The following is a 113,960-nucleotide window of genomic DNA, read 5'->3' as shown; positions in this document are numbered from 1 at the left end:
TGTCCGCGCCGACGACCGGCGACAACGTCGACGAACAGGGCAAGACGTTCCGCGAGGTGCTGTCGCTGATCATCGCGCAGCGCGCGCCGTCGTACTTCCTGAATCGCGGCTATCCGGCGCTGCAGAAGCTGACCGACAGCTACCTGCGGCTCCTGTCGAACGGCGGCGTGATCTCGCCCGCGCTGCGCGATGCGGCGCTCGCCGCGCAGATCGAGCGCAGCGCGCCGCCGGCCGCCGCGCACGTGCAGTCGTTCGTGTCGCGCAAGGCCGTGTCGTCCGCGCGCGCGTCGCTGCTGTCGGCACTCGGGATCAGCGACCTGTACCAGCTCGACCAGCTCGACCTCGAAGCCACCAGCACGCTCGACAACGGCGTGCAGCAGGCGGTCGCCGAACGGCTCGCGCGGGCGTCGACCCGCGACGGCGCGCAGGCCGCCGGCCTGTACGGCTTCGAGATGCTCGCGCCAAAGGACGACCCGTCGCACCTCACGTACAGCTTCACGCTGTACGAGCACCGCAACGGCGCGAACATGCTGCGCGTGCAGACCGACAGCGTGAACCAGCCGTTCGACGTGAACCGCGGCGGCCGCATCAACCTCGGCTCGACCGCGAAGCTGCGCACGCTGATCACCTACCTGCAGATCGTCTCCGACCTGCACGCGCGCTACGGCAGCCTGTCGAACGCGCAACTCGCGAAGGTGAAGCCCGACCCGATCGACGGACTGTCGCGCTGGGCGCTCGATTACCTGTCGCATACGCGCGATCGCTCGCTGCAGGCGATGCTCGACGCGGCGGTCGAACGCAAGTATTCGGCGAGCCCCGACGTGTTCTACACGGGCGGCGGCGCGCAGGTATTCTCGAACTTCGAGAAATCCGACAACGGCCGCATCCTGACGCTGCATGCGGCGTTCGAGCACTCGGTCAACCTCGTGTTCGTGCGGCTGATGCGCGACATCGTCCATTACGAGATGCTGCAGGCGGCCGGCCCGTCGTCGTCGTGGCTCGGCGATCCGGAGCAGCGCAAGCATTACCTCGAGCAGTTCGTCGACGGCGAAAGCAAGGTCTACGTGAAGCGCTACTACACGCGCTATGCGGGCAAGGCGCCCGACGACGCGCTCGCGCTGATGCTGCAGGACGTGCGCAAGTCGCCGCCGAAGATCGCGACGGTGCTGCGCAGCGTCGCGCCGAACGAATCGCTCGCGTGGTTCAGCGCGCGGATGCGCGCGCAGCTGAAGGGCACGCCGGCCGCGACGCTGTCGGACGACGATCTCGCCGCGCTCTACGCGAAGTACGCGATCGACCGGTTCAACCTCAACGATCGCGGCTATATCGCGAGCGTCCACCCGCTCGCGCTGTGGACGCTCAACTATCTGCGCGCCCACCCGAACGCGCCGCTCGGCGACGTTCAGCGCGACAGCCGCGATGCGCGCTTCTACACGTACTCGTGGCTGTACAAGACGCGCTACCACGCGACCCAGGACCGGCGCATTCGCCACATGGTCGAGTTGCGCGCGTACGGGGAGATCACGAAAGCGTGGCGTGCGCTCGGCTACCCGTTCGCGGAAGTCACGCCGTCATACGCGGCCGCGATCGGCGCATCGGGCGACCAGCCCGACGCGCTCGCGAAACTGATCGGCCTGATCGCGAACGGCGGCCAGAAGGCGCCGACCGAGACGATCACGCGCCTCGACTTCGCGAAGGGCACGCCATACGAAACGCGCTTCGTGCGCGCGGCCGCGCAGCCGCAGCCAATGCTGTCGCCGGAGATCGTCGACGTGGCGCGCACGCTGCTGCGCGACGTCGTGCTCAACGGCACCGCGCGGCGTCTCGCGGGCGGCTTCACGCTGCCGGACGGCAAGACGCTCCAGGTGTACGGCAAGACCGGGACGGGCGACCAGCGCTTCAACGTCTACGCGCGCGGCGCGCGGCTGATCGAGTCGCGCAAGGTCAATCGCAGCGGCACGTTCGTGTTCGTGCTCGGCGACCGCTTCTTCGGCGTGCTGACGGCGACCGCGCACGAGCCGTACGCGGCACGCTACGACTTCACGAGCGCGATGGCCGTCCAGCTGCTGAAGTCGATGGCGCCGGCGCTCGCGCCGCTGATCGAGCGTCCCGTCACGGCCGGCACGCGCACGGCGGGCCCGGCGCCGCAGGCGGAAACGCCGGCGCCGCAGGCCGCGCCGGTCGAGCCGTCCTGACGGCGGCGCGCGCGCTCGCGCGAGACGCGCCGCTCAGTGCGAGCGGCCGTCGTAGTGCGTGACCGGCAGCGCGTCGATATCGACATCCTCGAGGCATCGCACGTTGATCGCGGCCATCGCGGTGCCGTCCGGATGGGTACCCTCGCCGAACGCATGAATCCCGCAGCGCTTGCAGAAGCGATGGCGGATCACGTGCTTGTTGAACGTATAGGTCGCGAGATGTTCGTCGGGCGTGAGGAGCTTCATGTGATCGCGCGGCACGAACCACATCAGCGCGCCCTTGCGCCGGCAGATCGAGCAGTTGCAGGCCAGCACGCCCTGCAGGTCGCCTTCCGCCTCGAACTTCACGTCGCCGCAGTGACAGCTTCCACGATAAAGCATGGGCGTCTCCCGGGGCGGCCCGTGCGCGACGACGGCATCCCGGCGGGACACCGTTGGCCGGGCCGGTTCATGCGAGTACAGTAGCGCGCACCCGCGTCGCGCGCAATGTGCGGCGACGCTCGTCCCGACCCACTCCGACCACGAGGAAAACCGCCATGCTCGAACTGCGCCCCGGCTGCGAATGCTGCGACAAGGACCTGCCGCCCGATTCGCCGGACGCACGCATCTGCACCTTCGAATGCACGTTCTGCGCGACCTGCGCGGACGACGTGCTGAAGGGCCGCTGCCCGAACTGCGGCGGCGACCTGGTGGTGCGGCCGCGCCGTCCGGCGAGCCTGCTCGCGAAATATCCGGCGTCGACGCAACGCGTGCTGAAGCCGGGCGGCTGCGCGAACCACTGACGGCCCGCACCGCCCTTCCCGTCAGGACAACTCGATCCGCGCGCGCGTCACCGCGAGCAGCGACGCCATCGCGCGGCGCGCGCCGTCCTCGTCGCGCACGCGAATCGCGTCGCTGACGGCCGCGTGCTCGGCGAGCGACGCATTGAACACGTGCGCCCGGCGCGCGTTCAGATGCAGCTGCGCCTCGAGCGTGCGATCGATCAGCGCGCCGAGCGGCACCAGCAGCTCGTTGCCGCCGGCTTCCAGCACGCTCAGGTGAAAGCGCAGGTCCGCGCGCACCCATTCGTCCACGTTGCGCGCGGCGGCCATCGCGCGCACCGCGTCCTCGATCGCGTCGAAGGCGCCCGGCCCGTGCGCGCGCGCGGCCAGCGCGGCCGCATGCGGCTCGATCATCTCGCGCATCTCCTGCAGCTTCAGCGCGAACCCGAGCGGCGGCGCGACACGCGCGTACCAGTCGAGCAGGTCGGCGTCGAGCAGATTCCATGCGCGGCGCGGCCGCACGCGCGTGCCGACCTTCGGTCGCGATTCGACCAGCCCCTTCGACGTCAGCGTGCGCAGTGCCTCGCGCAGCACCGTGCGGCTCACGCCGAACATCTCCATCAGGTCCGGCTCCCGCGGCAGCAGCGATTCGGGCGGATAGTCGCCGCGCAGGATCGCCGTCGCCAGCCGGAAGGCCGTCTGTCCATGCAGGTCGCGTTGAATGATCGTTCTCCGGTGACGGGCAACGCCGCGGCTGCCCACTATCTGCACAATAGTGCTATTAATACTATTTTTTATCGGGCTACGCTAGGATAACCGTCACGCATTCGACCGGCGCCGTATCGGCATGTCCGCGCCGGCCACCCCTGGAGACTCGCGACATGAAAATCACCCGCCTCGAAACCTTCGTCGTCCCGCCGCGCTGGCTGTTCCTCAAGATCGAAACCGACGAAGGGATCGTCGGCTGGGGCGAACCGGTCGTCGAGGGCCGCGCGCACACGGTCGAGGCCGCCGTGCACGAACTCGCCGATTATCTGGTCGGCAAGGATCCGCTGCTGATCGAGGATCACTGGCAGGTGATGTATCGCGCCGGCTTCTACCGCGGCGGCCCGATCACGATGAGCGCGATCGCGGGTGTCGACCAGGCGTTGTGGGACATCAAGGGCAAGCATCACGGCGTGCCCGTGCACGCGCTGCTCGGCGGCCAGGTGCGCGACCGCATCAAGGTGTATTCGTGGATCGGCGGCGACCGGCCGAGCGACGTCGCGAACAACGCGCGCGCGGTGGTCGAGCGCGGCTTCAAGGCCGTGAAGATGAACGGCTCCGAAGAGCTGCAGATCGTCGACACCTACGACAAGGTCGAGCAGGTGATCGCGAACGTCGCGGCGGTGCGCGACGCGGTCGGCCCGCACGTCGGGATCGGCGTCGACTTCCACGGCCGCGTGCACAAGCCGATGGCGAAAGTGCTCGCGAAGGAGCTCGATCCGTACAAGCTGATGTTCATCGAGGAGCCGGTGCTGTCGGAGAACGCCGAGGCGCTGCGCGACATCGTCAACCAGACCAACACGCCGATCGCGCTCGGCGAGCGGCTCTACTCGCGCTGGGACTTCAAGCACATCCTCGCGGGCGGTTACGTCGACATCATCCAGCCCGATGCGTCGCACGCGGGCGGCATCACCGAGTGCCGCAAGATCGCGACGCTCGCGGAAAGCTACGACGTCGCGCTCGCGCTGCACTGCCCGCTCGGCCCGATCGCGCTGGCCGCGTGCCTGCAGCTCGATGCGGTGAGCTACAACGCGTTCATCCAGGAACAGAGCCTCGGCATTCACTACAACCAGGGCAACGACCTGCTCGACTACCTGCGCAATCCCGAGGTATTCCGCTACGAAGACGGTTTCGTCGCGATCCCGCAGGGCCCGGGGCTCGGCATCGACGTCAACGAGGAGAAAGTGCGCGAGATGGCGAAGACGGGGCATCGCTGGCGCAACCCGGTGTGGCGTCACGCGGACGGCAGCGTCGCCGAGTGGTGATGCGGAAGTGAGATGAGGTGCGTTGCACGGCGTGCATGCCGCGCAACGGCTTCGAGACGGCCGCCCGACAGGCGGCCGTTTTTGCATCTGCAGCACGCGACGCGCGGGCACCCGGCCCGGCACCGCGCCGCCCCGGCCGTCAGCCGAGCGCCGCGAACCCCGGCACGCTGAACGACAGCACGGCGGCCGCGACGAACACGCCGATCATCGTCAGCGCCTCGAGATGCAGGATGTTGCGGAACGTGTGCGCGTCTTCGGTCGACGCGGTCCGGCGCAGGCGCGGCAGCGCCGAGAAGCGGTTCAACCCGCCGAGCACGAGCGCGAGCGCGACGAGCAGCAGCTTGAGCAGCAGCACGCGCCCCCACGTGGTGCCGTCGAGCGGCGCGAGCGAGCCGCCGAGCCCGCGCAGCGCATTGAGCACGCCCGTGCCGAGCACGAACACGACCGCGATCGTCGAGGTACGCGACAGCTGCTGGCCGATCCGGATCAGCGCGCCGCGCGCGACCGACGAGCCGAGCACCGGCAGCACCGCGAGCCCGCCCGCGAGCACGAGGCCGCCCCACACCGCGGTGGCGAGCAGGTGCAGCGTCTGCACGCCGACCGCTGCGGACAGCGGGCCGGTGTCGGCCGCATGGCCGAGCGACGCCTTGCCGGCCGCGACCACGATCACCGCGAGCCACAGCACCGCATGCGCGACCGGGCCCTCCGGCTTTGCCAGCGCGACGATCGCGAGCACGACGGCGCCGGCGAACGCGACGCTCCATGCGAAGCCCGTGTGCGTCTGCGCGAGCATGACGGGAATCGCGGCGAATGCGCCGCCGAGCCCCGCGCCGCTCATCGACGCCGCTTCATACACCAGCCAGCCGAGATCGGCGAGCACGAGCGCCAGCGCCGCCGCGACCAGCGAATGTTGCGCGCGCAGCCATGCGGGATGCGACGGCGCGACGACCGGTCGCGCGCCGTCCTTGCCGAGCCACGCCTTGAGCAGCGCCGAGCCGACGGCCATCGCGAACGTCGCGTCCATCAATGCCGCCAGCGCGACCTGTCCGATCCACAAGCTGTCGATCCTCATCGCGCGCGCCCTCCCGGGAACGGCCGGCCCGCAACGCGGCGGCAAGTGGAACGACAGCGGGAAGACGGCAACGGCACGGTAGGGAACGTCATCGATGAATCCGGAAACGGGAGAAATGACTGGGTCTGCGGCGGAGGCGGCGCCGCGCGACCCGCGAGTGTACGGTCTTCGATGGTCAAAGCGCACGCCGGTTCACACAACCCGTGTACGAAGCGCGTCAAATTGTCGCAAGTCGCAAACAGGCAGGAACCGATGTCCTTTTGCCAAATAGCCGTCATTACCCATCGATGATAGAATGCCGCGTCGCAGCAGCCCGGCTGTCCTGCCGTCCATGCGCCGAGCCGATCGTAGCCCGGACAGGTCCCCGACGAATAAACATGGAGTCTCGTGTGTCTTCAAGACGCCTCTTCCGTCCGTTGCTTGCCGTTCTCCTGATCGGTGGCGCGGGCCTTACGAGCGCTGCTCAAGCGCAGACCAAGCCCACGGAGCAAGCGCACGCCCAGCAGGCGCCGCTCAAGGCACCCGATACGATGGCCGAGCGTGTGCGCGGCTGTACCGCATGCCATGGCGTTCACGGCCAGGGTACGGACAACGACTATTTCCCGCGACTTGCCGGCAAGCCGGCGGAGTACCTGTACAACCAGCTCGTCAACTTCCGTGATGGCCGGCGCAAGTACCCGCCGATGAACTATCTGCTGACGTACCTGAACGACGATTACCTGAAAGAGATCGCCGAGCACTTCTCGGCCGAGCGTCCGCCGTACCCGACGCCGGCCAAGCCGACGCTGCCGGCCGCCACGCTCGCGCGCGGCAAGCAGCTCGTCACGCAAGGCGATCCGTCGCGCAAGCTGCCGGCCTGCGTGGCCTGCCACGGCGCGGGGCTGACCGGCATGCAGCCGGCGATCCCGGGCCTCGTCGGCCTGCACGCCGATTACCTGAGCGCACAGCTCGGCGCATGGCGCTCGGGCAACCGCCACGCGAAGGCACCGGATTGCATGCACGAGATCGCGTCGAAGCTGTCGGACGAAGACGTGACGGCCGTGACCGCATGGCTCGCCGCGCAACCGGCGCCCGCCAACCCCGTGCCGGCCCCGGCGCGTTCGATGAAGACTCCGCTCGCCTGCGGCAGCGAACCGCAATAAGGCAAGGGAGACAGACACAATGAAACGCAAGTCCCTGTTTGCACTCTCGGCCGTCGCGATCGTCGCGGCTGCCGCCCTCGTGCCGGTCCTCTGGCCGGGCAACGACACGCTGCACGGCAACGCTGCCGTCGCGGCCACGCCGGCCGACCAGGCCGCGCTGATCAAGAAGGGCGAATACCTCGCGCGCGTCGGCGACTGTATCGCGTGCCACACCGTGCGCGGCGGCAAGTCGTTCGCGGGCGGCCTGCCGATGGCGACGCCGTTCGGCACGATGTACACGCCGAACATCACGCCGGACGACAAGGACGGTATCGGCAAGTGGACGTCGGACGACTTCTACCGCGCGATGCACACCGGCCGTTCGAAGGACGGCAGCCTGCTCTACCCGGGCTTCCCGTTCGCGAGCTACACGAAGGTCACGCGCGCCGACTCGGACGCGATCTACGCGTACCTGCGTTCGGTCCCGCCGGTCTCGGTGCCGAGCCGTCCGCATGAACTGAAGTTCCCGTTCAACAACCGCAACCTGCTGATCGGCTGGCGCACGCTGTTCTTCAAGGAAGGCGAATACAAGCCGGATCCGACCAAGTCGGTCGAGTGGAACCGCGGCGCGTACCTCGTCGAAGGCCTCGGCCACTGCTCGATGTGCCACACGTCGATCAACATGATGGGCGGCCCGGTGAGCTCGGCGGCCTTCGCGGGCGGCCTGATTCCGCTGCAGAACTGGTATGCGCCGTCGCTGACGAACGACAAGGAACTCGGCCTCGGCGACTGGCACGTGCAGGAGCTGTCGGACCTGCTGCAGGCCGGCGTGTCGAACAAGGGTGCGGTGTTCGGCCCGATGGCCGACGTCGTGCACAACAGCCTGCAGTACATGAGCGACGAAGATACGCGCGCGATGTCGACGTACCTGAAGTCGATCCCGCAGAAGGCTGAAGCGCCGAAGAACATGCAGTACGAGCCGTCGAAGCAATTCGGCAACGCGCTGTTCGACCAGGGCAAGAAGATTTACGCGGACAACTGCGCGACCTGCCACGCCGAAACCGGCGCGGGCAAGCCGCCGGCGTATCCGCCGCTCGCGGGCAACCATTCGATCGTGATGGAATCGGCGGTCAACCCGATCCGCATGGTGCTGAATGGCGGCTATCCGCCGAGCACGTTCAAGAATCCGCGTCCGTACGGGATGCCGCCGTTCGCGCAGTCGCTGTCGAACCAGGAAGTCGCGGCAGTCGTCACGTATATCCGGATGTCGTGGGGCAACAACGGTACGCCGATCTCGCCGCAACAGGTGAGCGACCTGCGTTCCGCGCCGCTTGACTAAATAACGCGCGACACACACGGGGGCGCGGCTGCGGGAAACCGCAGCCGCGCCCCTTTGCTTTTTGCGACGCCGTTCCCCGCGCGGGCCGCGCGAGGCGTCGCCGATCATAAAACTCAAGAGTGGTATCTATGTCTTTCGAATCTCTCGGCTTGGCCGAACCGCTCGTCAAGGCGGTCAACGAGCTCGGCTACACGTCGCCGACTCCCATCCAGCAACAGGCGATCCCCGCCGTCCTCGGCGGCGGCGACCTGCTCGCCGGCGCACAGACCGGCACCGGCAAGACCGCCGGCTTCACGCTGCCGATCCTGCAGCGCCTGCACACGTTCTATGCCGAGCATCGCGGCGCGAAGCGCGCGGTGCGCGCGCTGATCCTCACGCCGACGCGCGAACTCGCCGCCCAGGTCGAGGAAAGCGTGCGCGCATACAGCAAATACCTGAAGCTGCGCTCGACCGTGATGTTCGGCGGCGTCAGCATCAATCCGCAGATCGATGCGCTCAAGCGCGGCGTCGACATCGTCGTCGCGACGCCGGGGCGTCTGCTCGACCACATGCAGCAGAAGACGATCGATCTGTCGGATCTCGACATCCTCGTGCTCGACGAAGCCGACCGGATGCTCGACATGGGCTTCATCCACGACATCAAGCGCGTGCTCGCGAAGCTGCCGCCGCAGCGCCAGAACCTGCTGTTCTCGGCGACCTTCTCGGATGAGATCAAGTCGCTCGCCGACAGCCTGCTCGATTCGCCCGCACTGATCGAGGTCGCACGCCGCAACACCACCGCAGAAAGCGTCGCGCAGAAGATCCACCCGGTCGACCGCGATCGCAAGCGCGAGCTGCTCACGCATCTGATCCGCGAACACAACTGGTTCCAGGTGCTCGTGTTCACGCGCACCAAGCACGGCGCGAACCGGCTCGCGGAACAGCTGACGAAGGACGGCATCAGCGCGATGGCGATCCACGGCAACAAGAGCCAGTCGGCTCGCACGCGCGCGCTCGCGGAATTCAAGAACAGCACGCTGCAGGTGCTGGTCGCGACCGACATCGCCGCACGCGGGATCGACATCGACCAGCTGCCGCACGTCGTCAACTTCGACCTGCCGAACGTGCCGGAGGATTACGTGCACCGGATCGGCCGCACGGGCCGCGCGGGCGCGACGGGCGAAGCCGTGTCGCTCGTGTGCGTCGACGAGAAGCAGCTGCTGCGCGACATCGAGCGGCTGATCAAGCGCGAGATTCCGCAGGAAGTGATCGCGGGCTTCGAACCCGATCCGAACGCGAAGCCGGAGCCGATCCAGCAACGCCGCGGGCAGCAGCCGCGCGGCGGCAACGGCGGCGGCGGCAATCGCCAGCCGCGTGCAGGCGGCGCCGGCCAGCCGGCCGCGAAGCGCGACGGCAATGCGCAACCGAAGGCCGCGAAGGCGGCCAAGCCGCGCACGGCCGGCGGCGCGAGCGGCAATGCCGGTGGCGGCGGCGGTCGCCCGTCAGGCGGCAACGGTGCGCGTCCGGCGAACGGCAACGCCGCGCACGCCAACCGCAACCGCTCGTCGCGCAGCGGCCAGCGCGGTCACTGAAGCCGCGCGGCCGCGCGCCGCAGGTGCTCGACCTGGCGCTGCCAGCGCGCGAGCACCTCGGCGCGCGCCTGCCCTTCCAGCGCGAACGTGACGCCCGTCGCGAGACGCGCATAGCCGACCCGCTGCGCATCGCCATGCGCGATCGTCGCGGCGAACCCGGCCAGTCCGCCGAAGTCCCCTTCGAGCGGCTCGATCCTCAGTTGTGCCTGAAAGAATGCGCCGTCCGCGACGAGCGTCAACGCGGCGGCGCGCCGTTGCGCCAGCGCGCGCGCCGCGCGCGATTGCGGCCATAGCGCAAGCAGCAGCGTGTGCGCGTCGCGCGCATGAATCTCGCCGACGCTGAGCAGCGTCGTGCGCAACTGGCCATCGTCGGTCGCGACGATCAGCGATGCGGCGAAGTCGGCATGGCGTTCGAGCGCGGTGCCGTCGAACAGCGAAACGACGGCCGGCGGCCACGCGTCGAACGTCCATTGTTCGAGCGCGTGGCGATGGGTATCGGTCATGATGGCGGGCCCGGTGAAAAGCAGACGATGATGCCGAAGCATACGCGCGCCGCCGGACCGCGCGGTGACGATCAGCGCATGAACACGTGCCGCGTGATCTTCGTCAGCGGATAGTGGACGCTCGGCTGGATCTTCGCGGGCAGGTCGAGCGGCTTGAGCAGCATCTTCACGCACATGTCGGCCGACAGGTTGCGCCGCACGAGCGAGCTGATGCGCGCGACGCGCTCGCGGTTGTACTGGCTGTCGCCGACGCGATCCGGGTAGCGGATCGCGAACACGTGGCGCAGCGCGATCTCCGAATCCTCGTTCTTGATTTCCAGCACGCGGCGCGTCAGCGCGCCGAGCACCGCGAGCCGGCCGTTGCCTTCGAGCTTGTTGTACTTCTTGAAGAACTTGAAGAAGTGCTTGTAGTGGCGCACCTCGTCCGATCGGATGTTGTCGGTGATTTCCTTCAGCACCGGCTCGTCCGAGCATTCGTTGATCGCGCGATAGAGCGTGGCCGTGCCCGTCTCGACGACGCAGCGCGCGACCATCTCGAGCGCGCGGGTCTTCTCGAATGCGTCGACCGAGCAGGTCTTCGAGTACTCGGCGAAGAAATTCGCGAACGCGGTATCCCAGTCGAACTCGGGCCACACGTGCGCGATGTACGCCTTCAGCGCGCGCCCGTGCTGCAGTTCCTCGTGCTCCCACGCCGTGTTGAGCCACGCGGACACTTCCGGATCGTCGTTGAAGAACTCGCTCAGGTTGCTCGTGTAGAGATCCGAGCCGCTTTCGATGAACGACGACGCGCACAGCAACAGCAGCAGATCCTCGTTCGCGGCGGCGCGCTGACGATCGATCCGGTTGAGGTCGATGTCCTCGATACGCCACGGCATGACATGCGTCGTTTCAGTAGGCATGGTGGTGCGCTCCCAGTCGTCGCGCGGCCGGCGGCCGGCCCCGATCTTCGGCACGGGCCCGGCGCGCCCGCAGGCGACGTTTTGCTTGCATTTTTAGTGAGTTGGTCCGGCCGAACCATCCTGGCATCTTAGCCGGACTTTTATGTTCGTGCTTCAAAGCACTGACCATACCCGACGGGCGCAGTTCCGCCGCGCATGTTGCGGTTCGTTAGACGAGTTGTTCGAACCGGTTCGCGCACGTTCGACGAGATGCGCCGCGTCAAGCGAAACGGGCGGCCATCCGGCCGCCCGTCGAGCGCAAGACTGGACTGGAAGCGTTCCGTCAGAAACCGGCCGCGAGACCGTCGCGACGGCTGTCGCTCGCGGCCACGTAGCCGCGCTCGGGATCGTCGCGATCGAGCCGCCACACGAACTGCCCCGAGCCGAAATCCATGTAAGGATCGTCGATCGACTTGATCGTATGGCCGCGCGCGGCGAGCGCATCGACCGTGTCGCGATTCATCGTCGACTCGACGTCGAGCGTGAAGTCGCGATTGACCTTCCAGCGCGGCGCGTCGCAGGCGGCCTGCGGCTGCTGCCCGTAACCGAGCATGCGCACGACGGTCTGCAGATGGCCCTGCGGCTGCATGTCGCCGCCCATCACGCCGAAGCTCATCACGGCCTCGGTGCGGCCGTCGACGTCCTCGGTGACGAACGCCGGGATGATCGTATGAAACGGCCGCTTGCCGCCCGCGACGACGTTCGGCGACGCCGGGTCCATCGAGAAGCCGTGCCCGCGGTTCTGCAACGCAATGCCCGTACCCGGCACGACGAGCCCCGAACCGAAACCCATGTAGTTCGACTGAATGAAGCTCACCATCATCCCGCGCTCGTCCGCCGCCGACAGATAGATCGTACCGCCCGAATGCGGCCGGCCGGCAGCGAAGTGCGTCGCGCGTGCGCGATCGATCAGCTTCGCGCGTTCCGCGAGATACGCGTCGTCGAGCATCTGCGCGGGCGTCACGTCCATCGCGCGCGGATCGGCGACGTAGCGATAGACGTCCGCGAACGCGAGCTTCATCGCCTCGATCTGCAGGTGCTGCGAGTCGGCCGAATCGACCGGACATTCGGCCACGCCCGCCTGCTCCGCGATCCCGAGCGCGATCAGCGCGGCGATGCCCTGCCCGTTCGGCGGAATCTCGTGAATCGTGTGCCGGCCGAAGCGCTTGCCGATCGGCTCGACCCATTCCGGCCGGTACGCGCGCAGGTCGGCTTCGGTCAGCGCGCCACCGCCTTCGCGCGCGAATGCCGCGATCTGCCCGGCGAGCGCGCCCTCGTAGAATGCGCGCGGACCGTCCTTCGCGAGGGTGCGCAGCGTCCGCGCGTGGCCCGGCAGGCACATGCGCTCGCCGACGAGCGGCGCGCGCCCGCGCGGCATGAAGGTATCGGCGAAGCCCGGCAGCCCCTGCAGCTCGGGCACCGCGGCGGCCCACTTGTGCGCGACGATCGGCGACACCGAATAGCCGCGCTCGGCGATCTCGATCGCCGGCTCGAGCAGGTCCGCGAACGGCAGCGAACCGAACTTCGCGTGCAGCGCTTCCCAGCCCGCGATCACGCCTGGCACCGTGACGGTGTCCCAGCCGCGCGTCGGCTTGTTCGCGATGCCGCGTGCATCCTCGCCGTGGCGCTGGCGGAAGTAGCCGGGGTTCCACGCGGCCGGCGCGACACCCGACGCATTCAGCCCGGACAGCCGCTCGCCGTCCCACACGAGCGCGAACGCATCGCCGCCGAGCCCGCACGACACGGGCTCGACCACCGTGATCGCGGCTGCCGCGGCCAGCGCCGCATCCACGGCATTGCCGCCCTTCCACAGCATCCGCAGCCCGGCCTGCGCCGCGAGCGGGTGCGACGTCGACACGACGTTGCGCGCGAACACCGGAATGCGGGTCGTCGGATACGGGTTGTGCCAGTTGAAGCCAGTCATCGGTTCCACCTCGTCGAAAGCTGAATGAACGCGCCGGACGCATGACCGGCGCGCGCGGACAGTCCGCCATTGCAGCGCGATCCGCGTGATCGCACAAATTCATTTGTCACATGAATCCATACACTTTCCGCATGAATTCCGCGCAGCGATACGCCGCAGGCCGGTCGAACGCCCTTCCCGCCCTTACAATACCCCCTCCGCCTCACGACCTGACCGCCGAGCCATGACCCGAGATCCCCGCCTCACCCTCAACGCGCGCCAGCAGGAACTGCTCGAATGGGTGCAGCGCGACGGCTTCGTGACCGTCGACGATCTCGCCGCGCACTTCGCGGTCACGCCGCAGACGATCCGCCGCGACGTGAACTGGCTCGCGGACCTGAACCTGCTGCGCCGCTATCACGGCGGCGCGAGCCTGCCGACCAGCTCGGAAAACGTGTCGTACACCGCGCGCCAGCGGATGTTCCACGACGAGAAGCGACGCATCGCGGCGCTCGCCGCGTCGCACATCCCCGACCAGGCATCGCTGTTCATCAACCTCGGCACCACGACCGAGGAGGTTGCGCGCGCACTGAACCGCCATCACGGGCTCCACGTGATCACGAACAACCTGAACGTCGCGTCGATGATGAGCGGCTACCCGGACTGCGAGGTGCTGATCACGGGCGGCATCGTGCGGCCGTGGGACAAGGGCATCGTCGGCGAACTCGCGATCGACTTCATCCGCCAGTTCAAGGTCGACTACGCGATCATCGGCACGTCGGCGATCGAGGCCGACGGCACGCTGCGCGACTTCGACACGCGCGAGGTGCGCGTGGCCGAGGCGATCATGCAGCACGCGCGCACGGTCTACCTCGTCGCCGACCACTCGAAGGTCGGCCGCCCGGCGCTGGTGCGCCAGGGACACCTGAGCCAGGTGCATGCGCTTTTCACCGACAAGCCGCTGCCGCCGGAGATGGCCGATGCGGTGGCGAACGCGGGCACCCAGGTGTACGTCGCGGAATGACGCTTGCGATGCTGCACCGCACCTGAAACTTCAAGTGAAATCAAGAAGTTGGCGCGCCGGCTGAACCGCTTGCGGCATACGTCCCTGTCAAACTGAAAATTAACGGGGCACGATTTGTCGTTGCCCGCGCGCTCGACTAGACTCCAGTTCCCCGGCCCGTTCGCCCGATACGCCCGTGCCAAGGCGTGTGCGAATCCCAAGGCCGGCGAATACAGCTTTCCCCCCAAGCCATACCCCGTGGGGTATCGCGCACCGGCGTTCGCGCCGGCCGCGCGGGCAGACCGATTGCCATGGAGAGAACGATGCTGAGTCCGCATGAATTCGCCACGCTACTGCTTGTGAAGGACGCCCCTGACCAGGGCGACATGGATCGGGATGAACTCGACGCGCTGCTCGAACAGCAGCTCGTCCGGCTGGAAGGGCTGGGATCGGGACGCAAATACTGCGTGACCGAGACCGGCGACGCCGCGCTGCGATCCATCAAATACCGTTATTCCTGAAGCGCCGCTGTTCCTGACCTGAGCGCGCCGGCCGGATCTCCGGCCGCGCCGCTTTTCCGGTTTTCCCGCCTTCCGCAGCTTTGCCGCGTCAGCCGCCGCGCAGCGTCGGATCGACCGCGGCCCGCCAGCTGACGGCCTGCGCGCGTGCGCCGTTGAAATAGGCGACCCAACCGGCGCGCCCCGCCGCGTCGGGTGCCGCGTAGTGCGTCGAAAGTTCGTTTACGAACGCGCAATAGTTCGCCTGCGTCAGCCCGCGATACCGTTTCGCCACATACGCGTCGTACAGCGTCGCGTAGACCGGCTGCGCGTCCGCGCCCCAGTCGCGCGCGGTGCCGCCGCACGACGTCTGCAGGTCGACGAACGACGGCGCACGCCAATTGCCGGCCAGCGGCGGCATACCGGCGCCGCACCCTGCCAGAACGACGGCGCACGCACCGGCCCACATCCCAATACGCATGATTCACCTCGCGAAACGGTCGATTCCGCCAGTATCGTCCGGGATCGCGCCGCGCGCTACTGGCCCCGCTTTTTCGAACTTTACTTTTTCGATTTCGTTCGTTAAATTTCGAATTCGAACATTTCATGTTCGCCCATTTCCATCAGACGATAAGGACAGCAGGTGACCCAACCGAATCGCTACGATCTGCTCGTCGTCGGCGGCGGCATCAACGGCGCGGGCATCGCGCGCGATGCGGCCGGCCGCGGCCTGTCGGTGCTGCTCTGCGAGCAGGACGACCTCGCGTCGCACACGTCGTCGTCCAGCACGAAGCTGATTCACGGCGGCCTGCGCTACCTCGAATACAACGAATTCGGCCTCGTCCGCAAAGCGCTGCAGGAGCGTGAAACGCTGCTGCGCGCGGCGCCGCACATCATGTGGCCGCTGCGCTTCGTGATGCCGCACATGCCGAACCTGCGGCCGGCCTGGCTGATCCGCATCGGCCTGTTCCTCTACGATCACCTCGCGAAACGCGAACTGCTGCCCGGCTCGCGCGGCATCGACATGCGCCGCCATGCGGCCGGCGCACCGCTGATCGACTCGATCAAGCGCGGCTTCGTCTATTCGGACGGCTGGGTCGACGACGCGCGCCTCGTCGTGCTGAACGCGCTCGATGCGAAGGAGCGCGGCGCCGAGATCCTCACGCGCACGAAACTCGTGTCGGCGGAACGCCGCGGCGACGAATGGGAAGCTCGGCTGCGGCACGCGGACGGCTCGATCCGCGTCGTGCACGCGCGCGCGGTCGCGAACGCGGCCGGCCCGTGGGTCGGGGAAGTGCTGCACGGCGCGCTCGGCCGCGGCGCGCAACACAGCGTGCGGCTGGTGAAAGGCAGCCACATCATCACGCGCCGGCTGTTCGATCACGATCACGCGTACATCTTCCAGAACCCGGACAAGCGGATCATCTTCGCGATTCCGTACGAGCACGACTTCACGCTGATCGGCACGACCGACGTCGAATACACGAACGATCCCGCGAAGGTCGCGATCGATCGCGACGAGACGCAGTATCTGTGCGATTCGATCAACCGCTACTTCAAGCGCAAGATCTCGCCCGCCGACGTGCACTGGACCTATTCGGGCGTGCGCCCGCTGCTCGAGGACGAAAACGCGGCGAACGCGTCGGCCGTCACGCGCGACTACCGCCTCGAGATGGACGACGGCGCCGGCGCGCCGCTGCTGTCGGTGTTCGGCGGCAAGATCACGACCTTCCGCAAGCTCGCGGAAGAAGCCGGCGACCTGCTGTGCAGCGCGCTCGGCCGCGAGGCGAAAACCTGGACGGCCGGCGCGCCGCTGCCCGGCGGCGACATCGCGAACGCGAAGTTCGACGTGTTCGCCGACGCGTTCGCGAAGCGCCATCCGTGGCTGCCCGCCGCGCTCGCGCGCCGCTACGCGCGCGCGTACGGCACGCGCGCGGAACGCGTGGTCGACGGCGCGACGTCGCTCGCCGACCTCGGCGCCGAAATCGCGCCGGGCCTCCACGACGCCGAACTGCGCTACCTGCGCGACGTCGAATGGGCGACCTGCGCGCAGGACGTGCTGTGGCGCCGCTCGAAGCTCGGCCTGCACGTCACGCCAGGCACGCTCGACGCGGTGACGGCCGCGGTCGACGCGTGGTTCGCCGCCGTGCACGCGCCGCACGCGTGATGCGTTTGCAGTTGCAATTGTCTGACCGACGTTGATTCACCGACGCGCCGCGTAACATGCGGCGCGCATCACAACTACGCCAATCCACGGATGGAGATGAGAGACATGCAGGATCAGTACATCCTCGCGCTTGACCAGGGCACGACGAGCTCCCGCGCGATGCTGTTCGATCGCCAGGGCAACATCGTATCGATCGCCCAGAAGGAATTCGAACAGATCTACCCGCAACCCGGCTGGGTCGAGCACGACCCGCAGGAAATCTGGTCGACGCAAGCCGGCGTCGCCGCCGAAGCGGTCACGCGCACGGGCCTGAACGGCACGTCGATCGCCGCGATCGGCATCACCAACCAGCGCGAGACGACGATCGTCTGGGATCGCGAGACGGGCCAGCCCGTCTACAACGCGATCGTGTGGCAGGACCGCCGCACCGCCGACTTCTGCGATTCGCTGAAGAAGCAGGGCCTCGAAGCGAAGGTGCGCGCGAAGACCGGCCTGCCGATCGACTCGTACTTCTCCGCGACCAAGATCCGCTGGATCCTCGACAACGTGCCGGGCGCGCGCGACAAGGCGCGCCAGGGCAAGCTCGCCTTCGGCACCGTCGACAGCTGGCTCGTGTGGAACTTCACGAAGCACGAACTGCACGTGACCGACGTGACCAACGCGTCGCGCACGATGCTGTTCAACATCCACACGCGCGAGTGGGACAGCGAGCTGCTCGAGCTGCTCGACATCCCGCGCAGCATGCTGCCGGAAGTGAAGGCGTCGTCGGAAATCTACGGCCATACGAAGACCACGGTGTTCGCGTCGAAGATCCCGCTCGCGGGCATCGCCGGCGACCAGCACGCCGCGCTGTTCGGCCAGATGTGCACGACGTCGGGCATGGTGAAGAACACCTACGGCACCGGCTGCTTCCTGATGATGAACACCGGCGACAAGCCGATCGAGTCGAAGAACAACCTCGTCACGACGATCGCCTGGCAGATCGGCGACGACGTGCAGTACGCGCTCGAAGGCAGCATCTTCATCGCGGGCGCGGTCGTGCAGTGGCTGCGCGACGGCGTCGGCATCATCAAGACGGCCGCCGAGATCGAAGCGCTCGCCGCGAGCGTGCCGCATACCGACGGCGTCTATCTCGTGCCGGCGTTCGCGGGCCTCGGCGCGCCGCACTGGAATGCGCGGGCGCGCGGTTCGGTGTTCGGCGTCACGCGCGGCACGACGTCCGCGCACCTCGCGCGCGCGGCGCTCGACGCGATCGCTTACCAGTCGCTCGACGTGCTGGCCGCGATGGAAGCCGACTCCGGCATCAGCATCGGCGAGCTGCGCGTCGACGGTGGCGCGAGCGCGAACAATCTGCTGATGCAGTTCCAGGCCGACCTGCTCGGCGTCGACGCGGTGCGTCCGCAGATCACCGAGACGACCGCGCTCGGCGCGGCCTACCTCGCGGGCCTCGCGATCGGCTACTGGAAGAACCTCGACGAAGTGCGCAGCCAGTGGCAGCTCGATCGCCGCTTCTCGCCGTCGATGCCGAAGGAGCAGGTCGAGCGCTGCATGGCCGGCTGGCAACGCGCGGTGCGCGCCGCCAAGGCGTGGGCCGACGACACGCAGTAACCCGCAGCAGCCGGAACCGGAAGCAATCCGAACGAAATAAAACAACACCGGCGGACCGCGCGGCGCGCGAGTCCGCCGTCATCTACGAGAGACAACATGTCACCTTACATTGCGGAATTCATCGGCACGGCGATCCTCGTGCTGCTCGGCAACGGCGCGGTCGCCAACGTGCTGCTTGCGAAGACCAAGGGCAAAGGCGCGGACCTCATCGTGATCGTCATGGGCTGGGCGATGGCGGTGTTCGTCGCCGTCTACGTGACCGCGTCGTTCAGCGGCGCGCACCTGAACCCGATCGTCACGATCAGCCTCGCGCTCGCGGGCAAGTTCGCGTGGTCGAAGGTCGGCGGCTACATCCTCGCGCAGATGCTCGGCGGGATGGCCGGCGCGCTGCTCGTGTGGCTCGCGTATCGCCAGCACTTCGCGAAGGAAGCCGATGCGGACCTGAAGCTCGCGGTGTTCTGCACGGCGCCCGCCATCCGCAGCACCACGCACAACGTGCTGACCGAAGCGATCTGCACGTTCGTGCTGATCCTCGGCGTGCTGTACCTCGCGTCGCCGCAGGTCGGCCTCGGCGCGCTCGACGCGCTGCCCGTCGGCCTGCTCGTGCTCGGCATCGGCATCTCGCTCGGCGGCCCGACCGGCTATGCGATGAGCCCGGCGCGCGACCTGTCGCCGCGCATCATGCACGCGCTGCTGCCGATTCCCGGCAAGCGCGACAGCGACTGGCGCTATGCGTGGGTGCCGGTGATCGGCCCGCTGCTCGGCGGCGCCGCGGCGGCCGGCCTGTATCTGCGTCTGCACGCGATGGCCTGATCGCGGTTTCGATCGAGCTCGAGCCTGGGCGCGCGGCAGCGGTTGCCGCGCGCTTCCGCCCTCCCCTTTCGTCACACGAGCGACGACGCGCCGGCCTCGCTCACGCCGACCGAGGCCGCGACGGCGCGTCGGCGCGCCGGCCAACGGAGGGCGTAGCCGGGACCGGACGCAGGCGCCAAGCGGTTCGCGGCGGACCTTCGAAAGCACGTATCATGGCGGGATGCTCGGCGTCGCCGACACCCCGCTTCTTCACCACCATGCTCGATCACCTTATCTGCGACTGCGACGGCGTCCTCGTCGACAGCGAAGTCATTGCCGACCGCGTGCTGTTCGACACGCTGTCCGCCACCTTCCCTCACCTCGATTTCGAAGAGGCCGCGAAGTCCGCCTTCGGCCAGCAGACGTCGCGCTTTCTCGCCGGGCTCGAAGCGCATTTCGGCATCCGGATGCCCGACAACTTCATCGAGACCGTCGAGCGCAACATCGAGACCGGTCTCGCACAATCGCTCGCGCCGATCACCGGCGTGCGCGACGCGCTGCTGAAGGTCGGCCTGCCGGCCGCGGTGGTATCGAACAGCCGGCTCGTGCGCGTGCGCAGCTCTCTGAAGCGCGCCTCGCTCACCGAAATCTTCGGCGATCGCGTGTTCAGCTCCGAGCAGGTCGCACGGCCGAAGCCCTACCCCGACGTGTACCTGCACGCCGCGCGGACGCTCGGCGTCGCGCCGGCGCGCTGCGTCGTCGTCGAGGACAGCGTGTCGGGCCTGAACGCCGCGCGCGCGGCGGGCATGAAGACGATCGCGTTCGTCGGCGCGAGCCACATCCCCGACAACTACGCGGACGCGCTGCGCGCGATGGGCATCACGCGGATCATGCGCAGGATGGATGAACTGCCGGCGCTCGTCGCGGCCGGCCTGCGCGGCGAATTCGGCGACGTGCAGTCCTGACGGACGGCCGCGCCGGATCGCCATGACCGGCGTGCGGCTCGATGCGCACGCCGTCCCGCGGGCGCATCGGCGCGCCCGCCACACCTGCCGTCAGGCCGGCTCGCAGCAGCGCTCGCGCACGGCCGCCAGCGCCTCGCGGAATTCGACGAGCTCCGCGATCGTCAGCATCGGCAACCCGTGCTGCCGCGCGAAACGCTCGACGTCGTCGCCGCGCGTCATCGTGCCGTCCGGATTCATCAGCTCGCACAGCACGCCCGCCGGCTTCAGGCCGGCGAGGATCGACAGATCGACCGTCCCTTCGGTGTGACCGCGGCGCGCCAGCACGCCGCCGGGTTGCGCACGCAACGGAAACACGTGGCCGGGGCGCACGATGTCGTACGGCTTCGCATCGTCGGCGATCGCCGCGCGGATCGTCGTCACGCGGTCGGCCGCGGACACGCCGGTGTGCACGCCTTCGCGCGCCTCGATCGACACGGTGAACGCGGTGCCGTTGCGGCTCTCGTTGGTCTGCACCATCGGCGGCAGCTCGAGCGCGCGGACCTTGTCGTCGGTCAGGCACAGGCACACGATGCCGCTGCACTCGCGGATCAGGAGCGCCATCGTCTCGGGCGTGATGCGCTCGGCGGCGACGATCAGGTCGGCCTCGTTTTCACGGTCGTGATCGTCCTGCAACACGACCGCGCGGCCCGCGCGCAACGCGTCGAGCGCGGCGGCGATGCGCGGCGGCACCGGTTCGGAATCGAGCAACGGGAGATCGGCAAAGGCGTCGGCGGGTGCCGACGAAACGGACATGAAGGACATGTGAAACGCTCCTCGCAATTACGATTTGGGCGAAAAACGTTTCAGGGCATTGCAAACAGACAGAACGACAACCCGCTTCGCACGCATGGCAAAGCGGCCCTGACGGACATGACTATCTGCACATCTTCTCTCATCCGGACTATGACCGTCGGCTCTGGCATTCGACCAGATCTGCTGACCCCGCGCGGATGCGCGGGCGCTCGCGGGCTCGCCGGCTTTCGCCAGCCTACCGCCGGTGGGGAATTTCGCCCCGCCCTGAAGACGCACTGATTACCGGCCGGGGTCTACCCCGGAACCGGCGGGCCAAGCATACATCAGCCGCGCGCACCGCGCAGCGAACCACACCTGAAACCTTACCGACGACTCCGTCTAACGGCATCGTCCGAACGGCCGGCACCCGGCCTGCGCGCCGTCCCGAACGGAACCGGCGCCGGCCCGGCGACCCGCGCTCAGCCGGCCGCGTGCGCGGCGTCGGGCACGAGCCAGCGCGGCGGCACCTCCGGGCTCACCGTCACGCGGAACGCGCGCGCCTCGCTGTCGCCGGGATTGCGCAGGCTGTACGGCTGGTCGGCGTCGAACACGATTGCATCGCCGGTCGCGAGCAGCTGGCGCCGATCGTGCACGCTGACTTCGAGCGTGCCTTCGCTGACGACCAGGTTGACCGTCGTGCCGGGCGCGCGGCGCGTGCCGGGTTCCGTGTGCAGCGGCGCGATCCGCAACTCGTGGAATTCGGCCGCGGCCGGCTCGCCTTCCGGATACAGCGCGCGCGCCGAGAAGCGGCCGTTCGAACTGACGACGCGCGCCGCGCGCTCGGCCGCCAGGTGCTCGAAGCCGTTCACCGCGTGGCGACGCAGGAATGCGGCCACCGATACCTTCAGCGCCGCGGCGATCTTGCAGAGCACCTTGATCGACGGCACGCTGCGCGCGGATTCGATCTGCGCGAGCATCGCGCGCGACACGCCGGACAGCCGCGCGAGCGCATCGAGCGACAACTGCCGCTCGGCGCGCAAGCGCGCGAGATTCACGCCGACGACCTGCTCGAGGACGTCGAGCGACGCGGACGTCCGCGCGTCGGCGGCATTGCCGGACTCGAAGGAAGACACGTCGCGCACCAGCGCCAGGGGTGAAGACATAGCATGGCCTCCGGGCCGCCGCGCGGCCCTGCGAATGGGGTAAGCCGGAATCGGGTTGCGCCACGAACGGCGCGTATCGAGACGCTATCACCCGGCCCCGCCCCGGCAAACGAAGTTATCTTCACACCGTTATCAGCATCGCGGAGGAATGCGTTTCTCGCGAACCTTTTCCTGTCGCCATAGCGCCGGCACACCACCGCCCGGTGCACCGCTCAATGCGCGGCCGGTGCCGCGCCGCGCGCCGGGGCACGCGCATCGAGCCGCATCGCGAACCACGTGACGACGAGCGCCGCGAACGTCACCGCGACGGCGACCCACGGCAACGCATCGAGCGCGAAGCCGTGCCCCAGCGCGAGGCCGCCGAGCCACGCGCCGCCCGCGTTGCCGACGTTGAACGCGCCGATGTTCAGCGTCGACGCGAGATGCGGCGCGCTCGCGGCCTTTTCGACCACGCGCGCCTGCAGCGGCGGCACCGTCGCGAACGCGGCGATCCCCCAGACGAATACGGTCACCGCGGCCGCGACCGGCAGATGGCTCGTCTTCGCGAACACGGCCATCACGGCCATCAGCGCGACCAGAATCGCGATCAGCGACGGCATCAGCGCGCGGTCGGCGAGCCTGCCGCCGAGCGTGTTGCCGACCGTCAGCCCCGCGCCGAACAGCACGAGGATCAGCGCGACCGCACGCGGCGAAAAACCGGTGACGGTTTCGAGGATCGGCGCGATGTACGTGAACACGACGAACACGCCGCCGAAACCGAGCACGGTCATCAGGAGCGCGAGCCAGACCTGCGGTTCCTTGAGCACCCGCACTTCGCGGCCGAGGCCGACGGGCCCGCTGTCGTGGCGGTTCGGCACCAGCAGCGCGACGCCGCCGAGCGACAGCACGCCGAGCGCGGCGACGATCCAGAACGACGCGCGCCAGCCGAGCAGCTGGCCGACGAACGTGCCGAACGGCACGCCGAGCACGTTCGACAGCGTGAGGCCCGTGAACATCAGCGCGATCGCGCTCGCGCGCTTGTCGGCCGGCACGAGCGACGCGGCCACCACCGCGCCGATCCCGAAGAACGAGCCGTGCGCGAACGACGTGACGACACGTGCGACCATCAGCATCGCGTAGCCGGACGCGGTCGCGCACAGCACGTTGCCGACGATGAAGATCGCCATCAGCAGCTGCAGCGCGGCCTTGCGCGGCATGCGGCTCGTCAGCACCGCGAGCAGCGGCGCGCCGACCGCGACGCCGAGCGCGTAGCCCGTGACCAGCAGGCCGGCCGACGGCAGCGACACGGCGAGGTCGTGCGCGACTTCGGGCAGGAGTCCCATGATGATGAATTCGGTGGTGCCGATGGCGAAGGCGCTGATCGCGAGCGCCAGTAATGGAATGGGCATGACGTTCTCCGAAAAAGCGGCGGACGCGGCATCCGGTCCGTACCGCACCGCACAAGAAGCGGGATGTGCGCGCATTGTCCCGAATACGCCCATCTTTGATAATTGGCGCGGCATTTGAACCATTTTCAAAAAATTCTGGAAAATCCGATGGATCGACTGGGCGACATCCGGCTGTTCGTCGAGGCGGCGGAACTGGGCAGCCTGTCCGCGGCCGGGCGCAAGCTGAACCTCACGCCGGCCGCCGCGAGCGCGCGCCTCGCGAAGCTCGAGGCGAAGGTCGCGACGCGGCTGTTCGAGCGCTCGACGCGGCAGCTGCGCCTCACCGACGAAGGCCGGCTCTACCTGAACTGCTGCCGGCAGGCGCTGCAGGCGCTCGACGACGCGCACGCGCTGCTGCAGGAGGGCCGCAACGTGGTGGCCGGCAAGGTGCGGCTGTCGTCGACGTCCGATTTCGGCCGCAACCAGCTGCTCGACTGGCTCGACGAATTCACCACGCTGCATCCGGGCGTCACCTTCTCGCTGACGGCGTCCGATTCGTCGTCGAACCTGTGGCAGGACGAGATCGACCTCGCGATCCGCTTCGCCGCCCCGCCCGACGGCGCGCTGATCGCACGCCGGCTCGCCGCGAACCGGCGCGTGCTGTGCGCGGCGCCGTCGTTCGTCGAGCGCCACGGCGTGCCGGCCGATCCGCACGATCTGGCTCGTTTTCCCTGCAACGTGATCACGATCGCGTCGGGCCCGATGAACACGTGGCGCTTCACGCGCGGCGACGAGGTGCAGACCCATACGGTGCAGGTCTCGACCGCGTTCGAGACCAACGACGGCGGCCTCACCCGCGAATGGACGCTGCGCGGCCACGGCATCGCGCTGAAGTCGCTGTGGGACATCGCCGACGACGTGCGCGCCGGCCGGCTGCGCGTGCTGCTGCCCGACTGGCGGCACCAGGACGCGCCGCTGCACGCGCTCTATCACGGCAAGCGCTACATGGCGCCGCGCGTGCGCGTGCTGCTCGACTTCCTCGCCGAGCGCTTCGCGCGTGAGGAAGCGGCGCTCGACGACCTGCTGAACGCGTGCCGCTGACGCTTGCCGCGCCGCCATATCGGGGTCGGAGCGCCCCGGCGGCGTCGCGCGGCCGCAACCCGCCGCCCGCCCGCGACGGCGCGTAAAGCTATAATGGAAAGCTTTCCCGACGGCTTTTCACGCATTCGCGAGGTTTCGCGACATGCTCGCTCGACGCGCGCCGCGCGCCCCGGTCCGCCACGCGGCACCGGCAGCAGCCGTCCCGATTCACCCTTGACGACGCCCCCAGGTCAACCACTGCGAACGGCGAATCCCCATGACCAAGAAAGTTTACGTAAAGACCTTCGGCTGCCAGATGAACGAGTACGACTCGGACAAGATGGTGGACGTGCTCAATGCGGCCGAAGGCCTCGAAAAGACCGATACCCCGGAAGACGCGGACATCATCCTGTTCAACACGTGCTCGGTGCGTGAGAAGGCGCAGGAAAAGGTGTTCTCCGACCTCGGCCGCGTGCGCGAGCTGAAGGAAGCGAAGCCGGGCCTGCTGATCGGCGTCGGCGGCTGCGTCGCCAGCCAGGAAGGCGCGTCGATCGTGTCGCGCGCGCCGTACGTCGACCTCGTGTTCGGCCCGCAGACCTTGCACCGCCTGCCGCAGATGATCGACGCGCGCCGTGAAAGCGGCCGCGCGCAGGTCGACATCACGTTCCCCGAGATCGAGAAGTTCGACCACCTGCCGCCCGCGCGCGTCGAGGGGCCGAGCGCGTTCGTGTCGATCATGGAAGGCTGCTCGAAGTACTGCAGCTACTGCGTCGTGCCGTACACGCGCGGCGACGAAGTGTCGCGTCCGCTCGACGACGTGCTGACCGAAGTGGCCGGCCTCGCCGACCAGGGCGTGCGCGAAGTCACGCTGCTCGGCCAGAACGTGAACGCGTATCGCGGCGCGCTGACGGCCGGTTCGACCGAAATCGCCGATTTCGCGACGCTGATCGAATACGTCGCCGACATCCCCGGCATCGAGCGGATCCGCTACACGACGTCGCATCCGAAGGAATTCACGCAGCGCCTGATCGACACCTACGCCAAGGTGCCGAAGCTCGTGAGCCACCTGCACCTGCCCGTCCAGCACGGCTCCGACCGCATCCTGATGGCGATGAAGCGCGGCTACACCGTGCTCGAATACAAGTCGGTGATCCGCAAGCTGCGCGCGATCCGCCCGGACCTGTCGCTGTCGACCGACATGATCGTCGGCTTCCCCGGCGAGACCGAGGAGGATTTCGACAAGATGATGGCGCTCGTGCACGAGATGAGCTACGACACCAGCTTCTCGTTCATCTACAGCCCGCGCCCCGGCACGCCGGCCGCGAACCTGCACGACGACACGCCGCGCGAGGTCAAGCTCAAACGCCTGCAACATCTGCAGGCGACCATCGAGGAAAACGTCGCGCGCATCAGCCAGTCGATGGTCGGGAAGGTCGAGCGGATCCTCGTCGAGGGTCCGTCGCGCAAGGACCCGAACGAACTGTCGGGCCGCACCGAGAACAACCGGGTCGTGAATTTCCCGGCGCCGCTCGCATCGCACCCGCGCCTGATCGGCCAGATGATCGACGTGAAGATCAACCATGCGTACCCGCACTCGCTGCGCGGCGAGCTGCTGCTCGTGAGCGACGACGCGAGCGCGGCCACCCACTGACCGACTGACGTTCAACAGGAGCCCGACGCTACTTTGAAGACCGTCCAAGCACTGGAATTCACCGCGCCGCGCGACGACAACGCGCGCCTCGCCAACCTCTGCGGCCCGCTCGACGAGAACCTGCGGCAGATCGAACAGGCGCTCGACGTCACGCTCGCGCGGCGCGGCCACCGGATCACGATCCGCGGGCGCGGCGCGAAGCTCGCGCTCGCGGCGCTCGAGAACTTCTACAACCGCGCGCGCGATCCGCTGTCGGTCGACGATATCCAGCTCGCGCTGGTCGAAGTGCGCCACACGTCCGGCAACGGCCGTCAGGACACGATCGACGTGCGCTTTCGCGGCGACCCCGACCATCCGTTCGACGAGCCCGTCGTGCAGCTCGACGCGGACCTGCCGGACGAAGAACCCGCGCCGAAGCTCTATACGCGGCGCGCCGACCTGCGCGGCCGCACGCCCGCGCAGCGCGAATACCTGAAGCAGATCCTGTCGCACGACGTGACGTTCGGCATCGGGCCGGCCGGCACCGGCAAGACCTACCTCGCGGTCGCGTGCGCGGTCGACGCGCTGGAGCGCGACCAGGTCAAGCGGATCGTGCTGACGCGCCCGGCCGTCGAGGCCGGCGAGCGGCTCGGCTTCCTGCCGGGCGATCTCGCGCAGAAGGTCGACCCGTACCTGCGGCCGCTGTACGACGCGCTGTACGACCTGCTCGGCTTCGACAAGACCGCGAAGATGTTCGAGCGCCAGATGATCGAGATCGCGCCGCTCGCATATATGCGCGGCCGCACGCTGAACCACGCGTTCATCATCCTCGACGAGGCGCAGAACACGACGCCCGAGCAGATGAAGATGTTCCTCACGCGGATCGGCTTCGGCTCGAAGGCCGTCGTCACCGGCGACACGAGCCAGGTCGACCTGCCGCGCGGGCACAAGAGCGGCCTCGTCGAGGCGCAGCAGGTGCTCGGCGGCGTGCGCGGCATCGCGCTCACGCGCTTCACGAGCGCGGACGTCGTGCGGCATCCGCTCGTCGCCCGCATCGTCGAGGCGTACGACGACTTCCACGCGCAGCACCGCGACGCGTAACGAACCGGCGGCGCCCGCGCGCCGCACCGGCCGACGGCCCGGCCCGCCCGACGGCGCGCCGGGCCTTTTTTCGCTTGCGCGCGGCCGGTTCGAATTCGGGAGCGATCGGCCGTTTGGTGTATCCTCAACGCGTTCCAATCGCCGCACCCGTCATGAAATCTTCCCGTTCTCGCAAGTCCGGGCGCGACCAGTCCGCCGCGCCCGATTTCCCCCGTCTCTCGCTGTTCGATGCGAAGGGCAAGGCCCGGACCGTCAGCGCGCAAGGGCTTCGAATCGACTTCCCCGACGGCCGCAGCCTGATGTTCGACCTGTCCGGCAGTTCGGGCGAGGCCGCCGTCGCGATCGTCGCGCAGCACAACGATCCGGCGATGCGCGCGAAGCTCGCGCTGCAGCCCGAGCACTACGACAGCGTGACGCTGCACGTGGGTGCCGAACCCGCGCCGCTCGACGAGGAACTCGCGGAAATGGCGAACGAGGTGCGCGAGCTGGAGCTCGACCTGTCCGTGCAGTACGGTGACGAAATCACCGGCGACATCCGCAAGACGCTTCCCAAGCGCAAGCTGATCGCCGAATGGATCGAACCGGCGCTGTTCGCGAGCGCGCAGCTCACCGTGCGCTTCGTCGGCGAGGAAGAAGGCCGCACGCTGAACGCCGGCTACCGCCACAAGGACTACCCGACCAACGTGCTGACCTTCGCGTACGACCCGGCGCCCGACGGCACCGTGATCGGCGACCTCGTGCTGTGCTGCCCGGTCGTCGAGAAGGAAGCGCACGACCAGGGCAAGCCGCTCGCGGCCCACTACGCGCACCTGCTGGTGCACGGCGCGCTGCACGCGCAGGGCTACGATCACGAGACGAGCGACGAGGACGCCGCCGAAATGGAAGCGCTCGAGGTCGACATCCTCGCGAAACTGGGCTTTCCGAACCCGTACCAGTAAAGTCGTCCGCACCATGCACCACGCCGCGATGCTGCCGCCCGCCTACCCGCCGTCGATCGGCGAGGGACGGCTGCTGACGGAAGACGAGCTCGCCGCGTCGCTCGCGCACACGATGCGCGACTGGGACGGCCGGCAGGATCTCTGGCTGTTCGGCTATGGCTCGCTGATCTGGAACCCCGGGCTGCCGACCGTCGCCGCCGTGCGCGGCAAGGTGCACGGCTATCATCGCGGGCTCTACCTGTGGTCGCGCGTGAACCGCGGCACGCCCGAACGGCCGGGCCTCGTGCTCGCGCTCGACCGCGGCGGCTCGTGCTCGGGCATCGCATTCCGGCTCGCGGGCCCGACCGCGCAGCCGCATCTCGAGACGTTGTGGAAACGCGAAATGCCGATGGGGTCGTACCGGCCCGCGTGGCTGCCGTGCTCGCTCGAGACCGGCGAACGCGTGAACGCACTCGCGTTCGTGATGCGCCGCGACGTACCCACTTACACCGGCAAGCTGAGCGACCCCGTCGTCAAGGAAGTATTCAGCTGCGCGGCCGGCCGCTACGGCACGACGCTCGACTACGTGAGCCGCACGGTGGACGCGCTGCGCGCGAGCGGCATCCCCGATCGCGCGCTGGAAGGACTGCTCGCGCGATGCCGGTAAGGCTCGACCAGCCGGCCCGCACCGCTCGTGCACGCGAAGGAGGCCCCGCGCCCATGAAACCGTCACGCAAATCGCGCATCACGCTGGCCGCGCTGCTCGTCGCCGCGAGCGTCGCGCTCTCCGGCTGCGGCATCCTCGGCTGCGGCGGCGCCGCGACCAACGGCGCGGCTGCCGGTGGCTGCTCTGCCGGCATGCGCTTCTGAGGGTCCGAACGTCGGCCCGGCGTGTCCCGCACGCGGCGAAATGCCGCTGACGCCGGCAACCCGGCCGGTCGCCCCCGCTTTTTTGCCGCCGCTGCCCCGCCGCGCCTTTCTGAGATAGGATGGAGACGAAGGACGGCGCCGCGCCCGGCGCGGCCGTTCCCGAGCGGGGCTCGCGCGCACCGCATGCCCTGGCCGGACGGCCGGTGTGACACGGCCGCGCCATGCCCTTGGTGTATCCTTGCCTACTCCGTGACCGCGCGCCCCGGCATGACCCGGGCGCACCACCATGAACGATTCGTATCCCAGTCGTAAGCTCACCGACAAACCGCAAGAAAAGCGCTCGCTGCTCGAGCGCCTGACCGACTTCATCTCGCCCGAGCCGGAATCCCGGACCGAGCTGCTGGAAATCCTCCAGGACGCCCACGAACGCAACCTGATCGACGCCGATTCGCTGTCGATGATCGAAGGCGTGTTCCAGGTGTCCGACCTGTGCGCCCGCGACATCATGGTGCCGCGCGCGCAGATGGACGCGATCAACATCGCCGACAAGCCCGAAGACTTCATCCCGTTCGTCCTCGAGAAGGCGCACTCGCGCTACCCCGTGTACGAGGAGAACCGCGACAACGTCATCGGCGTGCTGCTCGCGAAGGACCTGCTGCGCTTCTATGCCGAAGAGGAATTCGACGTGCGCGGGATGCTGCGTCCCGCCGTGTTCATTCCCGAATCGAAGCGCCTGAACGTGCTGCTGCACGACTTCCGCGTGAACCGCAACCACCTCGCGATCGTCGTCGACGAATACGGCGGCGTCGCGGGCCTGATCACGATCGAGGACGTGCTCGAACAGATCGTCGGCGACATCGAGGACGAATACGACTTCGACGAGGAAGCCGGCAACATCATCTCGGGGCCGGACGGCCGCTACCGCGTGCGCGCCCTCACCGAGATCGAACAGTTCAACGAAACGTTCGGCACCGACTTCCCCGACGACGAGGTCGACACGATCGGCGGGCTGATCACCCATCACTTCGGCCGCGTGCCGCACCGCGGCGAGAAGCTGCAGCTCGGCAACCTCGTGTTCGAGATCCAGCGCGGCGATGCGCGCCAGGTCCACGTGCTGCTGGTGCGCCGCAACCCGCTCGCGAGCCGCCGCGCCGAAACCTCGCACGAGGACTGACCGTCTCGCGCCGGCCGCGTCTCCTTCAACCGCTCGCCCTTTTTCGCTTCACATGGACGATCCGATCCCGTCCCGCCCGGCTGGCGGCCTTTTTGCGCCGGCCCCCGGCCGCACGCTGCCGCGCTGGCACTATCCGGCCGCACTGCTCGCCGGCGCGGCCAATACGCTCAGCTTCGCACCGACCCCGCACGGCGGCTGGCTGCAGCTCGCCGTATTCGTCTGGTTTTTCGCGCAGCTGACGCGCACGTCGAGCTGGCGCGGCGCCGCGCTCACCGGCGGCGCGTTCGGCTTCGGCAACTTCATCAGCGGCATCTGGTGGCTGTACATCAGCATGCACGTGTACGGCGAAATGGCCGCGCCGCTCGCGGGCGGCGCGCTGGTGCTGTTCTCGCTCTACCTGTCGCTGTACCCGGCGTTCTCGGCGGGGCTCTGGTCGTTCTGCGCGGGCCATGCGTGGCATCGCCGCGAACCCGATCCGCGGCCGTTCTCGCCGACCTGGCACGGCGCGTTCGCCTTCGCGAGCGCATGGGCGCTCGGCGAATGGCTGCGCGGCACCGTGTTTACCGGCTTTCCGTGGCTCGCGAGCGGCTATCCGCAGGTCGACGGCCCGTTCGCGGGCTTCGCACCGGTCGTCGGCGTGTACGGGATCGCGTGGGTGCTCGCGCTGTTCGCCGCGCTGGTCGTGCAGGCGCTCGTCGCCGCGCGCCGGTCGCCCGCATCCGAATCCGGCGGCGCCGGCAATGCGCGCGTGCGCGTCGTCGCGCCGGCCGGCATCGCCGTCGCGCTCGTCGCGGCCGGCATCGGGCTGTCGCAGGCCACGTGGACCGTGCCCGCGAACGCGCCGCTCACGGTGCGGCTGCTGCAGGGCAACGTGAAGCAGGACATCAAGTTCGAGCAGGAAGGCATCGACGCGGCGATCAAGATGTACACGCAGATGATCGTCGAGAAGCCGGCCGACCTGATCGTCACGCCGGAGACCGCGATCGCGGTGATGATCCAGGAGCTGCCCGAGCCGTTCGCCGTCGCGATCCGCAAGTTCAGCGACACGACGGGCTCGGCCGTGCTGTTCGGCGCGGTCGGCGCGTCGGTGACGCCGGACGGTCATTACGTCGACTACACGAACAGCCTGTACGGCGTGACGCCGCATTCGCGCGACATCTATCACTACGACAAGCACCATCTCGTGCCCTTCGGCGAATTCATTCCGTGGGGCTTCCGTTGGTTCGTCGACCTGATGAAGATGCCGCTCGGCGACTTCGCGCGCGGCGCGCCGGTGCAGAAGCCGTTCCTCGTGCACAACCAGCCGGTGATGGCCGACATCTGCTACGAGGACTTGTTCGGCGAGGAAATCGCCGCGACGATCCGCGACAACCCGCAACCGCCCGGCGTGCTCGTCAACGTGACGAACCTCGCGTGGTTCGGCGACACGATCGCGCTCGACCAGCATCTGCAGATCGCGCGGATGCGCGCGCTCGAAACGGGGCGGCCGATGCTGCGCTCCACCAACACGGGGATGACGGCCGCGATCGACGCGCGCGGCCGCGTGCTCGGCCAGTTGAAGCCGTTCACGATCGGCTCGCTCGACGTGCGCATCGAAGGCACGAGCGGCTTCACGCCTTACGTGACGAGCGGCAACAACATCGTGCTCGCGGTGTCGCTGGTGCTGCTCGCGTTCGGCTTCACGTTCGGGCCGGGCCTGCGCCGCCGCAACGGCGCGAAGGCCGGCGACGACCGCAACGCCTGACGCATCGGGCGGCCGTCGCACGCGGGGCGGCGGCCGCTCAGCCGCTCCGCTTCGCGTCCGCGGCCAGGCCGCGCAGATCCCGCCCGAGCGTTTCCATCACCGGCGCCCATGCGCCGAACGTCGGCTGGCGGTATAGCGTCGCGGTCGGATACCACGGGCTGTCGGTGCGCTCGAGCAGCCACGGCCAGTGCGGATTCACGTCGAGCAGCACCCAGGTGCGCGCGCCGAGCGCACCCGACAAGTGCGCGACCGACGTGCACACCGTGATCACCAGATCCAGCGCGCCGATGAACGCGGCCGTATCGTCGAAACTCTTCAGTTCGGCGGTGAAGTCCTCGATCGCGAAACCGGCCGCGCGCGCCGCGGCGACATCCGCGTCCGCTCCCGGCTGCAGCGAATGGAACGCGACGCCGTCGATACCGCGAAACGCATCGGCATAGCGTTCGAGCCCGACGCGCCGGAACGGATTGCGCTGGTGCCCCGCGCTACCCGTCCACACGAGCCCGACCTTCAGCCGGCCGTCGCCCGCGAGCCGCGCCCGCCATGCGTCGCGCGCGTGCGGATCGGCATGCAGGTACGGCACCGACGCGCCGAGCGTCGACGTCTCCATCCCGAGCATCAGCGGCAGGCCGATGAGCGGCACTTCGTAGTCGAAGGCAGGCAGCTCGTCGACGCCGCCGCCCGCGCTGAATGCGTCCGCATGCGAGCCGAGGCTGCGCCGCATCAACGTGCCCACTTGCGGAAACGTGTTCCACGCGAGCCGGCCGCCCTCGCGGTGCACGCGCTCCGCGAGCGGCGCGACGAAGCGCGCGAACTGCAGCACGTCGCCGAGCCCCTGCTCGCCCCAGACGAGCAGCGTCTTGCCCGCGAGCGGCTCGCCCTGCCAGCGCGGGCCGGGCAGCGCCGGCCGGCGGCCGCGCAGCTCGCCGGCGCCGTCCCAGCGTGCCTCGTGGCCGCGCCAGCCGGCCGCGTAGTTGCTGCGCACGAGCTGGATGATCGCGAAGTTGAAACGGAACGACGCGTCGTCGGGCGCCAGCTCGCACGCGCGCGCCGCGTAGCGCTCGGCGTCGTCCCAGCGCTGCGCCTCCTTCATCGCCATCGCGATGTTGTTCAGCGCGAGCGCATTGTCGGGCGCGATCTCCGCAAGCCGCGCCGCACCGGCGAGCGCGCCGTCGAGGTCGAGCGTCGCGAGCCGCGCGACGATCAGGTTGATCCACGCCTGCACGTCGTGCGGGTCGGCTTCCACGGCTGCGTCGAGCAGCGCGATTTCCTCGCGGCGGTCGCCGCCCGACAGCCGCAGCGCGATCGCCAGGTTGTTGCGCAGCGACGGCCAGCGCGGATCGAGCGCATAGGCGGCGCGGTACGGCGCGACGGCCTCCGCGTGACGGCCGAGCATCTGCAGTGCGTAGCCGTGATTGAAACGGGCACCGGCGTCCGGATGAATGCGCACCGCGCACTCGGCCAGCGCGAGCGCGTCGGCCGTGCGCTGCCGTGCGACGAGCGTCACGGTGAGCTGCGAGAGCGCAGCCGTGTCGACAGCATGCAAATGGCCGGCGGCGGCGAGCCAGAGTGCGTGCGCGCCGTGCTCGCCGCGCGCTTGCGCGTCGGCGGCCTGCCCGAGCAGCGCGAGCAGCGGCGGCATCAGCGGAATGAGGAGGTCGTTCGAATCGTCCATGCGGTCCGGAGTGGAAAATCGGTCGCGCGGCAGGCGTCGCGCGCACTTCGATACGCGCATCTTAACGCCCGCGCAAGGCGGCGCGGCAGGCGGTGCCACAAGCGCATCGAGACGCCGCTGCCACGAGCGCACCGCGCATACCGGCAACCCGCGCACAGGCTGCGCACGGCTCGCCGAAACACCGCCGGCAGCCCCTTCGTCCGCGTTCCGGCCGCATCCGCCCGCCGATCCGGTAAAATTGCACGTTTCAGCACACTAACAAGCCGCGCCGCCGCGCGAGCCGACCCTCCGGGCCCCGCCCGGAGCGCCGCCCGCAACGGAGCGCCAGCGCCACGAAGGCTCTTCATGCTTACGTTTCAGCAAATCATCCTGACGCTGCAGTCCTACTGGGACAAGCAGGGTTGCGCCCTGCTCCAGCCCATCGACATGGAAGTCGGCGCGGGCACGTCGCACGTTCACACGTTCCTGCGCGCGGTCGGCCCCGAGCCGTGGCGCGCCGCCTACGTGCAGCCATCGCGCCGCCCGAAGGACGGCCGCTACGGCGAGAACCCGAACCGCCTGCAGCATTACTACCAGTACCAGGTCGTGCTCAAGCCGGCGCCGGAAAACATCCTCGACCTGTACCTCGGCTCGCTGGAAGCGCTCGGCTTCGACCTGAAGCAGAACGACGTGCGCTTCGTCGAGGACGACTGGGAGAACCCGACGCTCGGCGCGTGGGGCCTCGGCTGGGAAGTGTGGCTGAACGGGATGGAAGTCACGCAGTTCACGTATTTCCAGCAGGTCGGCGGCCTCGACTGCAAGCCGGTGCTCGGCGAGATCACCTACGGCCTCGAGCGCCTCGCGATGTACCTGCAGAAGGTCGAGAACGTGTACGACCTCGTGTGGACCGAGTGGGAAGAGCAGGGCCCGAACGGCCCCGAGCTGCGCCGCCTGTCGTACGGCGACGTCTACCACCAGAACGAGGTCGAGCAGTCGACCTACAACTTCGAGCACGCGAACGTTGACCTGCTGTTCACGTTCTTCAACAGCTACGAAGCGGAAGCGAAGAAGATGATCGACGCGCAGCTCGCGCTGCCCGCGTACGAACTCGTGCTGAAGGCCGGCCACACGTTCAACCTGCTCGACGCGCGCGGCGCGATCTCGGTGACGGAACGTGCGGCGTACATCGGCCGCATCCGCGCGCTGTCGCGTCTCGTCGCGCAGGCTTACTACGACTCGCGCGAGAAGCTCGGCTTCCCGATGCTCGGCAACCCGCCGGGCGTGCCGGGCCTCACCACCGACGCCCAGGACGCCGCCCAGCCGGCATGGGCGCCGCCGCTCAAGGTCGAACGCAAGATCGATCAGGACTGACGAGACGAGATTTATTCCAGACATGACGCACAATCATCCCGCCCCCCTGCTCGTCGAACTGCTGACCGAAGAGCTGCCGCCGAAGGCCCTCGCGCGCCTCGGCGACGCATTCGCCGAAGGTCTCGCGCAACGCCTCGCGGCGCGCGACCTCGTCGAAGGCGACCTCGTATTCGAACGCTACGCCACGCCGCGCCGCCTCGCGGTCGTCGTGCAGAACGTGCGCGCCGTCGCGCCTGAAAAGCAGGTCCGCGAAAAGGTCCTGCCCGTGTCGGTCGCGCTCGACGCCGAAGGCAAGCCGACCGCCCCGCTCGCGAAGAAGCTCGCGGCGCTCGGCCATCCGAACCTGTCGATCGCCGATCTCGAGCGCGCGCAGGACGGCAAGGCCGAAGCGTTCTTCGTCAACTACTCGGCCGCCGGCGTGACGCTCGCCGACGGGTTGCAGGCCGCGCTCGACGAAACGCTCGAGAAGCTGCCGATCCCGAAGGTCATGACCTACCAGCGCCCGGACGGCTCCGACGTGAAGTTCGTGCGCCCGGTGCACCGCCTGACCGTGCTGCACGACGATCGGATCGTGCCCGTCACGGCGTTCGGCGTCGATGCCGGCGACACCACGCTCGGCCACCGCTTCCTGTCCGACGGCCTCGTCGCGATCCAGCACGCACGCGCGTATGCCGACACGCTGCGCGACAAGGGCCGCGTGATCGCGCACTTCGCCGATCGCCGCGAAACGATCCGCACGCAGCTGAACGAGCACGCGAACGGCGACACCGTCGTGATGCCCGAATCGCTGCTCGACGAAGTGACGTCGCTGGTCGAATGGCCGGTCGTCTATCCGTGCCGCTTCGAGGACGAATTCCTGCAGGTTCCGCAGGAATGCCTGATCCTCACGATGCAGACCAACCAGAAGTATTTCGCGCTGACCGACATCGCCGGCAAGCTGCGCTCGCGCTTCCTGATCGTGTCGAACATCGAGACGAAGACGCCGGGCGAGATCGTCGAGGGCAACGAGCGCGTCGTGCGCCCGCGCCTCGCCGACGCGAAGTTCTTCTTCGAGCAGGACAAGAAGAAGCCGCTCGCCGACCGCGTGCCGCTGCTCGCGAACGTCGTCTATCACAACAAGCTCGGTTCGGCGCTCGCGCGCGTCGAGCGCCTCGAAGCGCTGGCCGGCGAGATCGCGCCCGCGATCGGCGCCGACGCCGCGCACGCGAAGCGCGCCGCGCGCCTCGCGAAGGCCGACCTGCTGACCGACATGGTCGGCGAGTTCCCGGAACTGCAGGGCACGATGGGCACGTACTACGCGCGCCACGACGGTGAACCCGACGACGTCGCGCTCGCCTGCGCCGAGCACTACCAGCCGCGCTTCTCCGGCGACGCGCTGCCGACCACGCCGGTGTCCACCGCCGTCGCGCTGGCCGACAAGCTCGAGACGATCGTCGGCATCTGGGGCATCGGCCTCGCGCCGACCGGCGAGAAGGATCCGTTCGCGCTGCGCCGCCACGCGCTCGGCGTGCTGCGCCTGCTGGTCGAGAAGCAGTTGCCGCTCGATCTCGTGTCGCTGCTGCGCACGGCCCACGCACGCTTCGAAGGCGTGCCGGGCGTCGCGGAATCGACCGACGCGATCTTCGCGTTCTTCATGGACCGCCTGCGCGGCCTGCTGCGCGAGCGCGGCTACACGGCCGGCGAAGTCGACGCGGTGCTGAGCCTGAACCCGACGCGCGTCGACGATCTCGTCGCGCGCCTCGACGCGGTGCGCGAATTCACGCGCCTCGCGGAAGCCGAAGCGCTCGCGGCCGCGAACAAGCGGATCTCGAACATCCTGAAGAAGTCGGAAGGCGGCGCGAACGGTGCGGTGCAGCCGACGCTGCTCGTCGAGGCCGCCGAAAAGGCGCTGCACGAACAGCTCGCGGCCGTGACGCCGCACGTGCAGTCGCAGCTCGAGGCGCGCGCGTACACGGGCGCGCTGTCGGCGCTCGCCGCGCTGCGCGCGCCGGTCGACACGTTCTTCAACGACGTGATGGTCAACGCCGAGGACCCCGCGCTGCGCGCGAACCGTCTCGCGCTGCTGTCCGCGCTGCATCAGCAGATGAATTGCGTCGCCGACATCTCGAAGCTCGCCGCATAAGGGCCGAACGATGCCGACCAGCCCCAACCGCAAGCTCGTCGTCCTCGACCGGGACGGCGTGATCAACGTCGATTCGGACGCGTTCATCAAGACGCCCGACGAGTGGATCGCGCTGCCCGGCAGCCTCGAGGCGATCGCACGACTCAACCACGCGGGCTATCGCGTGGTCGTCGCGACCAACCAGTCCGGCATCGGCCGCGGGCTGTTCGACATGGCCGCGCTCAACGCGATGCACCTGAAGATGCATCGCGCGGCGGCCGCCGTCGGCGCGCGCATCGACGCGGTGTTCTTCTGCCCGCACGTGTCGGAAGACCACTGCGACTGCCGCAAGCCGAAGCCCGGCATGATGCAGATGATCGCGGAGCGCTTCGAGGTCGACCCCGGTCATACGCCGGCCGTCGGCGATTCGCTGCGCGACCTGCAGGCCGGCGTCGCGGTCGGCTTCAAGCCGCACCTCGTGCTGACCGGCAAGGGCAAGAAGACGCTCGCCGCGGGCAATCTGCCGGACGGCACGAAGGTCCACGACGATCTGCGCGCATTCGCGCTCGACTTCCTTTCACACGAACACGAGTGATGCGGCCGCCGCGCGCATCCTCCCAACTGTCAGACCCACGCCGATGCGCTTCGTCCGCTCCCTGCTGCTGCTGATCTACTTCATCATGTACACGGTGCCTTACGCCACCGCGTGCTTCATCGCGTTCCCGTTCATGCGTCCCGACGCGCGCTACTGGATGGCGGCCGGCTGGTGCAAGTCGACGCTGTGGGTCGTGCGCTGGCTGAACGGCATCCGCTACCGGATCGAAGGGATGGAAAACCTGCCCGACGGCCCGGCCGTGCTGCTGTCGAAGCACCAGTCCGCGTGGGAGACGCTCGCGTTTCCGGCGCTGATGCCGAAGCCGCTCTGCTACGTGTTCAAGCGCGAACTGCTGTACGTGCCGTTCTTCGGCTGGGCGCTCGGGCTGCTGCACATGGTCAACATCAACCGCAAGGAAGGCAAGAACGCGTTCGCGTCGGTGATCCGTCAGGGCAAGAAGCGCCTGTCGGAAGGCGCCTGGATGATCATGTTCCCGGAAGGCACGCGCACGCCGGTCGGCAAGCAGGGCAAGTACAAGACGGGCGGCGCGCGCTTCGCGATCGAAACCGGCACGCCGGTCGTGCCGATCGCGCACAATGCAGGTCGCGTGTGGCCACGCAATTCGTTCACGAAATTCCCGGGCGTCGTCACCGTGTCGATCGGCAAGCCGATTCCCGTCGACGGCAAGACGCCCGACGTATTGAACTCGCAGGTCGAAGCATGGATCGAAGCGGAAATGCGCCGCATCGATCCCGATGCCTATCGCCAGCCGGGCAATGCCGGCGCGCGCGATGCCGCGCGCGTCTGAATCACCCGGATTGCAGCCGTTGCGAACGACGAAACGAAGCGAACTGATGAAAAAGCGTCCGCGGCCACGGCCTGCCGTCGTGGCCCTCGATCATCGCCAGATGGATCTGCCGCTCTTCGACGGGCCGACGGCATCGCCGGCACCCGCCGCACCGCCCTCGCCGCCTGAAGCGGCCACGGCCCCCGCGGTGCCCACGGCACCGCTCCATCCGGGCCCCGCGCCCGATCGCTCCCGCGTCCGCACGTTCGCACTCGACAGCCGTGTGCTCGAATATCGGCTGAAGCGCTCCGCGCGCCGCACGATCGGCTTCACGATCGACGGCAGCGGGCTGTCGATCACCGCGCCGCGCTGGGTCACGCTCGCCGACATCGAAGCGGCCATCGCCGAGAAACAGCGCTGGATCTTCGCGAAGCTCGCGGAGTGGAAAACCCGCACCGAGCAGCGCGCGCTACCGCAGATCGACTGGCGCGACGGCGCGCAACTCCCGTATCTCGGCAAGACGATCACGATCGCGCTCGGCGCCGGTGCGCTCGCCTTCGACACCGATGCGCAGCGGCTGTCGCTGCCGCTGCCCGCGCAAGCCGACATGCAGCAGATCAAGGATCGCGTGCAGGGCTGGCTGCAGGGCGAAGCGAAGCGGATTTTCGGCGAACGCCTCGTCGTCTATGCGGAAATGCTCGGCGTCACGTATTCGATGTACGCGCTGTCGTCGGCCGCGACGCGCTGGGGCAGCTGCTCGAGCGACGGCAAGATCCGGCTGAACTGGCGGCTGATCCACTTCCCGATGTCGATCATCGACTACGTCGTCGCGCACGAGCTGTCGCACCTGCGCGAAATGAACCACAGCCCGGCCTTCTGGCAGACCGTCGAATCGATCTTCCCGGAATTCCGCGAAGCGCGGCACACGCTCAAGCATCACCCGCCCGAGTTGCTGCCGTCGCTGTAACGCGATCCGTCGCACCGAAAATGCAAACGGGCGATGCGGATTCCTCCGCATCGCCCGTTTTCCTTGCCCGCCACGCCCATCGGGCGTCGCGCGCCGCTCATCCCGCGCTCAGTGCGCCTTCTTCTGGATGAACTCGATCTTGTAGCCGTCCGGATCCTCGACGAAAGCGATCACGGTCGTGCCGTGCTTCATCGGACCCGCTTCGCGGGTCACCTTGCCACCCTGCGCCTTGATCTTGTCGCAGGCCGCGTACGCGTCGTCGACTTCCACCGCGAGATGGCCGAAGCCGTTGCCGAGATCATAGGACGGCGTATCCCAGTTATGGGTCAGCTCGATCACGGTGCCCGTGCTTTCCGCTTCATAGCCGACGAACGCGAGCGTGAACTTGCCTTCCGGATAATCCTCGCGACGCAGCAGCTTCATGCCGAGCAATTCGGTGTAGAACTTGATCGAGCGGTCGAGATCGCCGACTCGCAGCATCGTATGCAGCAAACGCATGTGTTGTACTCCTGTGGGGACTTTCCAGAAGCGGGAATTCTACCGGAGTCGGGTGAATCCCGCCGTCGGCGCCCCGTCCGCCGGCGGCCGATACCGGCTTCCGGACGGCGAGCCCGATGCCCGTGCGGCGGCAGTCATCACCGCACCCGACGGCACCCTGCAAGTCCACCGATCGGGTAACATCCTCCCACCTCGCACCAAAAGCGGGCATGCCGTCCGCCGCTTGAACGCGACCACCACCTCAATCAGCCACACAGCCTGCCGTGCGAAACCGCCGAATCGAGCGCGCCGGACACGACCTCCGTCCGCCGCTGCCCTTGTCCGTGCCCCCTTCCCGCCGCATCGGTGAGGTCCGCCGATGACCGCGCTCGCCGGCACGCCCGCGCGCCGCGCGCTCGACACGCGCGCCATCGGTGTGATGCTGCTGCTGTGCGCGATCTGGGGCTTCCAGCAGGTCGCGATCAAGAGCACGAACGCGGCGATCCCGCCGATGTTCCAGGCCGGGCTGCGCTCGGTGATCGCCGCGCTCCTGCTGTGGGGCTGGGCCCGCTCGCGCGGCACGCCGCTGTTCCGCGCGGACGGCACACTCGGCGCGGGCATCGCGGCGGGTGCGCTGTTCGCCGGCGAGTTCGTCTGCGTGTTCTTCGGGCTGACGCTGACGAGCGCGTCGCACATGGCGATCTTCCTGTACACGGCCCCGTGCTTCACGGCGCTCGGCCTGCACCTGTTCGCGCCGGGCGAGCGGCTGCAGCGCGTCCAGTGGGCCGGCGTCGGCCTCGCGTTCGCCGGCATCGCGCTCGCGTTCGCGGACGGCTTCCTCAAGCCGCGCGCGCCCGGCGCATCGGTATTGGCCGGGCTCGCCGGCGACGCGCTCGGCATCCTCGGCGGCGCGATGTGGGCCGCGACGACGGTCGTCGTGCGTTCGACGTCGCTCGCGCGGGCCAGCGCGAGCAAGACGCTGTTCTACCAGCTCGCGGTGTCGGCCGTCGTGCTGATCGCGCTCGCCGCGCTACTCGGCCAGACGTCGTTCGCGCAGGTCACGCCGATCGCGATCGCGAGCCTCGCATACCAGTCGGTGATCGTCGCGTTCGTCAGCTATCTGTCATGGTTCTGGCTGCTGACGCGCTACAGCGCGTCGCGGCTGTCGGTGTTCACGTTCCTGTCGCCATTGTTCGGCGTCGCGTTCGGCGTGCTGCTGCTCGGCGAATCGGTCGGCTGGCGCTTCATGTCCGCGGCCGCGCTGGTGCTGACCGGGATCGCGCTCGTCAACGCGCCGCCGCGCGGGCGCGCGTAACGCCGTCCGGCATCGACGAGAACGGCGCGGAAAAACAAAAAGGCTGCCGGTCAGGGCAGCCTCATGAATCTCGAGCCGGCGGGCACCACGCGCGTTGCCCGCGTGGTCCTGCTACTCCGCGGCCTTGCGCACCTTCGCAAGCGCCTGCGCGACGCCGACATATTCGGCCACGCTCACATCCTCCGCGCGTCGCGCGAGGTCGAAGCCGAGCCCGTCGAAATCGATCGTCTCGCGGTAGTCGCCGAGCGTGTTGCGCAGCATCTTCCGACGCTGCGAGAACGCTGCCGTGACCACTTCGCCGAGCAGCACGGGATCGACGTCCGGCAGTTCGTGCGGCTCGTACGGAATCATCCGGACGATCGCCGAATCGACCTTCGGCGGCGGCTGGAACGACTCCGGCGGCACGTCGAGCATCTTGTCCATCACGTAGCGGTACTGCAGCATCACCGACAGCCGCGAGAACGCCTTCGTGCCTGGCTCCGCGACCATCCGTTCGACGACCTCGTTCTGCAGCATGAAATGCTGGTCGATGACCACGCCGGCGAACGTCATCAAGTGAAACAGCAGCGGACTGGAAATGTTGTACGGCAGGTTGCCGACGATCCGCAGCGACGGCTTGTCGCCGGGCGCCGCGAGCGAGCCGAAGTCGAACGCGAGCGCATCGCCCGCGTGCAGTTCCAGCAGTGCGCCGAAGCGCTGCTTCAGGCGCCCGATCAGGTCGCGGTCGAGCTCGACCGCATGCAGCGGCGACTCGGGCGTCGCGAGGCGCGCGATCAGCGGCTCGGTCAGCGCGCCGAGGCCGGGGCCGATCTCGACCATTCGCTGGCCGCGCGCGGGGCCGATCGTCGCGACGATCGAGTCGATCACGCCGTGATCGACGAGGAAGTTCTGCCCGAAGCGCTTGCGCGCGAAGTGGCCTTGGTGCTGTCTGCTGTTCGACATCGACTGAGAAAAACGAAAAATACGACGAATGAAGTCAGGCCTGGGGCCGTGGGCGTCAGGCCGCGCGGCGATGGCGCGCCATCGTGACGGCCGTGTCGAGCGCGGCGACCATGCTGCCCGGATCCGCACGGCCCGTGCCGGCCAGATCCAGCGCGGTGCCGTGATCGACCGAGGTGCGGATGATCGGCAGCCCGAGCGTGACGTTGATGCCCTCGCCGAAGGTCGCATACTTCAGCACGGGCAAGCCCTGATCGTGGAACATCGCGAGCACGCAATCGGCATCCTCGAGATAGCGCGGCTGGAACAACGTATCGGCCGGATACGGGCCGCGCGCGTCGATGCCCTGCGCTTGCGCGCGCGCGAGCGCCGGCGAGATCACGTCGATCTCCTCGCGCCCGAGATAGCCGTTCTCGCCCGCATGAGGGTTCAGCCCCGTCACGAGGATGCGCGGCGCGGCGAGGCCGAAGTCCCGCCGCAGGTCGCGATCGACGATCGCCAGCGTCTCGACGAGACCGTCGATCGTCAGCGCGGCCGACACGTCCTTCAGCGGCAAGTGCGTGGTCGCGAGCGCGACGCGCAGCGGCCGCTCGCCGGTGCCCGCCAGCATCATCACGACGCGCGGCGTGTGCGTGCGTTCCGCAAGGTATTCGGTATGGCCGGTAAACGGTACGCCGGCATCGTTGATCGTGCTCTTCTGCAGCGGTGCGGTGACGATCGCGTCGAACCGGCCCGCCATCGCACCGTCGATCGCGGCATCGAGCAGCGCGAGCACGTAGCGGCCATTGGCCGCATCGAGCTTGCCGGCCCGTGCGGGCACGGCGAGCGGATGGTGCTCGACCGACACCGGCCCGCCGCCGGCGAGCACTGCACGATCGGCACCGACGGCCGCCGCGCGCGCGTCGAGCAGCGCGGCGTCGCCGAGCACGGTGAAATGCGCGCCCGGCCAGCGCTGCGCGGCATCCTGCAACGCCTGCACGGTCAGCTCCGGGCCGACACCCGCGGGTTCGCCGGTCGTGATCGCGATCTGCAGCGCGGATGCCGTCATGCGAAGCTCGCTCAGTTCGCCGGGCCGACGCCGCCGATCTTGTACTGCACGTACGACGAATCGCGCAGCTCGCGCAGCCAGTCGGCGTACGCCTGCTCGGCCTTGCGCTGGCCGATCGCCTGGCGCGCGATATCCATCTGCTGCTGCACCGAGCCTTCCGCTTCGCGGCGCTCCATCACCTGGATCAGGTGGTAGCCGTACTCGGTACGAATCGGCTGGCTGATCTGGCCGTCCTGCAGATTGTTCATCGCGCGCTCGAATTCCGGCACGGTCTCGCCCGGGCTGATCCAGCCGAGATCGCCGCCCTGCGACGCCGAACCGTCCTGCGAGTAGGTGCGCGCGAACTTCGCGAAATCGCCGCCCGCCTCGACCTGGCGGCGGATGTCCTGCAACTGCTGGCGCGCCTGGCCTTCCGACTTGCCTTCGCCGACGCGCAACAGGATGTGGCGCACGTGCGTCTGGACGATCTTCGGTGCCGCGGCGGTCGCGCCCTGGCTCTGGCGGCGGTCGACGAGACGCACGATCTCGAAGCCGTCCGGCACGCGGATCAGCGTCGGGTTGACCTGGCCCGGGCGCAGCTTCGATGCGGCGTCGACGACGTCGGCCGGCAGCGCGCCCGGCGCCTTGAAGCCGAGATCGCCGCCCTTCTTCGCGTCGTTCGCTTCCGAATTGTTCTTCGCGAGCTTCTCGAAATCGGCGCCCGACGTGGCCTGCTGCAGCAGCGCTTCAGCCTTCTTCTGCGCGGCTTCGATGTCGGCCTGCGGCGCGTTGGTCGGTGCCTTGATGAAGATGTGCTGGAAGCGCAGGTCCTGCTGTTGCGATGCGTTCGGCCCGCGCTGGCTCGCGATGTAGTTCGCGACCTCGGCATCCGACACGGTGATCTTGCCGTCGACCTCGCGCTCGCGCAGCTTCGACAGCATCAACTCGGTGCGGGCGTCGCTCGTGAACACGCTCCAGGGCACGCCTTGCGCCACGATCCGCGCGCGGTACTGCTCGAGCGTCATCCCGTTCGCCTGCGCGAGGCGCTGCAGCGTGGACTGCACGGTCGCGTCGTCGATGCGGATCCCGTCGTCCTTGGCCTTCTGCACCTGGATGCGTTCGAGCACCATCTGGTTCAGCACCTGCGCGCGCAGCTGGTCGGCCGGCGGCACGGGTGCGTTCTGCTGCTGCAGCCGGCGCGAGATCAGGCCGACGCGCTGGTCGAGTTCGCGGCCCGTGATCACGTCGTTGTTGACGACCGCGACGACTTCGTCGGCGAGCTGCGCGCCTTGCGAACCAAGCGCCTGCGCCGCGGCCGGCGCGGCGGCGAGCAGCGCGGCGGACGCGGCGAGGCTGGACACGACTGCCGCGAAACGAAGGGTTTTCTTCATTGCCACTGATACTCCATTGAAATCGTGCTGACCGGTGCAGACAAGCCGGCGTTACTCGTAATTGCTGAAGCGGGACATCGGCGGCGGCGCGGACGGCAGCGGCGTGTAGCCCGGCACCCCGGCGCGGAATGCGGCCACGAGACCGTTGTCGACGCTCGACAGCCCCTTCAACGTCAGCTGCATCATGACTCGCGTCGACGAATTCTGCTGCCCCGACGTGTTCACACCGTTCGCGTACCGCTGGACACCGACTCCGAGCGCCCAGCAATCCGCGTCGTATTGTAAGCCGAGCAGACCGTCGACGACCCGGTCGGCGGCCAGGTCGTAGTTGAAGCGGCCGATCGCATACAGGCGTCGCGTGAGCGGCCATTGCGCGGACACCAGGAACTGGTTGATCGGCTGGTTGTCGAGCGTCGTGTTCGCACGCGTATAGCGGTAACCGACGTTGATCACGCGGCGCTCGCCCGGGCTGAAACCGAAACCGACGCTCGACTTCACGAGCTGGTTGTTGTTCTGGTTGTACTGGAACGCCGTCTCCGACATGAAGCCGGAGCCGAGTTTCAGCGCGGCGCCGACGATCAGGTCCGAGTGGCGCGCCAGCACGGCGCTCTGCCCGGAATTCAGCGTGACGCGCTGGTCAGCGAAATAGTACTGCTGCGCGACCACGAAGCGCGCGCGTTCGTCGCCCGTGCGCGGATCGATGAAGCGCGACGTCAGGCCGGCCGTGATCCGGTTCGCGTCCGCGATCCGGTCGTTGCCGACGAACGTGTTCGGCTGGTAGATCTCCGCGAGGCCGAAGTCCGATTCCGCGGTGTCGAACAGCGGCGCGTTCGACTGGTCGCGATACGGCGTGTACACGTAGTACAGGCGCGGCTCGAGCGTCTGGATGAAGTCCTGGCCGAACAGGCGCACCGAGCGGTCGAAGATCAGGCCCGAGTCGAAGCTCACGGTCGGAATCGACTCGGTGAAGCGCTTCGGGCTGTTCGGCGTGCGCGACGACAGATAGTTCAGGTCGTACGACGCGAAGTGATACTGGACCTTCGGCACGACGAAGTAGCCGGGGCCGTACACGCCGTATGCGATGTACGGGTTGAAGACGATGCGGTCGCCTTCGGTCGCATCGGCGGTCGTGATGCGGAACCGGGAATAGTCGGCTTCCGCGCCGAAGTCGAAGCCGCCGACGTTGTACTTCGTGTACTTCACGTTCAACTGCGGTTCGCGGCTGTACGGCGCGATCGACGGCGGCAGCGTCTGCCAGTGCTGATAGCGCGCGAGCACCGACCACGGGCCGTTGTTGTACGTGAGGCCGGCTTCCTGCTGGTACAGCGTCTGCGTCCCGTTGACGAACTGGTTCATCGACCCAAGGTCTTCGGGATACGTATCGTCCGAGACCTTGTTGTAGTAGACGTAGCCGCCGAAACCGCCGCCGAAGTTCTGCTGGTGCTGCCAGTAGATCGCGTAGCGGTTGCGGTGCGCGAGCCGGTCGTCGGGCAGGTAATTGGCCGTAAACGTGCCCGAATACGACGGCGACAGATAGCGGAACGTCGCTTCGGTCTGCACGCCGCGCCGCGAGATGATGCGCGGCGTGATCGTCAGGTCGCGGTTCGGCGCGATGTTGAAGTAGTACGGCAGCGTCAGCTCGAACCCGTTGTTCGAGTTCATCGAGAACGTCGGCGGCAAGAGGCCGCTGCGCCGCTCGCCCGACAGCGGGAACGTCATCCACGGGCTCGCGAAGATCGGCACGCCCTGGAAGAACAGCACGCCGTTGCGCGCGGTGCCTTCGTCGGCGCCCGTGTCGAAGTCGAAACGGCTGCCCTTGATGTACCACGCGGGGTTCGTCGAGCACTGGCACGCGGTGTAGGTGCCGTTGACGAACACCGAGCGCTCGCTGTCGAGCAGGTCGACGCGCTCCGCGCTGCCGGACCCGCCCGTCACGTTGAAGTGGTACTTCGGCGCCGTCATGAAGCCCTGGTTCGCCTCGACCTTCAGATGCGCCTCGGGGCCCGCGAACGACGTGCCGCCGTTGATTACCTTGACCTGGCCGTACGCATCGGCCATGTCGGTATCCTGATCGTAGTGGATCGCGTCGGCCTTCACGACCGCGTCGCCGCGGCGCAGCTCGGCCGAGCCCTTCGCGGCGAGGTCCTGATCGGCCGTGCCGCTCGTATGGTCGGCAATCACGAAGGTGGCCGGCTTCGCGCCGTCCTTCAGCGGATGATCCTCGAGCTGCGGGGCGAGACGCAGGTCCCACGGCGAGTCGAGCGGCTGCGGCTGCGCGGCCGCGCCCGACAGCTGCGCGTACGACACGGCCGGCACGAGGCCGGGCACGGCCAGTAGCGCGAGCGCGAGCCGCCGTTTGCGCGGCGCCCCGTCACCGGGGAAGACATTCGGGAATAGCGGTTTGGGCGGCATCTATCGTTTGGCGAATCGCCCCTTGTCAACCGCACCTGCACGGCACATTCGCGCGCGGCGGGCCGCGCCGTCGCACCGCGACTGCGGCTGAGCGCAAACCGGGGAGGCGATCGGGCGGACGGCGCGACAGGCGGCGAGCCTGCACGGCGGAAGCTGACGCGGGGCGCGTCAAAAAAGTCGTGGGGTATTATATGGCAAGACGTTCCCCCCTCCGCCGAGTTTCATGACACCCCCATCCGCCGCATCCCAGCCCGACGCCCGCCTCGACGCACTGACCGCGTGGCTGCGCCCGCTCGCCGAGCGCTTCGCCCTCGACCTGTCGACCCTCGCACCCGCGTCGTCGGACGCCAGTTTCCGCCGCTATTTCCGGGTCGCGTCGGCCACGCGCCCCGGCGGCTCGCTGGTCGCGGTCGACGCGCCGCCGCCCGAGAAATGTCGCGAATTCGTTCAGGTCGCGCAGTTGCTCGCCGCGGCCGGCGACCACGTGCCGGAGGTGCTGGCCCACGATTTCGACGCGGGCTTCATGCTCGTGACCGACCTCGGCCGCACGTCGTACATCTCGGTGCTCGATCCGGCCGACCCGGTCGCGGCGCGCCCGTTGATGCGCGACGCGCTCGACGCGCTGATCCGCTTCCAGCTGAGCTCGAAGCCCGACGTGCTGCCGCCGTTCGACGAGGCATTCCTGCGCCGCGAGATGGAGCTGCTGCCCGAATGGTTCGTCGGCCGGCACCTCGGCAAGCCCGTCACCGACGCGATGCGCGGCACGCTCGACCGCACCTTCGCACTGCTGGTCGCGAGCGCCCATGCGCAGCCGCAGGGCTTCATGCTGCGCGATTTCATGCCGCGCAACCTGATGGTCTGCGAACCGAACCCCGGTGTGCTCGACTTCCAGGACGCCGTGTACGGGCCGCTGACGTACGACGTCGTGTCGCTGTTGCGCGACGCGTTCATCAGCTGGGACGAGGAGTTCGAGCTCGACTGCTTCGCGTATTACTGGGAAAAGGCGAAGAAGGCCGGCCTGCCGGTCGATCCGGACTTCGGCGAGTTCTACCGCCAGCTCGAATGGATGGGGCTGCAGCGCCACATCAAGATCCTCGGCCTGTTTGCGCGGATCAACTACCGCGACGGCAAGCCGCATTACCTGAACGATCTGCCGCGCTTCCTCGCGTACGCGCGCAAGGTCGCGCTGCGCTACCGCCCGCTCGTGCCGTTCGCGAAGCTGCTCGACGAGCTCGAGGGCAAGGGCGCGGCCGACGTCGGCTATACGTTCTGACCGCCCTCACATTCAGCCGAACATGAGCACTACCCTGACCACGGCGATGATTTTCGCCGCCGGGCGCGGCGAGCGGATGCGCCCGCTGACCGACACCCGCCCGAAGCCGCTGCTCGAAGTCGGCGGCAAGCCGCTGATCGTCTGGCAGATCGAGGCGCTCGCGCGCGCGGGCATCGAAACGATCGTGATCAACCACGCGTGGCTCGGCGAACAGCTCGAGGCAACGCTCGGCGACGGCTCGCGCTGGGGTGTGCGACTCGCGTATTCGGCCGAAGGCGACGCGCTGGAAACCGCCGGTGGCATCGCGCAAGCGCTGCCGCTGCTCGAGCGCGACGGCCGGCCGACGGTGTTCGCGGCGGTCGCGGGCGACGTGTACTGCGCATTCGACTACCGGACGCTTGCCGCCCGCGCCGCGCGGATGGCCGCACTCGACGCGCCCGCGATGCATCTCGTGATGGTGCCGAACCCGCCGTTCCACCCGGACGGCGATTTCGTGCTCCGCGACGACGGCCGGCTGGCGCTCGCCGGCGCCCCGCGCGTCACGTTCGGCAGCATCGGCGTGTACGACACGCGGATGTTCCGCGACATCGTGCCCGGCACGCACCGGCCGCTGACGCCGTATTTCAAGGCGACCATCGAGGCCGGCCGCGCGAGCGGCGAATTGTATGAAGGTATCTGGGAGAACGTCGGCACGCCCGCGCAACTGGGCGAACTGGATGCGCGGCTGCGTGCCGCCGCAGGCTGATCGTTTCTCGGCCTGGCCGTCGAGCCACAGGGCGCGGTGGCCAAGGGCCCGCAAGGCCGATGACGGCCCGGCCGATCGCCGCCAGGCCGCTCGTGAATCAAATGCCGAGCACGCCGCGCCGGAGCGCCCGGCCGTGACGGCGCAACGCCGCCCGATGCCGAACGGTCGCTGAACCGACCGTTCCCGCGCCGCCCGGCGCGGCATCCACGCTCACGCGGCCTCGGCCGCTTCCCCGCCCGCCGCCGCGCGCTGCTGCTGCAGCGCCCACATCTGCGCATACAGCCCGTCCGCGCGCACGAGTTCGTCGTGCGTGCCGCGCTCGACGATCCGCCCATGGTCCATCACGAGAATCTGCTGCGCATGCACGACCGTCGACAGCCGGTGCGCGATCACGAGCGTCGTGCGGTGCCGCGCGATCTGGTCGAGTTCGTGCTGGATCGCGCGCTCCGAGCGCGAATCGAGCGCCGACGTCGCCTCGTCGAACAGCAGCACCGGCGGATCCTTCAACAGCGTGCGCGCAATCGCGACGCGCTGCTTCTCGCCGCCCGACAGCTTCAGCCCGCGCTCGCCGACCGGCGTGTCATAGCCCTTCGGCAAGCTCTCGATGAAGTCGTGGATGTGCGCGGCGCGCGCGGCCGCGATCACTTCGTCGCGGCTCGCGGTCGGCCGGCCGTACGCGATGTTGTAGTAGATCGAGTCGTTGAACAGCACGGTGTCCTGCGGCACGATCCCGATCGATGCACGCAGCGAGTCCTGCGTGACGTCGCGAATGTCCTGACCGTCGATCCGGATCGCACCGCCCGCCTGCCGGTCGAGATCGTAGAAGCGGAACAGCAGCCGCGACAGCGTCGACTTGCCTGACCCGCTGTGCCCGACCACCGCGGTCGTCGTGCCCGCGTCGATCGTAAACGTCACGTCGTGCAGGATTTGCCGCGACGCTTCGTACGCGAAGTTCACGTGCTCGAAGCGGACCTGCGCGCCGGCCACCGCGAGCGGTCGCGCGTCGGGCGCGTCCGCGACTTCCTTCGCGGCCGACAGCAGTCCGAACATGCGGTCCATGTCGGTGAGGCTCTGCTTCAGTTCGCGATACACGACGCCGAGAAAATTCAGCGGGATGTACAGCTGCAGCATGAACGTGTTGATCAGCACGAGATCGCCGAGCGTCAGCTTGCCGGCCAGCACGCCCTGCGTCGCGCGCCACAGGATGAACACGAGCCCGGTGCCGATGATCGCCTGCTGGCCGAAGTTCAGCACCGACAGCGAATTCTGCGAGCGGATCGCGGCCTTGCGGTAGCGCTTCAGGTTTTCGTCGTAGCGCTGCGCCTCCCACTCCTCGTTGCCGAAGTACTTCACCGTCTCGTAGTTGATCAGCGAATCGATCGCCCGCGAGTTCGCGCGCGAATCGAGTTCGTTCATCGTGCGGCGAAAGTGCGTGCGCCAGTTGGTGACCTTCACGGTGAACACGATGTACGTGACCAGCGCCGCGAACGTCACGTATGCGTAGTACGCCTCGTACTTGACCACGAAGAAGCCGAGCACGAGCCCGACCTCGACGAGCGTCGGCAGGATGCTGTACAGCGAATAGGAAATCAGTTGCTGGATGCCGCGCGTGCCGCGTTCGATGTCGCGCGACATGCCGCCCGTCTGGCGCTCGAGATGAAAGCGCAGCGACAGCCCGTGCAGATGCCGGAACACCTGCAGCGCGAGCTGGCGCACCGCGCTCTCGGTGACCTTCGAGAACAGGATCTCGCGCAGCTCGGTGAAGAGCGACGTCGACAGCCGCACGAGCGCATAGGCGATGACCAGCAGGCCGACGCCGCCCGCCAGCACGATGCCGGCCGACTGCTCCGCGCGGCCGAGCGCGGTGAGTTGCTGCACCGCCGACAGATGATCGACGATGCGCTTCATCACGACCGGCACGCCGAGGTTCGCGACCTTCGCGCCGATCAGGCAGCCGAGCGCGAGCGCGACGCGCCATTTGTAGGTGGCCAGGTACGGCAGCAGCGACCGGATGGTCTGCCAGTCGTTGCGAGGCCCGGTCTGAGCCGGCGCGGCCTCGCCGGAAGCGGAATATCGGCGCATGGGGGAAGGATCGGCGGCGGTGCGGCACGCGTTGCGGTGGCGGCCGGCTCGTCCGCTTTCTCGTACAATTTGCGAACGTTGTATTGTCGCAGAAGCCGCTACGCGCCGCTGCCGGCGGCCTCGCTGGCTGGCCTGCGCGCGGCGGCGCATTTATTACAGGATGAAAGCCCCGCCATGACCGATTCGACCCTCGAACTTCCGCAAAAGCAGCCCGCGCTGCGCGTCGTCCCGCAACCGCACGACGCGAACGTCCACGGCGACGTGTTCGGCGGCTGGATCATGTCGCAGGTCGACATCGCCGGCTCGATCCCCGCGAGCCAGCGCGCGAATGGCCGCGTCGCGACGGTCGCGGTCAATTCGTTCGTGTTCAAGCAGCCGGTGTTCGTCGGCGATTTGCTGAGCTTCTACGCCACCATCATGCGCACCGGCAACACGTCGGTGACGGTCGACGTCGAGGTGTACGCGCAGCGCATGCGCCTGATGGGCGAAATCGTGAAGGTCACCGAAGCAACGCTCACCTACGTCGCGACCGGCCCCGACCGCAAGCCGCGGCCACTGCCGCCGCTCTGATCGGCGCGCGCCGCGCTGCGGCGCCGCACGCGGCCCGTCAGTGCGTGGCCGTCAGCCCGAACTCCCGCATCGCGGGCAGGAAGTCGTGATTGAGCTTCGGCTTGCGCGACAGCTTCATCAGCACGTAGCGCTGGAACGGCGCGAGCCGCTGCCACTGCGCGAGCGCGGGCGCCGGCAGCCCGGCCAGCGCGCTCTGCTGCACGAGCGCGTCCGGCACCGAATCGGTCGCTCGCCAGCTCGGCTGCTCGTCGGGCTGGAACCACGACGGTTCGAGGTCGGCGTGCGTGCGCAGCATTTCGAACAGCGCGTGATCGAAATTGGGCTCGATCGCGGTGTCGTCGTCGGCCGGGAAGCGTGCGAGCAGCTTGCGGTCCTCGAGCGGCAGCAGCTGCCACTGCTCCAGTGAAATCCGCAGACCGAAACGGTCGAGATTGAAACGCACGATCATCGGGATGTACGTCAGGTTTTCCGACGAATCGTGTTCGAAATTGAATAGCAGCGGAGCGTCGCTGAGTCCCATGGTCGTTACCTGAGTGGCGGATGCCGGCGCGGCCGGCCTGTCTGAGGTATTTTAGAACCTCTGCGCGCGAGCGGCGGATACGATCGTCGCCGCCCCGCCACGAATCAACGGGAGTGCTCGTGAATCCGACTGAAACAGAAGAACCGCGCGGCGCGATCGAGCTGTCCGTGCGCCGCACGCGCGGCGGCGCCGTCGAAACCGCACACGATTACGTCGGCCAGGAATGGCCGGTCGCGCTGGTCTTCAACGGCATCTCGCACGCGGTGATGATGTGCACGCCGCGCGACCTCGAGGCGTTCGCGGTCGGCTTCGCGATCTCGGAAGGGATCGTCGAACGCGGCAGCGACATCAAGGACATCGAGGTGATCCTCCACGCCGATGCATCGCTGCCGCACGCGGAGGTGCATCTGGAGGTCGTCCAGCAGGCTTTCGCCGCGCTGAAGGACCGTCGCCGCGCGCTCGCGGGGCGTACCGGCTGCGGCGTGTGCGGGATCGAGAGCATCGACCTGCTCGACCTCGCGCCCGAGCGGGTGCCCGACACCGGCTTTCTCGCGCGCCTCGCGCCCGACGCGCTCGCGCGCGCGGCCCACGCGCTGCCGGTGCACCAGGCGCTCACGCAGCTCACTGGCGGCCTGCACGCGGCCGCGTGGTGCGACGCAACAGGCGCGATCCGGATGGCGTTCGAGGATGTCGGCCGCCACAACGCGCTCGACAAGCTGATCGGCTCGCTCGTGCTGTCGCGCGCCGACGCGACCGACGGCTTCGTGTTCCTGTCGAGCCGCGCGAGCTACGAGCTCGTGCGCAAGTCGGCGCGGGTCGGAATCCCGATGGTCGCGACGATCTCCGCGCCGTCGTCGCTCGCGATCGAGATCGCGAAGGCGGCCGGCCTGCGGCTGGTCTGCTTCTGCCGCGAAACCGGCCACGTCGATTACGGCACGGCCTGATGCCGGCCGCCCGGCCGCTGCGTCAATCGAACTGACGGAAATCCGGCTTGCGCTTCTCGAAGAACGCGGTCATCGCCTCGCGGGCTTCCGGCGCGCGCAGCATCGCGGAGAAGTGGCCGGCTTCCTCGTTCATCCGCGCGGCAACGGACACCCCGCCCGTCTCCTTCAGCAACGCCTTCGTCACGCGCAGCGACGACGCCGGCAGCGCCGCGAGCTTCGCGGCCTGCTTCGCCGCGAATGCGTCGAGCTCGGCGGCCGGCAGCACGCGGTTGACGATGCCGATGCGGTGCGCTTCCAGCGCGTCGAACGCTTCGCCGAGCAGCAGCTTTTCAGCGGCGACCTGATGGCCGGCCAGGCGCGGCAGCAGCACGCTCGATGCGGCTTCCGGGCACAGCCCGAGCTGCGCGAACGGCAGCGAGAATGCCGCGGTGTCGGCCGCGTAGACGAGATCGCAGTGCAGCAGCATCGTCACGCCGACACCGACCGCGATGCCCGGCACCGCGGCGACGATCGGCTTGGTCGCGCCGCTGATCCGCGCGAGAAACTGGAATACCGACGCGTTCTCGTCCTTCGGCGGCGCCTTCAGGAAATCCTCGAGATCGTTCCCCGCGCTGAAGTTGCCGTCGCTGCCGCGCAGCAGGATCACGCGGATCGCCTTGTCTTCCTGCGCGTCGGCGAGCGCATCGGCCATCGTCTGGTACATCGCCGCCGTCAGCGCGTTCTTCTTCGCCGGGCGCGCGATCGTGATCGTCATCACGCCGTCGGCGCGTTCCACTTGAATTTCGGCCACAACCGTCTCCTTTGACTTTCCTCTTCCGGAATGAAAAACGGTGCGCAAGCTCGTGGCTCGCGCACCGTGATCGCTACTGTCCCGCTCCGCTTACAGGCGTTCGATGATGCCCGCCGCACCCATGCCGGTGCCGACGCACATCGTGACCATCCCGTACTTCAGGTTGCGGCGGCGCAGGCCGTGCACGACGGTCGCCGCGCGGATCGCGCCGGTCGCGCCGAGCGGGTGGCCGAGCGCGATCGCGCCGCCGACCGGGTTGACCTTCGACGGGTCGAGGCCGAGATCGCGGATCACCGCCAGCGACTGCGCGGCGAATGCCTCGTTCAGCTCGATCCAGTCGAGATCGTCCTGCTTCAGGCCCGCGGCCTTCAGCGCGGCCGGGATCGCTTCCTTCGGGCCGATGCCCATGATTTCCGGCGGCACGCCGCGCACCGCGAAGCTCACGAAGCGCGCGAGCGGCGTCAGGTTGAATTCCTTGAGCACCTTCTCCGACACGACCAGCAGCGCGCCCGCGCCGTCCGACGTCTGCGAGCTGTTGCCGGCCGTGACCGAGCCCTTGTTCGCGAACACCGTGCGCAACTTCGCGAGGCCTTCGAGCGACGTGTCCGCGCGCGGACCTTCGTCGAGCGCGATTTCGCGCGTCTTCACGTCGACTTCGCCCGTCGCGAGGTTCGGGAAACGCTCGGTGATCGTGTACGCGGCAATTTCGTCGCCGAACTCGCCGGCCTGCTGCGCGGCGAGCGCCTTGCGATGCGACTCGACCGAGAACGCGTCCTGGTCTTCGCGGCTCACCTTCCACTGCTCGGCGACGCGCTCGGCCGTCAAGCCCATCCCGTATGCAATGCCGAAATCCTCGCTGCGATCGAAGATGTGCGGCGACATCGACGGCTTGTTGCCCATCATCGGCACCATGCTCATCGATTCGCAGCCGCCCGCGAGCAGCGCGTCCGATTCGCCGACGCGGATGCGGTCCGCCGCCATCGCCAGCGCCGTGATGCCCGACGCGCAGAAGCGGTTGACCGTCACGCCGCCGACCGTCTGCGGCAGGCCCGCGAGCAGCGCGCCCATGCGGGCGACGTTCAGGCCCTGCTCGGCTTCCGGAATCGCGCAGCCGATGATCGCGTCCTCGATCACCTTCGTGTCGAGGCCGGGCACCTGCGCGACCGCCGACTTGATCGCGTGAACCAGCAGCTCGTCGGGGCGCGTGTTCTTGAAGACACCGCGCGGGGCCTTGCCGATCGGGGTGCGGCTGGCGGCGACGATGTATGCGTCTTGCAGTTGTTTGCTCATTTGAAGCTCCTTATCCGCTCGCTCAGTTACGCACCGGCTTGCCGGTCTGCAACATGCCCATGATCCGTTCCTGCGTCTTCTGCGTGCCGAGCAGCTCGACGAACGCGCGGCGCTCGAGCGCGAGCAGCCACTGCTCGTCGACGAGGCTGCCGGCTTCGACGTCGCCGCCGCACACGGCTTCGGCGATGCGGCTCGCGATCAGGTAGTCGTGCTCGCTGATGAAGCGGCCGTCACGCATGTTGACGAGCGACGCCTTGATCGTCGCGATCGCCGAGCGGCCCGCGACCGGCACGTCCTTCGCGCGCAGCGGCGCACGGTAGCCGACGGCCGCCAGCGCGCGTGCTTCCTTCTTCGCGGTGTCGAGCAGCTCGAACACGTTGAAGATGATCGTGTCGGACGGCTTCAGGTAGCCCATCGCGCGTGCATCGTGCGCCGACGACGACACCTTCGCCATCGCCGCGTTCTCGAACGACTTCGTGACGAACTTCAGGATGTCGGTGGTCGCGTTCGCGGCCGTTGCCGCATCCGCCGCGCGCAGCGCCGCCTCCTTCAGGCCGCCGCCCGCCGGCACGAGGCCGACGCCGACTTCGACGAGACCGATGTAGCTCTCGACGTGCACGACGCGCTTCGCGCTGTGCAGCATCAGCTCGCACCCGCCGCCGAGCGCGATGCCCGATACGGCCGCGACGACCGGCACGTTCGCGTACTTCACGCGCAGCATGCCTTCCTGGAATTTCTTCACGAACGGCTCGATGCCCTTCGCGCCGCCCATCATGAACGCGGGCATCGCCTCTTCGAGGTTCGCACCGGCCGAGAACGGGCCGCCCGGCGTGCCGAGCTTCAGCGACGTCGGCTGCCAGATCACCACGCCCTTGTAGTCCTTCTCCGCGAGTTCGATTGCCTGCACGAGGCCGTCGATCACGCTCGGTCCGATCGTGTTCATCTTCGACTTGAACGACACGATCACGACGTCGTCCTCGCCTGCGCGATCGTCGACCCATGCACGCACGGCGTCGGTTTCGAACAGCGTCTTGCCGTACGTCTTCGGGTCGGCGCCGGCTTCGCCGACGAGCGGCGCGCGGAACACCTGCTTGCCGTAGACGGCCAGGTCGGAGCGCGGCACGAAGCGCTTCGACGCCGGCGCCCACGAGCCTTCGGCCGTGTGCACGCCGCCCTTCTCCGCAACCGCGCCTTCGAGCACCCACGACGGCAGCGGCACGTTCGCGAGCGCCTTGCCGGCCGCGATGTCTTCCTGCACCCACTCGGCGACCTGCTTCCAGCCGGCAGCCTGCCAGCCTTCGAACGGGCCTTCGTTCCAGCCGAAGCCCCAGCGGATCGCGAGGTCGACGTCACGCGCGTTGTCGGCGATCGACTCGAGATGCACGCCGATGTAGTGGAACACGTCACGGAAGATCGACCACAGGAACTGCGCGTGCGGATGGTCCGTCTCGCGCAGCAGCTTCAGGCGTTCCGCCGGCGGGCGCTTCAGGATGCGGCCGACGGTTTCATCCGCCTTCGCGCCCGAATCGACGTAAGTGCCCGTCTTCGCGTCGAGCACCTTGATCGCCTTGCCTTCCTTCTTGTAGAAGCCGCCGCCCGTCTTCTGGCCGAGCGCGCCCTGCTTCACCAGTTCGGCGAGCACGGCAGGCGTCTGATAGACCGGGAAGAACGGATCGTCGGCGAGGTTGTCCTGCATCGTCTTGATCACGTGCGCCATCGTGTCGAGGCCGACCACGTCCGCGGTGCGGAACGTCGCCGACTTCGCGCGGCCGAGGCGGCTGCCCGTCAGGTCGTCGACTTCGTCGAAGCGCAGGCCGAACTTCGCGGCCTCGGTGATCACCGCGAGGATCGAGAAGATGCCGACGCGGTTCGCGATGAAGTTCGGCGTGTCCTTCGCGCGCACGACGCCCTTGCCGACGATGCTCGTCAGGAAGGTCTCGAGCTGGTCGAGGATCTCCGGACGCGTGTGCGCGGTCGGGATCAGCTCGACGAGGTGCATGTAGCGCGGCGGGTTGAAGAAGTGCACGCCGCAGAAGCGCGACTTCAGCTCGTCCGAGAAGCCTTCGGACAGCTTCGTGATCGACAGGCCCGACGTGTTGGTCGCGAAGATCGCGTTCGGTGCGATGTGCGGCGCGACCTTCTTGTACAGGTCGTGCTTCCAGTCCATCCGCTCGGCGATCGCCTCGATCACGACGTCGCACTCGGCGAGCTTCGCGATGTCGTCTTCGTAGTTCGCGGCTTCGAGGTATTTCGCGTCGTCCTTCACGCCGAACGGCGCGGGCGACAGCTTCTTCAGGTTCTCGATCGCCTTCAGCGCGATCGCGTTTTTCGGGCCTTCCTTGGCCGGCAGGTCGAACAGCAGCACCGGCACGCGCGCGTTGACGAGGTGCGCGGCGATCTGCGCGCCCATCACGCCGGCGCCCAGCACGGCGACCTTGCGAATCAGGAAATTGCTCACGGGATGTCTCCGGATAATGTCGTGCAGCGCGGGTTGTGAGGGCTGCACGACGAAGTGAGTACCAGGAACCGTTGCGTTCGGGCGGCGCGCGGCGCGCACCGCCCGGACTCGCGTCAGAACAGCGATTCGTCGACTTCCATCAGCGTCTTCGAGCCGGCGCGCGCGGCGCGGATCGTCGCCGCGGTCTCGGGCAGCAGGCGCGCGAAATAGAAGCGTGCGGTCGCGAGCTTCGACTTGTAGAACGGGTCGCCCGACGCTTCCTTGTCGAGGGCGAGACGCGCCATGCGCGCCCAGAAGTACGAGAACACCAGGTGGCCGACGGTGCGCAGGTACGGCACGGCGGCGGCGCCGACTTCGTCCGGATTCTGCATCGCCTTCATGCCGATTTCCATCGTCAGCTTCTGCACCTTGTCGCCGATGTCGGCGAGCGGGTTGATGAACTCGGCCATCTCCGGCTTCACGCCTTCGGCTTCCGCGAATTCGGTGACGAGCTTGCCGAACTTCTTCAGCTTCGCGCCCATGTCGCCGAGCACCTTGCGGCCCAGCAGGTCGAGCGACTGGATCGAGTTCGTGCCTTCGTAGATCATGTTGATCCGCGCGTCGCGCACGTACTGCTCCATGCCCCACTCGGAGATGAAGCCGTGGCCGCCGTAGATCTGCATTGCGTGGTTGGTCGACTCGAACGCGTTGTCGGTCAGGAACGCCTTGATGATCGGCGTGAGCAGCGCGACGAGGTCGGCCGCTTCCTTGCGCACCGCTTCGTCACCGTGCGACAGCTCCTTGTCGATCTGCAGCGCGGACCAGTACGTGAATGCGCGCGCGCCTTCCGCGTAGGCCTTCTGCGTGAGCAGCATGCGGCGCACGTCCGGGTGCACGATGATCGGGTCGGCCGGCTTGTCCGGTGCCTTCGGGCCCGTCAGCGAGCGCATCTGCAGGCGCTCCTTCGCGTACGTCAGCGAGTTCTGGTACGCGACTTCCGTGAGGCCCAGGCCCTGCATGCCGACGCCCAGGCGCGCGGCGTTCATCATCACGAACATCGCGTTGAGGCCCTTGTTCGGCTCGCCGACCATCCAGCCCTTCGCGTTGTCGAGGTTCATCACGCACGTCGAGTTGCCGTGGATGCCCATCTTGTGTTCGATCGAGCCGCACTTGATGCCGTTGCGCTCGCCCGGCTCGCCCGCGGCGTCCGGAACGAACTTCGGCACGATGAACAGCGAGATCCCCTTCGTGCCTTGCGGCGCGTCCGGCAGGCGCGCGAGCACGAGGTGGACGATGTTCTTCGACATGTCGTGCTCGCCGCTCGAGATGAAGATCTTCGTGCCGCTGATCGAGTACGAGCCGTCGCCGTTCGGTTCGGCCTTGGTGCGCAGGATGCCGAGGTCGGTGCCGCAGTGCGGCTCGGTCAGGCACATCGTGCCCGTCCATTCGCCCGACACGAGCTTCGGCAGATACTGCTTCTGGAGTTCCGGCGCGCCGTGCGCGTGCAGGCATTCGTAGGCGCCGTGCGACAGGCCCGGATACATCGTCCATGCCTGGTTCGCGGAGTTCAGCATTTCATAGAGCGCGTTGTTCACGAACGCGGGCAGGCCCTGGCCGCCGTAGTCCGGATCGCAGCCGAGCGCCGGCCAGCCTGCCTCGACGTACTGCCGATACGCTTCCTTGAAGCCGGTCGGGGTCTTCACGACGCCGTCGCCTTCGTACGTGCAGCCTTCACGGTCGCCGACCTGGTTCAGCGGGAACAGTACCTCGGAGCAGAACTTGCCCGCCTCCTCGAGGACCTGGTTGATCGTGTCGGCGTCGAGGTCCGCGTGCCGCGGCATTTGCTTGACCTCGGCTTCGACGTTCAGAAGCTCGTGCAACACGAATTGCATGTCGCGCAGCGGCGCGGCGTACTGTCCCATGACTCTCTCCAAAGGTGGGCAAAACGGCTCGAGCTCCTGGCGGGCGGATCACGCGCCGCTAACGGCTCTCGCTCTGATACGAAACGATCGTCTTTTCCAGCGCGGCCCACGTGAGGCGCACGGCATCCGGCGAATGCAGGAATCGTGCGTCGTGATGCAGGCCGAGCGTGAAGCTGTACAACTCGAAGAGCATCAGGTCCGGATCGGTATCCGCACGCAGATGACCTTCTTCCTTCGCCTGCGAAATGGCACGCAGCATCGCGGCACGCCAGGCCGTCACGCTCGCGATCAACTGCTCGCGCACGGGGCTGTCCGGCCGGTCGTCGTACTCGACGGCGCCGCTGATGTAGATGCATCCGGTCGTCACCTCCTGGATGCGCTTCTCCGTCCAGCGGGCCAGCATCGCCCGAAGGCGCGGCAAGCCTCGCGGCTCGCGCAGGCTCGGAAAGAACACCTCGTTTTCGAAACGATGGTGATACTCGCGGACGACCTCGACCTGCAGGTCTTCGCGCGATCCGAAGTGCGCGAACACACCACTCTTGCTCATCTGCATGCGCTCGGCCAGCAGGCCGATCGTCAGCCCCTCCAGCCCGTCACGGCTGGCGAGGTCCAAAGCAGCTTCGAGTATCGCGGCACGCGTCTGTTCGCCTTTTCGCATAGCTATTTCTGTAACCGTTCGGGGGTTCGAATAAAATCGAACGGCCGTACTATTATTGAGTGCGGCCGCTCGCGAAACAAGGAAATTATTAGAAACCGGTGTCTAACCGAGCCGCTATTTTGCGCGATTCCGGCGGGACCGGAGCGGCTTTTCCGCACGAACGTGCGGACAGATTTTTGAAGCGGATGCTTAGTCCGTGTCAGTCGTAACCACCGACCGTCAGCGCCTTCATCACGATGCGGTACGTGTTGTACGCGAGCCAGTTCAGCATGCGCTCGATGCGGGGCCGCGCGGCATACCGGGCGGCGTCGATTTCGCGGCCTTCGGTGAAGGCGGCCGCGATTGCGTCGCGCAGTTCGTTGGTGACCGCATCGTAGCGCACCAGCACGACATTCGCCTCATTGTTCAGCATCAGGCTCAGCGCGTCGAGGTTCGACGAGCCGACGGTCGCCCAGTTGTCGTCGATCACCGCGACCTTGCCGTGCAGGATCGTCTTGTCGTATTCCGCCACGCGCACGCCCGCGCGCAGCAGCGCGTGATACAGGAACGGCACGGCCGTATCGAGCGCCGTGAACTCGTTGCGGCCGATCAGGATCCGCACGTCGACGCCGCGGCGCGCGGCGCCCGTCAGCGCGCGGCGCAGCTTGCGGCCCGGCATGAAATACGGATTCGCGAGCAGGATCCGCTGGCGCGCCTGGCCGATCGCGGCGAGATACGCCTTCTCGATCGCGCGGCGGTTCACGACGTTGTCGCGCGCGACGAACGCGACGCTCGGCTCCGTCACGACCCGCAGCGCACCGGCCTTGATCCACCGGTGGCTGCGCATCCAGCGCCGGAACATGTCCGGGAACGCCTCGCCGCCGTGCAGCCCGGCCGCGTACTGCGCGTACGGCTTGTGGCCGAACTGGATGCGGTGCCACTGCAGCTCGAACGCGGCGCGCACGTCCGACACCGCCGGCCCGGCCATCTCGACCGCGAAATCCCAGCGCGGGAACGGCAGCGTCGCGCTGCCCTGCGCGTAGTCGTCGACGATGTTGATGCCGCCGCAGAACGCGACCGCATGATCGATCACCGCAAGCTTGCGGTGCGTGCGCGAGAAGCCGAAGCGGCCGAACAGGTAGCGGTTGTAGATGCAGTGCTCGACACCGGCCCCGGCCCACGTATCGAACAGCGGCAGGCGCGCGGTGCCGACGCCGTCGGTGATCACGCGTACGCGCACGCCGCGCTGCGCCGCGCGAATCAGCGCATCCGACACCGGGCGGCCAGCCGCGTCGTCGCAGAAGATGTAGGTTTCGAGCATCACCTGCTCGCGCGCCGCATCGATCCGTTCGATCAGCGCGTGGAAAAATTCGCTGCCGGTCTCGCAGAGCCGCACCGTGTTGCCGGCCGTGAACGCGAGCCGCGACGCGGAGCCGCGCTCCTGCAGGAACATCTGCCGCAATTGCGCGAAGCGCTTGCGGGTTTCCGCATTCATGCGGACGAGCCGTGCGGCGCCCGCGCGAGCGACACGCGCACGGGCAATTGCAGGATCGCCTCGGCGTTCGACGGCGAGAAGCAGCGCGCGGCCGCTTCACGGTACGGCAGCCACGCGTGGTCGACGTGCTCGCGCGGCGACAACGTCACGTCGACGCGGCGCGGCACGCACAGGCCGAACCAGTGCTCGACGTTGCGCGTGACGCCCGGCGCATAGCGATGCAGGTATTGCGGATAGATGCTGTATTCGATCCGGTGGTGCCAGTCGATCAGCGCGGTGGCCGGCACGTCGTGCGACCCGACCGAGATGCCGGTTTCTTCAGCGACTTCGCGCGCGGCCGTGAGCGCGAGCGGCTCGTCGAGCGCGTCCTTCGATCCGGTCACCGATTGCCAGAAATCGGGCTGGTCGGCACGCTTGATCACCAGCACGTCGAGTTCGGGCGTATAGATCACGACGAGAACGGATTCGGGGATTTTCGGCGGCTTCGTCATCTTTGTTTCATGCGGCACAGGGCCGGGCGCCGGGCCTGTGCCGGAACGTGCGGCAAGTGCTGCGACTGTACCGCAAAAAACGAAAAAGGCGCACCACGGCGCCTTTTTCGCTGGATGTCGTGCACGCGTCGCCGCGCACACGACCTGTGGCACGCGTTACGCCTTCGGCTGTTCCGGCTGACGCAGACGGATGTGCAGCTCGCGCAGCTGACGCTCGTCGACCGGGCTCGGCGCCTGCGTGAGCAGATCCTGCGCACGCTGCGTCTTCGGGAACGCGATCACGTCGCGGATCGAGTCGGCGCCGGCCATCATCGTGACGATGCGGTCGAGGCCAAATGCGATACCGCCGTGCGGCGGCGCGCCATACTGCAGCGCGTCCAGCAGGAAGCCGAACTTCAGTTGCGCTTCTTCCGCGCCGATCTTCAGCGCGCGGAACACCTTGCTCTGCACTTCCTCACGGTGGATACGCACCGAGCCGCCGCCGATTTCCCAGCCGTTCAGCACCATGTCGTACGCCTTCGCGAGGCAACGGCCCGGATCGGTCTCGAGGTACTCGAGGTGCTCGTCCTTCGGGCTGGTGAACGGATGGTGCGCGGCGACGTAGCGCGCGTCTTCGTCGTCGTATTCGAACATCGGGAAGTCGACGACCCACAGCGGCTTCCAGCCGGCCTGGACGAGGCCGTTCGCCTTGCCGAATTCCGAATGGCCGATCTTCAGGCGCAGTGCGCCGAGGCTGTCGTTGACGACCTTCGCGCGGTCGGCCGCGAAGAAGATGATGTCGCCGTCTTCAGCGCCGGTGCGCTCGAGGATCGCCGCGATCGACGCGTCGTGCAGGTTCTTGACGATCGGGCTTTGCAGGCCGTCGCGGCCCTTCGCCTTCTCGTTGACCTTGATCCATGCGAGGCCCTTCGCGCCGTAGATGCGCACGAATTCCGTGTAACCGTCGATGTCGCCGCGCGACAGCTCGCCGCCCTTCGGCACGCGCAGCGCCGCGACACGGCCGTCCTTCGCGTTGGCCGGCGTGCTGAACACCTTGAAGTCGACGTCCTTCATCGCGTCGGTCAGCTCGGTGAATTCGAGCTGCACGCGCAGGTCCGGCTTGTCCGAACCGAAACGCGCCATCGCTTCCGAGTACGGCATCACCGGGAATTTCGCGTCGAGTTCGACGTCGATCGTCGTCTTGAAGATGTGACGGATCATGTCTTCGAACAGGTCGCGAATTTCCTGCTCGCCGAGGAACGACGTCTCGCAGTCGATCTGCGTGAATTCCGGCTGACGATCGGCACGGAGGTCCTCGTCGCGGAAGCACTTGGTGATCTGGTAGTAACGGTCGAAGTTCGCGACCATCAGCAGCTGCTTGAACAACTGCGGCGACTGCGGCAGCGCGAAGAACTGGCCCGCGTTCACGCGCGACGGCACGAGGTAATCGCGGGCGCCTTCCGGCGTGCTCTTCGTCAGCATCGGCGTTTCGATGTCGATGAAGCCCTGCTCGTCGAGGTACTTGCGTGCTTCGATCGCGACGCGGTAGCGCAGGCGCAGGTTGTGCTGCATCTGCGGACGGCGCAGGTCGAGCACGCGATGCGTGAGGCGCGTCGTTTCCGACAGGTTGTCGTCGTCGAGCTGGAACGGCGGCGTGATCGACGCGTTCAGCACGATCAGCTCATGGCACAGCACTTCGATCTTGCCGCTCTTCAGGCCGGCGTTGACCGTGCCTTCCGGACGGTTGCGCACGAGACCCTTGATCTGCACGCAGAACTCGTTGCGCACGCCTTCGGCGGTCGCGAACATTTCCGCGCGATCCGGGTCGCACACCACCTGCACGAGGCCTTCACGATCGCGCAGGTCGATGAAGATCACACCGCCGTGATCGCGGCGGCGCTGCACCCAGCCGCACAGCGACACGGTTTGGCCCAGCAGGTGTTCGGTCACGAGACCGCAGTATTCAGTACGCATCGACATGATGTTTGCTTTCGTTCGGTTTGATCAACGGGTGCCGCAACGCGCGGCCCGGGCGATGATTCTTTACTTACAGCGGCGGCTCGACGGGACGGCGGGCGGGCGCCGGAGCCGGCGCCGAAGGCGCCACGACGCCCATCGAGACGATGTACTTGAGCGCGGCATCGACCGACATGTCGAGTTCGATGACTTCGCTCTTCGGCAGCATCAGGAAGAAGCCCGACGTCGGGTTCGGCGTCGTGGGCACGTACACGCTCACGTACTCTTCCGTCAGATGGTTGACCACGTCGCCGCCGGGCGTGCCCGTCAGAAACGCGATCGTATACGAGCCGCGCCGCGGGTATTCGATCAGCAGCGCCTTGCGGAACGCGTTGCCGCTGCTCGACAGCAGCGTGTCCGACACCTGCTTGACGCTCGTGTAGATCGGCCCGACGACCGGGATGTGACGCACGACCGCGTTCCACCACGTGACGAGCTTCTGGCCGATGAAGTTCTGCGTGGCCAGCCCGACGACGAAGATGAACGCGAGCGTCAGCACCGCGCCGATCCCCGGCAGGTGGAAGCCGAGCATCCGCTCCGGCTGCCACGATTCGGGCAGCAGCAGCAGCGTCTGGTCCATCGTGCCGATGATGAGGCCGAGCACCCACAGCGTGATCGCGAGCGGGACGAGAACCAGCAGGCCGGTCAGGAACACCGTTTTCAGGGTCGTCTTTTTCATCATCTGCCGTCAATGAACCGCGCCGGAAGCGCGGGTTGGTCGCGGCCCGGCCGGGCCGCGACGGTCAACTGCCGGCGGCGGGCGCCGCAGCCGGGGCCGGCGCGGCGCTCGTCGTCGTACTTTCGGAGCTCGCGGCAGCGGGCGCGGCTGCCGCCGGCGCTGCGGCCGGTGCTGCCGCCGTGTCGCCGGACGCCGTCGCCGGCGCGCTGGTGCCGCCCGAGCCACCGCGGAAATCGGTGACATACCAGCCGGAGCCCTTCAGCTGGAAGCCGGCGGCGGTGACCTGCTTGCGAAAAGCATCCTTCCCGCATTCGGGGCACTGCGACAACGGCGCGTCGCTCATCTTCTGGAGCACGTCCTTCGCGAAACCGCACGCTTCGCATCGATAGGCGTAGATCGGCATGATATTTTTCCCGCAGAAACTGGAAACGGCTTGCAAAACCTTGAATTATAGCCGAAACCCCGGCGCGCTCCGGCAACGGCCGCGACGCCCCGGCTTCAGCGACGGCGCCACGTGAGCCAGCGCTCGTGCCCTTCGAACACGGCCAGCGAATCGGTCACCGGCAGATCCTCGATCAGTTCGAAGTGCGGCGCGAGCAGCGCATCGAGTTCGGCGCGTTCGATGCCGAACGGCGGCCCCTTCGGTTTCGTCGTCACGAAGAAATAGCCGGCCAGCAACGCTCCGGCCGGCAACAATTCGGCCATCCGCGCCGCATAGCCGGCGCGCAGGCTCGGCGGCAGCGCGCACAGGAACGCACGCTCGTACACCCACTGCACGTCGAACGGCGGTCGGTACGCGAAGAAATCGGCCTGCTCGACGACGTCCGCATGCGCGCCGAGCTGCGCCTTCGCGGTCGCCACCGCCTGCGCCGAGAAATCGATCGCGCGCACGGGCCAGCCGGCCTGCGCGAGCCAGCCGGCCTCCTGCGCGCTGCCGCAGCCGGGAATCAGCACCGCACACGGCTCGAGGCGCTGCGCAAACGCGCGAAACCCGTCGGGCACGCCGCCGAATTCCCACGGCGTCACGCCGCGCGCGAAACGCTCGTCCCAGAACGCGGCGTTGCCGGGGTCGCGCGTCGCGAAATCGGCGGCGCTCGGTGCGGACGGTCGTGTCGGTTCAGGCATCGCGCGGCTCCCTTCGTTCATGCACCGTACGCGAGCGCGAGCAGCACGCGCGCGACGAGCGCCCCGACGCCGACGGCAAGCCCGAAGATCAGCAATGCCTGCAGCAGCCGGTTGGTGCGTTTCTGCTCGACGAGGATCTGACGCATCAGGTCCTCGCTCGCCGCGCGCGGTGCGTCGTGGCGCGCCGCCATCGCATGGTGGATCAGGCGCGGCAGTTGCGGCAGCGTCTTGCTCCACTGCGGCGCCTCGACCTTGAAGCGCTCGTACCAACCGCGCAGGCCGATCTGCTCGGTCATCCAGCGTTCGAGATACGGCTTCGCCGTCTTCCACAGGTCGAGTTCAGGATCGAGCGAACGGCCGAGCCCCTCGACGTTCAGCATCGTCTTCTGCAGCAGCACGAGCTGCGGCTGGATCTCGACGTTGAAGCGGCGCGACGTCGAGAACAGGCGCATCAGCACCTGGCCAAGCGAGATGTCCTTCAGCGCGCGGTCGAAATACGGCTCGCACACCGCGCGAATCGCGCTTTCCAGCTCCTCGACACGCGTCTCGGGCGGCACCCAGCCCGACTCGAGGTGCAGCGTCGCGACGCGGTGGTAATCGCGCTTGAAGAACGCGAGGAAGTTCTGCGCGAGGTAGTTCTTGTCGAAATCCGACAACGCGCCGACGATCCCGAAATCGAGCGCGATATAGCGGCCGAACGTGTTCGGATCGAGGCTCACCTGGATGTTGCCCGGGTGCATGTCCGCGTGAAAGAAACCGTCGCGGAACACCTGCGTGAAGAAGATCTCGACGCCTTCGCGCGCGAGCTTCTTGATGTCGACGCCGGCCGAGCGCAGCGTCTCGACCTGGCTGATCGGCACGCCGGTCATGCGCTCCATCACGAGCACCTGCGACGTCGAGAAATCCCAGAACATCTCGGGCACGAGCAGCAGATCGAGGCCCGCGAAGTTGCGGCGCAGCTGGCTGCCGTTCGCGGCCTCGCGCATCAGGTCCAGCTCGTCGTGCAGGTACTTGTCGAATTCGGCGACGACTTCCCGCGGCTTCAGGCGCCGGCCGTCCGCCCACATGCGCTCCGTCCACGTCGCGATGTCGCGCATCAGCGCGAGGTCCGAATCGATCACCGGCAGCATGTTCGGGCGCAGCACCTTGACCGCGACGGCCTTGCCCGCGTGCGGGCCCTGCTTCAGCTTCGCGAAATGCACCTGCGCGATCGACGCGCTCGCGATCGGCTCGCGCTCGAATTCGTCGAACAGCTCGTCGACCGGCGCGCCGAGCGACTTCTCGATGATCGCGATCGCGACCGCCGAATCGAACGGCGGCACCTGGTCCTGCAGCTTCGCGAGTTCGTTCGCGAAATCGACCGACAGCAGGTCGCGGCGGGTCGACAGCACCTGGCCGAACTTCACGAAGATCGGGCCGAGGCTTTCGAGCGCGTGACGCAGCCGCACGGCGGGCGGATCGGAATAGCGGCGGCCGATCGTCGTGATCCGCAACAGCAGTTTCACGCGCCGGTCGTCGATCCGGGACAGCATCACTTCGTCGAGGCCAAAGCGGATGACGGTGTAGACAATCTTGATGAAACGGAAAATGCGCATGCCCTGCGGCCCTCAGTGCGCGCCGCGCGGGCCGGAGCCCGTGCGCGCGCCGATTTTTTGTTCGAGTCGCTCGACCCGTTTCTCGACCCGCGCGAGCGCATCGCGCGCACGCGCCAGTTCGGCGTCGAAGCCGCCGAGCACCGTGCGCCGGACGACTTGCGGGTTTTCGTCGAGCCAGTATTCGGCGACGGAATCGAGCACGTTGCGGCCGGTGCGGCGCGCGCGCGCGCCGGCGTCGCGCACGACCGTCGCGATCCTGTGCGCCGCCGCGTCGCCGATCAGCTTCGCGAGATCTTCCTCAGGTTCCCAGCGCAGGTGCTCGGCCAGCTTCGCGATCTGCGTCGCGAACTCCGCGTCGCCCTCGATCTTCACGTGCTTCATCACGGCCGCCTGGCCGCCCTGCAGGAATGCGGCGACGGTGTCGCCCGCGAGCGCGATCGACACATCGACGTGTTGCGCATCGTGCGCTTCCACGGCGGACAGATAGCCGTCGGGCTGCACGAGCAGCGTGAGCGTGACGGGCGGCACGTCGAGCCGGGCGGTCTTGCCCGCGTAGGGGATCAGGCGGTCGCGCGCCCACGATTCGCGCGCGAGCAGGTGATTGACAGCAGCAGCAAAAGGCTTGGCGGCAAAGGTCATCGGGCTGGGAAAGAAAAAACCCGCGCGGGCCGGGCGCCCACGCGGGTTTCTATTGTAACGTCGGATCGTCGGCAGACCGCGGCCAACCGCACACCCGGGCGGCAAGCGGTCGCAGTGCGGCGGCCGTCGCCCGGGCAGCCGGCAAGCCGGCCACCGGTCATGCTCAGTGCGTGTTGAGCTGCTGGATACCCGCGAGCAGCCAGCCCTGACTGCCCGACTTCGACAGGTTCCACACCTCGTCGAACGGCGCCGCCGACGCATTCGCCGATTCCCGGATCAGCCCGTGGAAGCGCACGCTCGCCGACTGCTCGATGCCGCGATCCTCGATCGCGACCAGTTCCGCGTCGAGCTGCACGACATCGGTCTGGTTCGCCTCGTTGCCGCGCGAGTCGAGGTCGATCTTGATCTCGGCGAACATTTCCGGCGTCGTGAACTCGCGAATGTCTGCCAGGTTGCCCTGGTCCCAGGCTGCCTGCAGGCGCACGAAGTAGACCTTCGCGCTGCGCAGGAACGCTTCGGTGTCGAAGCCGGCCGGCACCTGCAGCGGCGCGGCCGCCATCGCGCCCGCCGCGCCCGCGGCGGCTGCGCCGCCGCCGAACACGCCTTGCGCTTCGTTCGCATAGCTGCTGCCGCTGCCGGCATAGTTGTTGCCGGTGCTGCCTTGCTGGAACGACGGGCTCTGCGAGTAGCCGCCCGACGACGATGCCGAACCTCCCACCGAGTACGCCGGTTCGTGCGAACGGCGACGGTTCATGAACTTGCGAACCAGCCAGATGCCGACCATCGCGAGCAGGGCGATCACGATGACGTTCGCCATCATGCTCGCGAACGCGCCGCCCAGGCCGAAGTGCGACAGCAACGCCGCGATGCCGAGGCCGGCCGCGAGACCGGCGATCGGCCCGAGCCAGCGCGAGCGGTTCGGCTGCGCGGCCGGAGCCGGTGCGGCCGGGTTCGCGCGCTGCGCCTGCGCCGGCGCGGCCTGCTGCATCGGCTGCTGCGCGGGCGGCGTGGCCTGGCGCTGCGTGACGGTGGAGCTTTGACGGCCGATGCTGCGCCCGCCGCCCATGCGCTTGGCTTCAGCGTCGAGCGATGCGAACGTGCCGGCCGTGAGCAGGCCGACCATCAGCAGCGTGCCGACCCGTCGAGCCCACGGCTTCGACGGCTTGCTACGGTTGAACAACGAACGCGATTCGGACATCAGCTTCTCCAGATGTAAGGCGAATGTATGGAAAGAACCCCTTAGTACTTGGTTCCTAGGTGTAACGCTACCACGCCACCTGACAAATTGTAATATTTGACGGCATCGAGGCCCGCTTGTTCCATCATCGTCTTCAGCGTGTCCTGATCGGGGTGCATCCGGATAGATTCAGCAAGATACTTGTAACTTTCAGCATCTTTCGCGAACTTGTCGCCAAGCCACGGTAATACTTTGAAAGAATACAGATCGTACGCTTTTTTCAGCGGATCCCAGACTTTCGAGAATTCCAGCACCATCACGCGGCCGCCGGGCTTCGCCACGCGGCGCATCTCGGCGAGCGCGGCGTCCTTGTGCGTCATGTTGCGCAGCCCGAATGCGACCGTGACGACATCGAAGTAGTTGTCGGGAAAGGGAATTTTCTCGGCGTCGCACAACAGCGACGGCGTCACGATGCCCTTGTCGAGCAATCGGTCGCGGCCGACGCGCAGCATCGATTCGTTGATGTCGGTGTGCCAGACCTCGCCCGTCGGGCCCGCCGCCTTCGCGAACGCCTTGGTCAGGTCGCCCGTGCCGGCCGCGATGTCGAGCACCTTGAAGCCGGGGCGCACGTTCGCCTGCGCGATCGTGAACGCCTTCCACGCGCGGTGCATGCCGGCCGACATCAGGTCGTTCATCAGATCGTAGTTGCTCGCGACCGAATGGAACACGCCCGCCACTTTCTTCGCTTTTTCGGTTTCCTCGACGCTTTCGAAGCCGAAGTGGGTTTTGCTCATCGCGTTGATCCTCAGTAAATGGCAAGACGGCGCCGAGCGGGCGCCGTCGATTTCAGTGGCAGTGGCCGTGCGGCGCGGGAGCCGCCTGCATCGGCGCGTCGCGCTCGACGCCCGCCGCCTTCAGTTTGTCGAAATAGTCGCGCCACAGCGCGTCCTGCTGCGTCGCCAGTTCGTACAGCAGATCCCACGAGTAGATGCCGGTCGAATGGCCGTCCGAGAACGTCGGCTGCAGCGCGTAGTTGCCCACGCCCTCGAGCGCGGTGATCGTCACCTCGCGCTTGCCGGTCTGCAGCGTCTCCTGGCCGGGCCCGTGGCCGCGCACCTCCGCCGACGGCGAATAGACGCGCATCAGCTCGAACGGAATCCGGTAGCTCTCGCCGTTCGGGTACTGCAATTCGAGCACGCGCGACACCGCGTGCACGACGACGCCGGACGGAATAGGCGTCGTGGAAGTCAAACCGCTCATGGCTGCCTCGAATCGGTCATGCGTTGAATTTCCTCGCGCACCGCATTGTGCAGCAGCGAGGCCTGCGCCGCGCGCGTGCGCAGCAGTGCCTCGGACACGCTGCGCTGGCGCGGCGCCCAGACGGGCTGCGGGAAATGGGCGTCGTTGGAGAAGCGCGGGATCACGTGCCAGTGCACGTGCGGCACCATGTTGCCGAGGCTCGCGAGATTCACCTTGTTCGGCTGCATCACGCGGCGCACTGCCCGCTCCACCGCGTAGACCACGCGCATCAGATGTGCCCGCTCGGGCTCGCCGAGATCGGAAAACTCGGCCACGTGCGTGCCCCAGATTACCCGGCAGAAGCCCGGGTAGTCGTGCTCGCCCGTCGCAAGCACGACGCGCAGCGCATCGTCCTGCCAGAGCACCTCGCCGCCGTCTTCACGGCAAAACACGCATTCCATCGTCGCTCCCATGTGGACGGGCGCCGGCGCTTCAGCGCAGGCGCCCGCTCTCATCCCTCGCCCGGCCGGGCGGTCGTCATGCCCGCATTAGACCAGCACGCGCTCGATCCCGCCATTGTTCGCGTGTGCGACATAATCGGCCATCCAGTTCTCGCCGAGCACCTGGCGCGCGATCTCGACCACGATGTAGTCGGCCTCGAGGTTCGCGTCCTCGTTGTAGCGCGACAGGCCCTGCAAGCACGACGGGCAGCTCGTCAGGATCTTCACGTCCGGGCCGTTCGCGGCGGGCGCCGGCGTGTCGCCGGCCACGACCGGGATGCTGCGCAGCTTCGCGGCCCCCTTGCGGATTTCCTCTTCCTTGCGGAAGCGGACCTGCGTGGACACGTCCGGACGCGTGACCGCGAGCGTGCCCGATTCGCCGCAGCAGCGCTCGTTCTTCTCGATCTTGTAGCCGTCCTTCTCCGTGCCCATCAGCTCGTTGACGAGCTTCACCGGGTCCATCGTCTTGATCGGCGTATGGCACGGGTCGTGATACATGTAGCGGGTGCCCGTCACGCCGTCGAGCTTCATCCCCTTCTCGAGCAGGAACTCGTGGATGTCGATGATCCGGCAGCCCGGGAAGATCTTGTCGAATTCGTAGCCCGCGAGCTGGTCGTAGCAGGTGCCGCACGACACGACCACCGTCTTGATGTCGAGGTAGTTCAGCGTGTTCGCGACCCGGTGAAACAGCACGCGGTTGTCGGTGACGATCTTCTCGGCCTTGTCGTACTGTCCCGAGCCGCGCTGCGGATAGCCGCAGCACAGGTAGCCCGGCGGCAGCACGGTCTGCACGCCCGCCTCCCACAGCATCGCCTGCGTCGCGAGGCCGACCTGCGAGAACAGGCGCTCGGAGCCGCAGCCCGGGAAGTAGAACACCGCTTCCGAATCGACGGTCGTCGACTTCGGGTTGCGGATGATCGGCACGATCTTGTTGTCCTCGATGTCGAGCAGCGCGCGCGCCGTCTTCTTCGGCAGGTTGCCCGGCATCTTCTTGTTGACGAAGTGGATCACCTGCTCGACCACGGGCGGCTTGCCGACCGTCGCCGGCGGATGCTGGGTCTGCTTCGTCACGACCTTCTTCAGCATGTCGTTCGCGAAGCGCTGCACCTTGTAGCCGACGCCCATCATCACGCTGCGCGCGGCGTTGATCGTCTGCGGATTGGTCGCGTTCAGGAAGAACATGCCGGCCGCATTGCCGGCGTTGAATTTCTTCTTGCCCATCTTGCGCAACAGGTTGCGCATGTTCATCGTGACGTCGCCGAAGTCGATCTTCACCGGGCACGGCGTCGCGCACTTGTGGCACACCGTGCAGTGGTCGGCCACGTCGTTGAACTCGTCCCAGTGCTTGATCGACACGCCGCGGCGCGTCTGTTCCTCGTACAGGAATGCCTCGACCAGCAGCGAGGTCGCGAGAATCTTGTTGCGCGGGCTGTACAGGAGGTTCGCGCGCGGCACGTGCGTCGCGCACACCGGCTTGCACTTGCCGCAGCGCAGGCAGTCCTTCACCGAATCGGCGATCGCGCCGATGTCGGACTGCTGCATGATCAGCGACTCGTAGCCCATCAGCCCGAAGCTCGGCGTGTATGCGTTGCGCAGGTCGGCGCCGTCGAGCAGCTTGCCCTTGTTGAAGCGGCCGTTCGGATCGACGCGTTGCTTGTACGCGCGGAATTCGGCGATCTCGTCGTCGGTCAGGAACTCGAGCTTCGTGATGCCGATTCCGTGTTCTCCGGAAATCACGCCGTCGAGCGAGCGTGCGAGCGTCATGATGCGCGCGACCGCCGCGTGCGCATCCTGCAGCATCTCGTAATTGTCGGAGTTGACCGGGATGTTGGTGTGGACGTTGCCGTCGCCCGCGTGCATGTGCAGCGCGACGAATACGCGGCCGCGCAGCACCTGCTTGTGGATCGCCTGCGCCTCGTCGAGGATCTGCTTGAACGCGCCGCCGTTGAAGATCGCGCGCAGCTCCGCGCGGATCTCCTGCTTCCACGAGATGCGGACGGTGCGGTCCTGCGTGACGTGGAACACGGTCGCGCCCGGCTGATCGTCCGCGCGATCGGCGAACTTCTCGGCAAGCGCCTCGTAGCCGAGCTGCACGAGGTAGTGCTGTGCCTCGCGCAGCGGCTGGTCGAGCCGGTCGCGCACGAACTCCCAGCGCGCACGCACGCGCTTGAGCAGCTCCAGCGCCTGCTGCACGCGATCCTCGAGCAGTTCGGCGCTCGGGATTTCGTTCGCGTCGTCGGTCTTGCCGAGCGGCAGGTTGCCGGCGCGGAAGAACGCTTCGAGCGCGTCGACCAGCTGCAGCTTGTTCTTCAGCGACAGCTCGATGTTGATCCGCTCGATGCCGTCGGTGTACTCGCCCATCCGGTTCAGCGGGATGACGACGTCCTCGTTGATCTTGAACGCGTTGGTGTGCTTCGCGATCGCGGCCGTGCGGCTGCGGTCGAGCCAGAAGCGCTTGCGCGCCTCCGCGCTGATCGCGACGAAGCCTTCGCCGCTCTTGCCGTTCGCCATCCGGATCACTTCGGACGTCGCCTGCGCGACCGCATCGGCGTCGTCGCCGACGATGTCGCCGATCAGCACCATCTTGGGGAATGCGTTGCGCTTGCTCTTGGTCGCGTAGCCGACCGCGCGCAGGTAGCGCTCGTCGAGGTGCTCGAGGCCCGCGAGAATCGCGCCGCCCTGCTTCGACGTCTCGAACAGGTAATCCTTGATCTCGACGATGCTCGGGATCGCCTCGCGCGCCTGGCCGAAGAATTCGAGACAGACGGTGCGCGTGTGCGCGGGCATCTTGTGCAGCACCCAGCGCGCGGACGTGATCAGCCCGTCGCAGCCTTCCTTCTGCACGCCCGGCAGCCCGGCGAGGAACTTGTCGGTGACGTCCTTGCCGAGGCCTTCCTTGCGGAACCGGCGGCCTTCGATCTCGAGCATCTCGCTCTTCAGCAGCTTCTCGCCCGGCGCGTACGCGCCGTCGAACCACTTCAGCTCGAAACGCGCGACCGCGATGTCGTGGATCTTGCCCTGGTTGTGCTCATGGCGCGTGACTTCGAGCCAGTTGCCGTCCGGGTCGACCATCCGCCACCAGGCCAGGTTGTCGAGCGCGGTGCCCCACAGCACGGCCTTCTTGCCGCCCGCGTTCATCGCGACGTTGCCGCCGATGCACGATGCGTCCAGCGAGGTCGGATCGACCGCGAACACGTAGCCGGCCGCTTCGGCCGCTTCCGTCACGCGGCGCGTGACGACGCCCGCGCCGGAGAAGATCGTCGGCACCTTGTGCGCGACGCCCGGCAGTTCGGTGAGCTCGACCGCGCCGAGCTGTTCGAGCTTCTCGGTGTTGATCACCGCGGAGAACGGCGTGAGCGGCACCGCGCCGCCCGTGTAGCCGGTGCCGCCGCCGCGCGGGATCACGGTCAGGCCGAGTTCGAAGCACGCCTTGATCAGGCCCGCGATCTCGGCTTCGGTATCGGGAGTCAGCACGACGAACGGGTATTCGACGCGCCAGTCGGTCGCGTCGGTCACGTGCGACACGCGCGACAGCCCGTCGAAGCGGATGTTGTCCTTCTGCGTGCAGCGGCCGAGCGCCTTGGTCGCACGGCGGCGCAGGTCGGCCATCTTGTCGAATTCGTCGGCGAACTCGTCGACCGCGCGCTGCGCGGCGGCTTCCAGCATCTCGACGCGTCCGGCGCGTTCGCGGCCCGCGTCGTCGCGGTGCTCGGTCAGGTCGGCGCGGCGGCGCTTGCCGATCTCGGTCAGGCGGTGGTTCAGCGCCTCGATCAGCAGCGCGCGGCGCTTCGGGTTGTCGAGCAGGTCGTCCTGCAGGTACGGGTTGCGGCGCACGACCCAGATATCGCCGAGCACTTCGTACAGCATCCGTGCCGAGCGGCCAGTGCGCCGTTCGGCGCGCAGCTCGTCGAGCACCGACCACGCCTCCGCGCCGAGCAGGCGGATCACGATCTCGCGGTCGGAGAAGGACGTGTAGTTGTAGGGGATCTCGCGCAGACGGGGCGCGGGGTCGGCGGCGACGGTGGCGGCCGCGCCATGCGGATCGAAAACTTGTGGTGCGTTCATGTTCGGACGACTCGGAGGGCCGATACACCGTGCACGGGCGTCGGCAAGCGCGTAGGCGCAATCTTGGGGAAATCTGTTCTGGTGCCAGGCGCGCGACTATCTCGCATGGGGCCGGAGCGGGTCTGGACTCACCGTTCCGGGCCGGCGGGGCCTGGCGGCACTCGGAGCCATCAGCACGATCGCGCGCGGCGCGCATGCCGCTCCGCCGCGGGGCTGGCTGCGCGCGGCGTCGGCTTCAACGGGGCGATCCGAGGGTGCCTCTGCATCTTCCGATCCTTGATTCAAAACGGAATTCTAACCCATGATCGGCCCGCCCGTGAGACGCCGGACAGGTCGTGGGGCTTTCGCCGCAACCCGCGCGGAGCCTGCTTCGGCGCGATTTCGCGCCCGCATTCGCCGTCCGTCCGGTCGGTAACCACGCGGTTAACCCGGTAAAAAGGGGACGCTCCGCGCGGCAAACACGCCCGCCGACGCGCTTGCGCGACCGCGCGCCCGGCATGCCGCTTGCGTGCGGACGGACCCTTGGCGCTATCATTGATCTTTTACCGTCTGCTTCCGCACTGCACGCGAGCGCCCATGGCATCCCACGATTACCTGAAGAAAATCCTCACCGCGCGCGTTTACGACGTCGCGCTCGAGACGGAACTCGAACCCGCCCGCAACCTGTCGGCCCGACTGCGCAACCCCGTTTACCTGAAGCGCGAGGACAACCAGCCGGTGTTCTCGTTCAAGCTGCGCGGCGCGTACAACAAGATGGCGCACATTCCGGCCGACGCGCTCGCGCGCGGCGTGATCACGGCATCGGCCGGCAATCATGCGCAGGGCGTCGCGTTCTCGGCGGCACGGATGGGCATCAAGGCCGTGATCGTCGTGCCCGTCACGACGCCGCAGGTGAAGGTCGACGCGGTACGCGCGCACGGCGGCCCGAGCGTCGAGGTGATTCAGGCGGGCGAGTCGTACAGCGATGCGTATGCGCACGCGGTCAAGGTGCAGGCGGAGCGCGACCTCACGTTCGTCCACCCGTTCGACGATCCGTACGTGATCGCCGGCCAGGGCACGATCGCGATGGAAATCCTGCGTCAGCACCAGGGGCCGATTCACGCGATCTTCGTGCCGATCGGCGGCGGCGGGCTCGCGGCCGGCGTGGCGGCCTACGTCAAGGCGGTGCGGCCGGAAATCAAGGTATTCGGCGTGCAGGCCGAGGATTCGTGCGCGATGGCGCAATCGCTGCAGAAAGGCGAGCGCGTCGAGCTGAGCGAGGTCGGCCTGTTCGCGGACGGCACCGCGGTGAAGCTCGTCGGCGAGGAAACCTTCCGGCTCTGCAGCGAATTCCTCGACGGCGTGCTGACGGTCGACACCGACGCGCTGTGCGCGGCGATCAAGGACGTGTTCCAGGATACGCGCAGCGTCCTCGAACCGTCCGGCGCACTCGCGGTCGCGGGCGCGAAACGCTACGCGGAACGCGAAGGCATCGAGAACCAGACGCTCGTCGCGGTCACGTCCGGCGCGAACATGAACTTCGACCGGATGCGCTTCGTTGCCGAACGCGCGGAAGTCGGCGAGGCGCGCGAAGCCGTGTTCGCCGTCACGATCCCCGAGGAGCGCGGCAGCTTCAAGCGCTTCTGCTCGCTCGTCGGCGATCGCAACGTGACCGAGTTCAACTACCGGATCGCCGATGCGCAATCCGCGCACATCTTCGTCGGCGTGCAGATCAAGCGTCGCGGCGAATCGGCCGAAATCGCCGCGAACTTCGAGTCGCACGGCTTCAAGACCGTCGACCTGACGCACGACGAGTTGTCGAAGGAACACATCCGCTACATGGTGGGCGGCCGCTCGCCGCTCGCGCTCGACGAACGCCTGTTCCGCTTCGAATTCCCGGAGCGGCCGGGCGCGCTGATGAAGTTCCTGTCGTCGATGGCGCCGGACTGGAACATCAGCCTGTTCCACTACCGCAACCAGGGCGCGGACTACAGCTCGATCCTCGTCGGGCTGCAGGTGCCGCAGGCCGATCGCGCCGAATTCGAACGCTTCCTCGCGGCGCTCGGCTATCCGTACGTCGAGGAGAGCGCCAATCCGGCTTACCGCCTCTTCCTGTCGTAAAGGCTTCGTGCAATGAATCCCGAACATTCCCCGCTCGGCAAGGCGACCGTCTACGCAGCGCAGTACGACGCGTCGCTGCTGTTCCCGATCCCGCGCGCCGGGGCGCGCGAGCAGCTCGGCATCACGTCGGCGCCGCCGTTCTTCGGCACCGACATCTGGAACGCGTACGAGCTGTCGTGGCTCAACGCGCGCGGCAAGCCGCAGCTCGCGGTCGCGACGTTCTTCGTGCCGGCCGAATCGCCGAACATCGTCGAATCGAAGTCGTTCAAGCTGTATCTCGGCTCGTTCGCGCAATCGAAGTTCGACTCGGTCGACGCCGTGCGCGACGTGCTGAAACGCGACGTGTCGGCCGCATGCGGCGCGAGCGTGTCGGTGCAGCTCGTGTCGCCGCACGATTTCGGCAAGCTCGAGATGGAGGAGCTCGACGGGCTGTCGCTCGACCGGCTCGACCTCGACACCGACGTGTACGAACCCGATCCGTCGCTGCTGTCGGCCGCCGAGGACGAAGCGCCTGTCGAGGAAACGCTCGTGTCCGACCTGCTGCGCTCGAACTGCCCGGTCACCGGCCAGCCCGACTGGGGCAGCGTGCAGATTCACTACGTCGGGCCGCAGATCGATCACGCGGGGCTGCTGCGCTACATCATCTCGTTCCGCAACCACACGGGCTTTCACGAGCAGTGCGTCGAGCGGATCTTCCTCGACATCCTGCATGCGTGCAAACCGGTGAAGCTCGCGGTGTATGCGCGCTATACGCGCCGCGGCGGGCTCGACATCAATCCGTTCCGCACGAACTACAACCAGCCGATGCCGGACAACGCGCGGACCGCGCGGCAGTAACACCGTCCCGCCCGAAACGAAACAGCCCCGCCGGCTCGCGCCGACGGGGCTGTTTCACTGTGCGCAGCGGATTGCGCGGGCGCGTTACTTCGCCGGCGCCTTGTAAGCGATGCAATCGACCTCGACCTTGCAGTCGATGACCATGCTCGACTGCACGCACGCGCGTGCCGGCGGATGCTCGCCGAAGTACGACACGAACACCTTGTTGAACGACGCGAAATCGCGTGCGTCGTCGAGCCACACGCCGCAGCGCACGACGTGTTCGAGGCCGTAGCCGGCTTCCTTCAGGATCGCGATCACGTTCTCGATCGTCTGCTTCGACTGCGTGACGATCCCGCCTTCGACGACCTCGCCGTTCACCATCGGCGTCTGGCCCGACACGTACAGCCAGCCGTCGGCCTCGACCGCGCGTGCAAACGGCATCACCTGGCCGCCGGTACCCTTCGCTTCGCCCACGCCATATCGCTTCATCGTTTCACTCCTTGATTGTCGACCGGCATCGGCGCGCAAGCGCCAGCGCCGGTCCCATGCAACGCACGGTTGCGGATGCGCGCGCCGACATGGCGCACGCGGCAAATCGGATCGGGACCGCGTTCAGAACGCGGCGTCGGCACTCGCCGGCACGCGCTCGCCGCGCGCGACGAAACCGCCGGCGCGCGCGCCGGTCGGCTGGCCGTTCTCGTAGGTCAGCACGCCGTTCACCCACACCGCGTCGATCCCGTGCGCGGGCTGCTGCGGCTTCTCGAACGTCGCGGCATCGATCACGCGCGCCGGATCGAACAGCACGAGATCCGCGTGGTAGCCGACGTGCACTTCGCCGCGCCGCGCGATCCCGTAGCGGCGCGCGGACAGCGACGTCATCTTGCGGATCGCTTCCTCGAGCGGCAGCAGGTTCGTGTCGCGCACGTAATGGCCGAGCACGCGCGGGAATGCGCCCCACAGTCGCGGGTGCGGCAGCGGATCGTTCGGCAGGCCGTCCGAGCCGACCATCGTCGCCGGATGCGACAGGATCCGGCGCACGTCGTCCTCGGACATGTTGTGGTACACGGCGCCGGCCGGACGGATCCGCTGCGCGGCCTCCTGCTCGGTCACGCCCCAGTCGGCCGCGATCGCCTTCAGCAGCTTGCCCGCGACTTCCGGATGCGGCTCCGACCACGTGATCGTGATGTCGATGTCGCCCGTCACCTGCTTCAGGTCGAGCGTCGACGAGCTGCGGCTGTACGGATAGCAGTCGCAGCCGACCGGCTGGTAGCGGCGCGCGCCTTCGAGCGACGCGAGCACCTCGGTGCTGCGCCCCCAGTTCGACGGGCCCGCGCATTTCAGGTGCGAGATCACGACCGGCACCTGCGCGTGACGGCCGACGCGATAAGCCTCGTCCATCGCGTCGAGGATCGCGTCGAACTCGGTGCGCATGTGCGTCGTGTACAGCGCGCCCGCGTTCGCGAGCGGTTCGGCGAGCGCCATCACCTCCTCGGCCGGCGCCGCGAACGCGGAGCCGTAGGCGAGGCCCGACGACAGCCCGAGCGCGCCGTTCGCGAGCGCCTCCTCGAGCTGCGAGCGCATTCCGGCGATTTCGCCGTCGGTCGCCGCGCGGTCGAGGCGGTCCATCTGGTTGTTGCGCAGCGCGGTGTGCCCGACGAGCGCCGCGACGTTGACGGCCGGACGCGCGTCGTTGACGGCCGCGACATAGGCGGCGAAGGTCGGATAGCGGAACGCGTCGCGATCGCCGAGCAGGTTCATCGGGTCGGGCGGATCGCCCGCGAGCGTCACCGGCGACGCGCTGATCCCGCAATTGCCGACGATCACGGTCGTCACGCCCTGCGAGATCTTCGGCAGCATCTCCGGCGCGCGGATCACGTGCGTGTCGTCGTGCGTGTGCACGTCGACGAAGCCCGGCGCGAGCGCGCGGCCGTTCGCATCGACGACGGTCTCGGCGAGCCAGTTCGACAGATTGCCGATCGCCGCGATCACACCGTTGCGGATCGCGACGTCGCGCGTGACGGGCGGCGCGCCGGTGCCGTCGTACAGCTGCGCGCCGACGATCAGCGTATCGGCGGCTTCGGGATGCGAATGCATGGTCAGTCTCCTACCGGTTGACGGTCTCCGCCGCCGCGGTGCGCATCGAGCGCATGCTTGATGCGGCGCAGCGATTCTCGGCCCGCATCGCCGAGCCGCAATGCGACTCCGGTGACGAGCACGTCGATCGCCATCATCATCGCGTAGCGCGACGTCGAAGGCTTGTAAATGAAATCGGTTTCGAACGCGACGACCGGGATCAGATGGTCGGCAAGCTTCGCGAGCGGCGAAGCCGGCGCGGTGATCGCGATCAGCTTCGCGCCGTAGCGCTTCGCGAGACGGCAGCTCTCGAGCAGCTCGGGCACGCGCCCGCTCACCGAAAGCGCGACGACCACGGCGTCGCGCGACAGCGTCGCCGCCACCATCCGCTGCAGCAGGCTGTCCTGGTAGCTCGCGACCGGCCGGCCGAAGCGCACGAGCCGGAAGCGCAATTCGTCGGCGAGCGCGGTCGAGCCGCCGCCCTGCCCGTACACGTAGATCATCTTCGCGCCGGCGAGCAGGTCGGCCGCCGCGTCGAACGACGTGTTGCGCAGCAGCTGGTGATTGTGCGCGAGTGCCACGCGGATTTCGTCGTAGACGACCGATGCGGGGCTCGCGTCTTCTTCGGGATGCTCGTCGGCCGGCACGAAAAAGCGCTGGCCGACGGCTGCCGCCTGCGCGACGAGCACCTTCAGTTCGCGCACGTCGCGGCAGCCGACGGCCTTCGCGAAACGCGTGACCGTCGCGACGCTGACCCCCGCGTCGCGCGCGAGCGCCCCGATGCTCGCATGCGCGGCGCGCGCGAGATCGGCGAGGATGAATGCGGCGACCTTGCGTTCGGCCTCGCGCAACTCGGGCGCGCATTCGGCGATCCGCGCGACGATGTCGAGGACCGGCTGGGCGACCGAAGCCGATTCGGCTGCGAACGGAGCGGACGGAGTGGCGGACGAATTCATCTGCTGAAAAGGATCTGGCGCCTCATGTTACTAAATAACATCACCGCGCCGATGCTACTTTCTGTACCATCTGCATGTCAACTTCAGTGCAATGCATAGTGATGATGGAGCGGGATGACATGAAAGTTACAAACTATCAGGAACCGACAATCAATCCGTTGGGCAAGGGCCTCGGCAACCTGCCGAGCGCGAGCGTGCCGCTCGACGACGCGGGCCGCCTCGAGTGGAACCTGCTCGCGGAAGACGTCAGCCTGCCGGCCGCCGTGCTGTACGCGGATCGCATCGAACACAATCTGAACTGGATGCAGGCGTTCGTCCAGCAGTACGGCGTGAAGTTCGCGCCGCACGGCAAGACGACGATGGCGCCGCAACTGTTCCGCCGCCAGCTCGACGCCGGCGCATGGGGCATCACGCTCGCCACCGCGCACCAGACACAGGCCGCGTATCACGGCGGCGTGCGGCGCGTGCTGCTCGCGAACCAGCTGGTCGGCCGCCAGAACATGGCGATCATCGCGCAGCTGCTGTCCGATCCCGAGTTCGAATTCTTCTGCCTCGTCGATTCGGCCGACGGCGTCGACCAGCTCGGCCGCTTCTTCGGCGACGCGAAGAAAACGCTGAACGTCCTGCTCGAGCTCGGCGTGCCGGGCGGCCGCGCGGGTGTGCGCGACGCCGCGCAACGCCAGGCCGTGCTCGACGCGATCGCACGCTATCCGGACACGCTGAAGCTGGCCGGCATCGAACTCTACGAAGGCGTGCTGAAGGAGGAAGGCGAGATCCGCACGTTCCTGCAGGACGCGGTCGCGCTCACGCGTGAGCTGGCCGAAGCCGGCCGTTTCGCGCGCACGCCGGCGATCCTGTCGGGCGCCGGCTCGGCGTGGTACGACGTGGTCGCGGAGGAATTCGCGAAGGCGTCCGACGCCGGTTTCGCGGAAGTCGTGCTGCGTCCGGGCTGCTACCTGACGCACGACGTCGGCATCTACAAGAAGGCGCAGACCGACGTGTTCGCGCGCAACCCGATCGCCCGCAGGATGGGCGAAGGGCTGCTTCCGGCGCTGCAGCTGTGGGCGTACGTGCAGTCGGTGCCGGAGCCGGATCGCGCGATCGTCGCGCTCGGCAAGCGCGACGCGGCGTTCGACGCGGGCCTGCCCGAGCCGGCGCGCCACTTCCGCCCGGGCCGCGACAGCGCGCCGCGCGATGTCGCCGCGAGCGAAGGCTGGGCCGTCACCGGGATGATGGACCAGCACGCGTATCTGCAGATCCCGCCGGGCGCGGACGTGAAGGTCGGCGACATGGTCGCGTTCGACATCTCGCACCCGTGCCTGACGTTCGACAAGTGGCGCCAGCTGCTCGTCCTCGATCCGCAGTTCCGTGTGACGGAAGTCGTCGAAACCTTCTTCTGACGCCCCGCGCGCCCCGCCCCGCCGCCGCGCGGGGCGGCCGTCACGCGCGCTTCAAGCGGCCGGAGTACACTGCGCTTTCGTCCTCGGGGCCGCTTCGCCGCCGCAGCGCCGTCTGCCGCATGCGGCGCGAACGGACCCTCAACGCTGTTCAATGGAGAAAGCCATGGCCGCGAAGAAGATCCTGTTCCTGACCGGCGATTTCGCCGAAGACTACGAAACGATGGTGCCGTTCCAGGCGCTGCAGGCCGTTGGCCATCACGTCGATGCAGTCTGCCCGGGCAAGCGCGCGGGCGACAAGGTCAAGACCGCGATCCACGATTTCGAGGGTGACCAGACCTACACCGAGAAGCCCGGCCACAACTTCACGCTGAACGCGACGTTCGACGACGTCGATGCGTCGGCCTACGACGCACTCGCGATCGCGGGCGGCCGCGCGCCCGAATACCTGCGTCTGGATGCAAAGGTGATCGCGCTGGTGCGCGCGTTCGCCGAAGCCGGCAAGCCGATCGCCGCGATCTGCCATGCGGCGCAGCTGCTCGCGGCGGCCGACGTGATCCGCGGCAAGCGCATCTCGGCCTACCCGGCCTGCGCGCCGGAAGTGAAGCTCGCGGGCGGCGAATACGCGGACATCCCGGTCGATGCGGCCGTGACCGACGCGCCGTTCGTCACCGCGCCCGCGTGGCCCGCGCATCCGGCATGGCTCGCGCAGTTCCTCGCGCTGCTGGGCACGCGCATCGAGCTGTGAACGAAGTTGAATGAAATGAAGTGAAACGCCGGCCGGCGGCGGGTTCGCGCGACCCGCATGCCGCGCCGATCAGGATCGGTCGATGGGGCGCGCCCCGTCGTGCCGCTTCCGCCCTGCCCTTCAGTGCCGCGCCGGCGTCGAGCCGACTTCCGCGATCCGCGACTCCAGCATCGCCAGCGCACCCGACAGCGCGGTCAGCACGTCGTCCGGCAGTTGCGCCATCGTCTGGTCGAGAAACGCCTTGCGGCGCGGCAGGCACGCGTTGAACGCGGCCCGGCCGTCTTCGGTCAGCGTGACGTTGGTCACGCGGTTGTCGCGGGCATCGGACGCGCGCTCGATCCAGCCGAGCGCGTCGAGCGATTTCAGCTGGCGCGTCAGCGCGCCCGGATCGATGCGCAGCACCTCGACGAGCTTCTTCTGCGACGAATGCCCGCCCATCGTGTGCAGCGCGACCATGATGCGCCACCGCGGCATCGGCTGCCCGACGTGCGTTTCGAACGCGCTCATGAACGCGCGATACGTGCGTCCGAATTGCTGCAAGATCGCGACGCGGTCCTGTTCTTCCATGCGCTGATGCCTACTCGTTCAATCGGTGAATCGTTCAATCGGCCGCGACATGCGGTTCGATCTTGTGCCGTAGCGCGATCGGCGGCACGCGGCGACACTGCCACACCGACACCACGGCGACGACGGCCGCCATCGCGACCCCCAGGTGAATCGCGCCGACCAGCGATTCGCGGGCCGCTTCCAGCAGCAGCGCGCCATTATGCCCGGCGCGGGTCAGCTCCGCGACGAGACCACCCTGCGCGGCGCGGTCGATCAGGATCTGCGGATCGGCGAGTTGCGCGTGCCACTGCAGCGCGTGGTCGCCCGACAACGCATCGCGCACGCCGCTCGAATACATCTGGTTGACCAGCGTGCCCGTCAGCGCGGTGCCGATCATCCCGCCGACCATCCGCAGCGACTGCAGCAGCGCCGTCGCGATGCCGAGGTGCTCGCGGCCGGCCGTCTGCTGCGCGAACACGGTGAGGTTCGGCAGCACGAAGCCGAGGCCGATGCCGCCGGCGACCATCAGCGCCATCAGCACCCAGGTCGGCGTCGTGTGCGTCGACACGACGATGCCCGCGCATGCGATCGCGAACAGCACGAAACCGACGTGCAGCATCGTATTCGGATTGCGGATGCGCGTGACGACGCGGCCGTTCATGATGCTGCCGATCGTGATGAACACGACGAGCGGCGTGATCACGAGCCCCGCCTCCTTCGGCGACATGCCGAAGCCGCCCTGGAACAGCAGCGGCGCGTAGAACAGCAGCGAGAACATCGAGAAGCCGGCGAGGATCGCGAGCACGAACAGCGCCGACAGCGCGCGGTTGCCGAACATGTCGAACGGCAGAATCGGCTGCGCGCAGCGCTTTTCCCAATGCCACAAGCCGACGCCGGCGCCGACCGCGACGATCAGCAGCAGCGACGCCCAGCTCACGACGCCGTACTTCGGCAGCCATTCGACGAACAGCTGCAGCGCGCCGAGCGACAGCGCGATCAGCAGCGCGCCGGGCCAGTCGAGCCGCATCTTGCGGTCGTGCTCGACATGGCGCAGATGCGGCAGATAGCGCCACACGAAGAACAGCGACAGCAGGCCGACCGGCAGATTCACGTAGAACACCGAGCGCCAGCCGAACGACTGGGTCAGGATCCCGCCGAGCGACGGCCCGACCGCGTTCGCGATGCCGAACGCGGAGCTCATCAATACCTGCCAGCGCAGCCGCACGACGGAATCGGGGAACAGATCGGGAATACACGCGAACGCGGTGCCGACCAGCATCCCGCCGCCGATCCCCTGCAGGCCGCGCGCGAGCACCAGGAACAGCATGTCGTTGGCCATCCCGCACAGCACCGACGCGCCGGTGAACACGACGATCGACACGATCACGAACGGCTTGCGCCCGTAATAGTCGCCGAGCCGACCGAAGATCGGCACGGTGATCACGGAACTGAGCAGGTACGAGGTCGCGACCCACGCATACAGGTCGAACCCCTTGAGCTCGGCGACGATGGTCGGCAACGCGGTGCCGACGACCGTCTGGTCGAGCGCGACGAGCATGGTGACGAACGAAATCCCGATCATCGCCAGCAGCGATTCGCGGAACGGCAGGACTTGCCCGCTCGAATGGTGGGCGGCAGTATGGACGGCCATTTTTTGTTGATGCAACTTTTGACGAGTCAAACAATCTCAAAATTCTAGCACGCCGGAGTAATCTAGGCTGGCGACGGATTTGGGGCCGATGGCCGCCAGGGAGAAAGATGGAACCGATTTCAATCACGCCTGCCGCGACGCTGTCGCCGGAAGACCAGGACGCATTGCGACGCGCGAAGCAGGTGCTGGAAAGCCCGTCGCTGACGATGAAGCTGACGGGCGTGCTGGGCGCGCCGGTCGAGAAGATGATCGCGCGGCTGCCCGACTTCGCGACCGGCAAGATCAACGACGCGACGCAGCTGGCGCTGCGCAAGTGCCTGAACATCGCGCTGCGCACGCTCGGCAAGCCGCAGACGCCCGATGCCGAGCCGGACAAGCCGAGCAACCTGCTGCACAAGCTCGCGGTCGCGACGACCGGCGCGGCGGGCGGCGCGTTCGGCTTCCTCGCGCTGCCGGTCGAGCTGCCGGTGACGACCACGCTGATCTTCCGCTCGGTGTGCGACATCGCGCGCAGCGAGGGCGAGGACCTGGGCTCGGTGGATACGCAGTTGCAGTGCCTGGCCGTGCTCGGCATGGGCGGCAACGCGGACAAGCGGGAAGAAGACGCCGATCTCGGCTATTTCGTGCTGCGCGGCGCGCTCGCGCAGGCGATTTCGAAGGCGTCGTCGGACATCACGACGAAAGGGATCACCGCGCACAGCTCGGCGGCGGTGTTCAAGCTCGTGCAGACGGTGGCATCACGTTTTTCGGTGCAGGTCACCGAGCAGATGGCCGCGAAGTCGATCCCGGCGATCGGCGCGGTGCTGGGGGCGACGGTCAACACGCTGTTCATCGATCACTTCCAGCAGATGGCGCACGGCCACTTCACCGTGCGCCGGCTCGAGCGCAAGTACGGCCCGGTCGCCGTCAAGGCCGCGTATCAGGCGATCGACGGCTCGCCCACGCGCTGAACCGCCCGCTCGACCGCGACGCGGCGCAGGAATGCGGCCGCACGGTCGAGCGCGTCGCGGGACTCCGGCACCATCGGCGTGTAGAGCTGCCACACGTGCGGCATGTCGGGCCACACCTCGATCTCCACCGGCACGCCGGCCGCCTTCGCGTTGTCGGCGACGCGGCGCGAATCGTCGAGGAGCACCTCGGTGCTGCCGGCCTGGATGAAGAGCGGCGGCAGCCCGGTGAAGTCCGCATAGAGCGGCGACGCATACGGATGCGTCGCCGATTCGTCTCCCAGATACAGCTTCGCCGCCCTCGGCAGCGCCGCGGCCGCGAACATCGGGTCGAGGCCGTCGTTGCTGCGCATCGTGTCGCCGGTGCCGGCCAGGTCGGTCCACGGCGAGAACAGGATCGCGCCGGCCGGCAACGGTTCGCCGCGATCGCGCAGCGCGACGAGCGTCGCGAGCGCGAGGCCGCCGCCCGCCGAATCGCCGCCGAACACGATCGACTCGGGCGGCGTGCCGAGCGCGAGCAATTGCCGGTACGCGGCCAGCGCGTCGTCGAGCGCGGCCGGGAAGCGGTTCTCGGGCGCGAGCCGGTAGTCGAGCGAGAACGAGCGCACGCCCGCGCGCTTCGTGAGGCCGAACACGAGTGGCCGATGGGTTTTCGTCGAACAGAAGTAGTAGCCGCCGCCGTGGAAGTACAACAGTGTGCGGCCGGGCCCGCGAGCGGCGGCCGCATCGGTGCGTTCGAGCCATTCGCCGCGCAGCGGCGCGTCGCCGGGACCGTAGCATTCGCGCAGCCGGTAGCCCGACGGTGCGCGACGCGGCACGATCATCCTCAGATCGGTAAAGCGCCGCGAGCGGGCAGGGTCGAGCACCGGGCGCGTGGTCTCGGGACGAAACTGCCGGCGCAGAAGCCAGCACGCGAACTTGCTTTGCCAACTCATCCAACACACTCCATCGTCGCAGTGTGACGATGGTACGTGCGATCGTCACCGCGCCGCTCGACGGGAGCCTCTATATCAAACGCCGGCGCGCGGTTCGCCGGCCTCAGCTCGCCGGCATCATCTGGCCGCGGATCTCGCCGGACGGATGCTCCTTCGTGTGCACGTTGAAGTACCACTTGCCGGCCATCAGGTCGGTCACCTGCGAGTCGGTCAGCTCCTTCGAACCCTTGATCGGGCTCGCGAGCGCGTCCTTCGGGATCGGCACCTGCACGCCGGCGTTCTGGCCGACCGGCGCGGGCCCGTGGAAATGCGCGGCGGTGGCCGGCCCCGTGAGATGTTCGTACGTCACCGTCCACTGCAGCATGTGGGTGGCCGTGTCGTAGGTCGCAGCGACGGCGCCGGCGCCCTTGGTCGCGGTGGGCGGCACTTCGCTCGACGGCTGCAGATTGGCGGACAGGCGCACCGTTTCGGCGGCGGCGCTGCCGGCGGCCAGGACGCCCGCGAGCAACGCCACCTGGAGCAAACGCAGCTTCGGCATGAATCCTCCTTGTACGACGGGGTACGCCACCCGGACGGGGGACGTTCCATGATGGTAGTCGATCGTCGCCGATCCGGCACCGCTGCGTCGCCCGCCAGCCTGACGGAACCTGGAAGAGACCTTTGCAGCGGGAGCCCTGAATCCGCGCGCGGCCTTTCGCTACACTTCGTCTCACAGTTGCTTGTTTCCTTCGTCCGAAGGAGTCTGCGAGTATTCACGCGGCCATCCGGCCGCGTTTTTTTGCCCGTGCCCGGGCGGCATGCACGCCTGCGTCGGGCAAACTCCGCTTCGCGGGCCGTCAAGCATCACGGATCGATTGTCGCCGCGGCGATCGGGTCGGATGTCGCGCCGACCCCGCGCCCTCACGCGCGATAGCCCGGATCGATCCGATCGACGATGCGCTGCAACGCGTCGAATGCGTCCTGCCCCGCGCCGTGCTTCGGATCGAAGTTCAGCGAGTCGCGCACGCAGCCTTCGAGCACCGGCGGCGCAATCGGCAGCGCGTCGCCGATCGCGTGGGTCGCGACCTGCACCTCGCACGCGCGATTGAGCAGCCACATCAACGAGAAGGTCTGCGCGAGCGTCGCGCCGATCGTCACGGGCCCGTGGTTGCGCAGCAGCAGCACCGGCCGCCCGCCGGCGCTCTCGACGATGCGCCGCCCTTCGTCGAGGTGCACCGTGATGCCCTCGAAATCGTGATACGCGATCTTCCCGTACAACTGCGCCGAATAGAAGTTCGAGAACGACAGGCCGTCGCGCGAGCAGCACACGGCCATCGTCGGCGTCGTGTGCACGTGCATCACGCAGTGCGCGTCGGGCAGCGCCGCATGGATCGCGCTGTGGAACGTGAAACCGGCCGGATTGATCGGCCAGTCGGAATGGCCGATCACATTGCCGTCGATGTCGATCTTCACGAGGTTCGACGCGCATACCTCGCGGTAATGGAGCCCGAACGGATTGATCAGGAAATGGCCGTCCTCGCCCGGCACGCGCAGCGAGATATGGTTGTAGATCAGCTCGGTCCAGCCGAGATGGTCGAAGATCCGGTAGGCGGCCGCGAGCTGCACGCGCGCCCGCCATTCGGCTTCGGAGAAGCGGGCGGGACGCGTGAACGGCTGGTTCGGTACACGTTGCATGGGGCACTCCGGTTGCGGGCGGGGCGGCCGCGCGGGCAGCTCGCGCATCGTCCCTCGTCTCCTGGCGGCGCGCAGGTGCGTCCAGCACAGGCGCGCGCGGCGCGTCGTTCGGCATCGCTGCGGCCCGCGTTGCGCGAGCCGTCCGGCGGCACCCGTCACGATACGCATATCGTTGCGCGCACAACCATATCACCTTTCCCCGCGCACCGGTATCGCGGGTTTGGCCCGAGCCGTTCCGGCCCTTACAACTGGTCTTCGACCGGCAGCAGCATGAAGAGGCCGGTCATCAGGTTGCGCATCAGCCCCGCATGCGGATCGACGTGATAGGTGGCCGGCTCGCCGTTGTCGGTGCCGGTCCACTCGAGTTCGGGCGTGCCGCCGCCCGCCGGCGTCGCGAGGCTCACGCGGTAGCTTTCGTCGGGCTGCGTCACGCGCGCGAAGATCGCCGCGGCCTGCTGCGCGATCTTCGGGCTGTGGATCACGAGCGCGAGTTCCGTATTCAGGTACGCCGAACGCGGATCGAGGTTCAGCGACCCGATCACGAGGACCTTGCGGTCGATCACGTACGCCTTCGCATGCAGGCTCGCACGCGAGCGCGAGCCGAACAGGCCCGCGCGCGGCGGGTTCGGCCGCGCCTTGAATTCGTACAGTTCGACGCCGTGCTGCAGCAACGGCACGCGGTACGGCGCGTAGCCGGCCTGCACGGCGACCGCGTCGGTCGCGGCGAGCGAATTGGTCAGGATCGCGACGCGCACGCCGCGCGCGGCCGTGTCGCCGAGGATCTTCACGCCCGCGTCGTGCGGCACGAAGTACGGCGAAAACGCGAGGAATTCCTGCTGCGCGTCGTGCGTCAGTTCGACGAGGCGCTGCATCGGCGGGCTCACGTACGCGCCGGTCGGCCGCATGACCTTGTCCGGCGCGTCGACCTTGAACTCGGCCGGCGCCCACACCAGCTCGAGCTCGTCGCGCGCGATCTGCTGCGCGAGCGGCGTCGCGTTCAGCGGCTTCGCGTTGTACGGGTCGGCGTTCTTGCGCCAGTGGTCGCGCAGCTCGTCGCGCATCGCGTCGAGATCCTTCGGATCAAACTTCTGATGATTCAGCACCCGCAGCGGATAGCTGCTCGCGCTTGCCCAGTAGTCGTCGAAGCTCGTCGAGATGTCGTTCGTCACGGGGCCGGCCGCGAGCACGTCGAGGTCGCGGAACTGCAGCGTCGGGCTCGCGCTGAAGTATTCGTCGCCGAGGTTGCGGCCGCCGACGATCGCGATCTGGTTGTCCGCGATCATCGCCTTGTTGTGCATCCGCCGCGTAAAGCTGTCGAGCCGCGTCAGCGAATTGGCCGTGCGCTCGACCATCCCGTACCGCGACGCACCGAACGGGTTGAACACGCGAATCTCGATCTTCGGATGCGTATTCAGCCCGGCCATGACGCGGTCGATGTCGCGGAAATTCAGGTCGTCGACCAGCATCCGCACACGCACGCCGCGATCGGCCGCATACAGCGCCGCGCCGAGCAGCAGCTTGCCGGTCGTGTCCTCGGTCGCGATGTAGTACTGCATGTCGAGCGTCTTCGTCGCCGCGCGCGCGAGCGCGATGCGCATCTGCAGCGCGATCGCGCCGTCGGGCAGCAGCCGGAAGCCCGATTGCCCCGGATGCGCGGCTTCCGGCGCGGCCAGCGCGGTGCGCAGCGGCGTCGCGGTATCGGTCGGCAATGCGTGCGAGACGGGGCGATCGAGCGTGGTGGCGGGCGGATGCGTCGCGCAGGCGGCGACCAGCGACAGCAGCGCGCAGACGGCAAGCGCGCGGGCCGGGCGGCAGGCGGCGCGCCATGAGAGCGCGGCCGGCGCGCGCCGGATCAAAGACATGAGCACGGAAACTTCCTCGACAGGCGGATCAACAGGTCCGCAATCGCCGCGGCGTGCGGCTGACGGGTGGTTCCAATCGATTCTAGTGGGCGCCCGATGAACCGGTCAATCGCGCGGCTCGCGCATGCGGCGCCGTGAACCGCTCGCGCGCGGCCGGCGCGGGCATCCGGGAACGGCAGCCCGCGGCTCGGCCGCCAGACGGGCACGCAGCATCCATGGTCCAACCAATCTCACGGCGTGTCGCCGCTTCGCTCGAAGTGGCTGCGCACGTAGTCGATATGGGTCTGCATCGCGGTGCGCGCCTCCTCGGGCCGGTGCGAGCAGATCGCGTCGCAGACCACCCGGTGCTGCCGCAACAGCATCTCGGACGCCTGCTCGTCGTGCGTCGTCATCCCCGCGACGTTGATCGAGATGTGCTCGCGCAGCATCCCGATCACGCTCGTGTGCAGGTGCAGGAACATCGTGTTGTGGGACGCCAGCGCGATCGCCTCGTGCAGCTTCGCGTCGGTCGACGCCTCGAGGGCCGCGTCGTCGTTCGCGTATGCGGTCTCGAGCTCGCGCAGCAGCGTCCGGATCCGGCGCCGGTCATTCGCATCCGCGCGCAGCGCGGCGAAATACGCGGTCGCGCCTTCGAGCACGCGACGGAACTCGAGTATGTCGTCGCGCAGCGCCGGGTGATCGGCGACCAGTTGGCCCCACGGCGACGCGATGCCCGCGCGCAACTGGTCCGTCACGTACACGCCCGCGCCGCGCCGGCTCTGCAGCAGCCCGCGCGCGACGAGCCGCTGCGTCGCCTCGCGCACCGTATTGCGCGCCACGCCGTATTGTTGCGCGAGCAAGCGCTCGGCCGGCAGCCGCGCCCCGGCCGGCCAGGTGCCGTCGAGCAGCGCCGTCTCGATCTTGCGCATCACCACTTCGGTCCGGCCCCGTGCCGTCATCGCCGCCATCGCCGTCTCCCCATCGAATACCCGCCGCGCCGATTGGCCCAACCAATTTGAACTGCGGCTCCGTCGCGGGAATTATGCAGCGAAATCGTCGTCCCGCATTCGCTTGCCGGGCCGGCACCCTGGAGCGAGACATGAACGAAAGGCACTACCCCGCCGCCGCCCCCGCGCACGTCTACCTGTTCGCGACCTGCCTGGTCGACCTGTTCGTCCCCGAAGCCGGGCTCGACGCGGTCCGCCTGCTGGAACGCGAAGGCCTGACCGTCCACTATCCGCGCGGCCAGAGCTGCTGCGGGCAGCCGGCCTACAGCAGCGGCAATCCCGACGAGGCTCGCCGCGTCGCGGCCGCGCAGCTCGATCTGTTCGCCGAGCCGTGGCCCGTGATCGTGCCGTCCGGCTCGTGCGCGGGCATGATCCGGCACCATTGGCCGGCCCTGTTCGCCGACGACCCCGTGCACGGCCCGAAGGCGCGCGCGATCGCGGAGCGCACCTACGAACTCGCCGAATTCCTCGTCCATGTGCTCGACGTGCGGCTCGACCGCATCGACGCGAACGCCGCCCCGGACGAGCGCGTGGTGCTGCACACGTCGTGCGCGGCCCGCCGCGAGATGGGCACGCGCGTGCACGGCGTCGCGCTCGTCGACGCGCTGCCGGGCGTCACGCGCATCGAACACGAACGCGAATCGGAATGCTGCGGCTTTGGCGGCACGTTCTCGCTGAAACACCCGGACATCTCCGGCGCGATGGTGCACGACAAGGTCGCATCGGCCTGCGCGACGGGCTGCGACCGGCTCGTGTCGGCGGACTGCGGCTGCCTGCTGAACATCGGCCACGCCGCGACCAAGGCCGGCGCGACGCTGCCCGTCGAGCATCTCGCAAGCTTCCTGTGGCGCCGCACGGCAGGCGCCGGCTCGCTGCGCGGAGACGCGCAATGAGCGCGCGCGACGCCATCCTCGCGCGCCTGCGCGCCGCCGCGCCCGGCGTCGCCGCGAACGCCGCGCCCGCCCTCGATGCGCGCATCGACACGCATTACGCGGCGCGCCGCGCACAGATCACCCCCGATTCCCATGCGCTCGCGCAGACGATGCAGGCCTCGCTCGCCGCGTCGCACGCCGACGTCTGGTGCGCCACCGACGATGCGTGGCCGGCGCAGCTTGCCGCACGGCTCGCCGACGCCGGCGTGCGCCGCCTGCTGCTCGACCCGGCCCGCGCCGAATCCGCGGCCCTCGCGCGTGCGCTGCCCGACGCGGTCGCGCCGGTGCCGTTCGACCGGCCGATCGACGCGTGGAAAGCCGAGCTGTTCGACACGATCGACGCGGGCTTCACCGTCGCGCGCTCGGGCATCGCGGCGACCGGCACTGTCGTGCTCGCGCCCGATGCCGGCACGCCGCGCACGGTATCGCTGGTGCCGCCGCTGCACGTCGCGCTCGTCCATGCGAACACGCTGCACGCGGACCTCCACGCGGCCGTGCACGCGGAGCGCTGGCACGCCGGCATGCCGACCAACGTCGTGCTGGTGTCGGGCCCGTCGAAGACCTCCGACATCCAGCAGACCCTCGCGTATGGCGCACACGGGCCGCGCAACCTCTGGGTCGTGATCGTCACCGAACCGACCGCAACCGCCTGCCAGGACCTGCCGCGATGAGCGACCAACCGCTGCAATTCGTCGCTCCCGGCGACTTCAAGGCCCGCGCGCGCGCCGCGCTCGACGATCCCGCGCTGCGCCGGAGCTTTCGCGGCGCGATGGACTTCCTGCAGGGCAAGCGCGCGACCCAGTTCCCCGACGACACCGAGCTGGAGCAACTGCGCGATCTCGGCGAAGCCGTGCGGCAGCACGCGCTCGCGCAACTGCCCGCGCTGCTCGAGCGGCTGGAGGCGAAGCTCACGGCGGCCGGCGTGCACGTGCACTGGGCCGAGACGGCCGCCGACGCGAACGCGATCGTGCTCGGCATCGCGCAGGCGAAGAAGGCGCGCCGCGTGATCAAGGGCAAGTCGATGGCAAGCGAGGAAATCGAGCTGAACCATTACCTCGCGGATCATGGCGTCGACTGCATCGAGTCCGACATGGGCGAGTTCATCGTGCAGCTCGCGGGCGAGAAGCCGTCGCACATCGTGATGCCGGCTATCCACAAGACGCGCGGCGACATCGCCGAGCTGTTCGAGGAGCACATCCCCGGCACGCGCTACACGGAGGACGTCGACGAGCTGATCCAGACCGGCCGGCGCGCGCTGCGCCGCGCATTCGCGGAAGCCGACATCGGCCTGTCCGGCGTGAACTTCGCGGCGGCCGACACGGGCACGCTGTGGCTCGTCGAGAACGAGGGCAACGGCCGGCTGTCGACCACCGTGCCCGACACGCACGTCGCGATCATGGGCATCGAGAAGGTCGTCGAGAAACTCGAGCACATCGTGCCGCTGTCGAGCCTCCTGACGCGCTCGGCCACCGGCCAGGCGATCACGACCTACTTCAACCTGATCTCGGGCCCGCGCCGCGACGGCGAACGCGACGGCCCGCGCGAGCTGCATCTCGTGCTGCTCGACAACGGCCGCACGCAGGCCTACGCCGACGAACAGCTGCGCGCGACGCTGCAATGCATCCGCTGCGGCGCGTGCATGAATCACTGCCCCGTCTATACGCGCATCGGCGGCCACGCATACGGGACGACCTACCCGGGCCCGATCGGCAAGATCATCTCGCCGCACCTGCTCGGCCTCGACGCGACGGCCGACCTGCCGACCGCGTCCACGCTGTGCGGCGCGTGCGGCGAGGTGTGCCCGGTCCGGATTCCGATCCCGGAGCTGCTCGTGCGGCTGCGCACCGAGGCGAACCGCAAGCCCGACGAACCCGTCGCGCATCCCCTGCGCGGCCAGGGCGCGAACTACAACCGCGCGGAAGACCTCGTGTGGCGCTTCTGGTCCGGCGCGTTCGCGCATCCGCGCGCGTATCGCGCATTCCGCTGGACCGCGACGCGGCTGCGCGCGCTGACGCCGGCCAGGCAAATGGGCTGGACGCAGCACCGCACGCCGCTCGAGCCGGCGCCGCGCAGCCTGTCCGACCTGCTGCGCGCACGCGGCCAGCCCGAATAGACCCCCTCGCTTTCAAACCCGTACCGATAGCAATCCATGGAGGAGACACCCATGCAGGTTTGGCATCAGATCTACACCCCGCTCGGCAGCCTCGGGCTGTCGGCGCTCGTCGCCGCGATCCCGATCATCTTCTTTTTCGTCGCGCTCGCCGCGTTGCGGATGAAGGGGCACGTCGCCGCCGCGATCACGCTGCTGCTGGCGCTCGGCGTCGCGATCCTCGCTTACGGCATGCCCGTGCCGCAGGCGCTCGCGGCGGCCAGCTTCGGCTTCGCGTACGGCCTGTGGCCGATCGCGTGGATCATCGTCGCGGCCGTGTTCCTGTACAAGATCGTCGTGAAGACGGGGCAGCTCGACATCATCCGTGCGTCGGTGCTGGCGATCACCGACGACCAGCGGCTGCAGATGCTGCTGATCGGCTTTTCGTTCGGCGCGTTCCTCGAAGGCGCGGCCGGCTTCGGCGCGCCCGTCGCGATCACGGCCGCGCTGCTCGTCGGCCTCGGCTTCAAGCCGCTGCACGCGGCCGGACTGTGTCTGATTGCAAACACCGCGCCGGTTGCATTCGGCGCGATGGGCATCCCGATCATCGTCGCCGGACAGGTGACCGGCATCGACGCGTTCCACATCGGCGCGATGGCCGGCCGCCAGTTGCCGCTGCTGTCGCTCGCGGTGCCGTTCTGGCTCGTGTTCATGATGGACGGGCTGCGCGGCGTGCGGCAGACCTGGCCGGCCGCGCTCGTCGCCGGCGGCAGCTTCGCGATCACGCAGTACTTCACGTCGAACCACATCGGGCCCGAGCTGCCGGACATCACGTCGTCGCTCGTCAGCCTCGTGTCGCTTGCCGCGTTCCTGAAGGTCTGGCAGCCGAGCAGCGCGAAGCAGACGGCCGGCGGCCTCGTCGCGTCCGGCGGCGGCGCGGCGCTCGCGGGATTCGGCGCGGGCGGCATCGGTTCGGGCGCAAGCCGACAGGCGTCGCCGTACACGCTCGCGCAGACCGTGCGCGCGTGGTCGCCGTTCCTGATCCTGACGGCCGTCGTCACCGTGTGGAGCATCGCGCCGTTCAAGGCGCTGTTCGCCGCGCACGGCGCGCTCGCGTCGACCGTCCTGAAGTTCCATGTGGCCGGGCTCGACCAGCTCGTCGTGAAGACCGCGCCGATCGCCGCGACGCCCAAGGCGCTCGACGCCGTGCTGAAGATCGATCTCGTGTCGGCGGTGGGCAGCGCGATCCTCGTGACCGCGCTGATCTCGATGGCGCTGTTGCGGATGAAGCCGCGCGACGGGCTCGTCACGTTCGGCGAGACGCTGAAGGAACTCACGCGCCCGATCCTGTCGATCGGCCTCGTGCTCGCGTTCGCGTTCGTCGCGAACTACTCGGGGATGTCGTCGACGCTCGCGCTGATGCTCGCCGCGACCGGCGCCGCGTTCCCGTTCTTCTCGCCGTTCCTCGGCTGGCTCGGCGTGTTCCTGACCGGCTCGGATACGTCGTCGAACGCGCTGTTCTGCTCGCTGCAGCAAGCGACCGCGCACCAGCTCGGCGTGCCCGAGACGCTCGCCGTCGCCGCGAACACCACGGGCGGCGTGACCGCGAAGATGATCTCGCCGCAGTCGATCGCGGTCGCATGCGCGGCGACCGGCCTCGTCGGCAAGGAATCGGAGCTGTTCCGCTTCACGGTGCGCCACAGCCTGCTGTTCGCGGTGATCGTCGGCCTGATCACGCTCGTGCAGGCCTACGTGCTGCCGGGGATGGTGCCGTAAGCAGACGGCACGGCCGCTTTCCGGTTCGCCGAAAAACAAAAACCCCACGCTCGCAAGAGCGTGGGGTTTCGTTCATCCCGGGCGCCGGACGCGGCCGGCGCACCAGACGGCGATCAGCTGCCCTTCGCGATGCGATCCTGGATGTGCTGGGCACGGCTCGCCGACGACGGGTGCGAGCTCATCATCGAGCTCTTGCCGCCATCGAGCTGCGCGAGCTTCTGGAACGCGGTGACGAGGCCCTTCTGGTTCATGTTCTTCTGCTTCATCAGGTCGAACGAGTAGTCGTCGGCCGCGCTTTCCTGCGTCTGCGAGAACTGCGCGTTGATGAACTTCTCGGTGATGTCGCCGAGCTGCGAGCTCGTCAGGGCCGCGACGCCCGGCGATGCCGCGCCGGCCGCGGTGCGTGCCGCGCTGACCGCGTAGGCGGTCTGCATCGCCTTCTTCGAGTGACCCAGCGCGACGTGGCCCATTTCATGACCGATCACGCCGCGCAGTTCGTCGTCGTTCATCATGTCCATCAGGCCGCTGTACACGCGCACGCAGCCGTTGCCCATCGCCCACGCGTTGACGTCCTTGGTCACGTAGACCTTGTAGTTGATCTTCTGGCCGTTCAGCGTCATGTCGCCGAAGCCCTTCATCACCTTCGTCAGGCGCTTCGAATACGCGCTGTTCGGCGCGGCGATCTTCGATTCGGCGTCGCTCGCCTTGCACGAGTCGTTCGACAGCGCCGCGATGTCGCTGTCCGACAGCGTCGCCGCCTTGAACAGGCTGGTCCCCGCCGACGTCAGGCTGTTCGCGTCGAGATTCTGCACGCCGCCGCATGCGCTCAACAGGAACGCCATGCCACACGCTGCCGCCGCTTTCTTGATATGCATCCCGGATCCCTCGGTAGTTGTATTTAGGAGCGGCGATTTTGCATAATCCGGCAGAAAATTACCAGACGTTTACATCAAATGACAACTTGATTGTGCAGCGATTCGAAACTAACGACGCGATTGCTCAGCGAATTGACGGCAATCAGCTCATCAATCGCCGCGACCGGATGACCGGCTGAACGTCGAACGCGACCGGCGCGTGAGCCGCCGCGCGACCAGCATCGGCAGCCGCACCACGAAACCGGCGAAGAGCCGCACGTGCATCCACCCGAGCAGCACGTTGTCGCGGCCATAGTGAAAATGCGACACGCCGCCCTCGTGCGCGCCGAAGTAGCGCACCGGCGCCTCGATGCGAATCGGCCGCACCCCGGCCCAGCACAGCCGCACGGCCGCTTCCGGATCGAAGTCGAAGCCGCGCATCCACGGCTGGCGATGCATGATCGCGGCGAGCGGCGCGACCGGGTACACGCGAAAGCCGTACAGCGAATCGCCGATTCCGGCCCATAGCGTCTCGAGGTCGGCCCATCCGTTCGACAGCCGCCGGCCCTGCACGCGCAGTTGCGGCGCGCTCGCGTCGAACTTCGGCAGGCCCAGCACCATCGCGTCCGGCGCCGCCTGCGACGCGGCCATGAATTCGGGAATCAGGTCGGCCGGGTGCTGGCCGTCGGAGTCCATCGTCAGCACGTGCGTGAAGCCGCTTGCGGCCGCCGCGTCGAGCCCGGCCAGCACCGCGGCGCCCTTGCCGCGGTTCTCCGGCAGCACGATCACGCGCAGCCCGGGGTCGCGCTCGGCCATCGCCTGCAGCCGCTCGGCGCTGCCGTCGGTGCTGCCGTCGACGACGACCCACACCGGGTTCCACTGCGCGCGGGCGTTGCGCACGGTCGTGTCGACCTTGACGCCCGGGTTGTAGCTCGGAATCAGTACGAGATGAGTGGACGAGGCGTGCAGCTTGGACATGGGAACGGCCGATTGCGAAGACGGGAATCCTGACAAAAGTTTATGACCTGCAGGCGACTGCCGACAGGCTTCGTCGACGCCGCGTTCGCGCAGTGAAAGGGCCGCGCGCTTCACGACAGGTGCTCCAGCGGATGGCCGACGCTCGCTTCGATCTCGACCAGCAGATCGTCGCGGCACACGTCCGCGTGGACGAACAACGGCCGCACGCCGGGGCCCGCCGCATCGCGCAGCGCGCGTTCGATCGCGGCGAGCGCCGCGGCATCGCCGGTGTCGCGCACGTAGACGCGGTAGTTCAGGTCGGCGAGCGCGAACGGGCCGTGCCCTTGCCGCGCGGCCTGCTCGAGCACGGCGGCCAGGTTCGCGATGGTCTCGCGCGTTTGCGCGACGACGTCGCCGCGATGCACGGTGCGATGCCCGACGATGCTGGCGGTGCCCGACACGAACAGCAACGGCGCGGCATCGTCGCCGGGCCACGCGGCCGCGCGCGCGAACGTCGGCGCGCGCGGGCCGTACTCCGCCGGGTAGTGATACGCGCTGACCTGGCGCGGATTCTCGACCGGATCGGCCGGCGTGCGGGTCGCGATGAAATGGATCGCGAGCGGCGCGGCCGGCGGCGTGTCGCCCGCGACGGGCACGACCGAGCCGAGCGCGCAGGCCGCCGGCACGCTGCCCGTGAGCGCGCGACGGCACGCGTCGAACGCGCGCTGCCTGCCGATATTGAACTGACGATAGCGCTCGATCCCGAACTGCAGCGCGTTGATCGCGGGCACGGTATTCCAGATTCGCAGCGGATGCGCGATACCGAGTGCATCGAGCGCGTCGAACAGCGCGCGGTATGCATCGTGCGTCGCGCGCTCGAGCGGCGTGCCGCCGTCGCGATCGGCATCGGCCGCTTCCTGCTCTTCCTGCACGACGATGCTGCCGAATACGAGCCCGGCCGTTTCGCTGAAGCGATACTGCAGCGCGCCGCGTCGCTCGCTGCGCAGGTCGGGCGCGTCGCACTGCCAGATTTCGCAGACCGCGCCGGCGCGTGCGTGGCCGCCCGCGTCGAGCAGCGCCATCTGCACCGGTGCGAGCGGCAGGTCGGGCGCGGCGGCGGCGAGCATGCGGGCCATCGCATCGGTCGGCGCGCCGGCCGCGCCGATGCAGACCGCACCCAGCGCGCCGGGAAACACGCGGCCGAATGCGTCGCCCCGCTGCCGCGCAGCGTGCAGCAGCGCAGCCAGCCGCGCATGATCCACCTGGACGAGTCGCAGCGCCCGGTTGTCGCCGTTCGCCGCGGGCGAGATGCCCGCGCGCGATGCGGCGGCTCCGCCCGTCATGTGTTCGCGCGCGACCGCGGTCGTGGCGGACGACAGGGAATACGCTCGCCGTTCGGCGTCGACTGGATGCACTGACACTTCGATTTCCTCACTATGCGATGCGGGCTCGCGGCATCGTGGCCACGCGCCGCGTTGCGCGCCGTTGCTTCGCGTCAGGCCGACGCCGCGCGCGTCGTCATGCAAGCCCGCCGTTGACGGACAGCACCTGTCCCGTCACATAAGCAGCCGCATCGGATACCAGATACGCGACCATCGCCGCGACTTCGTCGGGCCGGCCCGCGCGTTGCGCCGGCACGAGCTGCTTGATCCGTTCGGCGGGAAATGCAGGGTCGGCCATCGGCGATTCGATGATGCCGGGCGCGACCGCATTCACCGTGATGCCGCGCGACGCGAGCTCCAGCGACAGCGACTTCGTCGCGCCGATCAGCCCCGCCTTCGCGGCCGCGTAGTTGACCTGCCCGCGGTTGCCGGTCACGCCGGCGACCGACGCGATGTTGACGATCCGGCCGCGCCGCGTGCGGATCATCGGCAGCAGCAACGGCTGCGTCACGTTGAAAAAACCGTTGAGCGTCACGTCGATCACGCTGTGCCATTGCCGGCGCGACATGCCGGCCATTGGTGCGTCGTCGTGAATGCCCGCGTTGTTGACGAGGATCTGCACCGGTGCGTCGTCGATGAACGGCGCGAGCGCGGCGAGCGTCGCATCTGCGTCGGTCACGTCGAATGCAAGCGCGTGCGCGGTGCCGCCGGCCACGACGATCTGCTGCGCGACCGCCTCCGCCTGCGCGAGATTCCGGTTCGCGTGCACCCAGACTTCGTGGCCGGCCTGCGCGAGCGCCGTGCAGATCGCCTGCCCGAGTGCGCCGCTGCCGCCCGTTACGAGCGCCCGCATCGCCTTGCTCCGTTCATCGCGTTTCCTCTCGATCGACGCGGCCGTGTTTCGTCCAGCGGCCGCCGCCGCGTGCCGTCATCGTCTGCGTGCCGCGTCGCGTTCGCGCGCGCCGCCGTCACTTGGTGCGATGCGCGGCGACGTACTCGGCAAGCGCGCCGAGCGTCGCGAAGATCTTCTGGTTGTCCGGATTGTCCGAGCGCAGCTCGAAGCCGTATTTCTTCGAGATCAGCAGCGCGATTTCCAGGATGTCGATGGAGTCGAGCCCGAAGCCCTCGCCATACAGCGGGGTCCCGGCCGTCACCGTTTCGAGCGGGACGTCTTCGAGATTCAGTTCGCCGATGATCAGCGTGGCGAGCTCTTGTTCCAGTGCGTTCATCATGCTTGCGGGCAGGCGGCCGATGGCAGCGGGAGGCGCCCGGAAACGGCAATCGTCGTGCACGCCCGGCGCGTGCGAAGCGCGCGCCAATCTCCGTCCCTCCGGCATCTGCCGGCTTCCCCGCCTGCGTTATTGGGGGTCGTTTGTAAAAGTTACGCGGATTCTAGACGATGGGTATCGGCACGTATACGGGGAATGGTTACAGACTGAAGGCCCCCGCCGCGGCCGGTTTCGGGCCCCGATCGCAGCAGACGCTTGAGCCGCTTCGGGCGGAAATGAATCGCCGCCGCGAAAGGTTCAGTTCGCTGCCATACATTCGGTTACAAAACCCGGCTGCGCCGACCTCGAACCGCCGCGCCGCGGCCCTAAAATGTGCGTGCATGACAGCCGGCCCGGACACGCGTCCCGGCCACCATTCATATGATGTTTGACGGCCCGACGAACGCGTCCGGCCCCCGATCCGCCCGATGTTTCCAGCAGCCATGCCGCGCCCGTCCATTCGCCTCGCCCCGGTTTGCCCGCCCGTCCGCCGCCGTGCCGCGACGGACGACGGCAATGCGCGCACGCGCCGCGCGCCCGGAGCGCCGCGATGAGCTCGCCGCTCGGCATCGCACGCGGCGTCGGCGCGGTCGCTGCGGTGGCGGCGTACCAGATCGGCGCGCACTACGCGGCCGCGACACCCGGCGCACACGGCTTCGGCCTCGCGATGGCGCTCGTGCCGCCGCTGCTGCTCGCGCTCGGCGCAGCACTGCGCTCGCCGAAGCGGGCATGGCTCGTGCCGGCGTGGCTGCTCGCCGCCGCCGCGCTGTGGGCCGCGCGCGCCCCGCTCGCGCGTCATTTCGAATGGGGCCTGTATCTGGAGCACGCGAGCTTCAACCTCGCGATGGCGCTGCTGTTCGGCCGCACGCTCGCGGCCGGCCAGGTGCCGCTGTGCACGCGCTTCGCGACGATGATCCACGGCACGATCTCGCCGGCCGTCGCGCGCTACACGCGGCGCATCACGCTCGCATGGACGCTGTTCTTCGTCGCGATCGCCACCGTGTCGACGCTGCTGTTCGCGACCGCGCCGATCGTCGCGTGGTCGACGTTCGCGAACTACCTGTCGCTGCCGCTCGTCGCCGTGATGTTCGCGGCCGAGCATGCGTGCCGGCGCTTTGCGCTGCCGCACGACGCGCGGCCGCGGATGGTCGACGCGGTGCGCGCATACCGCGCGTCGACCCAGCCGTCACGATGAATTCATGGCCGGCGCGGCGCCGCATCGCGGCCGCGCCGGCCACCGTCTCCCGCTTCAGCCGATTTATGCCGACTTACCCGCTGGTGTTCCATTCCTCGCCGGACCAGACGATCGCCTGGCGCGACGGCACGCCCGTCAGCGTGCGCGCGTTCGTCGCCGACGTCGCGCGCGTGGCCGCCGCACTGCCCGCCGGCGGCCACGTGTTCAACGTGTGCCGCGATCGCTACCGCTTCGCGGTCAGCCTGTGCGCGGCGCTCGTCGCCGGCAGGATCAGCCTGCTGCCGTCGACGCACACGCCGGAGATGGTGCGCCAGCTCGCGTCGTTCGCACCGGACGCGTTCTGTCTGCACGACGCGCCGGACTGCGCGATCGACCTGCCGCGCTTCGCCTATCCGGACGCCGCACCCGGCGACCGCCTCGACGACGCGCCGTTCGCGGTGCCGCGGATCGACGCGTCGCGCATCATGGCGTACGTGTTCACGTCCGGCTCGACCGGCGCGCCGGTGCCGCACCGCAAGACCTGGGGCTTCCTGGTCGGCTGCGTGCGCGCGGCGGCCGACCGCCTCGGCCTGCTCGACGGCCGCGCGGCCACGCTGATCGGCACCGTGCCCGCGCAACACATGTACGGCTTCGAGTCGACGGTGCTGCTCGCGCTGATCGGCGGCCTCGCATTCAGCAACCGCCAGCCGTTCTACCCCGTCGACATTCGCGACGAACTCGCCGCGATCCCGCAGCCGCGCGTGCTCGTCACGTCGCCGATTCACCTGCGCGCGCTGCTGTCGGCCGGCCATGCGCTGCCGCCGGCCGCGCTCGTGCTGTCGGCCACCGCGCCGCTGTCGGAAAAGCTCGCGTGCGAAGCCGAGGCCGCGCTCGATGCGCCGCTCGTCGAGATCTACGGCAGCACCGAGACCGGCCAGATCGCGACGCGCCGCACGTCGCAGGGCGCGACGTGGCAGCTGTTCCCCGGCATCCGCCTCGACGCGCGCGCGGCACAGGACGGGCCGGGCCGCGACGCCGCGGGCGACGACAGCGGCCCGACCGTGTGGGCGTCGGGCGGACACGTCGAAACCCCCGTGCCGATGGGCGACGCGCTCGAACTGCTCGGCGACGGCCGGTTCCTGCTGCACGGCCGCAAGGCGGACCTCGTCAACATCGCGGGCAAGCGCACGTCGCTCGCCTATCTGAATCACCAACTGAACGCGATCGCCGACGTCGTCGACGGCGTGTTCTTCATGCCGGACGACGCCGCATCAGCCGACGCCGATGCAACCCGCGAACCGGTCACGCGGCTCGTCGCGCTCGTGGTCGCGCCGACGCTCGCCGCGGCCGACCTGCAGCGCGCGCTGCGCGAACGGATCGATCCCGCCTTCATGCCGCGTCCGCTCGTGTTCGTCGACGCCTTGCCGCGCAACGAAACGGGCAAGCTGCCGCGCGACGTGCTCGCCGCGCTCGTCGCACGGCACACGCGCGCCGCCGCGGCCGACGCGAGCGCGCGCGCCGAGACGGATGCGCCGCTCGCGTTCACGATTCCCGCCGATCACCCGGCGCTGCCCGGTCATTTCCCCGGTCATCCGATCGTGCCGGGCGTCGTGCTGCTCGATCACGCGATCGCCGCGCTCGGCGCGTCGCTGAACCGCCCGCTGCACACGTGGCGGCTGGCTTCCGCGAAATTCCTCAGCCCGGTCGCGCCCGGCGAGCCGCTCGATCTCGCGTTCGATGCGGCGGCCGGCGGCGCGATCCGCTTCACGCTGCGCGCCGGCGCGCGCGACGTCGCCACCGGCGTGCTGTCCGCGCCGGCCGCCGCGCAGGACGGTGCACGGCCATGAAGCGCACCGCGTGGGCCGAGCGCCAGGAACGCAGCAACGCAGCGTTGCTGCGCGCGATGACCTGGATCTCGCTGCGGTTCGGCCGGCAGCCGTCGCGTGTCGTGCTGCACGCCATCGCGACCTATTTCGTGCTGTTCTCGCCGGCGGCCTGCTCGGCGTCGCGCGACTATCTGCGCCGCGCGCTCGGCCGTCCCGCGCGCTGGCGCGACGTGTATCGGCACGTGTTCACGTTCGCCGCGACGATCCACGACCGCATCTACCTGATGAACGGCCGCTTCGACCTGTTCGACATCCGGCTGCATGGCGAAACGCAGGTTGACGACGCGCTCGCGGGCGGACGCGGCGCATTCCTGATGGGCGCGCACCTCGGCAGCTTCGAAGTCGTGCGCGCGATCGGCCGCACGCGCCCGGACCTGCGCGTCGTCGTCACGATGTTCGAAGAGAACGCGCGCAAGATCAACGCGACGCTCGCCGCCGTGAACCCGGCCGCGAAACCGGAAGTGATTCCGCTCGGGCAGGTCGACTCGATGCTGAAGGTGCGCGAGCGTCTCGACGCGAACTGCATGGTCGGCATGCTCGCCGACCGCACGCTGCTCGACGATGCGGCAACCTCGCTGCGGCGGCTGCCGCTGCTCGGCGCATCGGCCGCGTTTCCGCTCGGGCCGCTGTACATGGCCGCGATGCTGCGGCGCCCGGTGCTGTTCATGACGGGCCTCTATCGCGACGGCAACCGCTACGACGTGCACTTCGAGACACTCGCCGATTTCTCCGACGTGCGCCGCGACGCGCGCGCGGCGGCCGTCGACGCCGCGCTCGCGCGCTACGTCGCGCTGCTCGACAAGTATTGCCGCGCGGCCCCGTACAACTGGTTCAACTATTTCGATTTCTGGCAGACCGGCACGGCCGCCGCGCGCCGCGACGATGCGCGCGCGTGCGCCGGCCTGTCCGCCACGAGGGATTCCGACGCATGACCGCCGTTCTCCGCTTCCTGTCGCTGCTCCCGCTGCCGTCCGCGCCCGCGCTGCGCCGCTCGGCGCGCACGTTCGCCATCGCGGCCGCCGTCGCGCTCGCGCTGCCCGTGCACGCGGCCGACACCGGTTCGGCGTGGACCCTCGACCGGCTGATGTCGACGCTCGCGCAGCACAAGTCCGGACGCGCGACGTTCACCGAGACGAAGTCGCTGTCGATCGCCGCGCAACCGCTCGAATCGTCGGGCGAACTCGTGTTCGTCGCGCCCGACCACCTCGAGAAGCACACGCTCAGTCCGAAGCCAGAACATCTCGTCGTCGACGGCGACATGCTCACCGTCGAGCGCAACAACCGCAAATACACGCTCGCGCTCGCGCGCTATCCGGAGCTCGGCGCGTTCATCGACAGCATCCGCGCGACGCTCGCCGGCAATCGCTACGCGCTCGAGCAGGTCTACAAGGTCGCGCTCGCCGGTCGCGGCGACGACTGGACGCTGATGCTCACGCCGCTCGATTCGCGGATGCTGAAGGTCGTCAGCACGATCACGCTCGAAGGCTCGCGCGACGTGTTGCGCAGCGTCGCGATCCAGCAGGCCGACGGCGACCATTCGACGATGCGCCTGCAACCCGTCCCGGCGAAGTGATGGACGAGCGCACGCGGCCGACCGCCCCTGTCGCGCACCGCCCGTCCGCGTGGCGGCAGCGGGCCGTGCTCGTGTGGCTGCTCGCGCTCGTCGCGTGCGGGATCGCGATCGCCCGCGCAAATTTCACGGCCGACCTGTCCGCGTTCCTGCCGCGCGCGCCGAGCGCCGGGCAGCGCGTGCTCGTCGATCAACTGCGTGACGGCATCGTGTCGCGGCTGATCCTCGTCGCGATCGACGGCGGCGATGCGGCCACGCGCGCCGCGCTGTCGCGGCGCGTCGCCGGCACGCTGCGCGCCGACCGGCAATTCTCGGCGATCAACAACGGCGAAGCCGTCAGCGACGCGCGCGACCGGCAATTCGTGTTCGACCATCGTTACCTGCTGAGCCCGGCCGTCTCGCCGCAACGCTTCAGCGCGGACGGCCTGCACCAGGCGCTCGGCGACAGCCTCGACCTGCTGAGTTCGTCGGCGGGTCTCGTCGCGAAGGCGATGTTGCCGCGCGACCCGACCGGCGAAGTGACCGCGCTCGTCGACCAGCTCGACAGCGGCGCGCAGCCCGCGATGCGAGACGGCGTGTGGGCGTCGCGCGACGGCACGCGCGCGGTGCTGGTCGTGCAGACGGCCGCCGCCGGCTCCGACACCGACGCGCAGGCGCGCGCGATCGACGCGGTGCGCCGCGCGTTCTCCGCCGCGACGCAGGCGCTGCCGAACCGCGCCGCGTACACGCTCGCGATGACCGGCCCCGGCGTGTTCTCGGTCGACACGCGCGACACGATCCGGCGCGACGTCGAGCGGCTGTCGACGGCGAGCGTCGTGCTGATCGTCGCGCTACTGCTGACGCTGTACCGCTCGCCGCGCACGCTCGCGCTGGGGCTGCTGCCGGTGCTGACGGGCATCGCGGCCGGCATCGCGGCGGTCAGCGTCGCGTTCGGCACGGTCCACGGGCTGACGCTCGGCTTCGGTACGACGCTGATCGGCGAAGCCGTCGACTATTCGATCTACCTGTTCGTGCAATCGGCGCAGGTCGGCGCGCGCGGCACCGCGCGGCCCACCGACGCGACGCGCGCATGGGTCGCCGCGTACTGGCCGACGATCCGGCTCGGCGTGCTGACGTCCGTGTGCGGCTTCGCGTCGATGCTGTTCTCCGGTTTTCCGGGCCTCGTGCAGCTCGGGCTGTACTCGATCGCCGGGCTGACGGCCGCCGCGCTCGTCACGCGCTTCGTGCTGCCTCACCTGCGCGGCGAGCACATCGCGATTCGCGACGTGTCGCGCGTCGGCGCGGTGCTCGCGCGTGCGGCCGCCGCGGCGCCGCGGCTGCGCTGGCCGCTCGCCGTGCTCGTGCTCGCCGCGTGCGCGACGCTCGTGCTGCATCGCGACGGCCTGTGGAGCCGCGAGCTTGCGGCGCTGAGCCCCGTCCCCGCCCGCGCGCAGGCCCTCGACGCCCGCCTGCGCGCCGATGTCGGCGCGCCGGACGTGCGCTACCTCGTCGTGATTTCCGCGCCGACCGAACAGGCCGCGCTCGAACGCGCGGAACAGGTCGCCGCGCAATTGCAGCCGCTCGTCGATCGCGGCACGCTCGCGGGCTTCGAAAGTCCCGCGCGCTACCTGCCGAGCGACGCCGCGCAGCGCGCGCGCCAGGCGAGCCTGCCGGACGCCGACGTGCTCGCCGCGCGCATGCGTGCGGCCGTCGCGAACCAGCCGATCTCGGTGCGGCCCGAGCTGTTCGCACCGTTCATCGCCGATGTCGAAGCCGCACGCCACGCGCCGCCGATCACGCGCGCGGACCTGCGCGGCACGTCGATGGCGCTCGCCGTCGACGCGCTGCTGACCGAACGCGCGGGCCGCTGGAGCGCGATGTTGCCGCTGCGCGCGCCGGATGCCGCACGCTCAGCTTCGGCGGCGTCGGCGCCGACGCTCGATGCCGCGCCGATCCGCGCGGCCGTCGCGCGCGCCGGCGTGCCCGATGCGCTGTTCGTCGACATGAAGGCCGAGGCCGACCGCCTGTACGTGAACTATGTGCACGAGGACATCCGGCTGTCGCTCGCGGGTTTCGCGGCGATCGCCGTGCTGCTGCTGATCGCGCTGCGCTCGCCGCGCCGCGTCGTGCGCGCGCTCGCGCCGCTGGTCGCGGCCGTGCTGGTGGTGACGGCCGGCTTCGCGCTCGCCGGCGTGCCGCTGACCATCCTGCATCTCGTCGGGATGCTGCTGATCGTCGCGGTCGGCTCGAACTATGCACTGTTCTTCTGCAAGCGCGACGATGCGCAACCGGTCACGCCGTACACGCTCGTGTCGCTGCTGATCGCGAACCTCGCGACGGTCGCCGGCTTCGGCCTGCTCGCGCTGTCGCGCGTGCCGCTGCTCGAAACCTTCGGGCTGACCGTCGGCCCCGGCGCGATGCTCGCGCTCGCATTCGCCGCGATTCTCGCGCCGCGCGCCGCGGCGACGAGCAGCGCTCGTCCCGACCTGACAGGAGCCCGCGCATGAACGCGCCGTCGTCCATTCCACCTCGGCTGCCCGGCGATGCGCGCCGCTGGAAACCGACGCCGCTGATCGCGGGCGCCGCGGCGTTGCACGCGGGTGCGCTCGCGACGGTCGTCGCGCAACCGGCTGCGTGGCCGTGGGCCGCCGGCGGCGTGGTCGCGTCGCATCTCGCGCTGACCGCCGCCGGCCTGTGGCCGCGCAGCGCGCTGCTCGGACCGAACTGGACGCGCCTGCCGGCCGGCGCCGGCCGCCGGATCGCGCTGACGATCGACGACGGCCCGGACCCCGACGTCACGCCGCGCGTGCTCGACCTGCTAGATCGTCACGATGCGCGCGCGACGTTCTTCTGCATCGGCGATCTCGCGCGCCGCCATCCGAAGTGGATCGAAGCGATCGTCGCGCGCGGCCATGCGGTCGAGAATCACAGCCAGCGGCACCGGCATACGTTCTCGCTGTCGGGGCCCGCCGCGCTGCGGCGCGAAATCGCGGCCGCGCAGCAGACGCTGACCGAGATCGCCGGCACGCGCCCGCGCTTCTTCCGCGCGCCGGCCGGCCTGCGCAATCCGTTTCTCGAGCCGGTGCTGTGCGAGCTCGGCCTGCAGCTCGCCAGCTGGACGCGCCGCGGCTTCGACACGCGCGCGCGCGACGCGGACATCGTCACGCGCCGCCTGCTCGACGGACTGGCGCCGCGCGACATCCTGCTCGTGCACGACGGCCACGCGGCACGCGACGCGCGCGGCGAACCGGTCGTGCTCGACGTGCTGCCGGCGCTGCTGCGCGCGGCCGCCGATGCGCAGCTGCACTGGACCACGCTGCGCGCCGCGCTCGCGCCCGAACCGCCCGGCCAGCCGGGCATGCCGGCACCCCCGTTTGATAAAATCTGACCATGCCCGGCGCGCCCGCCAGCCCCGCTGCGGCGCCCGTTCCGGCCACCGGATACGACCCTCGTGAAACCTCTCCTGCTCTCGCACTTCACCGCCACCAGTTGCATCGGCAGCGGCCTCGACGCGACCCTCGACGCGCTGCGCAACGCACGCGGCGGGCTCACGCCGTGCGACTTCGAACGCGCCGATCTCGACACCTGGATCGGCGCCGTGGACGGTGTCGATACACATCCCGTGCGCACGGATCTCGCCGACTTCGACTGCCGCAACAACCGCCTCGCGCAACTCGGCCTCGTCCAGGACGGCTTCGACGCGCGCGTCGCGGCGGCCGTGGCGCGCCATGGCGCCGCGCGCGTCGGCGTGTTCATCGGCACGAGCACGTCCGGCATCCTCGAAACCGAGCGCGCATACGCGCAACGCGATCCGGCGAACGGCGCGCTGCCCGCCGGCTTCCGCTATGCAAACACGCACAACCCGTATTCGCCGGCCGCATTCGTGCGCGCGTATTTCGCGCTGCGCGGGCCGGCGATGGCGATCTCGTCCGCGTGTTCGTCCGGCGCGAAGGTATTCGGCTCCGCGCGACGGATGATCGAAGCGGGGCTGATCGACGCGGCCGTCGTCGGCGGCGTCGATTCGCTGTGCCTGACGACGCTGTACGGCTTCAATTCGCTCGAACTGCTGTCGCGCCGGCCGTGCCGGCCGTTCGACGTCGCGCGCGACGGGATCTCGATCGGCGAAGCGGCTGCGTTCGCGCTGCTCGAACGCGTGCCGGATTCACGCGCCGCCCTCGACGACGACGCGATCCTGCTGCTCGGCGTCGGCGAATCGAGCGATGCGCATCACATGTCGTCGCCGCATCCGGAAGGGCTCGGTGCCCGGCTCGCGATCGAACAGGCGCTCGCCTCCGCCGGCCTCGCTGCAGGCGACATCGACTACGTGAATCTGCACGGCACCGCGACGCCCAGCAACGATGCCGCCGAAAGCCGCGCCGTGGGCGCGCTGCTCACGCGCACGCCGTGCAGCTCGACGAAGGGGGCGACCGGTCACACGCTCGGCGCGGCCGGCGCGCTCGAAGCGGTCGTCGCCGCGCTCGCGCTGCGCGAGCAGTTCGTGCCGGCCGGCGTCAACACGACGCAACCCGACCCGGCGCTGGCCGCCGACTACGTGCTCGCGAGCCGCGACGCCCGCGTGCGTGCGGTCCTGTCGAATTCGTTCGGATTCGGCGGCACGAACTGCAGCCTGATCCTCGGCCGCGCCGAGCATGCCCGCCGCGGGGAGCCGACATGACCCTCACCGCCTTCATCGAAAGCGTCGGCCTCGTCGGGCCGGGACTGAACGACTGGCCGCACGCGGCCGACGTGCTCGCGGGCCGCGCGGCCTATGCGAGCACGCGCACCGCGCTGCCGCCGCCCGCCAGCCTGCCGCCGGCGGAACGCCGCCGCACCGGCCCCGTCGTGCGCGTCGCGCTGGCGGTCGGCCTCGAGGCGGCGGCCGCGAGCGGGCGCGATGCCGCCACGCTCGCGACGGTGTTCAGCGCGTCCGGCGGCGACGGCCAGAACTGCCACGCGATCTGCGAGACCCTCGCCGGCGACGATCGTCACCTGTCGCCCACGCGCTTTCACAACTCCGTGCACAACGCGCCGGCCGGCTACTGGAGCATCGCGACCCGCGCGATGGCGACGTCGAACGTGCTGTGCGCGCACGACGGCAGCTTTGCCGCGGGCCTGCTCGAGAGCGTGTGCCAGGTCGCGGTCGATCGCGTGCCAAGCCTGCTGATCGCCTACGACACCGACTATCCGGAGCCGCTGCGCGCGGTACGGCCGATCGTCGACGCATTCGGCGTCGCGCTCGTGCTCGCGCCCGACGCGAGCGAACGCACGCTCGCGCGCATCGACGTGCAGCTCACCGACGCGCCGGTGACGACGCTCGCGAACCCCGAGCTCGACGCGCTGCGCACCGGCAATCCGGCCGCGCGCGCACTGCCGCTGCTCGACGCGCTCGCCGCGCGGCGCACGGCAAGTGTCGTGCTCGATTATCTGGAAGATGCGCGCGTGCAGGTCGATATCGCGCCGGCGAATCCCACGGCGGAGCACGCGCCATGACGACGCCCGCCTCGACGCCGATGCCTGCGCTGACGACGGCCACGCTCGATCGCGCATGGATCGCCGCGCACATTCCGCACGACGGCGCGATGTGCTTGCTCGATCGCGTCGAAGCATGGGATGCCGCGCGGATCCGCTGCAGCGCGACGAGCCATCGCGATCCGCACAACCCGCTACGCTCGCGCGGCCGGCTCGCATCGGTCTGCGGAATCGAATACGCGGCACAGGCGATGGCCGTGCATGGCGCGCTGGTCGGTACGCAACACGCGCAGACGGAACCCGCGCGGCCGCGCGCCGGCTATCTGGCGAGCGTGCGCAACGTCGACGCGTTCGTCGATCGGCTCGACACGTTCGAGCTGCCGCTGACCGTCGACGCCGAGCGCATCGGCGGCGACGACCGCTCCGTGCTGTACGGCTTCACGCTGCGCTGCGGCGAGCGCGTGCTGCTCGGCGGCCGCGCCGCGGTGATGCTCGATGCATCGGCGGCCGGCGTACCCGTTCCGCCGCCTGCCGGCCGCGCGGACCCTCGATGACTAGCCCCAAGGAAACCAGGTCGTGAAAGCACGTCAGTTCATTTGCACCGCGTTCGTTCTCGCGCTGATCAGCCCGATCGCGCACGCGGACATGTCGGAAGTGAAGCAGGACATCAAGCGCGATTCGAAGGAAGCCGCGCACAAGACCGGCGAGGCCGCGCGCAGCTTCGGCCACGCGACCGCGAGCGCCGCGAAGACGGTCGGCCACGGCATCGCGCATGCGTCGCGCGAGGGCTGGGATGCCACCAAGCGCACGACGAAGCGGATCTTCCACAAGAACGATTCGGGCGAAGGCTCGGCGAAAAGCAGCAATTGAGCGCGGGCGTCCCGCGCACGGCACACGGCACACGAATGTGCGCGATGCGGCACGACGCGTGAACGCGCCGTTGCCGCACCGCCGCCGTCAGCGCGCGCCGCTGCGCGTGCGACGCGCCGGCCCGCGCGCGAGGCACTTGCCGTACGCGACGAGCCAGCAATCGCGATGATCGAAATTGCGCAGCAGCCGCGCGCGGCGCCGCTCGAGCCAGTGAAGCGCGATCGCCATCGTCAGCGCGACGGCCAGTGCCGAGCCGCCGATCGCGAGTCCCATCCAGGTGTCACCCATGCCTCCTCCGGAATGCGAGGCCGGTGCGGCGCGCGTGCCGCGACGCGGTGGCCGGAGCGCGGGCGCACACGGGCCGCCGCATGCGCGGCGAGCCTGCGTCCGTGATCCGTCACCGCGCGCTTGGCGCGTCGCCCCGGCGCTGGATACAGCGGGAGCACGGCCCGGACGCGCGCGCGAACGCCGCCCGGGCCGCCGCGCGTCAGTGCATGTGCTGGCCGCCGTTGATCGCGATGTTGGAGCCCGTCACGAAGCCGGCCTCCTCCGAGCACAGAAACGCGATCAGCGCCGCGACTTCCTCGGGTCGACCGAGCCGTCCCGCCGGAATCTGCGGAAGGATCTTCGTATCGAGGATGTCCTGCGGGATCGCCGTCACCATCTTCGTCGCGAGATAGCCCGGCGATACCGTATTCACCGTCACGCCCTTGCGCGCGATCTCGAGCGCGAGCGATTTCGTGAAGCCGTGCATGCCGGCCTTCGCGGCCGCGTAGTTGGTCTGGCCGACCGAGCCCTTCGAGCCGTTGACCGACGAGATGTTGACGATGCGTCCCCAGCCGCGCTCGACCATGCCGTCGCAGACCGGCTTCGTCATGTTGAACACGGAATCGAGGTTGGTGCGGATCACCGCATCCCAGTTGACCTTGTCGAGCTTGCGCAGCGTCATGTCGCGCGTGATGCCCGCGTTGTTCACCAGGATGTCGACCGGGCCGACGTCCCGGGCGATCTTGTCGATGCACTCCTGGCACGAATCGTGATCGGCCACGTCCACCGGATACGCATGGAATTCGCGGCCGGCCGCATGCATTTCCGTCAGCCAGCGATCGGCGCCCGCGTTGTTCGGCGAATACGTGACGACGACCCGGTGGCCCGCATCGTTCAACCGGATGCTGATCGCTTCGCCGAGGCCGCCCATTCCACCAGTCACAACTGCAATTCGCTTAGTCATCCTATGAATTACCGACAAAAAAGTAGTCAATGATGCGGAGCGACGGCATGGCACCTGCTGTCGCCCCACCGCTGCGATGCGCTGGCGCCCGCGAGGCGGGCACGGCGCACCGGAACATCGCGCTTGTTGTTGGCTGCTTGTTCCGCGCGAAGCTTGCTGCGCACGCGGGCGGTGCTGGCCGGCGCCGCCCGCGTGCAATATCGTCAGATCTGGCTCAATCGCGTTCGACCGCAAGCGCGACGCCCATCCCGCCGCCGATGCACAGCGACGCCAGCCCGCGCTTCGCATCGCGCTTGACCAT

The 113,960-nt window shown here is 68.5% G+C and carries 103 protein-coding genes and 1 riboswitch (1 of these 104 running past the window's edge); of the genes, 50 read left to right on the top strand and 53 right to left on the bottom strand.

The genetic code is table 11. The features are described 5' to 3' along the window. Positions 1-2,195, top strand: the 3' portion of a protein-coding gene (locus tag WS45_RS22420; RefSeq protein WP_059701738.1) for a biosynthetic peptidoglycan transglycosylase. 913 nt of this gene lie to the left of the window's left edge; 2,195 of the gene's 3,108 nt are visible here — the last part of the coding sequence; the start codon falls outside the window, past its left edge; the stop codon is at positions 2,193-2,195. A gap of 33 nt (positions 2,196-2,228) precedes the next feature. On the opposite strand, the gene WS45_RS22415 is transcribed toward WS45_RS22420, so the two are convergent. After that, a complete protein-coding gene (locus WS45_RS22415; RefSeq protein WP_059690634.1) occupies positions 2,229-2,576 on the bottom strand; it encodes a GFA family protein in 348 nt (115 codons plus the stop codon). Positions 2,577-2,731: 155 nt separating this feature from the next. On the opposite strand from WS45_RS22415, the gene WS45_RS22410 reads away from it, so the two are divergent. Then, positions 2,732-2,977, top strand: coding sequence for a DUF1272 domain-containing protein (locus WS45_RS22410; protein WP_059528077.1), 246 nt, complete (start codon positions 2,732-2,734; stop codon positions 2,975-2,977). Between the two features lie 21 nt (positions 2,978-2,998). Here the strand turns inward: WS45_RS22410 and WS45_RS22405 are convergent, their stop codons facing one another. Beyond that, on the bottom strand, positions 2,999-3,718 hold the full coding sequence (locus WS45_RS22405; protein ID WP_257140585.1) for a FadR/GntR family transcriptional regulator: 720 nt from the start codon (positions 3,716-3,718) through the stop codon (positions 2,999-3,001). A gap of 119 nt (positions 3,719-3,837) precedes the next feature. On the opposite strand from WS45_RS22405, the gene dgoD reads away from it, so the two are divergent. Beyond that, on the top strand, positions 3,838-4,986 hold the full coding sequence (gene dgoD / locus WS45_RS22400; RefSeq protein WP_040144789.1) for a galactonate dehydratase: 1,149 nt from the start codon (positions 3,838-3,840) through the stop codon (positions 4,984-4,986). Between the two features lie 139 nt (positions 4,987-5,125). Here dgoD and WS45_RS22395 read toward each other — a convergent pair whose 3' ends face one another. Next, the gene (locus WS45_RS22395; protein WP_059528083.1) at positions 5,126-6,058 is read right to left on the bottom strand and encodes a copper resistance D family protein; all 933 of its coding nucleotides are present in this window, start codon (positions 6,056-6,058) and stop codon (positions 5,126-5,128) included. A gap of 377 nt (positions 6,059-6,435) precedes the next feature. On the opposite strand from WS45_RS22395, the gene WS45_RS22390 reads away from it, so the two are divergent. From WS45_RS22390 to WS45_RS22380, 3 genes are all read left to right on the top strand, one after another. Then, positions 6,436-7,200: a c-type cytochrome gene (locus tag WS45_RS22390; RefSeq protein WP_059528087.1), complete on the top strand. Its 765-nt coding sequence runs from the start codon at positions 6,436-6,438 to the stop codon at positions 7,198-7,200. A gap of 19 nt (positions 7,201-7,219) precedes the next feature. Next, complete coding sequence (locus tag WS45_RS22385) at positions 7,220-8,518, top strand: c-type cytochrome (protein WP_059528091.1); 1,299 nt, start codon at positions 7,220-7,222, stop codon at positions 8,516-8,518. Positions 8,519-8,646: 128 nt separating this feature from the next. Then, positions 8,647-10,089, top strand: a complete 1,443-nt coding sequence (locus tag WS45_RS22380) for a DEAD/DEAH box helicase (protein WP_059701736.1) — start codon at positions 8,647-8,649, stop codon at positions 10,087-10,089. Here the strand turns inward: WS45_RS22380 and WS45_RS22375 are convergent. The 3 genes from WS45_RS22375 to WS45_RS22365 all read right to left on the bottom strand — a co-directional run bounded on the left by WS45_RS22375 (position 10,083) and on the right by WS45_RS22365 (position 13,454). Beyond that, positions 10,083-10,592 (bottom strand): hypothetical protein, encoded by a 510-nt coding sequence (locus WS45_RS22375; protein ID WP_059690636.1) that lies wholly within the window; start codon positions 10,590-10,592, stop codon positions 10,083-10,085. The genes WS45_RS22380 and WS45_RS22375 overlap by 7 nt on opposite strands. A gap of 71 nt (positions 10,593-10,663) precedes the next feature. After that, entirely contained in the window at positions 10,664-11,491 is an 828-nt protein-coding gene (locus WS45_RS22370) for a ferritin-like domain-containing protein (protein WP_059528332.1), read from the bottom strand. Between the two features lie 322 nt (positions 11,492-11,813). Then, positions 11,814-13,454: a gamma-glutamyltransferase family protein gene (locus WS45_RS22365; RefSeq protein WP_059701734.1), complete on the bottom strand. Its 1,641-nt coding sequence runs from the start codon at positions 13,452-13,454 to the stop codon at positions 11,814-11,816. Between the two features lie 223 nt (positions 13,455-13,677). On the opposite strand from WS45_RS22365, the gene WS45_RS22360 reads away from it, so the two are divergent. Further along, positions 13,678-14,457, top strand: a complete 780-nt coding sequence (locus tag WS45_RS22360) for a DeoR/GlpR family DNA-binding transcription regulator (RefSeq protein ID WP_044846783.1) — start codon at positions 13,678-13,680, stop codon at positions 14,455-14,457. Positions 14,458-14,759: 302 nt separating this feature from the next. Further along, on the top strand, positions 14,760-14,957 hold the full coding sequence (locus WS45_RS22355; protein WP_040144790.1) for a hypothetical protein: 198 nt from the start codon (positions 14,760-14,762) through the stop codon (positions 14,955-14,957). Positions 14,958-15,045: 88 nt separating this feature from the next. Here the strand turns inward: WS45_RS22355 and WS45_RS22350 are convergent, their stop codons facing one another. Continuing rightward, positions 15,046-15,414, bottom strand: a complete 369-nt coding sequence (locus tag WS45_RS22350; RefSeq protein ID WP_059528100.1) for a hypothetical protein — start codon at positions 15,412-15,414, stop codon at positions 15,046-15,048. A gap of 162 nt (positions 15,415-15,576) precedes the next feature. Between WS45_RS22350 and glpD the strand changes: the two genes are divergently transcribed. From glpD to WS45_RS22330, 4 genes are all read left to right on the top strand, one after another. After that, positions 15,577-17,100 (top strand): glycerol-3-phosphate dehydrogenase, encoded by a 1,524-nt coding sequence (gene glpD / locus WS45_RS22345; RefSeq protein ID WP_059701732.1) that lies wholly within the window; start codon positions 15,577-15,579, stop codon positions 17,098-17,100. 105 nt (positions 17,101-17,205) lie between these two features. Next, complete coding sequence (gene glpK / locus WS45_RS22340) at positions 17,206-18,708, top strand: glycerol kinase GlpK (protein WP_059465737.1); 1,503 nt, start codon at positions 17,206-17,208, stop codon at positions 18,706-18,708. Between the two features lie 96 nt (positions 18,709-18,804). Further along, the gene (locus WS45_RS22335; protein WP_059528107.1) at positions 18,805-19,521 is read left to right on the top strand and encodes an MIP/aquaporin family protein; all 717 of its coding nucleotides are present in this window, start codon (positions 18,805-18,807) and stop codon (positions 19,519-19,521) included. Positions 19,522-19,778: 257 nt separating this feature from the next. Further along, complete coding sequence (locus WS45_RS22330; RefSeq protein WP_059528111.1) at positions 19,779-20,465, top strand: HAD family hydrolase; 687 nt, start codon at positions 19,779-19,781, stop codon at positions 20,463-20,465. 90 nt (positions 20,466-20,555) lie between these two features. Here WS45_RS22330 and ribB read toward each other — a convergent pair whose 3' ends face one another. The 3 genes from ribB to WS45_RS22315 form a co-directional block, all read right to left on the bottom strand. Next, complete coding sequence (gene ribB / locus WS45_RS22325; RefSeq protein WP_059690639.1) at positions 20,556-21,266, bottom strand: 3,4-dihydroxy-2-butanone-4-phosphate synthase; 711 nt, start codon at positions 21,264-21,266, stop codon at positions 20,556-20,558. Between the two features lie 118 nt (positions 21,267-21,384). Further along, positions 21,385-21,533: riboswitch (FMN riboswitch) on the bottom strand. 182 nt (positions 21,534-21,715) lie between these two features. Next, entirely contained in the window at positions 21,716-22,399 is a 684-nt protein-coding gene (locus WS45_RS22320; protein ID WP_059465738.1) for a helix-turn-helix domain-containing protein, read from the bottom strand. Between the two features lie 212 nt (positions 22,400-22,611). Beyond that, a complete protein-coding gene (locus WS45_RS22315) occupies positions 22,612-23,787 on the bottom strand; it encodes an MFS transporter (RefSeq protein WP_059528334.1) in 1,176 nt (391 codons plus the stop codon). Between WS45_RS22315 and WS45_RS35735 the strand changes: the two genes are divergently transcribed. From WS45_RS35735 to lnt, 9 genes are all read left to right on the top strand, one after another. Further along, positions 23,720-23,905, top strand: a complete 186-nt coding sequence (locus tag WS45_RS35735; RefSeq protein WP_162499717.1) for a hypothetical protein — start codon at positions 23,720-23,722, stop codon at positions 23,903-23,905. The two genes, WS45_RS22315 and WS45_RS35735, sit on opposite strands and share 68 nt — an antisense overlap. Before the next feature lie 29 nt (positions 23,906-23,934). Further along, entirely contained in the window at positions 23,935-24,867 is a 933-nt protein-coding gene (locus WS45_RS22310; protein ID WP_059528117.1) for a LysR family transcriptional regulator, read from the top strand. 256 nt (positions 24,868-25,123) lie between these two features. Continuing rightward, entirely contained in the window at positions 25,124-26,497 is a 1,374-nt protein-coding gene (gene miaB, locus WS45_RS22305) for a tRNA (N6-isopentenyl adenosine(37)-C2)-methylthiotransferase MiaB (RefSeq protein WP_059528119.1), read from the top strand. Between the two features lie 33 nt (positions 26,498-26,530). Then, positions 26,531-27,577 (top strand): PhoH family protein, encoded by a 1,047-nt coding sequence (locus WS45_RS22300; RefSeq protein ID WP_059528122.1) that lies wholly within the window; start codon positions 26,531-26,533, stop codon positions 27,575-27,577. Positions 27,578-27,729: 152 nt separating this feature from the next. Next, positions 27,730-28,515, top strand: a complete 786-nt coding sequence (ybeY, locus tag WS45_RS22295; RefSeq protein WP_059528125.1) for an rRNA maturation RNase YbeY — start codon at positions 27,730-27,732, stop codon at positions 28,513-28,515. A gap of 13 nt (positions 28,516-28,528) precedes the next feature. Further along, positions 28,529-29,161, top strand: a complete 633-nt coding sequence (locus tag WS45_RS22290; protein WP_059701730.1) for a gamma-glutamylcyclotransferase — start codon at positions 28,529-28,531, stop codon at positions 29,159-29,161. A gap of 53 nt (positions 29,162-29,214) precedes the next feature. Continuing rightward, a complete protein-coding gene (locus WS45_RS35730) occupies positions 29,215-29,364 on the top strand; it encodes a hypothetical protein (RefSeq protein ID WP_179949148.1) in 150 nt (49 codons plus the stop codon). 286 nt (positions 29,365-29,650) lie between these two features. Beyond that, positions 29,651-30,538, top strand: a complete 888-nt coding sequence (locus WS45_RS22285; protein ID WP_059447841.1) for an HlyC/CorC family transporter — start codon at positions 29,651-29,653, stop codon at positions 30,536-30,538. 52 nt (positions 30,539-30,590) lie between these two features. Then, positions 30,591-32,282: an apolipoprotein N-acyltransferase gene (lnt, locus tag WS45_RS22280; RefSeq protein ID WP_059690640.1), complete on the top strand. Its 1,692-nt coding sequence runs from the start codon at positions 30,591-30,593 to the stop codon at positions 32,280-32,282. Positions 32,283-32,319: 37 nt separating this feature from the next. On the opposite strand, the gene WS45_RS22275 is transcribed toward lnt, so the two are convergent. Continuing rightward, on the bottom strand, positions 32,320-33,957 hold the full coding sequence (locus WS45_RS22275) for a hypothetical protein (protein WP_059701728.1): 1,638 nt from the start codon (positions 33,955-33,957) through the stop codon (positions 32,320-32,322). A gap of 345 nt (positions 33,958-34,302) precedes the next feature. Between WS45_RS22275 and glyQ the strand changes: the two genes are divergently transcribed. Genes glyQ through WS45_RS22250 form a run of 5 tightly spaced genes read left to right on the top strand, consistent with a single transcriptional unit; the run spans position 34,303 to position 39,757 of the window. After that, the gene (gene glyQ / locus WS45_RS22270) at positions 34,303-35,307 is read left to right on the top strand and encodes a glycine--tRNA ligase subunit alpha (RefSeq protein WP_080294533.1); all 1,005 of its coding nucleotides are present in this window, start codon (positions 34,303-34,305) and stop codon (positions 35,305-35,307) included. Positions 35,308-35,329: 22 nt separating this feature from the next. Continuing rightward, positions 35,330-37,429: a glycine--tRNA ligase subunit beta gene (gene glyS, locus WS45_RS22265; RefSeq protein WP_059701726.1), complete on the top strand. Its 2,100-nt coding sequence runs from the start codon at positions 35,330-35,332 to the stop codon at positions 37,427-37,429. A 10-nt stretch (positions 37,430-37,439) separates the two neighbouring features. Further along, positions 37,440-38,003 (top strand): D-glycero-beta-D-manno-heptose 1,7-bisphosphate 7-phosphatase, encoded by a 564-nt coding sequence (gmhB, locus tag WS45_RS22260; RefSeq protein ID WP_059528142.1) that lies wholly within the window; start codon positions 37,440-37,442, stop codon positions 38,001-38,003. A 43-nt stretch (positions 38,004-38,046) separates the two neighbouring features. Then, positions 38,047-38,811, top strand: coding sequence for a lysophospholipid acyltransferase family protein (locus WS45_RS22255; RefSeq protein ID WP_059701724.1), 765 nt, complete (start codon positions 38,047-38,049; stop codon positions 38,809-38,811). A 46-nt stretch (positions 38,812-38,857) separates the two neighbouring features. Continuing rightward, complete coding sequence (locus tag WS45_RS22250; protein ID WP_059701951.1) at positions 38,858-39,757, top strand: M48 family metallopeptidase; 900 nt, start codon at positions 38,858-38,860, stop codon at positions 39,755-39,757. Positions 39,758-39,865: 108 nt separating this feature from the next. Here WS45_RS22250 and gloA read toward each other — a convergent pair whose 3' ends face one another. Continuing rightward, positions 39,866-40,255 carry a lactoylglutathione lyase gene (gene gloA / locus WS45_RS22245; RefSeq protein ID WP_011657880.1) on the bottom strand — a complete coding sequence of 130 codons (390 nt, stop codon included), beginning with the start codon at positions 40,253-40,255 and terminating at the stop codon, positions 39,866-39,868. Between the two features lie 358 nt (positions 40,256-40,613). On the opposite strand from gloA, the gene WS45_RS22240 reads away from it, so the two are divergent. Further along, a complete protein-coding gene (locus WS45_RS22240) occupies positions 40,614-41,549 on the top strand; it encodes a DMT family transporter (protein ID WP_059701721.1) in 936 nt (311 codons plus the stop codon). Between the two features lie 111 nt (positions 41,550-41,660). On the opposite strand, the gene rsmA is transcribed toward WS45_RS22240, so the two are convergent. Genes rsmA through WS45_RS22220 form a run of 4 tightly spaced genes read right to left on the bottom strand, consistent with a single transcriptional unit; the run spans position 41,661 to position 47,318 of the window. Further along, entirely contained in the window at positions 41,661-42,491 is an 831-nt protein-coding gene (gene rsmA / locus WS45_RS22235; RefSeq protein WP_059690644.1) for a 16S rRNA (adenine(1518)-N(6)/adenine(1519)-N(6))-dimethyltransferase RsmA, read from the bottom strand. A gap of 55 nt (positions 42,492-42,546) precedes the next feature. Further along, positions 42,547-43,536, bottom strand: coding sequence for a 4-hydroxythreonine-4-phosphate dehydrogenase PdxA (gene pdxA, locus WS45_RS22230; protein ID WP_059701719.1), 990 nt, complete (start codon positions 43,534-43,536; stop codon positions 42,547-42,549). A gap of 11 nt (positions 43,537-43,547) precedes the next feature. Continuing rightward, a complete protein-coding gene (locus WS45_RS22225; RefSeq protein WP_059528154.1) occupies positions 43,548-44,906 on the bottom strand; it encodes a peptidylprolyl isomerase in 1,359 nt (452 codons plus the stop codon). Positions 44,907-44,957: 51 nt separating this feature from the next. Then, positions 44,958-47,318, bottom strand: a complete 2,361-nt coding sequence (locus WS45_RS22220) for an LPS-assembly protein LptD (protein WP_059701717.1) — start codon at positions 47,316-47,318, stop codon at positions 44,958-44,960. 223 nt (positions 47,319-47,541) lie between these two features. On the opposite strand from WS45_RS22220, the gene WS45_RS22215 reads away from it, so the two are divergent. Together WS45_RS22215 and murU are read left to right on the top strand one after the other, a co-directional pair. After that, on the top strand, positions 47,542-48,591 hold the full coding sequence (locus WS45_RS22215) for an aminoglycoside phosphotransferase family protein (RefSeq protein WP_059701716.1): 1,050 nt from the start codon (positions 47,542-47,544) through the stop codon (positions 48,589-48,591). A gap of 22 nt (positions 48,592-48,613) precedes the next feature. Continuing rightward, a complete protein-coding gene (murU, locus tag WS45_RS22210; protein ID WP_059701714.1) occupies positions 48,614-49,336 on the top strand; it encodes an N-acetylmuramate alpha-1-phosphate uridylyltransferase MurU in 723 nt (240 codons plus the stop codon). 210 nt (positions 49,337-49,546) lie between these two features. On the opposite strand, the gene WS45_RS22205 is transcribed toward murU, so the two are convergent. Continuing rightward, a complete protein-coding gene (locus WS45_RS22205; protein WP_059701712.1) occupies positions 49,547-51,418 on the bottom strand; it encodes an ABCB family ABC transporter ATP-binding protein/permease in 1,872 nt (623 codons plus the stop codon). A 174-nt stretch (positions 51,419-51,592) separates the two neighbouring features. Here WS45_RS22205 and WS45_RS22200 point away from each other — a divergent pair, with 174 nt between their 5' ends. After that, positions 51,593-51,988, top strand: a complete 396-nt coding sequence (locus tag WS45_RS22200) for an acyl-CoA thioesterase (RefSeq protein ID WP_059528170.1) — start codon at positions 51,593-51,595, stop codon at positions 51,986-51,988. Between the two features lie 37 nt (positions 51,989-52,025). Here WS45_RS22200 and WS45_RS22195 read toward each other — a convergent pair whose 3' ends face one another. Next, positions 52,026-52,508 (bottom strand): nitrate reductase associated protein, encoded by a 483-nt coding sequence (locus WS45_RS22195; protein WP_059528173.1) that lies wholly within the window; start codon positions 52,506-52,508, stop codon positions 52,026-52,028. Between the two features lie 113 nt (positions 52,509-52,621). Here WS45_RS22195 and fdhD point away from each other — a divergent pair, with 113 nt between their 5' ends. Next, the gene (fdhD, locus tag WS45_RS22190; protein ID WP_156437250.1) at positions 52,622-53,452 is read left to right on the top strand and encodes a formate dehydrogenase accessory sulfurtransferase FdhD; all 831 of its coding nucleotides are present in this window, start codon (positions 52,622-52,624) and stop codon (positions 53,450-53,452) included. 22 nt (positions 53,453-53,474) lie between these two features. On the opposite strand, the gene WS45_RS22185 is transcribed toward fdhD, so the two are convergent. The 18 genes from WS45_RS22185 to WS45_RS22100 form a co-directional block, all read right to left on the bottom strand. Further along, on the bottom strand, positions 53,475-54,242 hold the full coding sequence (locus tag WS45_RS22185; protein ID WP_059690650.1) for an enoyl-CoA hydratase: 768 nt from the start codon (positions 54,240-54,242) through the stop codon (positions 53,475-53,477). A 90-nt stretch (positions 54,243-54,332) separates the two neighbouring features. Beyond that, entirely contained in the window at positions 54,333-55,532 is a 1,200-nt protein-coding gene (locus WS45_RS22180) for an acetyl-CoA C-acyltransferase (protein WP_059690651.1), read from the bottom strand. 22 nt (positions 55,533-55,554) lie between these two features. After that, positions 55,555-57,990 (bottom strand): 3-hydroxyacyl-CoA dehydrogenase/enoyl-CoA hydratase family protein, encoded by a 2,436-nt coding sequence (locus WS45_RS22175; RefSeq protein ID WP_059701710.1) that lies wholly within the window; start codon positions 57,988-57,990, stop codon positions 55,555-55,557. A gap of 113 nt (positions 57,991-58,103) precedes the next feature. After that, entirely contained in the window at positions 58,104-59,891 is a 1,788-nt protein-coding gene (locus WS45_RS22170; RefSeq protein WP_059690653.1) for an acyl-CoA dehydrogenase C-terminal domain-containing protein, read from the bottom strand. Positions 59,892-59,949: 58 nt separating this feature from the next. After that, positions 59,950-60,549, bottom strand: a complete 600-nt coding sequence (locus WS45_RS22165; RefSeq protein WP_006751498.1) for a TetR/AcrR family transcriptional regulator — start codon at positions 60,547-60,549, stop codon at positions 59,950-59,952. Positions 60,550-60,748: 199 nt separating this feature from the next. Continuing rightward, a complete protein-coding gene (gene clsB / locus WS45_RS22160; protein WP_059528188.1) occupies positions 60,749-62,023 on the bottom strand; it encodes a cardiolipin synthase ClsB in 1,275 nt (424 codons plus the stop codon). Beyond that, the gene (gene nudB / locus WS45_RS22155; RefSeq protein WP_059528191.1) at positions 62,020-62,514 is read right to left on the bottom strand and encodes a dihydroneopterin triphosphate diphosphatase; all 495 of its coding nucleotides are present in this window, start codon (positions 62,512-62,514) and stop codon (positions 62,020-62,022) included. The genes clsB and nudB overlap by 4 nt, the downstream gene beginning before the upstream one ends. A gap of 156 nt (positions 62,515-62,670) precedes the next feature. Beyond that, positions 62,671-64,473: an aspartate--tRNA ligase gene (gene aspS, locus WS45_RS22150; protein ID WP_059528194.1), complete on the bottom strand. Its 1,803-nt coding sequence runs from the start codon at positions 64,471-64,473 to the stop codon at positions 62,671-62,673. Positions 64,474-64,540: 67 nt separating this feature from the next. After that, entirely contained in the window at positions 64,541-65,191 is a 651-nt protein-coding gene (locus WS45_RS22145) for a DUF502 domain-containing protein (RefSeq protein ID WP_006477842.1), read from the bottom strand. A gap of 61 nt (positions 65,192-65,252) precedes the next feature. Then, complete coding sequence (locus WS45_RS22140) at positions 65,253-65,591, bottom strand: FmdB family zinc ribbon protein (RefSeq protein WP_059690654.1); 339 nt, start codon at positions 65,589-65,591, stop codon at positions 65,253-65,255. 95 nt (positions 65,592-65,686) lie between these two features. Further along, the gene (locus WS45_RS22135) at positions 65,687-66,313 is read right to left on the bottom strand and encodes an SAM-dependent methyltransferase (RefSeq protein WP_059528340.1); all 627 of its coding nucleotides are present in this window, start codon (positions 66,311-66,313) and stop codon (positions 65,687-65,689) included. 17 nt (positions 66,314-66,330) lie between these two features. Continuing rightward, positions 66,331-67,908, bottom strand: a complete 1,578-nt coding sequence (gene ubiB / locus WS45_RS22130; protein WP_059528200.1) for a ubiquinone biosynthesis regulatory protein kinase UbiB — start codon at positions 67,906-67,908, stop codon at positions 66,331-66,333. A gap of 12 nt (positions 67,909-67,920) precedes the next feature. Further along, positions 67,921-68,547, bottom strand: coding sequence for a ubiquinone biosynthesis accessory factor UbiJ (locus WS45_RS22125; RefSeq protein WP_059701709.1), 627 nt, complete (start codon positions 68,545-68,547; stop codon positions 67,921-67,923). Positions 68,548-68,710: 163 nt separating this feature from the next. Next, on the bottom strand, positions 68,711-69,745 hold the full coding sequence (locus tag WS45_RS22120) for a Tim44 domain-containing protein (RefSeq protein WP_059528206.1): 1,035 nt from the start codon (positions 69,743-69,745) through the stop codon (positions 68,711-68,713). Positions 69,746-69,786: 41 nt separating this feature from the next. Beyond that, positions 69,787-70,518, bottom strand: coding sequence for a bifunctional demethylmenaquinone methyltransferase/2-methoxy-6-polyprenyl-1,4-benzoquinol methylase UbiE (gene ubiE / locus WS45_RS22115; RefSeq protein WP_059528209.1), 732 nt, complete (start codon positions 70,516-70,518; stop codon positions 69,787-69,789). 52 nt (positions 70,519-70,570) lie between these two features. Further along, positions 70,571-70,984, bottom strand: a complete 414-nt coding sequence (locus WS45_RS22110; RefSeq protein ID WP_011886002.1) for a gamma-butyrobetaine hydroxylase-like domain-containing protein — start codon at positions 70,982-70,984, stop codon at positions 70,571-70,573. Then, a complete protein-coding gene (locus WS45_RS22105; protein WP_044846840.1) occupies positions 70,981-71,424 on the bottom strand; it encodes an HIT family protein in 444 nt (147 codons plus the stop codon). Before WS45_RS22105 ends, WS45_RS22110 begins: the two co-directional genes overlap by 4 nt. Before the next feature lie 87 nt (positions 71,425-71,511). Then, on the bottom strand, positions 71,512-75,528 hold the full coding sequence (locus WS45_RS22100) for a DUF3683 domain-containing protein (protein WP_059528212.1): 4,017 nt from the start codon (positions 75,526-75,528) through the stop codon (positions 71,512-71,514). A gap of 576 nt (positions 75,529-76,104) precedes the next feature. Here WS45_RS22100 and ilvA point away from each other — a divergent pair. Further along, entirely contained in the window at positions 76,105-77,628 is a 1,524-nt protein-coding gene (gene ilvA / locus WS45_RS22095) for a threonine ammonia-lyase, biosynthetic (protein WP_059528215.1), read from the top strand. Positions 77,629-77,640: 12 nt separating this feature from the next. Continuing rightward, positions 77,641-78,465, top strand: a complete 825-nt coding sequence (gene queF / locus WS45_RS22090) for an NADPH-dependent 7-cyano-7-deazaguanine reductase QueF (protein ID WP_059528217.1) — start codon at positions 77,641-77,643, stop codon at positions 78,463-78,465. Between the two features lie 84 nt (positions 78,466-78,549). Here queF and WS45_RS22085 read toward each other — a convergent pair whose 3' ends face one another. From WS45_RS22085 to WS45_RS22075, 3 genes are all read right to left on the bottom strand, one after another. Further along, positions 78,550-78,936, bottom strand: a complete 387-nt coding sequence (locus WS45_RS22085) for a RidA family protein (protein ID WP_006751946.1) — start codon at positions 78,934-78,936, stop codon at positions 78,550-78,552. Between the two features lie 123 nt (positions 78,937-79,059). Beyond that, positions 79,060-80,541, bottom strand: coding sequence for an N-acyl-D-amino-acid deacylase family protein (locus WS45_RS22080; RefSeq protein ID WP_059701707.1), 1,482 nt, complete (start codon positions 80,539-80,541; stop codon positions 79,060-79,062). Between the two features lie 2 nt (positions 80,542-80,543). After that, positions 80,544-81,476 carry a MurR/RpiR family transcriptional regulator gene (locus tag WS45_RS22075; protein ID WP_059528223.1) on the bottom strand — a complete coding sequence of 311 codons (933 nt, stop codon included), beginning with the start codon at positions 81,474-81,476 and terminating at the stop codon, positions 80,544-80,546. 119 nt (positions 81,477-81,595) lie between these two features. Between WS45_RS22075 and WS45_RS22070 the strand changes: the two genes are divergently transcribed. Then, the gene (locus tag WS45_RS22070) at positions 81,596-82,876 is read left to right on the top strand and encodes an amino acid deaminase (RefSeq protein ID WP_059701705.1); all 1,281 of its coding nucleotides are present in this window, start codon (positions 81,596-81,598) and stop codon (positions 82,874-82,876) included. A gap of 163 nt (positions 82,877-83,039) precedes the next feature. Then, entirely contained in the window at positions 83,040-83,621 is a 582-nt protein-coding gene (locus tag WS45_RS22065) for a DJ-1/PfpI family protein (RefSeq protein WP_014896064.1), read from the top strand. 120 nt (positions 83,622-83,741) lie between these two features. On the opposite strand, the gene WS45_RS22060 is transcribed toward WS45_RS22065, so the two are convergent. Together WS45_RS22060 and WS45_RS22055 are read right to left on the bottom strand one after the other, a co-directional pair. Beyond that, entirely contained in the window at positions 83,742-84,188 is a 447-nt protein-coding gene (locus WS45_RS22060) for a MarR family winged helix-turn-helix transcriptional regulator (RefSeq protein WP_059528229.1), read from the bottom strand. Positions 84,189-84,222: 34 nt separating this feature from the next. Further along, positions 84,223-85,818 (bottom strand): MDR family MFS transporter, encoded by a 1,596-nt coding sequence (locus WS45_RS22055; protein WP_059701702.1) that lies wholly within the window; start codon positions 85,816-85,818, stop codon positions 84,223-84,225. Positions 85,819-85,925: 107 nt separating this feature from the next. Between WS45_RS22055 and WS45_RS22050 the strand changes: the two genes are divergently transcribed. Then, complete coding sequence (locus WS45_RS22050; RefSeq protein WP_059528235.1) at positions 85,926-86,768, top strand: EcsC family protein; 843 nt, start codon at positions 85,926-85,928, stop codon at positions 86,766-86,768. On the opposite strand, the gene WS45_RS22045 is transcribed toward WS45_RS22050, so the two are convergent. The 5 genes from WS45_RS22045 to WS45_RS22025 form a co-directional block, all read right to left on the bottom strand. Further along, positions 86,738-87,700 (bottom strand): alpha/beta hydrolase, encoded by a 963-nt coding sequence (locus WS45_RS22045; RefSeq protein ID WP_059701700.1) that lies wholly within the window; start codon positions 87,698-87,700, stop codon positions 86,738-86,740. The genes WS45_RS22050 and WS45_RS22045 overlap by 31 nt on opposite strands. Positions 87,701-87,803: 103 nt before the next feature. After that, positions 87,804-88,238, bottom strand: a complete 435-nt coding sequence (locus WS45_RS22040) for a CHRD domain-containing protein (RefSeq protein WP_059701698.1) — start codon at positions 88,236-88,238, stop codon at positions 87,804-87,806. 362 nt (positions 88,239-88,600) lie between these two features. After that, positions 88,601-89,374 (bottom strand): class II aldolase/adducin family protein, encoded by a 774-nt coding sequence (locus WS45_RS22035; protein WP_059701696.1) that lies wholly within the window; start codon positions 89,372-89,374, stop codon positions 88,601-88,603. A 242-nt stretch (positions 89,375-89,616) separates the two neighbouring features. Next, on the bottom strand, positions 89,617-91,242 hold the full coding sequence (locus WS45_RS22030; RefSeq protein WP_059701694.1) for a phospholipase D family protein: 1,626 nt from the start codon (positions 91,240-91,242) through the stop codon (positions 89,617-89,619). Between the two features lie 224 nt (positions 91,243-91,466). After that, positions 91,467-92,183 (bottom strand): FadR/GntR family transcriptional regulator, encoded by a 717-nt coding sequence (locus WS45_RS22025; RefSeq protein ID WP_059701692.1) that lies wholly within the window; start codon positions 92,181-92,183, stop codon positions 91,467-91,469. Positions 92,184-92,314: 131 nt separating this feature from the next. Here WS45_RS22025 and WS45_RS22020 point away from each other — a divergent pair, with 131 nt between their 5' ends. From WS45_RS22020 to WS45_RS22005, 4 genes are read left to right on the top strand one after another with little or no spacing between them, the layout of a single operon-like run. Next, positions 92,315-93,115: a (Fe-S)-binding protein gene (locus tag WS45_RS22020; protein WP_059528248.1), complete on the top strand. Its 801-nt coding sequence runs from the start codon at positions 92,315-92,317 to the stop codon at positions 93,113-93,115. Next, positions 93,112-93,825: a LutC/YkgG family protein gene (locus WS45_RS22015; protein WP_059701690.1), complete on the top strand. Its 714-nt coding sequence runs from the start codon at positions 93,112-93,114 to the stop codon at positions 93,823-93,825. Before WS45_RS22020 ends, WS45_RS22015 begins: the two co-directional genes overlap by 4 nt. Continuing rightward, positions 93,822-95,267 carry a LutB/LldF family L-lactate oxidation iron-sulfur protein gene (locus WS45_RS22010; RefSeq protein ID WP_059690665.1) on the top strand — a complete coding sequence of 482 codons (1,446 nt, stop codon included), beginning with the start codon at positions 93,822-93,824 and terminating at the stop codon, positions 95,265-95,267. Before WS45_RS22015 ends, WS45_RS22010 begins: the two co-directional genes overlap by 4 nt. A 51-nt stretch (positions 95,268-95,318) precedes the next feature. Beyond that, a complete protein-coding gene (locus WS45_RS22005) occupies positions 95,319-97,019 on the top strand; it encodes a lactate permease LctP family transporter (protein ID WP_059701688.1) in 1,701 nt (566 codons plus the stop codon). A 113-nt stretch (positions 97,020-97,132) separates the two neighbouring features. Here WS45_RS22005 and WS45_RS22000 read toward each other — a convergent pair whose 3' ends face one another. From WS45_RS22000 to WS45_RS21980, 5 genes are all read right to left on the bottom strand, one after another. Beyond that, on the bottom strand, positions 97,133-97,894 hold the full coding sequence (locus WS45_RS22000) for a M48 family metalloprotease (protein ID WP_059528256.1): 762 nt from the start codon (positions 97,892-97,894) through the stop codon (positions 97,133-97,135). A 150-nt stretch (positions 97,895-98,044) separates the two neighbouring features. Continuing rightward, entirely contained in the window at positions 98,045-98,851 is an 807-nt protein-coding gene (locus WS45_RS21995; protein WP_059701686.1) for a glycosyltransferase family 2 protein, read from the bottom strand. Between the two features lie 110 nt (positions 98,852-98,961). Further along, positions 98,962-100,251, bottom strand: coding sequence for a chorismate transformation enzyme, FkbO/Hyg5 family (locus tag WS45_RS21990; RefSeq protein ID WP_059701949.1), 1,290 nt, complete (start codon positions 100,249-100,251; stop codon positions 98,962-98,964). Between the two features lie 97 nt (positions 100,252-100,348). Next, positions 100,349-101,065: a 3-oxoacyl-ACP reductase FabG gene (gene fabG, locus WS45_RS21985; protein ID WP_059701684.1), complete on the bottom strand. Its 717-nt coding sequence runs from the start codon at positions 101,063-101,065 to the stop codon at positions 100,349-100,351. Between the two features lie 115 nt (positions 101,066-101,180). Beyond that, positions 101,181-101,441, bottom strand: coding sequence for a phosphopantetheine-binding protein (locus WS45_RS21980; protein ID WP_059528344.1), 261 nt, complete (start codon positions 101,439-101,441; stop codon positions 101,181-101,183). 589 nt (positions 101,442-102,030) lie between these two features. On the opposite strand from WS45_RS21980, the gene WS45_RS21975 reads away from it, so the two are divergent. The 10 genes from WS45_RS21975 (at position 102,031) to WS45_RS21930 (ending at position 112,428) form a co-directional block, all read left to right on the top strand. Further along, positions 102,031-102,675 (top strand): hypothetical protein, encoded by a 645-nt coding sequence (locus WS45_RS21975; protein WP_059701945.1) that lies wholly within the window; start codon positions 102,031-102,033, stop codon positions 102,673-102,675. A gap of 65 nt (positions 102,676-102,740) precedes the next feature. Then, a complete protein-coding gene (locus WS45_RS21970; protein WP_059701947.1) occupies positions 102,741-104,501 on the top strand; it encodes an AMP-binding protein in 1,761 nt (586 codons plus the stop codon). Further along, entirely contained in the window at positions 104,498-105,472 is a 975-nt protein-coding gene (locus tag WS45_RS21965; RefSeq protein ID WP_059701682.1) for an LpxL/LpxP family acyltransferase, read from the top strand. The genes WS45_RS21970 and WS45_RS21965 overlap by 4 nt, the downstream gene beginning before the upstream one ends. Further along, positions 105,469-106,113 (top strand): outer membrane lipoprotein carrier protein LolA, encoded by a 645-nt coding sequence (locus WS45_RS21960; RefSeq protein WP_059701680.1) that lies wholly within the window; start codon positions 105,469-105,471, stop codon positions 106,111-106,113. The genes WS45_RS21965 and WS45_RS21960 overlap by 4 nt, the downstream gene beginning before the upstream one ends. Continuing rightward, positions 106,113-108,596 carry an MMPL family transporter gene (locus tag WS45_RS21955; RefSeq protein ID WP_059701678.1) on the top strand — a complete coding sequence of 828 codons (2,484 nt, stop codon included), beginning with the start codon at positions 106,113-106,115 and terminating at the stop codon, positions 108,594-108,596. The genes WS45_RS21960 and WS45_RS21955 overlap by 1 nt, the downstream gene beginning before the upstream one ends. Further along, positions 108,593-109,477: a polysaccharide deacetylase family protein gene (locus WS45_RS21950; RefSeq protein WP_059701676.1), complete on the top strand. Its 885-nt coding sequence runs from the start codon at positions 108,593-108,595 to the stop codon at positions 109,475-109,477. Before WS45_RS21955 ends, WS45_RS21950 begins: the two co-directional genes overlap by 4 nt. A gap of 63 nt (positions 109,478-109,540) precedes the next feature. Next, positions 109,541-110,764 carry a beta-ketoacyl-[acyl-carrier-protein] synthase family protein gene (locus tag WS45_RS21945; RefSeq protein WP_059701674.1) on the top strand — a complete coding sequence of 408 codons (1,224 nt, stop codon included), beginning with the start codon at positions 109,541-109,543 and terminating at the stop codon, positions 110,762-110,764. Then, positions 110,761-111,579 carry a beta-ketoacyl synthase chain length factor gene (locus WS45_RS21940; protein ID WP_059701672.1) on the top strand — a complete coding sequence of 273 codons (819 nt, stop codon included), beginning with the start codon at positions 110,761-110,763 and terminating at the stop codon, positions 111,577-111,579. Before WS45_RS21945 ends, WS45_RS21940 begins: the two co-directional genes overlap by 4 nt. Next, positions 111,576-112,112, top strand: coding sequence for a hotdog family protein (locus WS45_RS21935; RefSeq protein ID WP_059701670.1), 537 nt, complete (start codon positions 111,576-111,578; stop codon positions 112,110-112,112). The genes WS45_RS21940 and WS45_RS21935 overlap by 4 nt, the downstream gene beginning before the upstream one ends. A gap of 22 nt (positions 112,113-112,134) precedes the next feature. After that, positions 112,135-112,428: a hypothetical protein gene (locus tag WS45_RS21930; protein ID WP_059701668.1), complete on the top strand. Its 294-nt coding sequence runs from the start codon at positions 112,135-112,137 to the stop codon at positions 112,426-112,428. Positions 112,429-112,515: 87 nt separating this feature from the next. Here the strand turns inward: WS45_RS21930 and WS45_RS21925 are convergent, their stop codons facing one another. Both WS45_RS21925 and phbB read right to left on the bottom strand, forming a co-directional pair. Beyond that, complete coding sequence (locus tag WS45_RS21925) at positions 112,516-112,716, bottom strand: hypothetical protein (RefSeq protein WP_059528278.1); 201 nt, start codon at positions 112,714-112,716, stop codon at positions 112,516-112,518. A 199-nt stretch (positions 112,717-112,915) separates the two neighbouring features. Beyond that, the gene (gene phbB, locus WS45_RS21920; RefSeq protein ID WP_059528281.1) at positions 112,916-113,659 is read right to left on the bottom strand and encodes an acetoacetyl-CoA reductase; all 744 of its coding nucleotides are present in this window, start codon (positions 113,657-113,659) and stop codon (positions 112,916-112,918) included. Between the last annotated feature and the right edge of the window lie 301 nt (positions 113,660-113,960).

It is taken from the genome of Burkholderia sp. RF2-non_BP3 (assembly GCF_001522185.1).
GTDB classification, from domain to species: Bacteria; Pseudomonadota; Gammaproteobacteria; order Burkholderiales; family Burkholderiaceae; genus Burkholderia; species Burkholderia diffusa.
Note: the sequence above shows the minus strand (reverse complement) of the source record. Positions and strands in the feature narration are given on the sequence as shown.

Bases quoted from the DNA above. Each gene is read 5' to 3' on its own strand.
- WS45_RS22415 (WP_059690634.1), bottom strand. From the start codon at position 2,576: ATGCTTTATCGTGGAAGCTGTCACTGCGGCGACGTGAAGTTCGAGGCG.
- WS45_RS22410 (WP_059528077.1), top strand. From the start codon at position 2,732: ATGCTCGAACTGCGCCCCGGCTGCGAATGCTGCGACAAGGACCTGCCG.
- dgoD (WP_040144789.1), top strand. From the start codon at position 3,838: ATGAAAATCACCCGCCTCGAAACCTTCGTCGTCCCGCCGCGCTGGCTG.
- WS45_RS22395 (WP_059528083.1), bottom strand. From the start codon at position 6,058: ATGAGGATCGACAGCTTGTGGATCGGACAGGTCGCGCTGGCGGCATTG.
- WS45_RS22390 (WP_059528087.1), top strand. From the start codon at position 6,436: ATGGAGTCTCGTGTGTCTTCAAGACGCCTCTTCCGTCCGTTGCTTGCC.
- WS45_RS22385 (WP_059528091.1), top strand. From the start codon at position 7,220: ATGAAACGCAAGTCCCTGTTTGCACTCTCGGCCGTCGCGATCGTCGCG.
- WS45_RS22380 (WP_059701736.1), top strand. From the start codon at position 8,647: ATGTCTTTCGAATCTCTCGGCTTGGCCGAACCGCTCGTCAAGGCGGTC.
- WS45_RS22375 (WP_059690636.1), bottom strand. From the start codon at position 10,592: ATGACCGATACCCATCGCCACGCGCTCGAACAATGGACGTTCGACGCG.
- WS45_RS22370 (WP_059528332.1), bottom strand. From the start codon at position 11,491: ATGCCTACTGAAACGACGCATGTCATGCCGTGGCGTATCGAGGACATC.
- WS45_RS22365 (WP_059701734.1), bottom strand. From the start codon at position 13,454: ATGACTGGCTTCAACTGGCACAACCCGTATCCGACGACCCGCATTCCG.
- WS45_RS22360 (WP_044846783.1), top strand. From the start codon at position 13,678: ATGACCCGAGATCCCCGCCTCACCCTCAACGCGCGCCAGCAGGAACTG.
- WS45_RS22355 (WP_040144790.1), top strand. From the start codon at position 14,760: ATGCTGAGTCCGCATGAATTCGCCACGCTACTGCTTGTGAAGGACGCC.
- WS45_RS22350 (WP_059528100.1), bottom strand. From the start codon at position 15,414: ATGCGTATTGGGATGTGGGCCGGTGCGTGCGCCGTCGTTCTGGCAGGG.
- glpK (WP_059465737.1), top strand. From the start codon at position 17,206: ATGCAGGATCAGTACATCCTCGCGCTTGACCAGGGCACGACGAGCTCC.
- WS45_RS22335 (WP_059528107.1), top strand. From the start codon at position 18,805: ATGTCACCTTACATTGCGGAATTCATCGGCACGGCGATCCTCGTGCTG.
- WS45_RS22330 (WP_059528111.1), top strand. From the start codon at position 19,779: ATGCTCGATCACCTTATCTGCGACTGCGACGGCGTCCTCGTCGACAGC.
- ribB (WP_059690639.1), bottom strand. From the start codon at position 21,266: ATGTCCTTCATGTCCGTTTCGTCGGCACCCGCCGACGCCTTTGCCGAT.
- WS45_RS22320 (WP_059465738.1), bottom strand. From the start codon at position 22,399: ATGTCTTCACCCCTGGCGCTGGTGCGCGACGTGTCTTCCTTCGAGTCC.
- WS45_RS35735 (WP_162499717.1), top strand. From the start codon at position 23,720: ATGATGATGAATTCGGTGGTGCCGATGGCGAAGGCGCTGATCGCGAGC.
- WS45_RS22315 (WP_059528334.1), bottom strand. From the start codon at position 23,787: ATGCCCATTCCATTACTGGCGCTCGCGATCAGCGCCTTCGCCATCGGC.
- WS45_RS22310 (WP_059528117.1), top strand. From the start codon at position 23,935: ATGGATCGACTGGGCGACATCCGGCTGTTCGTCGAGGCGGCGGAACTG.
- miaB (WP_059528119.1), top strand. From the start codon at position 25,124: ATGACCAAGAAAGTTTACGTAAAGACCTTCGGCTGCCAGATGAACGAG.
- ybeY (WP_059528125.1), top strand. From the start codon at position 27,730: ATGAAATCTTCCCGTTCTCGCAAGTCCGGGCGCGACCAGTCCGCCGCG.
- WS45_RS22290 (WP_059701730.1), top strand. From the start codon at position 28,529: ATGCACCACGCCGCGATGCTGCCGCCCGCCTACCCGCCGTCGATCGGC.
- WS45_RS35730 (WP_179949148.1), top strand. From the start codon at position 29,215: ATGAAACCGTCACGCAAATCGCGCATCACGCTGGCCGCGCTGCTCGTC.
- WS45_RS22285 (WP_059447841.1), top strand. From the start codon at position 29,651: ATGAACGATTCGTATCCCAGTCGTAAGCTCACCGACAAACCGCAAGAA.
- lnt (WP_059690640.1), top strand. From the start codon at position 30,591: ATGGACGATCCGATCCCGTCCCGCCCGGCTGGCGGCCTTTTTGCGCCG.
- WS45_RS22275 (WP_059701728.1), bottom strand. From the start codon at position 33,957: ATGGACGATTCGAACGACCTCCTCATTCCGCTGATGCCGCCGCTGCTC.
- glyQ (WP_080294533.1), top strand. From the start codon at position 34,303: ATGCTTACGTTTCAGCAAATCATCCTGACGCTGCAGTCCTACTGGGAC.
- glyS (WP_059701726.1), top strand. From the start codon at position 35,330: ATGACGCACAATCATCCCGCCCCCCTGCTCGTCGAACTGCTGACCGAA.
- gmhB (WP_059528142.1), top strand. From the start codon at position 37,440: ATGCCGACCAGCCCCAACCGCAAGCTCGTCGTCCTCGACCGGGACGGC.
- WS45_RS22255 (WP_059701724.1), top strand. From the start codon at position 38,047: ATGCGCTTCGTCCGCTCCCTGCTGCTGCTGATCTACTTCATCATGTAC.
- WS45_RS22250 (WP_059701951.1), top strand. From the start codon at position 38,858: ATGAAAAAGCGTCCGCGGCCACGGCCTGCCGTCGTGGCCCTCGATCAT.
- gloA (WP_011657880.1), bottom strand. From the start codon at position 40,255: ATGCGTTTGCTGCATACGATGCTGCGAGTCGGCGATCTCGACCGCTCG.
- WS45_RS22240 (WP_059701721.1), top strand. From the start codon at position 40,614: ATGACCGCGCTCGCCGGCACGCCCGCGCGCCGCGCGCTCGACACGCGC.
- rsmA (WP_059690644.1), bottom strand. From the start codon at position 42,491: ATGTCGAACAGCAGACAGCACCAAGGCCACTTCGCGCGCAAGCGCTTC.
- pdxA (WP_059701719.1), bottom strand. From the start codon at position 43,536: ATGACGGCATCCGCGCTGCAGATCGCGATCACGACCGGCGAACCCGCG.
- WS45_RS22225 (WP_059528154.1), bottom strand. From the start codon at position 44,906: ATGAAGAAAACCCTTCGTTTCGCGGCAGTCGTGTCCAGCCTCGCCGCG.
- WS45_RS22220 (WP_059701717.1), bottom strand. From the start codon at position 47,318: ATGCCGCCCAAACCGCTATTCCCGAATGTCTTCCCCGGTGACGGGGCG.
- WS45_RS22215 (WP_059701716.1), top strand. From the start codon at position 47,542: ATGACACCCCCATCCGCCGCATCCCAGCCCGACGCCCGCCTCGACGCA.
- murU (WP_059701714.1), top strand. From the start codon at position 48,614: ATGAGCACTACCCTGACCACGGCGATGATTTTCGCCGCCGGGCGCGGC.
- WS45_RS22205 (WP_059701712.1), bottom strand. From the start codon at position 51,418: ATGCGCCGATATTCCGCTTCCGGCGAGGCCGCGCCGGCTCAGACCGGG.
- WS45_RS22200 (WP_059528170.1), top strand. From the start codon at position 51,593: ATGACCGATTCGACCCTCGAACTTCCGCAAAAGCAGCCCGCGCTGCGC.
- WS45_RS22195 (WP_059528173.1), bottom strand. From the start codon at position 52,508: ATGGGACTCAGCGACGCTCCGCTGCTATTCAATTTCGAACACGATTCG.
- WS45_RS22180 (WP_059690651.1), bottom strand. From the start codon at position 55,532: ATGAGCAAACAACTGCAAGACGCATACATCGTCGCCGCCAGCCGCACC.
- WS45_RS22170 (WP_059690653.1), bottom strand. From the start codon at position 59,891: ATGGGACAGTACGCCGCGCCGCTGCGCGACATGCAATTCGTGTTGCAC.
- WS45_RS22165 (WP_006751498.1), bottom strand. From the start codon at position 60,549: ATGCGAAAAGGCGAACAGACGCGTGCCGCGATACTCGAAGCTGCTTTG.
- clsB (WP_059528188.1), bottom strand. From the start codon at position 62,023: ATGAATGCGGAAACCCGCAAGCGCTTCGCGCAATTGCGGCAGATGTTC.
- nudB (WP_059528191.1), bottom strand. From the start codon at position 62,514: ATGACGAAGCCGCCGAAAATCCCCGAATCCGTTCTCGTCGTGATCTAT.
- aspS (WP_059528194.1), bottom strand. From the start codon at position 64,473: ATGTCGATGCGTACTGAATACTGCGGTCTCGTGACCGAACACCTGCTG.
- WS45_RS22145 (WP_006477842.1), bottom strand. From the start codon at position 65,191: ATGATGAAAAAGACGACCCTGAAAACGGTGTTCCTGACCGGCCTGCTG.
- WS45_RS22140 (WP_059690654.1), bottom strand. From the start codon at position 65,591: ATGCCGATCTACGCCTATCGATGCGAAGCGTGCGGTTTCGCGAAGGAC.
- WS45_RS22135 (WP_059528340.1), bottom strand. From the start codon at position 66,313: ATGCCTGAACCGACACGACCGTCCGCACCGAGCGCCGCCGATTTCGCG.
- ubiB (WP_059528200.1), bottom strand. From the start codon at position 67,908: ATGCGCATTTTCCGTTTCATCAAGATTGTCTACACCGTCATCCGCTTT.
- WS45_RS22125 (WP_059701709.1), bottom strand. From the start codon at position 68,547: ATGACCTTTGCCGCCAAGCCTTTTGCTGCTGCTGTCAATCACCTGCTC.
- WS45_RS22120 (WP_059528206.1), bottom strand. From the start codon at position 69,745: ATGTCCGAATCGCGTTCGTTGTTCAACCGTAGCAAGCCGTCGAAGCCG.
- ubiE (WP_059528209.1), bottom strand. From the start codon at position 70,518: ATGAGCAAAACCCACTTCGGCTTCGAAAGCGTCGAGGAAACCGAAAAA.
- WS45_RS22110 (WP_011886002.1), bottom strand. From the start codon at position 70,984: ATGAGCGGTTTGACTTCCACGACGCCTATTCCGTCCGGCGTCGTCGTG.
- WS45_RS22105 (WP_044846840.1), bottom strand. From the start codon at position 71,424: ATGGAATGCGTGTTTTGCCGTGAAGACGGCGGCGAGGTGCTCTGGCAG.
- WS45_RS22100 (WP_059528212.1), bottom strand. From the start codon at position 75,528: ATGAACGCACCACAAGTTTTCGATCCGCATGGCGCGGCCGCCACCGTC.
- ilvA (WP_059528215.1), top strand. From the start codon at position 76,105: ATGGCATCCCACGATTACCTGAAGAAAATCCTCACCGCGCGCGTTTAC.
- queF (WP_059528217.1), top strand. From the start codon at position 77,641: ATGAATCCCGAACATTCCCCGCTCGGCAAGGCGACCGTCTACGCAGCG.
- WS45_RS22085 (WP_006751946.1), bottom strand. From the start codon at position 78,936: ATGAAGCGATATGGCGTGGGCGAAGCGAAGGGTACCGGCGGCCAGGTG.
- WS45_RS22080 (WP_059701707.1), bottom strand. From the start codon at position 80,541: ATGCATTCGCATCCCGAAGCCGCCGATACGCTGATCGTCGGCGCGCAG.
- WS45_RS22075 (WP_059528223.1), bottom strand. From the start codon at position 81,476: ATGAATTCGTCCGCCACTCCGTCCGCTCCGTTCGCAGCCGAATCGGCT.
- WS45_RS22070 (WP_059701705.1), top strand. From the start codon at position 81,596: ATGAAAGTTACAAACTATCAGGAACCGACAATCAATCCGTTGGGCAAG.
- WS45_RS22065 (WP_014896064.1), top strand. From the start codon at position 83,040: ATGGCCGCGAAGAAGATCCTGTTCCTGACCGGCGATTTCGCCGAAGAC.
- WS45_RS22060 (WP_059528229.1), bottom strand. From the start codon at position 84,188: ATGGAAGAACAGGACCGCGTCGCGATCTTGCAGCAATTCGGACGCACG.
- WS45_RS22055 (WP_059701702.1), bottom strand. From the start codon at position 85,818: ATGGCCGTCCATACTGCCGCCCACCATTCGAGCGGGCAAGTCCTGCCG.
- WS45_RS22050 (WP_059528235.1), top strand. From the start codon at position 85,926: ATGGAACCGATTTCAATCACGCCTGCCGCGACGCTGTCGCCGGAAGAC.
- WS45_RS22045 (WP_059701700.1), bottom strand. From the start codon at position 87,700: ATGAGTTGGCAAAGCAAGTTCGCGTGCTGGCTTCTGCGCCGGCAGTTT.
- WS45_RS22040 (WP_059701698.1), bottom strand. From the start codon at position 88,238: ATGCCGAAGCTGCGTTTGCTCCAGGTGGCGTTGCTCGCGGGCGTCCTG.
- WS45_RS22035 (WP_059701696.1), bottom strand. From the start codon at position 89,374: ATGCAACGTGTACCGAACCAGCCGTTCACGCGTCCCGCCCGCTTCTCC.
- WS45_RS22025 (WP_059701692.1), bottom strand. From the start codon at position 92,183: ATGGCGGCGATGACGGCACGGGGCCGGACCGAAGTGGTGATGCGCAAG.
- WS45_RS22020 (WP_059528248.1), top strand. From the start codon at position 92,315: ATGAACGAAAGGCACTACCCCGCCGCCGCCCCCGCGCACGTCTACCTG.
- WS45_RS22015 (WP_059701690.1), top strand. From the start codon at position 93,112: ATGAGCGCGCGCGACGCCATCCTCGCGCGCCTGCGCGCCGCCGCGCCC.
- WS45_RS22010 (WP_059690665.1), top strand. From the start codon at position 93,822: ATGAGCGACCAACCGCTGCAATTCGTCGCTCCCGGCGACTTCAAGGCC.
- WS45_RS22005 (WP_059701688.1), top strand. From the start codon at position 95,319: ATGCAGGTTTGGCATCAGATCTACACCCCGCTCGGCAGCCTCGGGCTG.
- WS45_RS22000 (WP_059528256.1), bottom strand. From the start codon at position 97,894: ATGCATATCAAGAAAGCGGCGGCAGCGTGTGGCATGGCGTTCCTGTTG.
- WS45_RS21995 (WP_059701686.1), bottom strand. From the start codon at position 98,851: ATGTCCAAGCTGCACGCCTCGTCCACTCATCTCGTACTGATTCCGAGC.
- fabG (WP_059701684.1), bottom strand. From the start codon at position 101,065: ATGCGGGCGCTCGTAACGGGCGGCAGCGGCGCACTCGGGCAGGCGATC.
- WS45_RS21980 (WP_059528344.1), bottom strand. From the start codon at position 101,441: ATGAACGCACTGGAACAAGAGCTCGCCACGCTGATCATCGGCGAACTG.
- WS45_RS21975 (WP_059701945.1), top strand. From the start codon at position 102,031: ATGAGCTCGCCGCTCGGCATCGCACGCGGCGTCGGCGCGGTCGCTGCG.
- WS45_RS21970 (WP_059701947.1), top strand. From the start codon at position 102,741: ATGCCGACTTACCCGCTGGTGTTCCATTCCTCGCCGGACCAGACGATC.
- WS45_RS21965 (WP_059701682.1), top strand. From the start codon at position 104,498: ATGAAGCGCACCGCGTGGGCCGAGCGCCAGGAACGCAGCAACGCAGCG.
- WS45_RS21960 (WP_059701680.1), top strand. From the start codon at position 105,469: ATGACCGCCGTTCTCCGCTTCCTGTCGCTGCTCCCGCTGCCGTCCGCG.
- WS45_RS21955 (WP_059701678.1), top strand. From the start codon at position 106,113: ATGGACGAGCGCACGCGGCCGACCGCCCCTGTCGCGCACCGCCCGTCC.
- WS45_RS21950 (WP_059701676.1), top strand. From the start codon at position 108,593: ATGAACGCGCCGTCGTCCATTCCACCTCGGCTGCCCGGCGATGCGCGC.
- WS45_RS21940 (WP_059701672.1), top strand. From the start codon at position 110,761: ATGACCCTCACCGCCTTCATCGAAAGCGTCGGCCTCGTCGGGCCGGGA.
- WS45_RS21935 (WP_059701670.1), top strand. From the start codon at position 111,576: ATGACGACGCCCGCCTCGACGCCGATGCCTGCGCTGACGACGGCCACG.
- WS45_RS21925 (WP_059528278.1), bottom strand. From the start codon at position 112,716: ATGGGTGACACCTGGATGGGACTCGCGATCGGCGGCTCGGCACTGGCC.
- phbB (WP_059528281.1), bottom strand. From the start codon at position 113,659: ATGACTAAGCGAATTGCAGTTGTGACTGGTGGAATGGGCGGCCTCGGC.